Origin of the sequence: Pseudoduganella sp. OTU4001 (assembly GCF_038440195.1) — a bacterium.
Classification (GTDB): domain Bacteria; phylum Pseudomonadota; class Gammaproteobacteria; order Burkholderiales; family Burkholderiaceae_D; genus Rugamonas.
The window spans coordinates 1-112,473 of the sequence record NZ_JASATG010000009.1; the positions used below are offsets into that span (position 1 = coordinate 1).

Below are 112,473 nucleotides of genomic sequence, written 5' to 3' on the forward strand. Positions count from 1 at the left end.
CTGCATAGCAAACGCAAAGATAATTTTCTTCATAAACCCTTCGCTAAAATTTTCACCGTCAGTTCTTGGCCGGAAGCTGCCGCCCCTTCTTGATTAAGTTTCAAGCGCAAGCGGCTTAATTTCCTTCGCGATGGTCTTGCCGGCGGCGATTTCAGCAAGTCGAAGGTCATACGCGCTTTGCAGGTTAAGCCAACCCTGGGCTTCGCTACCGAAATAACGCTCGAGGCGAAGGGCCGTGTCAGCGGATACGCCACGTTGACCCTTGGTTATCTCACTGAGGCGTGAGTAGGGCACACTCAGCGCCAATGCAACGGCTCGTACGCTGACACCCATGGGTTTAATGTAATCTTCCAGCAGGATTTCGCCGGGGTGTATTGGGCGCATTCCATTCTTGAACATGATGCTCTCCTTCAGTGCGGGTCTTCAATCAATACATCATAGGGGCCGCTTGCGCCCCATCGGAAGGTCAAACGCCACTGATCGTTTATTCGTACGTGCCAGGCACCGTTGTATTCCTTTAGGTCATTGCCAGGCGGCGCCTTCATAAAGTTCAAAGAAGGTGCAGCGTCGAGTTGAGCGAGCTTACGTTCAGCTGCGCTCTTATTGTTGGCGAACCGACGACTTTTGCCTGTGGTGAATAGCGCTTCTGTGTCGGGGCACGCAAAGGACTGGATTGGCATGCGTTGATGTTATCCGTTATCCGGATAACGGTCAATTTCTGCCATGCTAGCTTTGATCGAGCAGGCACGTGGTGAAGGCGCGGGCGGCGGCGGTCATGCGGCGCTGGGGTGTGTAGATCAGGGAGAAGGGGCGGCTGCGACCGCGCAATTCTGGCAGGACTTCTACTAGCGCTCCGCGCTCGATACGGTCCTGGGCGATGAAGCGGAAGGTTTGGCAGATGCCCAGGCCAGCCTCGGCCAGCGAGACCACCCCCAAGGCATCATCGGTCACCTGCAAAGCCGTTTCGGGCGGCCAATCCAACTCTTCGTCGTCGCGCATGAATTGCCAGGGGAAGGAGCGGCCGGTGCTGGGCAGCAGGAAGGTCAGGCAGTCGTGGCCCGCGAGCGCGTCGAGGTCGCGCGGCAGGCCGCGCCGCTGGACGTAGGCGGGCGAGCAGACCAGCACCAGTTCGGCATCCTCCAGCTTACGCGCGATCATGCTGCTGTCCTTCAGGAAGCCCTGCCGGATGGCGAAGTCGAAATTGTCCGCCACCAGGTCGACATTGCGGTTGCTGATGTTCAGCTCCACCCGCACCGCCGGATAGCGTTCGGCGAAGCGCTGCAACAGCGCGGGCAGGCGGTAGTGGCCGTAGGTCGTCGGCGCGCTGATGCGGATGCGGCCTGTGACTTCGCCGCCTTCCGCCTGCACGGCGCGTTCTGCATCGTCGATCAGCGACAGGGCGGCGCGCGTCTGCTCCAGGTAAAGGCGGCCGGCGTCGGTCAGCCCCAGGCTGCGGGTAGTGCGGCGCAGCAGCTGGGTGCCAAGGCGCGCTTCCAGCCGGGCCAGCGCGCGGCTGATCACGGAGGGCGTGGTGGACATGGCCACCGCGGCCGCCGTCAGCGAGCCGCGCTCGACAACAGTGACGAAGGTCTCGACATCGCTCAGGTGGTCGTATTTGCGGCTCATTATTGCCTTTAAGGGAAAAATAGTTTGGTTGAGCGATAGTTTATCGCCGTTGGAGATTCGAATAAAGTTGCTCCATCAACTTTTCGAGGAGCAAGACCATGATCAAGAAACTCACCGCAATCGCCCTGGCTGCCGCCGCGATGGGCAGCGCACATGCCGGCAACGTGCTGGTCGTCCTGTCCGATGAAGCCACGCTGGACCTGAAAGCCGGCAAAACCTTCCAGACCGGCTTCTACTTGAACGAGCTGATGCAGCCGGTGAAGATGCTGATGGACGCCGGCCACACCATCACCTTCGCCACCCCGAACGGCAAGGCGCCGACCCTGGACAAGGGCTCCGTCAACCCGATGTTCTTCGGCGGCGACCAGACCGCACTCGACACCCACCTGAAACTGCTTGAGCAACTGCGCCTGACCGACAAAGCCAGTTCGCCGGTGGTCAGCCTGGCGCGCGTTGAACAGCAGGGCTACGGCCGCTACGACGCCGTCTACGTGCCTGGCGGCCACGCGCCGATGCAGGACTTGCTGACCAGCCCTGCACTGGGCAAAGTCCTCGCCGCCTTCCACAAAGACGGCAAGCCGACCGCCCTGGTCTGCCACGGCCCGATCGCGCTGCTGTCCGCCATGCCGGACGCCAAAGGCTTCACCATGAAGCTGGCGCAAGGCGCCACCCCAAGCCAGCCAAAGTGGATCTACTCCGGCTACAAGGTCACCGTCTTCACCAACGATGAAGAGGAGGCATCCAAAGGCCAGCTGGGTGGCGGCGAGATGAAGTTCTACCCGGAGACTGCACTGGTCAAGGCCGGCCTGAAATTCTCCAAGGCCGCCAACTGGGAAGGCAATATGGTCACCGACCGCGAGCTGATCACCGGCCAGAACCCGGCATCGGCACCACTGGTGGGCAAGGAATTGCTGCTTCGCCTTCAAAAGTAATATGATGGGCGCATGAGCTATGCGCCCAATCCTGAAGCACTGCGCTCCGCCTTTGCCGCGGAGCGTTTTACGTCTGAAGACACCACCATTGAATTTGCGCTGGCCGAGGCGGGCCTGCTGTCCGTCAGCGGCGGCAAGATCGCAGCCGGCGACCCGCAGTCGGAAGAGCCGCTGCCGCCGTTCACGCAATGCGTGCCGCAAGGCGAGTATCCCGTCACCCTGGCCATGGCCGGTGAACGCCTGGCCTATGCGCGCGTATTGATCGACCCCGCCGCCGTTGTCGCCAACTGGTACCCCGCGCTGACCGCCGAACAGGATGCGCGCACCTTGCAGCCGGGCGAGACCTTCGGCTTTGAAGTGGCATCGGGCAGCGCCTGCTTCCGCACACAAGACGGCACGGTCGCCTTTTCGGACGGCGTGCGCAATGGACGCTACCCCTCCTATTTCGGCTACGACAGCGCGGGCCGCGTGGCCGCGCTGGTGACGGACTTTGGCGTCATCCCCGGCATCCACTATCAAGCGCCGCCGCGCCGCAGCTGGTGGCAACGCTTACTCTCTTTCTGGAAGTGACAATCTGCCAGATTTCAGGGCCATGCCGCCGGGTAAGATGGCGGTATGGATCAGCTTTCGAACAATGAACGTTTGCTTTGGCGCGGCCGCCCGCGCCAGGGCCTGATGCTGCGCGGCGCCGATATCCTGATGGTGCCATTCAGCCTGATGTGGGGCGGCTTTGCGTTTTACTGGGAATACTCGGTCGTCCACTCCGACGCGCCGCTGCTGTTCCGCCTGTGGGGCATTCCGTTTGTGCTGGTGGGCCTGCACATGATTGTCGGCCGCTTCTTCCTCGACGCCTGGCAGCGCTCCCGGACCGAATACGAAGTCACCAGCGACCGCGTCACCATTCACTCCGGCATTTTCAACCGCCAGTTGAAAACCATGGACCTGCGCAGCCTGGGCGAATACTCGCTGACGGAAAGCCGCAGCGGTGAAGGCACGATTTCCTTCGGCGTCTCGGCGGCCGGCAATGTGTTCAGCGGCCTGGCCTCCTGGCCCGGCATGGCAGACGTGCCGCGCTTCGATTCCATCCCCGAGGCGCGCAAGGTCTACGACATCATCCGCAACGCGCACTACGCGGCTGGCCACACGCGGCCGTTCGGGCAACGTCAGGGCTGAGCAGGGACGAGCAGCCGACGAGCATGGCGCAAGCCAGCCCAGCAGGAAATAGCCTCATGTTCGCCGCCATAAACCCCCATGATCGGCGCAGATCGCAGCACGGCATTTGCGCCGCCCCAAATCTGGCAACTTTGCAGCGCGTTGCCTAACATGAAGCATGATCAGCAAACGACAAATCGAGCGCCTGCCGGAGTTCTACCTTGATCCCGAACCCGTGGCCCAGGTCGCGCCGCGCCAGCGGATGCCCGGCCAGCCCGGCTACCCGCAAGCACGGGAGATCGAACGCCTGCGGCACAAGCACGTCACCCGCATCCGCCAGCTCGGCCGCCGCTAATCACAGTTCCAGCACGCGCGCTTCGGCATCATGCCGCCGCACGAATTGTTCGATGCCATCCACCGTCACGGTCGCGAAACTGCCTTTCAGGCGCAGCATGGCGGGATGGTCGTCGAACGCCACATTCGCGCGGAACATGCGCGCGCCCAGGCGCGACATGGCGCCCACCTGCACCGCATCCGGCGCATAGCCCGCATTGGCCAGCCACTGCTGCGCTTCGGCGCGCGACTCCACCCGTCCCGGCGCCGCGCTGGCAGCGGCCAGCGCCTCCAGCACCCACTGGTTGGAGTTCTGGTAGCGGGTCGACCAGGTATAGGACAGCATGCTGTAGCGCGGCTCATGAAGACGCAGCGGCGTGCGCGAAGCCAGCAACTGCGCTAGCCGCTGCTGCACCGCCGGCGCCGGCACGATCAGCTGCGCCTTGTGCTGGTACAGATCGGTCAGGAAGAAATTACCCAGGCCATCGTTGTACAGCGCCGAATGCGCTGTGCCGCAATCGTTCAGCAGATGCACCACCACCCAGCGTCCGGCCGGATGATCGCGCCACGCCAGGCCCACATGCGAATAGCGCAGGCCATACTGCGACAGGTCCTGGCCGGCGCGCGCGATGAGCGCCACCTGCGCACCGCTGGCATCGAGCGCCTGCTGGCTGCGCTGCGCCAGCTCCAGCGATCGTTCGACGTCGCGCACCGACATCGGCTTGTGATCGCACTGCTGGCCGGCGTGGGCCAGCGCGGTCGCGCCCACCAGGCAGGCCAGCGCCAGGGCTGTGAGGAGGCGGCGCATGGCTTAATTCACCCGGCTGTGATGCAGCAGGGCCTTGCCCGCCTCATTCGGCAGGAAGGCGATCACCTTGCCCGAAACGACCAGCGCATGGCCGGCCGACATGGCCACTGCGCTGACCGCCGTACCGGCCGCCAGCGACACGCCCTCCAGCGCCTTGCCGCTCAAGCGCACGGTGGCCTTGCTGCCATCGGCCGCGTTTTCCAGCACGACAGAGACGCCATCGCCGATGGTTTCCACCGACGCCACCACCAGCGAACCGCCCACCAGCACCGTCACCATCGACCCCGCCACCACGGAAGCGGTGAAGTCGCTCAAACCATTGGCCGAGGCTTGCGAACCGTCTGCCGCCTGGCTGGTAGCGCAGGCAAAGGCCAGCAGGGTTGCGATCAGGGTGCGTTTCATGTTCGGTACTCCGTCAGTTGTAGGAGCCGCAATCTTGCTGCGCGTCCCGCCTCGGCGCAATCGTGGCGCGCACTGTAGCGGCAACGGGTGCCGGTGGTATCATATTTCGATACTTTATTGCCGGAGAAGCATGTATGTCCAACGTCACCCGCCTGGTCGACGCCATCAAACGCCAACTCAAGGCACGCGGCATCACCTACGCCGAGCTGGGACAGAAGATCGGCCTGTCCGAGCCCAGTATCAAACGCATGTTCGCCGCCCGCAATTTCACGCTGGAGCGGCTGGAGCAGGTGCTGGCCGTACTGGAGATGGACTTCGCCGAACTGGCGCAATCGGCCGCCGACACGCCGCAGCTGATCTCCCAGCTCACCTGGGCGCAAGAGAAGGAAATCATCAGCGACACCAAGCTGCTGGTGGTGGCGGTACTGACCCTGAACCAGGTACCGCTGGAGGAGATCGTGGCCAGCTACAAGATCAGCGCCGCCGAAGCCACCGCCTGCCTGCTAAGGCTCGACAAGATCGGCTTCCTGATGCTCAAGCCGAACAACCGCGTCAAGCTGCTGGTATCGCGCACCTTCAGCTGGCTGCCGAACGGCCCGATCCAGACTTTCTTCCGCGACGAAGCGTATGGCGACTATTTCAACAGCCGTTTCGACGGCCATCATGAGGTGCAGCGCTTGGTGAGTGTGATGCTGTCGCAGCAATCGACGCGCGCCTTGCTGGACCGGTTGAAGCAGGTGGCAGACGAATTCTCGCTGCAGCACCAGGATGATGCGCGGCTGCCGTTTGAACAGCGCCGCGCCGTGACCATCATGCTGGCAGCGCGCCCGTGGATGCCGAAGGCATTCAAGGCGCTGCTGCGCGGATAAGGCTTAGAAGTTGCGCAGGGTGCGCAGGATAGGCTGCAGCACGTCCGCACCCAGCTTGGCGGAACGGGCGCCGCTCCAGCCGTTGATTTCGTCCGGATCGTTGGCGTTATCCTTGAACGGCAGTTCCAGGGTCAGCGACAGGCAGCCGAACAGGTGGGTGATGTGCGGCGAACCCATGGTCAGCACTTCCGGCGTGTATGGCGAATCCGGATAGCCGAATTCCGACTGGAAGTCCGGCGACGCCAGCTTGAAGTCGGCGATGAATTTGTCCTGCGCCGCCTTCTGCTCCTTGGTGAAGTTAGGCAGGGCATCGCTGCCGGCCACGAACACGTATGGCAGGCCCTCGTCGCCGTGCACGTCCAGGAACAGGTCGCAGCCGATTTCCTTCATCTTCTCCTTGACGACGAAGACTTCCGGCGAACGCTCCATGGTTGGCTCGTTCCACTCGCGGTTCAGGTTCGCACCGGCCGCGTTGGTACGCAGGTTGCCGCGCACCGAGCCGTCCGGGTTCATGTTCGGCACCACGTAGAAGCAGGCATCCTGCAGGCACTGGCGCGCGTAAGGATTGGCCGCATCCAGCAGGGCCTCGACCATGCCTTCCACGAACCATTCAGCCATGGTCTCGCCAGGGTGCTGGCGCGCGATGACCCACACCTTCTTCTCCGCCTGCTGGTCGCCGATGACCAGCATATTCATATCGCGGCCTTCCACGGTGCTGCCCAGGTCCACCAGTTCAGCGTATGGATGCTGCTGCGCCGAATCGAGCAGCGACAGGTGGCGCTCCCACGAATACGGCTCGAAGTAAGCGTAATAGACCGAATCGTGTTCCGGCGCATGCTCGATGGTCATCACCTCGCCATCGAAGGAAGTCGGCACGCGGAACCAGGTATCGCGGTCATAGGAAGCGACAGCGTTATAGCCCTTCCAGCCCTCAGCATAAGCAGCCTTGCCAGCGTTCAGGAAACGGATGGTCAGCGGCACCGCATTAGCGCCCTGCACACGGAAGTAGAACCACTGGATGATGTCCGCATGGGAGTCCTTGCGGATATTCAGGTCGATATCGCCAGCGGAAGTAACGCTGACCACATCGATGGCGCCAGCATCAAACTGGCTGCTGATCTTGATAGACATTGTGTGTCCTGTCGGAAAAATTGGAGCGCCGTCGCGCGAAGCCCGACATGATACACCAGGCAACTATTGTCCGGTTTGGGGTCAGGAACAAATGTGGACATTTCTTCCTCGCCGGACATTTTTGTCCACTTTTGTTCCTGACCCCAAAACGGACAATTATTGCTGGCCGGTAAAGCGGTGGTAGAAGCTGGGCTCGGGCTGGGGGGCGCTGGGGTCTTCGCGCTGGAGGGCGGCGAGGATGTGCTGCTCGGCGGGGGCGCTTAGCAGGCGATACAGCTGGCTGGCCAGTTCGTAAGCGCGGGCGCCGGGCCATGGCTCGGGCAGCAGTTCGACCGGCAGCTGCGGGTCGTGCAGCTGCACGCGGCGGTAGGCGTGGATCAGCAAGGTGCGCAGCACGAAGGCTTGTTCGGGGGCGATCTCGCCAGCCTCGGCCAGCAGGGCGGGCAGGGCGTTGAACTGCGAGACGAATTTTTCGTAGCCGGTGATCACCTCGCTCAGGTCCCAGCCCTCGGCCACCATGTCGCCTAGCGGGCGCGCACGCAGGCCGGGCACTTCGGTGGCTTGCACCACGTAGACTTTGGACAGCAGGCCGAGGCGGCTCAGCAGTGCCTCAAGGGCTTCCATATCGCCGGCGGGGTGGCCGGCAATGCCGGGCGCGATCACGCTGTAACCTTCCCACAGCAATTCCTTGCGCAGCTGGCTGCGTGCCGGTGCGTCGAGGCCGTCAGCGGCCAGCACCAAGGTCCATTGGCCGTTCCAGTGCACGTTCAGCGGGGCGTAAATGCGGCGGAAGGCGCGGCTGAAGCGGCGCATGGCGTCGGGCGTGATGGCGTATGAGCTGCGGCGGCCGTCGCGCTGGGCGCCCAGCCAGCCTTCCTGCGCCAGGCGGAACACGGAGGTGCGCAGCAGGCGGTCATTCACGCCGAAGGGGGCCAGCAGCTCGATCAGGCTGCCGGTCCAGACCATGCCGCCGTGCGGCACGATGGCGTCGCCAAAAATGGTCATCACCAGCGATTTCGAACGCGGCGGGTCGCTGGCCAGGAATTCTTCTATCCAGCCATTGATTTTCTGGTTTTTTTGCATAGACCTCATTTTATACACTGTCAATGATCCAGATACAGAATCTTTAAATGACACACAAAATTCGTTTGCAAAAGCGATTGTGTATCGTATTATGAGTCTATCCCGAACAAGGAGGCCCTCCTTATGTACGCACAAATGGTGGAAACTGGCCTGAAAAAGGTCCAGACCGCAGAAGATATGGACGCGCAGGAGCGCGAGTTCCAGGCGCGCATCGACGCCGGTATCAAGATCGAGCCGAAGGATTGGATGCCGGAGGCTTACCGCAAAACCCTGATCCGCCAGATCTCCCAGCACGCCCACTCTGAAATCGTCGGCCAGTTGCCTGAGGGTAACTGGGTGACCCGCGCGCCGACCCTGAAGCGCAAGTCGATCCTGCTGGCCAAGATCCAGGACGAAGCCGGCCACGGCCTGTACCTGTACAGCGCGGCCGAAACCCTGGGCGTGTCGCGCGATGAGCTGCTGGCGGCCCTGCATAGCGGCAAGGCCAAGTACTCGTCGATCTTCAATTACCCGACCCTGAGCTGGGCCGACATGGGCGCCATCGGCTGGCTGGTGGATGGCTCGGCCATCATCAACCAGATCCCGCTGTGCCGCTGCTCGTACGGCCCGTACTCGCGCGCCATGATCCGTGTCTGCAAGGAGGAGTCCTTCCACGCGCGCCAGGGCTACGACATCATGATGTCGCTGGCCAAGGGCTCGCCGGAGCAGAAGGCGATGGCGCAGGATGCGCTGAACCGCTGGTGGTGGCCTTCGCTGATGATGTTCGGCCCGTCCGACGCTGCTTCCGTGAACAGCGCGCAATCGAGCGCCTGGCGTATCAAGCTGTTCTCGAACGATGAACTGCGCCAGCGCATGGTCGACCAGACCGTACCTCAAGCTGAATTCCTGGGCCTGACCATCCCCGACCCTGACCTGAAGTGGAACGAGGAGCGCGGCTCCTACGACTTCGGTGAAATCGATTGGGAAGAATTCCACCAGGTCCTGAAGGGCAATGGCCCTTGCAACCGCGAGCGCCTGCGCACCCGCGTCAAAGCCTACGAAGACGGTGAGTGGTTCCGCGATGCGCTGGTAGCCTACGCCGACAAACACAATAAGGAGCAGGCTGCGGCCTGAGAGGAGACAAGATGAGCAAAGAATGGCCACTGTGGGAAGTGTTCATCCGCAGCCAGCACGGTCTGGCGCACAAGCATGTGGGCAGCCTGCATGCTCCGGATGCGGAGATGGCAATCAACAACGCGCGCGACGTGTACACCCGGCGCAATGAAGGCGTGAGCATCTGGGTGGTGCGCGCTTCCGATATCGTCGCCAGCGCACCGGCCGACAAGGGGCCGCTGTTCGAGCCTTCCAACAATAAGGTGTATCGTCACCCGACCTTCTTCCCGATGCCGGAAGAAGTGAAGAACCTGTAAGGCGCGGCTGCGATGGATAACAAGGTCAATTACCTGCTGCGCCTGGGCGATAACGCCATGGTGCTGAGCCAGCGCCTGTGCGAGTTGTGCGGCAAGGGTCCGGCGCTGGAAGAGGATATGGCGCTGTCCAATGTGTCGCTGGACCTCTTGGGCCAGACCCGCATGTGGTACACCTATGCGGCGGAACTGGAGGGCAAGGGCCGCGATGAGGACAAGCTGGCTTACCTGCGCGATGCGCATGATTTCAAAAACGTGCTGCTGGTCGAGCAGCCGAATGGGAACTATGCGCACACGCTGGTGCGCCAGTTCTTCTTCGATACCTGGCATTACTTCCTGATCGGTGCCCTCACGCGCTCCTCCGATCCGCGCATTGCGGAAATCGCCGAAAAGTCGCTCAAGGAAGTGACCTATCACCTGCGCCGCAGCGGCGACCTGATCGTGCGCCTGGGCGACGGTACGGAAGTCAGCAAGCGCTACACGCAGACCGCTGTCGACGAGCTGTGGATGTACACCGGCGAGGTGTTCAACTACGACGCGGTCGACGAGGCCATGGTGGCGGCGGGCGTGGCGCCTGCCAGCGCTGCCTTGCGCGAGCAGTGGCTGTCGCATGTGTCGGATATCCTCGGCGAAGCGACGCTGGCCATGCCGCCGGCGGATGCGTGGATGCAGAAGGGCGGCAAGCAAGGCCGCCATTCGGAGCATCTGGGCTATCTGCTGGCCGAAATGCAGTTCCTGCAGCGCGCCTACCCAGGCTCGGAGTGGTGATGGACGCAGCGCGCGTTTGGTCCCTGCTGGAGCAGGTGTCCGATCCGGAGATTCCGGTGATCTCGGTGGTGGACCTGGGCATCGTGCGCGACGTGCAGGTTACCGGCCCGTCTTCGTGCGCGGTGACGATCACGCCAACCTATTCCGGCTGCCCGGCGATGCAGGTCATTGCCGACGCGGTACAGGGCGCCTTGCGCGATGCCGGCATCAAGCAGGTCGACATCATCACGCGCCTGTCGCCCGCCTGGACGACTGACTGGATGAGCGACTCCGGCAAGGCCAAACTGAAAGGCTACGGCATCGCTCCGCCAGCCCAGCGCGTGGTCGACATCAGCGGCCTGCGTTCGCCGCGTGCTGCGCCGATGGATGCGCTGCGCGCTGGCGTGGCGCGCGGCGCCGTGCCGGCACCGAAAGTCATCTGCCCCCACTGCGGCTCCAGCCATACCGAAATCACCAGCCAGTTCGGCTCCACGCCCTGCAAGGCGCTGTACAAGTGCCTCGATTGCCGCGAGCCTTTCGACTACTTCAAGTGCCACTGACACCATGAGCAAATTCTACCCACTGTCCGTCGCCAAAGTGCAGCAGGAAACCCGCGACTGCATCGCGGTCACCTTCGCCGTGCCGGCCGAACTGCAGGACAGCTTCAAATACCAGCAAGGCCAGCACCTGACCCTGCGCGCCACCATCAACGACGAAGACCTGCGCCGTTCGTATTCGATCTGCTCCGCCGTGCAGGATGGCGCGCTGCGCGTGGCGATCAAGCGCACGCCGGGCGGCCAGTTCTCGACCTGGGCCAACGATACGCTGAAGCCTGGCGCCACCATCGAGGTGATGCCGCCAATGGGCCACTTCAACGTGCCGCTGGATGCGGCCAACAGCAAGAACTACCTGGCCTTCGCGTCGGGCAGTGGCATCACGCCTATCCTGTCGATCATCAAGACCACGCTGCTGACGGAGCCGAACAGCCGCTTCACGCTGTTCTACGGTAACCGCGCGTCGTCGTCGGTGATATTCAAGACGGAGCTGATGGAGCTGAAGGACACCTACCTGGAGCGCTTGAACATCGTCTACGTGATGTCGCGCGAGCAGCAGGATATTGAGCTGTTCAACGGCCGCATTACCAAGGAAAAGACCGAACAGTTCCTGCAGCATTGGGTGGATATCAAGGATTATGACAACGCCTTTATCTGCGGTCCGGAAGACATGATGCTGGGCGTTTCGGCTGCGCTGCAGGAAGCCGGCATGCCGAAGGCGGCGATCAAGATCGAGCTGTTCGCAGCGAGCATTCCGAAGCACCAGCACAAGCCGCGCGCGGTGGCGGACACCGCGCCGCACCTGACCGAAGTCACCGTCATCATGGACGGCAACGCGGCGTCCTTCACCATGGAGAAGGATAAGGAGTCGATCCTGGATGCCGGCCTGCGCGCTGGCCTGGACATGCGCTACTCCTGCAAAGGCGGCGTATGCTCTACCTGCCGCTGCAAGATGGTGGAAGGCAAAGTGGATATGGACGTCAACTATGCGCTGGAAGACTACGAAATCGCCCGCGGCTTCGTATTGAGCTGCCAGGCATTCCCGGTGACCGATAAAGTGGTTGTGGATTTCGATCAGGCTGAATAAAACCAACCCAGGTTTACCGGGTTTAAGAAGGAGACAAGAATTGAGCTACGAAAACATCAAATTCGACATCGCGGAAGGCGTCGCCACCCTGACCCTGAACCGCCCCGATAAACTGAACAGCTTCACCCAGGCCATGCACCTGGAAGTGCGCGAAGTGCTGGCGCAGCTGCGCGCCGACAAATCCGTCCGCGTACTGGTGCTGACCGGCGCCGGCCGCGGCTTCTGCGCCGGCCAGGACCTGGGCGACCGTGCCGTCGCCCCCGGCGGCGCCGCAGTGGACCTCGGCGAATCCGTCGAAAAATTCTACGCCCCGCTGGTGCTGGCGCTGCGCGAACTGCCGATGCCGGTGATCTGCGCCGTGAACGGTGTGGCGGCCGGCGCCGGCGCCAACCTGGCCCTGGCCTGCGACATCGTCCTCGCCGCCAAATCGGCCAGCTTCATCGAAGCCTTCTGCAAACTGGGCCTGATCCCCGACACCGGCGGTACCTGGCACCTGCCACGCCTGATCGGCCACGCGCGCGCCACCGGCCTCGCCATGCTGGGCGAAAAGCTGTCCGCCGAACGCGCCGAGCAATGGGGCCTGATCTGGAAAGCCGTGCCGGACGAAGAACTGATGAACGAAGCGATGGCCATGGCCAAGCACTTCGCCACCGCTCCGACCAAGGGCCTGGCCTTCACCAAGCGCGCGCTGCAAGCCAGCTACGGCAACACCCTGGCCGACCAGCTCAAGCTGGAAGGCGAAATGATGCGCGAACTTGGCTACAGCCACGACTACCGCGAAGGCGTCGACGCCTTCATCAACAAGCGCGCTCCAAACTTCAAAGGGGAATAAGCATGGCGGCTCTGGCGAAAGGCAGTGTCGTTGCCGTGATCGGCAGCGGGGCAATGGGTTCCGGCATCGCGCAGGTGGCGGCGGCTTCCGGCTACACGGTCAAGCTGTTCGACACCCGCGCCGAAGCGGTGGAGAAGGCGATTGCCGATATCGGCAAGGTGTACGGCAAGCTGGTTGAAAAAGGCAAGATGACCGGCGCGGACGCCGACGCCGCGCGCGCCCGCCTGCACGGCGTGGCTGGTCTGGGCGATGTAGCCGACGCCAGACTGGTGGTCGAAGCCATCGTCGAAAACCTGGACGTCAAGCGCAGCTTGTTCGCCGACCTGGAAGGCATCGTCGCGGACGACGCCATCCTCGCCACCAACACCTCTTCGATCTCCGTCACCGCCATCGCCGCCAAGCTGCGCAAGCCGCAGCGCCTGGTCGGCATGCACTTCTTCAATCCAGTGCCGCTGATGGCGCTGGTGGAAGTGATCAGCGGCCTGGCCACCGACGCCGCCGTGGCGGAAACCGTCTACGACACCTCCATCGCCTGGGGCAAGAACCCGGTGCACGCCAAATCCACGCCGGGCTTCATCGTCAACCGCGTGGCGCGTCCGTACTACGCCGAAGGCTGGCGCCTGCTGAACGAGCAGGCCGCCGATGCCGCCACCATTGACGCGGTGATGCGCGAAGCGGGCGGTTTCCGCATGGGCCCATTCGAGCTGATGGACTTGATTGGTCACGACGTGAACTACTCCGTTACCGAATCCGTGTTCCGTGCCTACTACAACGACCCGCGCTTCACGCCATCCGTGCTGCAGCAGGAAATGGTCAATGCCGGCTTCCTGGGCCGCAAGTCGGGCCGCGGCTTCTATGACTACAGCGATGGCGCCGCCGCACCGCAAGCACGCGCCGAAGCACCGCAGCCTCTGCCTGAATACATCGGCTTCAGTTTCGAGCCGGGCGAACACACCGCCATCGCCACCATGATCATTGAGCGCCTGAAGGCGCGGGGCGTGGCCGTCACCAAGCGCAATTCCGCCGAAGGCCACCGCTCGCATGAAGCTCCGGCTTTCCACTGCAACGGCGCCGCGATCTACCTGACTGACGGCCGCACCGCTACCCAGCGCGCGCGCGACGACAAGCACCCCGATATGGTGCTGTATGACCTGGTGTTCGACTACAGCGCATCGCCGCGCATCGCCATTGCGTGCTCGGACCAGTGCAGCGAGCGCGCGGCGTCGGCCGCCATTGCCATGTTCCAGGCCGCCGGTTTCTCCGTGACCCGCATGGACGATGTGCCGGGCCTGGCTGTGATGCGCACCGTCGCCATGCTAGCCAACGAAGCGGCGGATGCCGTCAACCAGGGCGTGTGCAGCGCGCAGGCGGCGGACGTGGCAATGCAGAAGGGCGTCAACTACCCGCGCGGTCCGTTGGCCTGGGCCGATATGGTGGGCGTGCAGCAGATCGTCACCGTGCTGGAGAACCTGGCCGCAAGCTACGGCGAAGACCGCTACCGCGTGTCGCCGCTGCTGCGCCGCCGCCAGCAAAGCGGGAAGAAGATCCATGCATAACCCCAAGATGAATCCACAGGCCCTGGCGGAAGCGGCTGGCGCGGCGATGTTCTCGCGCGATCCCGCCAGCCAGGGGCTGGGAATGAAGTTGGTAGAAATCCGTCCCGGCTATGCGCGCATGAGCATGCCTGTCCGGAGCGATATGCTGAACGGGCACCAGACCTGCCACGGCGGCTTTATCTTTGCGTTGGCCGACAGCGCCTTCGCCTTTGCGTGCAACAGCCATAACCACACGACGGTAGGCGCGGGCTGCACGATCGACTACCTGGCCCCCGGGCGCTTGGACGACTTGCTGACGGCGGAGGCGATCGAGCGCACCCTGTCCGGCAAGACCGGCATCTACGATGTCAACGTCACCAACCAGGAGGGCAAGATGATCGCCACTTTCCGCGGCAAATCGCACCGCGTGTCCGGAGAGGTGGTTCCGACGCACAGCTGAAGGAGTGTTTTCCAATGGTTCAACGCATCCCCGCACCATCCGATTTGGAGCCGATCGAGCGCGCCAGCCGCGACGAGCTGCAAGCCCTGCAACTGGAGCGCCTGAAATGGTCGCTGCAGCACGCCTACGACAACGTCGCGCATTACCGCGAGGCGTTTGACGCGAAAGGCGTGCACCCGAGCGATCTGAAGTCGCTGGCCGACCTGGAGAAATTCCCGTTCACTGACAAGAAAACCCTGCGCGACAACTATCCGTTCGGCCTGTTCGCCGTGCCGCGCGAGAAGGTAGTGCGGGTGCATGCTTCCAGCGGCACTACCGGCAAGCCAACCGTGGTCGGCTACACCCAGCGCGACGTCGATATGTGGGCCGATGTGGTGGCGCGCTCCATCCGCGCCGCCGGCGGCCGCACGGGCGATATGGTGCACATCTCCTACGGCTATGGCCTGTTTACCGGCGGCCTCGGTGCGCACTATGGCGCCGAGCGCCTGGGCTGCACCGTGATCCCGATGTCGGGCGGCCAGACCGAGAAGCAGGTGCAGCTGATCCAGGATTTCAAGCCCTCGATCATCATGGTCACGCCGTCCTACATGCTGAACATCGTCGAGGAATTCCAGCGCCAGGGCCTGGACTGCGCCAAGTCGTCGCTGCAGGTCGGCATCTTTGGCGCCGAGCCGTGGACCAACGCCATGCGCGCCGAGATCGAGCAGCGCGCCGGCATCGACGCGGTGGATATCTACGGCCTGTCGGAAGTGATCGGCCCGGGCGTGGCCAGCGAATGCATCGAATCGAAAGACGGCCCGGTGATCTGGGAAGACCATTTCTACCCGGAGATCATCGATCCGGAAACCGGCGAGGTGCTGCCTGACGGCGAGGAAGGCGAGCTGGTATTCACCTCCCTGAGCAAGGAGGCCATGCCCGTGATCCGCTACCGCACGCGCGACCTCACGCGCCTGCTGCCGCCGACCTCGCGCTCCATGCGCCGCATCGGCAAGATCACCGGCCGCTCGGACGACATGCTGATCATTCGCGGCGTGAACGTGTTCCCGACCCAGATCGAGGAACTGATTTGCAAGATGGCGCCGCTGGCGCCGTAATACCAGCTGGTGCTGAGCCGCGACGGCCACCTGGACGCGCTGGAAGTGCTGGTCGAGCTGCGCGATGGCGTAGCCGCGGCCGGCGCCGACGCGGCCGCGCTGGCGCGCGAGCTGGAGCAACGCATCAAGACCAATGTCGGCGTGAGTACCCGCGTCACGCTGCTGCCCGCTGGCGGCATCGAACGCACCATGACCGGCAAAGCCAAACGAGTAATCGATAAACGACCCAAGGAATAACCATGACCGAAGCATTCATCTGCGACGCCGTTCGCACCCCATTCGGCCGCTACGGCGGCGCCCTGGCCGGCGTGCGTGCCGACGACCTGGCGGCGATCCCGATCGCGGCCCTGATGGCGCGCAATCCGTCCGTCGACTGGAAGCAGGTGGACGACGTCTACTACGGCTGCGCCAACGGCGCCGGTGAAGACAACCGCAACGTGGGCCGCATGGCGGGCCTGCTGGCCGGCCTGCCGGTGGAGGTGCCGGGCAACACCATCAACCGCCTGTGCGGCTCCTCGCTGGATGCGGTGGGCATGGCGGCACGCGCCATCAAGTCCGGCGAAGTGCAGCTGGTGATCGCCGGCGGCGTCGAAAGCATGACCCGCGCACCGTTCGTGATGGGCAAAGCCGACAGCGCCTTCTCGCGCAGCGCCAAGATCGAGGACACCACCATCGGCTGGCGCTTCGTCAACCCGCTGATGAAGGCGCAGTACGGCATCGATTCCATGCCGGAGACGGCCGAAAACGTGGCCGAAGAGTGGTCCGTGGCGCGCGCCGACCAGGATGCATTCGCCATCCGCAGCCAGCAGCGCTGGGCCGCCGCCCATGCGGCCGGCTTCTTCAAGGGCGAGATCGTGCCCGTCACCATCCCGCAGAAAAAGGGCGAGCCGAAAGTCATCGACACCGACGAGCACCCGCGTCCGGACACCACCATTGAAGCGCTGGCCAAGCTGAAAGGCGTGGTCAAGCCGGATGGCACCGTCACCGCCGGCAATGCCTCCGGCGTCAACGACGGCGCCTGCGCGCTGCTGCTGGCATCCGCCGCTGCGGTGGACAAGTTCGGCCTGAAGGCACGCGGCAAGGTGCTGGGTATGGCGACCGCCGGCCTGGCGCCGCGCATCATGGGCTTCGGCCCTTCGCCGGCCAGCAAGAAGGTGTTGGCGCAACTGGGCCTGACCATCGAGCAGATGGACGTGATCGAACTGAATGAAGCCTTTGCCGCGCAGGGCCTGGCGGTCACCCGCGACCTCGGCCTGGCGGACGACGACGCGCGCGTGAATCCAAACGGCGGCGCCATCGCCATCGGCCACCCGCTGGGTGCATCCGGCGCGCGCCTGGTGACCACCGCGCTGAACCAGCTGGAACGCACCGGCGGCCGCTACGCGCTGTGCACCATGTGCATCGGCGTGGGCCAGGGCATCGCCCTCGTTATCGAGCGAGTCTGATATGCCTTGCTACGAAATCAACGGTGTGCGCCCGGTGGTCCATCCGACCGCCTATGTGCACCCGACCGCGGTGCTGATCGGCGACGTGATCGTCGGCCCGCGCTGCTACGTCGCTCCGCTGGCATCGCTGCGCGGCGACTTCGGCCGCCTGATCCTGGAGGAGGGCGCCAACGTACAGGACACCTGCGTGATGCACGGCTTCCCGGGCGGCGATACGGTGGTGGAGCAGGATGGCCACATCGGCCACGGCGCCGTGCTGCACGGTTGCCGCATCGGCCGCAACGCGCTGGTCGGCATGAACGCGGTGGTGATGGATAACGCCACCGTCGGCGCGGAGAGCATCATCGGCGCTACCGCCTTCGTCAAGGCCGGCATGCAGATCCCGCCGCGCAGCATGGTGGTCGGTGCGCCGGCGCGGATCCTGCGCGAAGTGACGGACACCGAATTGAAATGGAAAGGCTCGGGCACCCACCAATACCACGAGCTGGCGGTGCGCTCGGCGCAAACCATGCGCGAGTGCCAGCCGGATACCGAGGCCGCGCCCGACCGCCCGCGCATGGAGTGGGAAAGCTCGCTGCCGATGCACCTGCACAAGCAAGCATTCGAAAACAAATAACGGAGACACATCAAATGGTACACACCCTGCAAAGCTTCATCGGCGGCCGCTGGCAAGGCAAGGAAGCCGCGACCGCGCTGCACAGCGCCCTGGATAACCGCGTCATCTACCACACCCACGCCGAACAGATCGACTTCGCCGAAGCAGTGCATTACGGCCGCAAGACCGGCATCCCGGCGCTGATGAAGCTGGACTTCCAGACCCGCGCCCAGCGCCTCAAGGCCCTGGCCATGTACCTGATGGAGCGCAAGGAAGAGCTGTACGCGATCTCGCACCTGACCGGCGCCACCCGCCCGGATAGCTGGGTCGACGTGGAAGGCGGCATCGGCACCCTGTTCGCCTACGCCAGCATGGGCAGCCGCGAGCTGCCCTCGTCCAACGTGCTGCACGAAGGCCCGGCCATGGCGCTGGGCAAGCGCGGCGGCTTCTCCGGCACCCACATCCTGGTGCCGCGCGGCGGCATCGCGGTGCACATCAACGCCTTCAACTTCCCGATCTGGGGCTTGCTGGAAAAGTTCGCGCCATCCTTCCTGGCTGCCATGCCTTGCATCGGCAAGCCGGCCAGCGCGACCTCCTACCTGACCGAAGCCCTGATCCGCATGATCAACGACTCCGGCCTGCTGCCGGAAGGCTCGCTGCAGCTGGTGATCGGCAGCACCGGCGACCTGCTGGACCGCCTGGGCGGCGCCGACGTGGTGACCTTCACCGGTTCCGCCGACACCGCAGCGAAGCTGCGTTCCAACCGCAACCTGATCAACAACTCCGTACCGTTCACCGCCGAAGCGGATTCGCTGAACTGCGCCATCCTGGCGCCGGACGTCACTCCTGACGATCCTGAGTTCGACCTGTTCGTGAAAGAAGTGCAGCGTGAAATGACCACCAAGGCCGGCCAGAAATGTACCGCCGTGCGCCGCATCATCGTGCCGCGCCAGCATGCCGACGCGGTGGCCGGGAAGCTGCGCGAGCGCCTGGCCAAGGTCGTGGTAGGCGATCCTGCGGTGGAAGGCGTGCGTATGGGCGCGCTGGCGTCCAAGGACCAGCAGCGCGACGTCGCCGAGCGCGTGGCGCTGCTGGCGCAGGGCAATGAGATCGTGTTCGGCGGCGACGGCGCGCTGAAGCTGGTGGGCCAGGGGGTGGAGAACGGCTCCTTCTTCGCGCCGACCCTGCTGATGTGCCGCAATGCGATGGACAACGACGCCGTGCACAACGTGGAAGCGTTCGGCCCGGTCAGCACCATGATGACCTACGACTCCATCGACGAGGCGCTGGAACTGGCCGCGCGCGGCAAGGGTTCGCTGGTGTCTTCGCTGATCACCAAGGACCCGGCGATTGCAGCGTACGCGGTGCCGATCGCCGCCGCCTCGCACGGCCGCGTGCACGTGCTGGACCGCGAAGCGTCGGTCGACTCCACCGGCCACGGCTCGCCGCTGCCGCAGCTGAAGCACGGCGGCCCTGGCCGCGCCGGTGGCGGCGAAGAACTGGGCGGCATCCGCGCGGTGCGCCACTTCCTGCAGCGTGCCGCGGTGCAAGGCTCGCCGACCATGCTGTCCGCCATCACCGGCGAGTACGTGCGTGGCGGTGCCGTGCGCGAGAGCGATGTGCATCCGTTCCGCAAGTGCTTCGAAGACCTGCAGATGGGCGATTCCCTGCTGACCCATCGCCGCACCGTGAGCGAAGCCGATATCGTCAACTTCGGCGGCATTTCGGGCGACTACTTCTACATGCACTTCGACGAAATCGCGGCCAAGGACACCCAGTTCGGCAAGCGCATCGCGCACGGCTACTTCGTGCTGTCCGCTGCGGCGGGCCTGTTCGTGTCGCCGGCGCCGGGTCCTGTGCTGGCCAACTACGGCCTGGACAACCTGCGCTTCATCACTCCGGTGGCGATCGGCGACACCATCCGCGCGCGCCTGACTTGCAAGCGCAAGGTGGACCGCAACCGCACCGACGACCAGGGCCGCGGCCAGGGTGTGGTGGCATGGGACGTGCAGGTCACCAACCAGAACGACGAACTGGTGGCCAGCTACGACATCCTTACTTTGGTGTCCAAGCGAGCATAAGGGCGACCGCCGCAAAGCCCAGCGCGATCAGCAACACGGCAGTCCACTTCAGTTTGTAGTGGACTGCGTGGCAGCGCTGGCACACCCGCATCTTGGCGCCGCCGCCACTGGCGAGCGGCAGCTCCTCGTAGGTATTCCATTTGATTTCAGCCGCGCACAGCGCGCACGCACCGCGTTCGTTGCGGCGCGCGCCGCGCCATTGGCGCAGGCGGTCCGTCACCAGTGCCGCCACCAGCAGGGCGGCGAATAGCAGGAACAGTATCTTCATCGTGCGGCGACTCTACCACAAGCCCCGCGCTACCGCCCCTGCCCGCGTCAGCCCAGGTAGGGCTGGAACGGCACGCCGTGGGCGATGGCCTCCGCCACCTGGGCCACGTTCTCCGCGCTCTCCGAGAAGCCGAGCAGCACCTGGTCGGCGCCATAGCCCGAGTCCAGCGCCTTGACCCAGAAGGCGAAGCCGGTGGCATCGGGCTCGCGGTGCAGCACGTTCTGGTAGATGGTGGTGATCAGCTGCTGGTTGCTTGGCTTGGCGCCGTACAGCTTCACCGATTCGTCGGACGCCAGGAAGTACTGCGCCACGGTGGCCATCGACATGCCTTTGTCCAGCTGCGCGAGCCAGAAGCCCAGGCCGCCCTCGTCCGGCTGGCGGCCAAAGGCGGCCTGGTACAGGCGGTAGGCCTGCGCCGCGATGGTGTCGAGCGCCAGCGCGCCGTCCTGGAACAGCAGCCGCTCCATATTCGACAAGGTGTCGCTGCCGCCATCGCCATACTGCTTGGACAGCACCCAGCTGCCGCCGCCCTGGGTCGGCACGTAGCCGGCGCGCAGCGCGTCGAACACCAGGCTGTCGCGCCCCGCGCCGCCGTCGATCTTGTCGTTGCCGGCGCTGCCGAGGATACGATCGTCGCCGCCCAGGCCATTGATGGTGTCGTTGCCGGACAGGCCGGACAGCACGTCCGGCGCGTTGCCGCCCAGGTGCGTGTTACCGGCGGCCAGCATCGAGAAGTAGGCGTAGTAGGTGTTGCTGCCTTTGTCGTCGCTCAGGGTGTAGCTGAATACATCGGTGCCGGCATAGCCCGCATTGGGCTTATAGGTGAACTGGCCGTCAGCCGTGACGGTGGCGGTGCCGTAGGCCGGCCCTTGCAGCAGGGTGTATTTGGCGCCGCTGGCGGTGCTGCTGGCGGCGGGCAGGCTGCCGGCCAGCGTGGTGTCCTGGTCCAGGCTGGAGGCCAGGTCGGCGCCCTGGGCGCTGGCGGCCAGCGCGATTTCGCCGTCGGCAAAGCGCAGCACTTCGACGCCGAGCAGGGTATCGAAGCCACTGCTGCCGTCGCGTGCGCTGACGAAGATCTTGCCGAAGCCGGTGGACAGCACGTAATCGGTGCGCGCACCGCTGAACTGCGCGATATCGCGCCCCTTGCCGCCGTCAATCCAGTCATTGCCCTTGCCGCCAACCAGAAGGTTGTCCAGCTTGTTCCCGGTCAGCACATCGTCGAAATCGCTGCCGATGGCATTCTCAATCCAGGTGTCGAGGCCGAGCGAAAGATTGTCGACTGCCGCCACGCCGGCCGCAGTGACGCCGGCGCTACTCAGGTGGCCCGGGGTGAGGTCGAGCTCCACGCCGGCCCTGGAAGCGGAAGCGTCGATGGTGTCGTTGCCGCCATCGTCCACCAGCGCCGACTGGGCGCTGAAGCGCGCCGTATCCAGCTTGTAGGTGTCGTCCAGCGCCTTCCAGCTGCGCGCACCATACAGGTAGCGCAGCGCGTGGATATCGTAGGCACTCCAGGTGGCGGGGAACAGGCCGTCGGGTGAAGCGGTCAGCGACATCACGCTGATCGACACATTGTCGTCGGTGGCGCGCATCTGCTTTTCGAAAAAGTCGCCCGGTTCGCTGTTGCGGGTGTGGCGCAGGCCCAGGGCGTGCCCGGTTTCGTGCAGCAGGATGGCCAGGCCTTCCTGGCCCGGCTTCAGCTTGGCCATGGTTTCCAGGTCGATCCAGACGGCGCCGGCATTGGGGCCGCTGCCCGGCGCCTGGCCGGTGCCCTTGGTGCTGTTCTGCTGGCTGGCGCCGAAACGCAGCTGGCCGCTGCTGCCGGCCACCTCGGTGAAACTCAGGCCGGTGGTGGCCGCCGCTGCATCCAGCATGGCGCGCACCATGGCGCGCTCCTCTGCGCTGAACGTACGGAAGCCGCTAACGCCCGGCGCGCTGTCGACAAAGCTGTAGGTCAGGGCGGTGGCCGTGCCGAGCGCGCTGCCGGCATTCCAGCGCGCGGCGCCTTCGCCGGCGATCGCCTGTTCGGCGATATCGGTGGGGCGGATGAAGCTGGCCAGCGGAAATACAACTTCACCGCTTGGCTTCCACATGCCGACCGATTCGACATTTTCGAGGTGCACGGAGAAATTCTTGTCGCGCGCATTGGTAATGTCGGCCGTCAGGCCATCGATCGAAACGCGGATGTCGAATTCTTCGATCTCGGTATTGGAGTCCCAATTCGGGATGTAGACGCGGTCGTCGCCGCCCTTGCCGTCGATGACGTTGCGCCCGCCGCCGCCGGCGTGCAGGTAATTGTCGACGGATGAACCGATGATCGTGCCGCCGCGCCAGGCCAGTGCCGCATCGTTCACATTGACCAGGGTGTCGCGCCCGCCCTTCCCGTCGTCGGCGAAACCGGCCTCCAGGTTGATGCTGGCGATGGAGTCGAGGTCCCAATAGCCGACCACCACGTGGTCCCAGTCATTACCCGGCAAGCGCTCGATGCGGTCGTTGCCTGGCCCGCCCAGCACGGTGCCGTAGTACACGCTGATGCTGTCGTCGCCCTCCAGGCCGAAGTAGTCGCGCCACTCCTGGTCGGTCTTGGCCTGCTTGTAGGTGTCGTCGCCTGCCGTGAGTCTGAGTTCCATGTAGGCTCCTAAGCGTGCAGGAAGTTCAGCGTCTTGGTGCTGAAGTTCGCGAGATTCGGGAAGACCGCCGTCAACTGGTCGGCCGGCAGGCCGAGCCAGCGCATCAGGGTCGCCCCCACCTGGTCGGTCGCCATCGACGGTACGAAGCGGCCTTCGCCGCCCGGGTCGGCATCATCCACACCGCCCAGCCGCAGGGTTGGCAGCGTGCCGTACACCTGGCCGCCCGCGACGGGCGTGCCCAGCACGAACCAGTTATTGCCCCAGGCGTGGTCGGAGCCGTTGCCGGAGGCCATGCGCAGCGTGCGGCCGAAGTCGGACATGATCAGCAGCACCACGCCGCCATCGACGCCGGACGCCTTGTTAGCCGCATCCAGCGCGGCGACATTGCGCGCCACTTGCGCCAGCTGGTAGTCCTGCGAGTACTGGGCCGAACCGCGCTGCGCCGAATGGGTGTCGAAGCCGCCCCACTGCAGCATGAACAGCTGGCGCTTGTAGCCCATCTTTTTGAACACCGGCAGCACCGTGCCAAGGCGCCGCAAGCCGCGTCCCAGTTCGTCGTTGTCGAAACCGGTGTTCGGCTCCGGCGCATTCATGGTGGCCTGGGTGACCAGCGCCGATTCCTGCAGGCTGCGCCCGAAGGTGCGCGCATATTCCGCCGAGTACTGGCTGCCGTACTGCCACTGCGCCATGCGCATCAGGGCCTGGGTGCCGTCGTTGCCTTGCTGCGCCAGGTCGAAAGGACCCCAATGGCGCGAACCCCAGGCGCCGATGAAGGACACCGGCGAATTGCGCCCCAGCACCAGGGTGCGGTTGGTGTTCATGGTCACCGCGTTCATCGGGTTGCGCAGCGAGGAAGGCATCAGTTCCATGGCGCGCCCGCCCCAGCCGCTGCCGTCCGCGTCGCCCAGCCAGCCCTGCTGCCACATCACCTGGTCGCTGTGCGACAGCAGGAAGGACGGCACCACCACCGAGCGCTCCTTCACCTGCTGCGCGGTGGCGGGCATCACCAGCGGGCCGGCATTCAGCAGCCAGGCCATGCGTCCCTCGGCATATGCCGGCAGCAAAGGCGCCAGCGCCGGATTCAGGCCGAAGGTATGGCCGGCCGAACTGCCGGGCAGGTTTTTCAGCTCCGTCTTGGCCAGCGCCAGTCCGGGACGGCTGGCGTAGTAGTCGTCGTAGGCGCCGTCGGTCGGCACCAGCGAATTGTGGCCGTCGTTGCCGCCGCCCAGGAACAGGCAGATGACGGCGCGGTAGTCGCTGGCGGCGGCCAGGCCGGCGCCGCCGCTCAAGGCCAGGATAGGCGCAGCGCCGGCCACGCGCAGGAAGTGGCGACGGTTCATCATCGTATAGCTCCGTATTCAGGTGAGGCCAGGGAAAAGTGCAGCACGTTCAGCGCCTTTTGCGCCGTGTTCGCGCCGGGCATGGACGGCGCCAGGTCGTTCAGCGACTGGCGCATGGTGGCCGGCATCGCATTGCGGAAGTAGCGCGCGCTGATCAGGTCCACCAGGGCGCGCGGCGAGCTGCTGTAGGCGCGGGTGATGTCGTCGATCTTGCAGCCGGCCTTGGTCCAGGCGGCCGCTTCCCCGGTGTTGTAGCCGCCCACGCGCGCGGACAATTCCTCCGGCGTCAACAGGCGCTGTTCGGGCGCCAGCAGGTTGCTGCCCGGCGCGCGGTCGGTCGGCAAATAGAAAGAAAAGACGCTGGAGGCGAAGAAGGGCTGCTGGATGGACGGCATTGCCACGCCGTTCTCCAGCCCATCGTCGCGCGTGCCGCCCCAGCGCAGCGGCAATTTGCAGCCTACGCCGCGCAGCAAGCCGGTGTACCACAGCAAAGGTTCGCGCAGTTTGCCGAAGCTGGCCGGGGATGCCCCTTGCTGGTCGCCCTGGCGCGCTTCCGGATCGAGCAGGATGGCGCGCACCAGGGCCTTCATATCGCCCGCCACGCCTTGCCCGTTGTCGCGGAATACAGCCGACATGCGCGCCACATAAGCCGGGCTGGGATTGCTGGTGACCAGGTGCTGGATCATGCGCAGGCTGACGAAGGGCGCGATGTTCGGATGCTCCATCAGGATCTTGACCAGCGCGTCCAGGTCGCTGCTGGCGCTGCCTCCGGCGGGGATGGTCTTGCCGAGGAACTTCTTGGCGTTGCGGTCGTGCGCCACGCTCCATTTATCTTCGACCATCTCGCCGGCAAAGCGGCCGTAGTCGTATTGCGGCGTCTCCTGGGCAAACGACCAGCCGGTCAGGGCCAGCGTCACATTCTCCACGTCGTCCTGGGTGTAGGTTTCAAGCGGCCGGCCCTTGGCGTCGCGCTGCACGGTGCCATCCGGATTGAGCTTGGTGACGCCGAGCGTAAACAGCTGCAGCAGTTCGCGCGCATAGTTTTCGTTCGGCGCGCACCACGGGCATTCTTCCGAGGTGGGGCGGTTTTGCACATTGTCCAGGTATGCCCCCATCGGCGGATGGATGCTCAATGCGCGTATCAGTTCGGCGTAGTTGCCGAAGGCGTGGCGCTGTAGAAGGTTCATGTACTGCAGCGTGGCGTAGTTCTCCACCTTGGCGCCCGACACCACCAGGAATTGCGACATGGCCCAGGTGACGCGCAGGCGCAGTTGGTCCTCGCCGCTCAGCATGGTGCCAATCAGCTTCTGGTTGGTGTAGATGGAGGCATCGTTACCCTGCTTGGGGATCTGGCTGTTGTAGACGCGCACCGGCTCCGGATCGACCTGGGTTGGCGGCAGTGCGAGCTGGCTGTCGATCCAGGCCGCCAGCCCCTGCTTGCCGATGGCCGCTACCAGGGTTGGCGTGGCGCCGAAGCTGGCCTGGTCGGCCAGGCGCGCGGCGGCGTAAGGCGTCGCTTGCGCGCTGCTGCTGCCGATCTGGCCTGGCGCCTGGGCCGCGGCGCTGGCCCCAGCCGCAGGCGGCGCCGTCCCGTCGCTGCCGCTGCAGGCTAGCAGCGCCGCCGCTGCGGTGAGGCCAGCCAGGTTACGAAACAAGCGTTGCATGTCCACCTCCACACTGTTGAAGGGGCAGTGTAGCGAACGCTGTAGCCTCTCGGCAATCACCCAAATAGATGATTTTTTGTATAGTAATTAAGTAAATATCATTGCAATTTCGTCGCGATGTGTAAGCCTGAGTTCTTTGCCCAGGGAGGCCCAGATGCCAAGGACATGGATGGTGGTTGCGATCGGAGTGCTGGTATTCGGCGACGCGGCTGCGGCCGACGCCCGCCTGGCGCGCGGCAAATACCTGGTGGAGGGCGTGCTGGCCTGCGCCAACTGCCATGCGGTGCGCGACGAAAAAGGCGTGCCGGTTGCGGCGCGCGGCATGGCGGGCGGCTTCGAATTCAACCAAGGCGTGTTCCGCTCTTACGCTTCCAATATCACGCCGGACCGCGACACCGGCATCGGCGCCTGGAGCGACGCCCAGCTGGGCAAGGCCATCCGCGAGGGCCTGCGGCCGGACGGCAGCATCATCGGCCCGCCGATGCCGGTCCACTTCTACCGCGCCCTGTCGGACGACGACCTGGCCGCCACCATCAAATACCTGCGCGCCCAGCCGGCCGTGGCCAACAAGGTGCCCAAGTCGGTATTCAATATCCCGCTGCCGCCCAATTACGGGCCGCCGCTGAAAAAGGTGAAGGCGCCGCCGGCCAGCGACAAGGTGGCCTACGGCGGCTACCTGGTGGCGATCGGGCACTGCATGGAATGCCACACGCCGCGCGACGAGAAGGGCATGCTGGTCGAGGCGCGCCTGGGCGCGGGCGGACAGAATATCAAGGGGCCGTGGGGCGACAGCATCTCGCGCAACCTGACCCCGCACGCCGAGGGCCTGCGCGACTGGAGCGACGCGCAGATTGCGGCCGCCATCCGCAGCGGCAAGGATCGCAACGGGCAGCCCTACAAGCCGCCCATGGCCTTTGCCTGGTACCACAGCATCAACGATGCGGATATGGCGGCCATGGTGGCCTATCTGCGCAGCCTGCCGCCGCAGCCGTCGGCGGCGGCCAGGCCTTAGGCCTGCAGGCCGAACGGGTCGTCGATGGAGTGCGACGGCTGGGTGAACCAGCGCGGGCCGTCTTCGGCCATGTAGAAGTGGTCCTCGTGGCGCACGCCGAATTCGCCCGGCACCACGATCATCGGTTCGTTGGAGAAGGTCATGCCCACTTCCAGCGGGGTCTTGTCGCCGCCTACCAGGTAGGGCCATTCGTGGATGTCGAGGCCGATGCCGTGGCCGGTGCGGTGCGGCAGGCCTGGCAGCTTGTATTCCGGGCCGAAGCCGGCCGCCTGCAGCGAACGGCGCGCGGCCATGTCCACTTCCTCGCACGGCACGCCCAGCTGGGCCGCTTCGAAGGCGGCCAGCTGCGCCGCCTTTTCGGCATTCCACACCGCGCGCTGGCGCTCGGACGGCTCGCCGTACACATAGGTGCGGGTGATGTCGGAAATATAGTTGTGCAGCTTGCAGCCGGTGTCGATCAGTACCGTGTCGCCCTGTTTCAGCGTCTGCACATAGCTCACGCCGTGCGGGAAGGAGCTGGCCACGCCGAACAGCACGATCACGAAATAGGAGCCGGCCGGCGCGCCCACCTTGCGGTGCGCCTTGTCGATGAATTCGGCCACCTCGGTGGTGCTGATGCCTTCGTGCAGGATGCTGGCGGTGGCGATGTGCACGGCCAGGGTCATGTCCTTGGCGCGCTGCATCAGGGCGATTTCGGCCTTGGACTTGCGGGTGCGGCAGTGCGCGGTGACCGGGCGCGCGTTTTCCAGCGCATAGCCTTCGGCCAGCGGGCGGATGCCGTCGAAGATGAAGAAGGCGGAACTCTCGTCGATGCCGATGCGCGGCGGCTGTGCGGCGTTCGGCATAATGCCCATCTTCTTCAGGACCGCGATGAACAGCGCCGACGGGCTCTCGTGCTCATGCCAGCAGTTGACCGCGCCTTCCACCAGCATGAAGTCCTTCAGGGTGTCTTCCTCGAAGGCCGGGGCGATGTATTCGACCGCGCCGCTGGCCGGCAGGATGGCGCCGACCATGCGCTCGCTCGGGTACCACCTGGTGCCGGTGAAGTAGAGCAGGCTGGAGCCGGCGTTGATGTAGATGGCGGCGATGCCGTGCTGGCGCATATAGGTTTGCGCCCTGGCGATGCGCGCCAGATGTTCTTCCTTGCTGATCGGGGTGGCGCCTGCTGTCATGTCCGACAGCGATGCCAGTGCCTGTTCCATTGTCTTGCCGCCAATACCAACGCCCATACCGCCTCCTTATAAAACAAGGCGGCCATCATAGCACCGCCGGGCGCCGGTATTGCGGCTTGTGCAGCTATCGTATTGGCTGATGACGATAGCCGCACAGGTGGTGCTTACTGCACTTGCAGGCTGACCTTATCGACCACGAAGGAGGTCTGCAGCGACGAATCTTCCGTCATGTTGAAGTGCAGGCGCACGGTCTGGCCTTTGTACGGCAGCAGGTTGAAGCTGCGGATCTGGTAGCCGGTTGCCTTGTTGACGTTGGAGTAGGTCGCCAGGGTGCCCAGCGTGGTGCCGGCGCTGTTCTTCACGGTGACCACCAGCTTGTCGTACACGGTGCTGCCGGTTTCCGCGGTGTCGATATGCAGCGCGAACGAGAAGTTCGCCGACGTCGCGGTGGATGGGATGGTCACGCTCTGGTACAGCGTTTCGGTGGCGGTGCTGCCGTTGCCGCCCAGCCAGGCGAAGCGCGTGCCCTCGTAGGCGGTCTGGCCGCTGTAGTTGCCGATCACGCCGGTGCTGCCGGCCCATGGCGCGGTGCCGGACTCGAAGCCGCCGTTCACCACCAGCTCGTTCTGCGGCGTGCTGCCCACGGTCAGGGTGGCGTTGTTCGAGGTGGCGGTCTTCACCGGCGAGGAGGAGTCGCTGACCACGGCGTTGAACACGGCGCCGTTGTCCGCCGCCTGCGCGGTGAGCGAGTAGGTGGTCGAGGTGGCGCCGGCGATCACGGCGCCGTTGCGGTACCACTTGTAGGTGTAGGGCGCGGTGCCGCCGGTCGCCGCCACGCTGAACGAGGCGGTGGCGCCGGCTGCCACGGTGACGTTGTTCGGCTGGGTGGTGATCGACACACCGCCGGCGCCGGCTTCGTCGACGTCGGTGCCGACGTTGATCGCCGCATAGGCGCGCTTGACCGCAGTCGCTTCCGCGCTGCCTACGCCGTACAGCTCTTCCGCCGCCTCCAGCACCTTGGTGCGTGCGGTCGCGTAGTTGGTGGAGGAAGTGAACTTGGTGGTGGCGGCCTTGAACCAGATGCGGAAGGCCTTGTCGGTGCCGATACCGGTCATCGCCAATGGCTGCTTGGTCAGGTAGGAGCTGTACATCTCGCTCGACGAGGAGGAGTTGGAGCCCTTGGCCAGGAAGTAGAACATGCGGTTGTTGGGGCCGGACGAGTAGTGCACGTTCAGGCTGCCCAGGGTACTGCTCCAGGCGTCCTTCGACTTGCCGTCCTTGGAAGGCTTCCACATCCAGCGCAGCGGGTTGCCGCTGCGGCTGATTTCCTTGCCCATCATCCAGTCGTTGCCGCTCAGCGGGATCGAGGTGCCGGTGCCGCCGGCGCGCGCGTAGGCTTCCACCGCTTCGCCGATGATGTCCGAGTTCGATTCGTTCAGGCCGCCCGACTCGCCCGAGTAGGTCAGGTTGGAGGTGGCGTCGATCACGCCGTGGCCCATTTCGTGGCCGATCACGTCGATCGAGCCCAGGTTGTAGAAGCTGGTGCCGCCGTCGCCGATGTACATGCACTTGCAGCCCGGGTCGAAGAAGGCGTTGTCGTAGTTGTTGTCGACGTGGACCGCGATGTAGGTGGCGGTGTTGTTGCCGTCCAGCGAAGACCAGTTCAACACGTTTTTCATGGTGTCGTAGGTGTTCATCAGGCCCCACAGCGCGTTCACGGCGGCGGTCTGGCCGTTGGCGTTGGTGGTGCTGCCGCCGCTGATGTACTGGGCGCCGTCGCCCCAGGTGTTGGAGCTGTTGGTGTAGATGTTGCCCGGGGTCGGGTTGGATTCCGGTGCGTGGTTGGCGTTGGTGATCGCCATGCCGCCGAAGGTGCCGCCGGTGCCGCGCGTGGCGTCCAGCATCTTGTAGGTGGAGCCGGACAGCGAGGTCTGGATCGGCACCTGGCCGTTGTACTGGCTGTTGCCGGTGCCGGTCACGGTTTGCAGGGCGTCCCATTGCTTGATGATGGCGCCGGTGGTGGCGTTGACCACGGTGTCGTGGAACAGCGGCTTCTTGTCCTTGGACATGCGGGTCTTGACCAGGTAGGCCAGCTCGTAATGGTCGACCACTTCTTCCAGGTCCAGCGCGTTCAGCTTGCTTTCCGCCTTGTTGGCGGCTTCCTTGGTGCGCTGGGTTTTCATCACGGGCCAGATCAGCAGCTCTGCTTCCGGCTTCCAGCGCTGCACGGCGCCGCTTGCGCCGGCGCGCGACAGGGCGAGGCGGATCGCTTCGGCCGCGTCGAAGGCTGGGGTGGTGTCCGGGGCGCCTTTGCCGGCGGCCTTGGCGGCGCGCGAGGCATCCAGGCCGTTGCGGCGTTCGGAGGCCGATTCGCTGACGATCTCGCCGTTGTCGTCGGTCACCACCACCGATTCGGAGCCGAATACGCGCAAGCCCTGGAAGGTGTGGTCGGCGCGTGCGATGCGCTGGCCGTTGGCGCCAGGGTGCTGGTCGCGCAGCTTGTAGCCATGCTCGTGATCGAGGCCGGCGGCGGCGCGGCGGGCGTCCAGGCGGGCGGCCAGGTTGGCCTTGGCCGCGACGCTCATTGGCTGCGCAGGTGCGGCCATCAGGGCTTCCGGCAGGGCGCCGCCAAAGGCTGGGGCGAAGGGCAGGGCGGCAATGGCTGCAGCCAGCAGGCTTTTGCGAAGTTTCATCGGCTCTCCTTGAGCTTTGAGGTGGATAGGAGAGCGGGACGTTATGCCTCTTTTTTGGGCAAGTCAAAAAACTTATGAAAAAAGTCAGATTGACAGAAAATGTCCAAATTAGGACATTTGATTACATTTTGCCGCGCGCGGATGTATCGCGGCTTTGGCAAAGATGGCGCACGATTGGCTGGCGATGTAGGGAAGTTGCAACGAAATAGAAGGCTTTTTCTAGTTTCGTGTTGGACGCAACACAAATATGTATCAAATTGTCACATCCAAGTTGCACTAGTTGAATTTTGCGCTTTACACTAGCCCGTCATTCGTTTTTGACGTGTCATTAAGTGAGGGCGCATCACTCATGTTGTCTATTTCTACCAAAGTCGAAAGGATCGTCACGGAATCGCCGTTCCTGAGCGAGGGGCTGCGCCGTGGCTTGATCAATTTGTCGGAACTGGCGCGCCAGCTGCAACCGCAGCTCCAGAACGACCTGTGGAAACCTGTCGGCCAGGCGGCCGTGGTCATGGCCTTGCGCCGCGTGGCAGAACGCCTGCCGGACAAGGAGACGCAGGAACTGGTGCTGGCCCAGCAATCGGGCCAGCTGACAGCAAGGACCGATCTTGTCGAATTCACTTTCCGCCGCTCGGAGCGCATCGACGAATGCCACCGGCTGCTGCTGGAGCGTGCCGGGACCGGCCATGGCCTGTACCTGACCGTCACGCGCGGCAGCGAGGAGGTGGTGGTGATCTGCAGCCGGCCGTTCATCGGCATGGTGGAACAGGTGTTCGCCAACGAGCGCCTGCTGGCGCGGCTGGAGAACCTGAACGCCGTCACGCTGCAGCTGACCGCCGATTCCTGGCGCACGCCCGGCATCTACCACGCCATCCTGAAAAAGCTGGCATGGGACAAGGTCAACCTGATCAACCTGATCTCGACCCACACCGAGCTCACCCTCCTGCTCGAGAAGGAACACACCGGCGCCGCCTTCAGCGTCCTCTCGAACATGATTGCGCACAAGCATTGAGGTACACTTCCCTGTAGGGCATTCCTACAGGGAGGGTCGCATGGGTGTGAAACGCGAATCGCAGCGGGTGGTGCCGGCGCTGCGGGTGGCCAGCTACGCCGCCAGCAAGCCGTTCTATGAGTCGCTCGGCTTCCGCGAGCAGTGGACGCATCAGTTTGAACCTGGCCTGCCGACCTTCGCCGCGATGGCGTTCGAAGGGATGGAAATCTTTCTCACCGAGCATACGGGCGATTGCCAGCCTGGCGGGCTGGTACACTTCTACGTAGCGGACGTGGACGCGCTGTACGACGATTTCCTGGAGTACGGCGTGGAAGTCGAGCGGGCGCCCAGCAACGGCCTGGGACCCGACTTGCGCGACATGTCCGTACTCGATCCGGATAACAACCGGCTCAAATTCCTGACCCAGACCCATTGGGAGTAAGCGCAAATGAATAAAGCGCTGGTATCAGCAATCCTGGCATTGGCCGCCGCATCGCCGGCCATGGCGCAGGGCTTGTACAAATGTAAGGTGGACGGCAAGGTGACTTACCAGTCCATGGCCTGCGCCAAAGGCGGCGAAGTGCTCGAGGTGCCGCCGCCGCCATCCCCCGCGCAAACCAAGGCGGCGCAAGCGCGTGCGCAGGAAGACCGTGAACGGATGGAACGGCTGTCGGCGCGCAACCGCGCCGAGCGCGAGCAGCGTGCAAAGGAAGAGGAAGCGGAAGCCAAGGTGGCTGCCGCCAACAAGCCGCCGCCACCAGCCGCCTGCGACGGCCTGCGCAAGCGCCGCGAGGAACTCTACGGCCAGCGCAACGACAACCGCCGCGCCTCCAACCTGGACGCCATGGCGGAAACCCAGAAAGCGATCGATAAGCTGGAAGTGGACTACACCAAGGCCGCCTGCGGCCCGCTGGACTAAGGACGCCGCTAGCGCAGTTCCTTGCGCACCACCAGCTTGAGGCCGGACCACACGTCGCTGACGGCGCACACCTTCACATCCACCAGCCCCATTGGCAGGGCCAGCTCGCGGATGGTGTCTTCGGTGATGTCGGTCGGCACTTTCGAAGCCTTCTTCGGCCACGACACCCATAGCGCCGCATCGGGCCGCATGCCCTTGCGGGCAGCGGCCAATTCCTGCGCCAGCGCTGCGCGGCGGTCGGCAAACACGTGCAGCACATCGACCGTGGCGGACAGCCGCGCCGCGAACTGCACGCCTTCCGGCAAGGGCGCCAGCAGCGCCGGATAATCGGCCGGCGCGTGGCGCGCCAGCACCTTGCTGCCGGCGGCAATCCCCAGCTTCTTCGCGAGGGGAGTGCCGGAGTAGCCGGCGGCCGGCGCGGCTGTCACTTCTTCTTCTCTTCTTCCGGTTGCGAGAAGTTCAACTCCGGCTGCTCGTCGTCCTGCTTCGGCGCCGGCTGCGAGTCCGGCGTGACGGGCTGCTCGATGTGCAGGTCGCCCGACTCCACCTTGCCGCCGACGCCCTTATCGAGGAAGGCTGTCACGGTCTGCGGCAAAGCCGCCACCAGCAGCACCATCAGCATCTGCAGGCCCACCCAAGGCAGGGCGCCCCAGTAGATATCGGAAGACTTCACTTCCTTCGGCGCCACGCCGCGCAGGTAGAACAGCGCGAAACCGAACGGCGGGTGCATGAAGGAGGTCTGCATATTCACGCACAGCATCACGCCGAACCACACCAGCGCCGCCGATGCCGCCGCCTCCGGGCTGCCCATCATCGGCTCCAGCTCTGGCGCCAGGATCTTCTGCGCCACCGGCGCCAGCATCGGCACTACGATGAACGCGATTTCGAAGAAATCGAGGAAGAAGGCCAGGAAGAACACGAACAGGTTCACCACCAGCAGGAAGCCGATCCAGCCGCCCGGGATGCCGTTGAACAGGTGCTCGACCCACGCGCCGCCGTCCACGCCCTGGAACACCACCGAGAAGCAGGTGGAGCCGATCAGGATGAACACCACCATCGCGGTCAAGCGCATGGTGGACTGGTAGCTCAGCACGATCAGCTCGCGTAGCGGCTTGATGTGGCTGGCGCGGAACACGATCCAGGCGACGCAGACATACAGCACCGCCAGCGCCGCCTGCACCACCGGCTTGGCGCCTGCCACAAAAGCGCCCAGCAGCGCGGCAGCCGCCAGGGCCACCATGCCGACGCGGAAGACGATCTTGTCGCGCGCATTGAATTCGGGATGGCGGATCGCCGCCAGGATCACCGCGCCCAGCGCACCCATGGCGCCCGACTCGGTCGGCGTGGCCACGCCCAGCATCATGGTGCCCAGCACCATGAAGATCAGCACGGCGGCCGGGATAATGCCCTGCAGGCACTGCTTCCACAGTGCCCAGCCGCGCGGGCCCAGTTCAGCCTCCGGCGCGGCAGGCAGCCACTCCGGCTTGAGGCGTGACAGTACGAAGGTGTACAGGGCGAACAGGCCAATCTGCACCAGCGACGGTCCCCAGGCGCCCAGGTACATGCTGCCCACGTCGGCGGCGGCGGTCTGGGTTTTCAGCTGGTCGGCCAGCACCACCAGCACTAGCGACGGCGGCACCAGCTGGGTGATCGTGCCGGAAGCGGCCAGCACGCCGGTGGCATAGCGCATGTGGTAACCGTAGCGCATCATCACCGGCAGCGAGATCATGGCCATGGCGATCACCTGCGCCGCCACGGTGCCGGTAATCGCGCCCAGGATGAAGCCGACAATGATCACCGAATAGCCCAGGCCCCCGCGCACGCCGCCGAACAGGCGGCCCATGGAGTCCAGCATATCCTCCGCCAGCCGGCATTTTTCCAGCACCGCGCCCATGAAGGTGAAGAAGGGGATCGCCAGCAGCAGGTCGTTGGCCAGCACGCTGCCGAAAATCCGCTGCGGTACCGCCTGCAAGAAGGGGACGCCGAAGAAGCCTTCCGAAATCGCGATAAAACCGAAGAACAGTCCGACCGCCAGCAGCGAGAACGCCACCGGGAAGCCGACCAGCATGAACACCACCAGGCCGCCGAACATCAGCGGCGGCATCATCTCCAATGGAATCATTGCACCGGCCTTTCGTACTTGCTGTCGAGGTGGGCCTGGCCAGTGAGGTGAGCGATGCGTTTGATCAGTTCAGAGACGCCTTGCAGCGTGAGCAGGCCAAAGCCGATCGGGACGACGAACTTGATTGGCCAGCGCGCCAGGCCGCCGGCATTGCTCGACTGCTCCATGATGGCCCAGGAAGGCATGAACAGCGATTCCCACGACAGCCATGCGAACAGGACGCAGGCGGGGAACAGGAAGAAGATGATGCCGAAGATGTCGATCCACAGCTGCTTGCGTTCCGACACGTGGCCGTAGACCAGGTCGACGCGCACGTGTTCATTGCGCTGGAAGGTGTAGCTGGCGCCCAGCATGACGGCGGCCCCAAACAGGTACCACTGCATTTCGAGCAGGGCGTTGGAACTCCAGTCGAAGCCATAACGGATCATGGCGTTGCTGGCGCTGATGAAACATGACGCCAGGATCATCAGGTTCGCCAGCTGGCCGCTTCGGTAGCCGATGCGGTCCAGCCAGCCTGACAGGCGGAGGAATCCTTGCATTACTTTTCTCCATTATTGGAATAGTTATTGCAAGGATATTAGCGCAAAACCGGTACACCTGGGTCAGACCCAAGGGTCTGACCCGGGTTTACCGGTTTAGGCCAGCTGCGCGCGCACGCGCGCAATCGCCGCCCGTACCTGGTTCGGCGCAGTCCCGCCCACGTGGTCGCGTGCAGCCACCGAACCTTCCAAGGTCAGCACCGCAAACACATCCTCGCCCACCAGCGGCGAGAAGGCGCGCAGCTGTTCCAGCGACATTTCCGCCAGGTCGATCTTCAGGTCATCGCAGGCACGCACCGCATGCGCCACCGCCTCGTGCGCATCGCGGAACGGCAGGCCTTTCTTGACCAGGTAATCGGCCAGGTCGGTCGCGGTAGCGTAGCCCTGCAGGGCCGCCGCACGCATCGCCTCCGGCTTGACGGTGATGCCGCCCGCCATATCGGCGAAGATGCGCAGCGTATCGACCACCGTATCCACGGTATCGAACAGCGGCTCCTTGTCTTCCTGGTTGTCCTTGTTGTAGGCCAGCGGCTGGCCCTTCATCAGGGTCAGCAGGCCCATCAGGTGGCCATACACGCGGCCGGTCTTGCCGCGCGCCAGTTCCGGCACGTCCGGGTTCTTCTTCTGCGGCATGATCGAGGAGCCGGTGCAGAAGCGGTCGGCGATATCGATAAAGCCGACGCGTGGGCTCATCCAGATGATCAGCTCTTCCGACATGCGCGACACGTGCATCATCACCAGCGAGGCGGCGGCGGTGAATTCGATCGCAAAGTCGCGGTCCGACACCGCATCCAGCGAGTTGTGGCACACATCGTCGAAGCCCAGGGTCTTGGCCACGCGCAGGCGGTCGATCGGGAAGGTGGTGCCGGCCAGCGCGGCGGCGCCCAGCGGCAGGCGGTTCACGCGCTTGCGGCAATCCTGCATGCGCTCGACGTCGCGGCCGAACATTTCAACGTAAGCCAGCATGTGGTGGCCGAAAGTGATCGGCTGCGCCACCTGCATATGGGTGAAGCCCGGCAGGATCACATCGGCATTCTTCTCGGCCAGGTCGACCAGGGCGCCGCGCAGCTGCTGCAGCAGGCCGACCACGTCGTCAATCGCGGAACGCACGTACAGGCGGATATCGGTAGCCACCTGGTCGTTGCGGGAACGGCCGGTGTGCAGGCGCTTGCCGGCGTCGCCCACCAGTTCGGTCAGGCGTTTTTCGATATTCAGGTGCACGTCTTCCAGGTCCAGCTGCCATTCGAACTGGCCGCCGTCGATTTCGGCGCTGACCTGGGCCAGGCCTTTCTGGATCGCGGCCAGGTCGGCCGCCGGGATGATACCCTGCGCCGCCAGCATGTCGGCGTGCGCCAGGGAACCCTGGATGTCGGCCTTGGCCATGCGCTTGTCAAAAAACACGGAGGCGGTGTAACGTTTCACGAGGTCGGAAACGGGTTCGGAGAAGCGAGCGGACCAGGCTTCCGCCTTCTTGGAGAATTGATCTGTCATAGTAGGTTTTCCGGTGAGAGTCGGACGATTATAAATTAGTAGGAGAATCAATGAAGAAGTTAGCAAGTTTGCTACTGTTGGCGATGGCCGCCGGCAGTGCTTTCGCACAGGGTGCGCGCCCGGCTGATGTGGCCTCGGTGGACAGCATCGTCGCCGCCCTGTACGACACCATCTCCGGCCCGGCAGGCAAGGCGCGCGACTGGGACCGCCTGCGTTCCCTGTTCCGCCAGGATGGCCGCATGGTGGTGCACAGCATGAACAAGGACGGTGCGCTCAACACCCGCGTGCTGAGCATCGAGGACTACATTACCCGCACCACGCCGGTCTTTGCCAAGGAAGGTTTCTTTGAGTCCGAACTGGCGCGCAAGAGCGAGGAGTTCGGCCAGATCGCCCACGTCTTCACCACCTACGAAGCGCGCCATGCGCCTGGCGAGAAGCCTTTCGTGCGCGGCATCAATTCGATCCAGCTGGTGAACGACGGCCAGCGCTGGTGGATCTCGCAACTGCTGTGGCAACCGGAAAGCGACAAGAATCCGCTGCCGGAACGCTACCTGAAGGCGCGCTGATGGGCGCCTTTGAAGTCAGCTGCGACCCGGCCCGCCTCGACGTGGGCCTGGTGCACCGCTTCCTGTCGGAAGAATCGACCTGGGCGCGCGGCATCCCGCGCGAACTTGTCGAACGCGCAATGGCCAATTCAATTTGCTTCGGCGGCTACCTTGACGGAAATCAGGTCGCCTTTGCCCGCGTCATCACAGACCGGGCAACCTTCGCTAATATGGTAGATGTGTTTGTGCTGCCTTCCCAGCGCGGGAAAGGCTACAGCAAGCAGCTGGTGGAGTCAGTGCTCGCTCACCCGGAGTTGCAGGGTTTGCGGCGCTTTACCCTGGCAACGGGGGACGCGCACGGCCTGTACGCACGATTCGGTTTTACTCCACCGTCGCGTCCGGCTACACTGATGGAAAGGTATTACCCAGATGTCTACCAGCGATGCCAGTGAGCAAGTAGAACAGGAGGCCATCGTGAAGTTGTACTCCCCCGCCGGCCTGGCCCGTTTGGGCCTGGCCCTGCTAGCCGCCTGCGGCCTACCGGTGCAAGCCAAGGAAGCGCCGCCCAAGAAACCCATCCCCGCCACCAGCGGGCGTACCAGCACGACACCTCCGCCCGAGACGCCGGCCAAGGCGCCGCCAAACGGAATGCCGCCGGCCGCGCCACTGGTGCCGACGCCGGCGCCCGATCCGGCCGGGCCGGTACGCATCGTGGCCGGCGCCAGCGCCACGCTGAGCGGCGGTTCGGCCGCCATCGCGCCATCGCCGGTGGCAGCGCACCAGGGTTCGCTGGTGATCATCGGCGGCGGCCTGCGTGGCGACAATGCGGACGTCTGGCAGCGCGTGGTGAAACTGGCGGGAGGCAAGGGCGCACGCATTGCCGTCTTCCCTTCGGCGGCCGGCAATCCCGAGCGGTCGGCCCAGACCATCATCGGCTACCTGCGCAAATGGGGCGCTGACGCCTTCCTGGTGCCGGTGGCAGTGCGCCTGGCGGGCAGCGATTACAAGAAAAATGCCGACGACGCGGCGCTGGCGAAAAAGATCCGCGAATCGGACGGCATCTACTTCGCCGGCGGCGACCAGGGGCGCATCACCAAAGCGCTGCTGCGCGAAGACGGCACCCAGACCGCCGTGCTGGAAGCGGTATGGGACGTGTACCGTCGCGGCGGCGTGATTGCCGGTTCCTCGGCCGGTGCAGCCATCATGAGCAGCACCATGTTCGCCAATCCGAAAGCCATCCTGTCGATGCTGCAGACCGGCATCGCCGACGGCCGCGAACTGGGCCCGGGCCTGGGCTTCATCGGCGACGATGTATTCGTCGACCAGCACCTGCTGGTGCGCGGCCGCTTCGCGCGCATGATCCCCGCTATGCTGGCCAAGGGCTACCAGATCGGTCTCGGCATCGACGAAGACAGCGCCATGGTGGTCAACGCCCAGCGCGAGGTGGAAATCATCGGCTACAAAGGCGCGCTGCTGATCGACCTGTCGCGCGCCGAGTGGGATAAGGAATCGCCGCATTTCGGCGTGCGTAACGCGGTGATCAGCTACCTCGATCGCGGCGACAAATTCAATATCGCCAGCCACATGTTCACACCGTCCAGCGACAAGGCGGGCGGTCGCATCGACCCCACCCGCACTCTGGGGCGCGGCGCGGTGTTTACCAACGATGTGCTGGGCAATAGCGCGGTGATCGACCTGATGGAGCGCCTGATCGACAGCAACCAGGAAGAAGCCATCGGCATCGCCAGCGGCAACCCGCGCGCCAGCGGCACCGAGGTCGGCTTTGAATTCCGCCTGACCAAGACGCCGGAAAGCGTAGGCTATGTTTCCAGCGCGGCAGAGGCGTATTCGGTGCTGAATATCCGCCTCGACATCCGGCCTATCGAGATCACGCGGCCGCTGTATAAGTACAAGTAAAATACCGGGCAAATAACAGCCCGGAGATTCCATGCCTCACCTGAAAGAACTGCTGGCCAGCGCCGCCCTCTGCGTCGCTGCCAGTCAAGCCCTGGCCGCCCAGCCGGCCACCGTGCGCCTTGACTATATGCACACCGGTAACGCGCTAAACGAAAGCTACGCGATCGAACAAGTTGTGATTGAGCCGCTGCCGTGGCCGGGCGATATGGCCAAGACCATCGACACCACCAACCGCGGCGTGAACAAGGTCGAAGTGGCCGACGCCAAGACGGGCAAGGTGCTTTACACCCGCACCTTCTCGACCATCTTCGGCGAGTGGCGCAGCACGGAGGAAGCGGGCAAGCTGACGCGCGGTTTCCACGAATCGGTGCGTTTCCCCAAGCCGGACCGCCCGGTCAAGGTGCGCATCCTGAAGCGCGACGAGCGCAATGAATTCTCCGTCGCCTGGAGCGTGGAAGTCGATACCGATGCGATGGATGTGGTGCGCAAGCAGGAGCCGGCGCCGGCCAAGCCGATCCCTATCCGCGTCAACGGTCCGAGCGAGAAGAAGGTCGACCTGCTGATCCTGGGCGATGGCTATACCAAGGCCGATATGGCCAAGTTCGAGGAGCGTGCGCGCAAGCTGTCCGACTACCTGTTCACGGTGTCGCCGTTCAAGGAGCGCGCCAAGGACTTCAACGTGTGGGCGATGGCGGTGCCGACCCAGGAGAGCGGCGCGTCGCGGCCGTCGACCGGTACGCACCGCGCGTCCAAGCTGGGCACGCGCTACGACATCTTCGGCAGCGAGCGCTATGTGCTGACGCTCGATAACCGCGCCCTGCGTGAAATCGCACAGCATGCGCCGTATGAATTCATCGAGATCCTGGTGAATAACGACACCTACGGTGGCGGCGGTATCTACGGCCAGTTCAGCACTGCTGCGGCGGATAACGATTGGGCCAATTACCTGTTTGTGCACGAATTCGGCCACCACTTCGCTGGCCTGGCGGATGAGTATTACACCTCGCCGGTGGCTTACGCCACGGGTGGCGCGCGCATGGAGCCGTGGGAGCCGAACGTGACGGCCTTGCTTGATCCTTCGAATGTGAAGTGGAAGAAGCATGTGACCCCGGGTACTGCGCTGCCGACTGCTTGGCCGAAGGCGGAGTATGAGGCGCACTCGCGCGAGTATCAGAAGGTGCGCGCGCAGCTGCGTAAGGACAATCGTCCGGAATCGGAGATGAGCAAGCTGTTTAAGGAAGATTTGGCCTGGACCAATGCCTTGTTCTCCAAGGCGCCGAATCGCAAGGCAGTGGGGGCGTTCGAGGGGGCGAACTATGAGGCCACCGGCTACTACCGCTCGCAGCAGCAATGCCTGATGTTTGACCGCAGCGAGGCGTTCTGTGTGGTGTGTAATGAGGCGGTGCAGGAGACGATCGACCTGTACGCTCCGCGCTAAACCGGTAAACCAGGGTCCGACCCTTGGGTCGTACCCTGGTTTACCGGTTTTAAGGTTTAGGTGTTAGGCGCCAACCCCGTAGGCTTAATCCGCACCGGCATCGGCTTACCTTTGCGCGCCCGCTTGCCAAAGTGCGGCGCCAGCGCCGTAGGACCCATGCGATCCTCCTTCGCCTTCTGCGCATTGCCAATCCCCAGCACGGTCACACCCTTATCCGTGATCGCGCAGGCAGCCACCAGCTTCTCCTTATCGGCCAGATCCATCAGGATCACGCCACGGCCGCCGTTGGACAGCACCTTCATTTCGTCCATGCCGAACACCAGCAGGTTCGCCTTCTCCGAGATGACTGCCACCGCGCTGGCGTTATCCGCCACCACGGTAGGCGGCAGCGGCTTCGCCCCTTCATCCAGGGTGATAAACGACTTACCACCCTTCAGGCGCGACACCATATCGCCAGCCTTCGCGATAAAGCCATAACCCGCATCCGACGCCAGCAGCAGCTGTTTATCGCCATTGCCCGCGAAGTAGTGCAGCAGACGCGCACCACCCGACAGGTCCACCAGCGTGGTAATCGGCACACCATCGCCGCGCGCGTTAGGCAGCGCAGCTACCGGCACCGAGTACACCTTGCCGTTGTCGCCGAAGCCCAGCAAGGTATCCACGGTGCGGCACTCGAACGCGCCATACAGCGAATCGCCCGCCTTGAAGGTGAACTGCGCCGGATCGTGGCCGATGCCGCTACGCGCACGCACCCAGCCCTTCTCGGAAATGATCACGGTCACCGGTTCATCGGCCACCTTCTGTTCAACGACAGCTTTCTGCGCTTCCTCGATCAGGGTGCGGCGCGCGTCGCCGTAAGTCTTGGCGTCGCCGTCGATTTCCTTGATCACCAGGCGGCGCAAGGTGGCTGGGTTGTCCAGCACGTCCTGCAGGCCTTCGCGCTCCTTGCGCAGCTCCGACAGCTCCTGTTCGATCTTGATCGCTTCCAGGCGCGCCAACTGGCGCAGACGGATTTCCAGGATATCTTCCGCCTGGCGATCCGACAGCTTGAAGCGCTCGATCAGCGCCGCCTTCGGCTCGTCCGAATTGCGGATGATCGCGATCACCTCGTCGATGTTCAGCAGGACGATCTGGCGGCCTTCCAAAATATGGATGCGCTCATCGACTTTGTTCAGGCGGAATTGGGTACGGCGGGTCACCGTGGCGAAGCGGAACTCGATCCACTCGGCCAGGATGTCGCTGATACCCTTCTGGCGTGGGCGGCCATCGCCGCCAATCATCACCAGGTTCATGGAAGCCGACGTCTCCAGCGAGGTATGCGCCAGCAGCATGTGCATGAACTCAGTCTGGTTCTGGTTCTTCGACTTAGGCTCGAACACCAGGCGCACCGCAGCCTCGCGGCCCGATTCGTCGCGCACCTTGTCCAGCTGGCCAAGCAGCAGGCCTTTCAGCGCCACCTGTTCCGGCGACAGCGCCTTCTTGCCCAGCTTGACCTTTGGATTGGTCAGTTCCTCGATTTCTTCCAGCACCTTCTGCGACGAAGTGCCGGGCGGCAGTTCATACACCACCGCCTGCCACTGGCCGCGCGCCAGTTCCTCGATCTTCCAGCGTGCGCGCACCTTCATCGAGCCGCGGCCCGATGCGTACATATCGTCGATCTGCGCGCGCGGGGTGATCAGCTGGCCGCCGCCCGGGAAGTCCGGGCCAGGGATCAGCTCCATCAACTCCGCATGCGAGATCTTCGGATTGCGGATCATCGCCACGGCGGCTTTCGCCACCTCGGTCAGGTTGTGCGAAGGGATCTCGGTCGCCAGGCCCACCGCGATACCGGAGGCGCCGTTCAGCAGCACCATCGGCAGGCGCGCCGGCAGCAGTGCTGGTTCCTCGTACGAACCGTCGTAGTTCGGGATGAAGTCCACCGTGCCCTGGTCGATTTCGTCCAGCAGCAGGCGCGAGATCGGGGTCAGGCGGGCTTCGGTGTATCGCATTGCCGCAGCGCCGTCGCCGTCGCGCGAACCGAAGTTACCCTGGCCGTCGATCAGCGGGTAGCGCAGCGAGAAGTCCTGCGCCATACGCACCAGCGCGTCGTACACCGACTGGTCGCCGTGCGGGTGCAGCTTACCCAGCACGTCACCGACCACGGTGGCGGACTTGCGCGGCTTGGCGGTTGGGCCCAGGCCCAGTTCATTCATCGAGTACAGGATGCGGCGCTGCACCGGTTTCTGGCCGTCGCACACGTCCGGCAGGGCGCGGCCCTTGACCACGGAAATTGCATAGTCCAGGTAGGCGCGTTCGGCGAAGGTGGACAGGGTCAGGGTTTCGCCGCCGTCATCGCCGCCGCCGTTGTTGCCGCCTTCCGGCTGCTCCGGAATCGGCTCGTCAAAGAGATTTGCTTGAGTCATGTTCGGTACTTAAATTAGATGTCAGCTTCCACTTCATTGCCGTGTTCTTCAATCCACGCGCGGCGGGCGGCGGCTTCGCCTTTGCCCATCAGCATATTGAAGCGCGAGGACGAGTAGCTGTGGTCGAAATCGCCCAGCGACACCGGCAGCAGGCGGCGGGTGTCCGGATTCATGGTGGTTTCCCACAGCTGCTCGGCGTTCATCTCGCCCAGGCCCTTGAAGCGGGAAATGGTCCACGAACCTTCTTTCAGGCCGTCCTTGCGCAGCTTGTCCTCGATCGCCACCAGCTCGCCGTCGTCCAGCGCATACAGTTTCTGGATCGGTTTCTTGCCGCGCGCCGGAGCATCCACGCGATACAGCGGTGGACGCGCCACGCAGATGTGGCCCTTGTCGATCAGTGCAGGGAAGTGGCGGAAGAACAGGGTAAGCAGCAGCACCTGGATGTGCGAGCCGTCGACGTCCGCATCGGAAAGGATGCAGATTTTGCCGTAACGCAGGCCGCTCAGGTCCGGCGAGTCGCCGTAGTTGTGCGGATCGACGCCGATCGCCACTGCGATGTCGTGGATCTCGTTATTCGCGTACAGGCGGTCGCGGTCGGTCTCCCACGAGTTCAGTACCTTGCCGCGCAGCGGCAGGATGGCCTGGAACTCCTTGTCGCGGCCCATCTTGGCCGAACCGCCCGCCGAATCACCCTCGACCAGGAAGATCTCGGTGCGTGCAGAATCGTCGGACTCGCAATCGGTCAGCTTGCCCGGCAACACCGCTACGCCGGAAGACTTCTTCTTCTCGACCTTCTGCGCCGAACGCAGGCGCGATTGCGCCTGCTTGATGACCAGCTCCGCCAGTTTCTTGCCAAAGTCGATGTGCTGGTTCAGCCACAGCTCCAGCGCAGGCTTGGAGAAGGTGGACACCAGGCGCACCGCGTCGCGCGAGTTCAGGCGCTCCTTGATCTGGCCCTGGAACTGCGGGTCCAGCACTTTGGCCGACAGCACGAAGGATGCGCGCGCAAACACGTCTTCCGGCAGCAGCTTCACGCCCTTCGGCAGCAGCGAGTGCAGCTCGACGAAGTTCTTCATCGCGCCGAACAGGCCTTCGCGCAGGCCCGATTCGTGAGTGCCGCCGTTCGGGGTAGGGATCAGGTTGACGTAGGACTCGCGCACCACGGCGCCTTCCTCGGTCCACGCCACCACCCACGACGCACCTTCGCCCTCGGCAAAGCCTTCCGCATCAGGCGTAGCGAACTGCTCGCCCTCGAACAGCGGGATCAGGGTCTCGCCGTTGGCGGTGGTCTGGGCCAGCTGCTCGTTCAGGTAGCCGCGCAGGCCGTCCTTGTACATCCAGGTCTGCTCGTCGCCGTTCTTGGCGTTCTTCAGCGTGACCGACACGCCCGGCAGCAGCACCGCCTTGGAGCGCAGCAGGCGTTGCAGCTCGACCTGCGAAATCAGCGGCGAATCGAAATACTTTGCATCCGGCCAGGCGGTCACGCGGGTACCGGACTTCTTGCCATCTTTTGGCGCAGGCTGGGAGTTCAGCGGCTCGACCAGGTCGCCGTGTTCGAAGGCCAGGTGGTGGAAACCGTTGCCGGCGTCGTCTTTACGCCACACCGAGATTTCCAGGCGCTTGGACAGCGCATTGGTAACGGACACGCCGACGCCGTGCAGGCCGCCCGAGAAGGCGTAGGCGCCGCCCGAACCCTTGTCGAACTTACCGCCCGCGTGCAGGCGGGTGAAGACGATTTCCACCGTCGGCACGTTTTCTTCAGGGTGCAGGCCGACCGGGATACCGCGGCCGTCGTCTTCGACGGTGATGGAACCGTCGGCATTCTGCGTCACGATAATGTTCTTGCAATGGCCGCCCAGCGCTTCGTCGGAGGCATTGTCGATCACTTCCTGGATGATGTGCAGCGGGTTCTCGGTACGGGTATACATGCCCGGACGCTGCTTGACTGGTTCCAGTCCTTTCAGGACGCGGATAGATGATTCGCTGTAGTCGGAAACTGGTTTTTTAGTGGCCATACGTGTTATTGGTAATGCAAAGTGCTGTGATTATATACAGTATTTGCCGTCTTGACGGATATCTAGCCTGCGCATTCTATCCGCAACGGCCGGTGGCGCAAGGGAATCCGGGAGCTAAAATGCGCATATGACCACAGATCGGCACCCGTTCGCAGTCAGGCTGGTCGGCTTCCCGGAGGACGCCGCCCGCGCGCTTGCGCAAGGCCTGGCGCGGGCGCCGGCAGAGGGACCGAGCTATCTTTGCCTGTCCGAAGACAGCCTGCGCGATCCCGATATTTACCTCGCCAACGGCACCGAACTGAAAGCGCTGGCCGCCATTGCATCGTTGGCGGCAGGCGACATCCGGCCCGCCCTGGTACTCGGCGCCACCGGCGTGGCGCTGCCCTATGCAAACTTGCCGCTGCCGGTGCAATGGACGGCGTTGTATGCCGAACTGGCGCGCCTGATGGCGCGCCGCGCCGAAGTGCTGGCCGGCCTGTCGGCCTCCGACCAGCCCCTGGTGCCCGAACGCCGCCGCCGCGAACGGCTCGACCTGGACCTGACCGATCCCGCCGTCTATGAAAAGATGCGCAAGCCGCGCCGAGAGGGCGCCGTGCTATGCGTCGACGCCAATGCCAATTTCAGCGAGCAGTTAGGCCAATCGCTGAAGCAGTTTGGAACCGCCGTATTGTGGGCAGTGGACGGAGTCGCCGCCTTGGCGCTGTGCCGTCAGCAACCGGTGGCCGTGGTCTTGCTGGACTTCGCCGCCCCCATCATTGACCACTACCTGCTGTGCGCCCATTTGCGCAGCGAGCCGGGCCAGCCCGAAGTCATCTTCCTCGCCCAATCCGCCCACGACTACGACAGCACCCGCGCCCGCGCCGCCGGCGCCGCCGGCATGCTGGACAAACCCCTGGCCCAGCACCAGCTGCAGTCCGTCCTCCGCAAATTCATGCGCCTCTGAAATTTTTGTCCACCTTGGGTTGGACAATTATTTACTGAGGGTACGCATGGCGCGTTCGAGGCCTTCGATCGTGATCGGGAACATGCGGTTGTTCATGATCTGCTTGATCACGGAGATCGACTGGCGGTACTGCCACACGCCTTCGGGCTCGGGGTTGAGCCAGATGAACTTGGGGAAGTGGTTCGTGAAGCGGCTCAGCCACTCGGCGCCGGCTTCCTCGTTGTTGTATTCGACCGAGCCGCCGGGCTGCAAGACCTCATAGGGGCTCATGGTGGCGTCGCCGACAAAAATCAGCTTGGTGTCCGGCGGGTATTTGCGCAGCACGTCCCAGGTGGCGAAGCGTTCGGCGTTGCGGCGGCGGTTGCTGCGCCATAGGTAGTCGTACACGCAGTTGTGGAAGTAATAGAACTCCATGTTTTTGAACTCGGTCTTGGCCGCCGAGAACAGTTCTTCCGCACGTTCGATGTGGTCGTCCATGGTGCCGCCCACGTCCATCAGCATCAGCACCTTGACGTTGTTCTTGCGCTCCGGCTGCATCTTGATGTCGAGGTAGCCGGCGTTGTTGGCGGTGGCGCGGATGGTCTGGTCCAGCGCCAGTTCTTCCGCCACGCCTTCGCGCGCGAACTTGCGCAGGCGGCGCAGCGCCACCTTGATATTGCGCGTGCCCAGCTCGCGGTCGCCGTCGTAGTCCTTGTAGGTGCGCTGCTCCCACACTTTCACTGCCGTGCGGTTGCCGCCCTTGCCGCCGATGCGGATACCTTCCGGATTGGTGCCGCCGTTACCGAACGGCGAGGTGCCGCCGCTGCCGATCCATTTGTTGCCGCCTTCGTGGCGCTCTTTCTGCTCTTTCAGCAGTTCGTTCAGCCGGTCCATCAGCTTGTCGTAGCCGAATTTTTCCAGCGCGGCGATCTGCTCCGGCGTCAGCTCGCGCTTCATGCGCTGCAGCAGCCAGTCGAGCGGGATCTCTTTCGTGGTGTCGAACACCGCATTGATGCCCTTGAAGTACTGGCCGAAGGCGCGGTCGAACTTGTCGTAGTTGGCCTCGTCCTTCACCAGGCACAGGCGGCTCATGTAATAGAAGTCGTCCAGCGATGGTTGCAGCACCTGCTTTTCCATTGCTTCCAGCAGGGTGAGGAATTCCTTGATCGTGACCGGGATCTTGGCGTCTTTCAGCGTGAAGAAAAAGTCGATCAGCATCTTATGCCCCTCGTGCCAGCAGGTAGCGCAGCTGCGACTTCACTTCCGGCCATTCGCCGCGCACGATGCTGTACATGACGGTATCGCGCACGGTGCCGTCGCGCCGCGCCGCATGGTGGCGCAGCACGCCATCCTTCTTGGCGCCCAGGCGCTCGATGGCGGCCTGCGAGGCGTGGTTGAAATTATCGGTACGGAAGCCCACCACGGCGCAGCCCAGCGTATCGAAGGCGTGCGCCAGCAACAGCAGTTTGCAGGTGGTGTTGACGTGGGTGCGCTGCACGCTGCGGCGGTACCAGGTGTAGCCGATCTCCACCCGGTCAAGCGCAGGCACGATGTCGTGGTAGCTGGTGGTGCCCAGCACCCGGCCACTGAACGCTTCCACCACGGCGAACGCCAGGCGGGAAGGGCGCATGTCCAGCGCGGTGGCGATATACGCCTCCACCTCCTGCGGCTCCGGCACGGAGGTGATACGCAGCTTCCACAGCTCGCCGTCGCGCGCCGCATCGCGCAGGGCGTCGGCGTGCTGCGGGCCGAGCGGCTCCAGGCGCAGGCCGTTCAGTTCCAGCGTGACCGGGGTAGGGGCATCCATCAGCGGTTGGTCCTCGACATGAATACCAGGCGCTCGAACAGGTGGATATCCTGCTCGTTTTTCAACAGGGCGCCGTGCAGCGGCGGCACGATGGCCTTCTGGTCCTTGCTGCGCAGTGCTTCCTGCGGGATGTCCTCGGCCATCAGCAATTTGAGCCAGTCCAGGAACTCGCTGGTCGAAGGCTTCTTCTTCAGGCCCGGCACGTCGCGCACTTCGTAGAAGGACTGCAGCGCGGTGGCCAGCAGTTCCTGCTTCAGGTGCGGGTAGTGGACCTTGACGATGGCTTCCATCGTGTCCTTGTCCGGGAATTTGATGTAGTGGAAGAAGCAGCGGCGCAGGAAGGCGTCCGGCAGCTCTTTCTCGTTATTGGAGGTGATGATCACCAGCGGGCGGTGCTTGGCGGTGACCATTTCGCGCGTCTCGTAGACGTAGAACTCCATGCGGTCCAATTCGCGCAGCAGGTCGTTCGGGAATTCGATGTCGGCCTTGTCGATCTCGTCGATCAGCAGCACCACCGGCTCCGGCGCGGTGAAGGCCTGCCACAGCACGCCCTTGACGATGTAATTGTGGATGTCGCGCACGCGCTCATCGCCCAGCTGCGAATCGCGCAGGCGCGACACGGCGTCGTACTCGTACAGGCCTTGCTGGGCCTTGGTTGTCGATTTGATATGCCACTGCATCAGCGGCATGTCGAGGGCGGCCGCCACTTCCTCCGCCAGCATGGTCTTGCCGGTGCCCGGCTCGCCTTTGATCAGCAATGGGCGCTGCAGGGTGAGGGCGGCGTTGACCGCCAATTTCAGGTCGTTGGTGGCAACGTAGTTGTCCGAACCTTCAAAACGCTGTGGTGCTTGCATCGGCTTTCCTGGTAAAAGAGTCATCTAATCAGTATAAGCTAGATCTACCTTATGGACGTTCGGCCAACTTGTAAGGTAAAATCGCAGGTTGAGGGCGCAAAAGCCACGTTTTTGCGCAAGGCAGTATCCGATTACAACTGATTAAAGCCCACATTATGAAAAAAATCTTCGCACTCCTCGCGCTGGCCGCCGTAGCGCAGGCTGCCGCAGCCGCGGACATCGTCGGCGACGCCAAGAACGCTAAAGGCAAGATCGAGATGTGCATCGGTTGCCACGCAATCCCAGGCTACAAAGCGACCTTCCCAGAAGTGTTCCAAGTGCCGAAGATCGGCGGCCAATCCGCCAAGTACATCGAAAACGCGCTGAAGGGTTACCAGAAGGGCGAGCGTAAGCATCCGTCCATGAAGGGTATCGCTGTGAGCCTGTCCGACCAGGACATCGCTGACATCGCCGCTTACTACTCCCAGCAGAAATAAGGCCCGGAACCATGAAAAAACTGATTATCGCTCTGTTCTGCTCCGCAGTTTCGTTCAGCGCTGTTGCCGGCGGCAACATCGAAAACGGCAAGGCCCTGGCTGAGAAATACAGCTGCGCCGCCTGCCACGGCAAGGACTACAACTCCCCGATCGACCCGAGCTATCCTAAGCTGGCTGGCCAGCACAAGGACTACCTGCAGCACGCGCTGACCGCTTACAAGCGTGGCGATGCTCCTAACGGCCGCTCCAACGCGATCATGACCGGCCAGGTCAAGCCGCTGTCCAACAAGGACATCGCCGACATCGCCGCTTACCTGCATTCCCTGCCAGGTACCCTGGTACTGAAGCGCTGATCCAGCGCCTCTCATGAGAAAGCCCGCCGCGTGCGGGCTTTTTTGCGTCTTAAGCCAGATTTAACCTTGGCTTGCCCGGCGGTGCTACGCTAGCGCGACACTTATAGGGGAGACAATGGTTTATCAACTGAATATCAACGGCGTCGCCCGCAAGGCGGACGTCGAGGGCGACACGCCCCTCCTGTGGGTCCTGCGCGATACGCTGGGCCTGACCGGTACCAAATACGGTTGCGGCGCGGGTGCCTGCGGCGCCTGCACCGTGCATATCGACGGCCAGGTGGTGCGCAGCTGCGTGATGCCAGTCAGCGCGGTCGGCAAGGGCAAGGTGCGCACCATCGAGGCCCTGTCGCCGGACCGCTCGCACGCCTTGCAGAAGGCCTGGCTGGAGGAGCAGGTGCCGCAATGCGGCTATTGCCAGTCCGGCATGCTGATGGCGGCTGCGGCGCTGCTCAAGTCCCACCCCAAGCCGACCGACGCCCAGATCGCCGAGGCGATGACGAACCTGTGCCGCTGTGGCACCTATCCCCGCGTGCGGCGCGCCATCAAGCGCGCGGCCGGCATGAAGCTGGAGGATGCAGCATGAACGGCCGCCGCGACTTCCTGAAAACCCTGGCGGCCGGCGGCGTGCTGGTCGCCATCGGCCCGGCGCCGCACACCATGGCGGCCGACGCGCCCGCAGCGCCGCCGCCCCCGCCGGGCTGGGTGCGCATCGCCCCCGATGGCGCCGTAACGGTGCTGTCCAACACCAGCGAGATCGGGCAGGGCACCGGCACCGCCATCGCCCAGATGCTGGCCGACGAGATGGACCTGGACTGGAAATCCATCCGCATTGAAATGGCCCCCGTCGAAAAGCAGTTCATCAACGCCGGTTGGGGCGAATACGCCACCTATGGCAGCGGCGGCGTGGCGCGTCAGTTCCCCCAGCTGCGCAAGGCCGGCGCCCAGGCGCGCGCAATGTTGATCGGCGCGGCGGCGGCTGAATGGCAGGTGCCCGCCGCCGAATGCGATACCCAGCAAGGCGCCGTGCTGCACCAGCCCACTGGCCGCAAGCTCCCCTATGCAAAGCTGGTAGCGCAGGCGGCTGCCCAGCCGGTGCCGGCCGATCCGCCGCTGATGCCGAAAGAGCGCTGGCGCCATATGGGCAAAGACGTCGCACGCCTCGACTTGCCGGCCAAGACCGACGGCAGCGCGGTGTACGGCATCGACGTCAAAGTGCCCGGCATGCTATATGCCGCCATCGTCCAATGCCCGCACTTCGGCGGCAAACTGGCTACGGTGGACCCGCAGCCTGCGCTGTCGCGGCGTGGCGTGAAGAAAGTGGTGCGCCTGCCTGATGCGGTGGCCGTCGTGGCCGACAGCTACTGGCGCGCGCAGCAGGCCGTGAATGCGCTCAAGCCGGAATGGGACCTGGCCGCCGCCAGCAAGCATTCAAGCGCCCCTTACCGCGACATGCTGCATGCCGCCGTGCAGAACGAAGGCGACCTGGTGGTGCCGCGCAACGCCAAGGCCGAGGAGCTGCTGGCCGCGCACCAGGCGGGGCAGGCCAAGTCCGCCACCACGCTGGACCGCACCTACACCGTGCCCTTGCTGGCGCATGCCACCATGGAACCCATGAACGGCACCGCCAGCGTCAAGGACGGCAAGGCCGAACTGTGGCTGCCGACCCAGGCCCAGGACACGGCCCGCACCTTCGTTTCGAAAGCGCTCGGCATCGCGCCCGAAGCCGTGACCATCCACACCACCCTGAGCGGGGGCGGCTTCGGTCGCCGCATCGAGGCGGATTTCGCGGTGCAGGCCGCGCTGATCGCCAAAGAGGCGGGCGTGCCGGTCAAGCTGCTATGGAGCCGCGAGGAGGACATGCGCCACGGCTACCACCGCCCGGCGGCCGTGCTGCGCCTGCGCGCCAGCCTGGATGCCTCGGGCGCGGTTGCGGCCATGCGCATGGACAGCGCCTGCGACACCCTGTTCAACTACTCGCGCTTTGGCGCGGACAAGCAATACGCCAAGCCCTTCGACCGCAGCGCGGTTGGCGTGCCGCTCACGCAGTATTACGGTTTCCCCGGCTTCATCCAGCGCACCACCACCGTCGATGCCGGCGTGCCGCTTGGCTATTGGCGCGCGGTGGCGGCCACGCAGAACGTGTTCGCCACCGAATCCTTCGTCGACGAACTGGCGCAGCTGGCCAAAACCGACCCCTTCGACTACCGCCGCAAGCTGCTGAAGCCCGGCTCGCGCGAACTGCGCGTGCTGGCGGCGCTGGAGGAACGCTCCGGCTGGCGCAGCAAGCCGGCGCCGGGACGGCACCGCGGCATGGCCTTCACGCGCGCCAACGGCAGCCATATCGGCCAGGTGGTCGAACTGTCGGTGGACGGCGAATCGCGCGTCAAGCTGCACCGAGTGACCACGGTGGTCGACTGCGGGACGGCGGTCAATCCGCGCAATGTGCGCGGCCAGATGGAGGGCGGGAATATCTTCGCGCTGACGGCCGCTTTTTACGGCGAGATCACGGTGAAGGACGGCGCGGTCGAGCAATCGAACTTCACCGACTACCGCCTGCTGTCGCTGGCCGAAACACCAGCCATGGAGATTGTCGTCATCGACAGCAGCGAGCCGCCCGGCGGTGTCGGCGAAGAAGCGGTCGGCCCATTGGCGCCAGCCCTGGCCAACGCCCTGTTTGCGGCCACTGGCAAGCGATTCACCGACCTGCCGCTAGTGAAGGCAGGCCTGCGACTGGCGTAAATTTGCACCTCCGCGATTATTGGATAGTTTCCGTGCGGAACTATTGGTCTATCATAGACTGCATCGGGAAATCGTGGAGGTGCCCACAAAATGGTGTATTTGATAACCGCGCTGCTGGCCGGCGTGGCGGTGTTGATGTTATGCCTGCTGGCGCGCCTTGGGCGCCGCTCGCAAGCCTTGCTGGCGGCCACGCTGCCCTGGCTGATTAACGTCGGCCCCGCACTGGCGAGCCAGTCCGACCACCTGCCGCGTGCCATCATTTTCGCAGCGATTGCCAGCCCGCTGGTCTTCGCCTTGATCTGGTTCTTGCCCATCGTCCGCGTGGACGAAGGAGAAAAGGTTTAAATGCGGCGCTTGACCGCTTCCACGTAGGCGGCGCCGTCCGGCGGCACGCCGCGGCGCTGGGAATTCCAGATCATCTCGCCCAGGCACTCCATGATTTCATGGTGCGCAGCATGCTCGGTACCGAGCTTGCGCGCCAAGCCGATGAACGCCTCGCGGATGCCGCGCGGCTGGTCGATCGACAGCTGCTCCGTAATCGACAGGTGCATCGACAGATGGAGGAAAGGATTGGCCTCGCTGCCCTCCACCGAGTAATCGCGCGCGATGGCCGCTTCCACATCTTTCAATGCCTCGTGATATTCGGGATGCGCCATGATCCAGTCACGGGCGATCAGCTCGATCGGGTCCATGATTTCGTTGGCTTGGGACTTGCGGTAGACGTCGCAGAAGAAGCGGCGCACGTCGTGGGAGGACGGTGTAAACATAGCCCGCCATTATATAAGACAAAAGGGGCAGCCCTCACAGGCTGCCCCTTTTGTTATTCCTTCGTCACCAAGGCTGGCGTATCGCAGGCCACATTCTCCTGCGGCGGTGTCACCGCAGGATTCTGCGGCTTGTCGCTGCTGCGCTGTCCACGCTGGCCATGCGGCTGGCGCAGGTAGCGCGAAGAGTGGCGACGCTCGCCATGCGGCGGCCATGTCAGGAAGCGCGATAGCTCCTGCAAGGCGCGCTGGTAGACTTCGCGCTTGAATTCAATCACCACGTCCAGCGGAACCCAGTAATCGTGCCAACGCCAGGCATCGAACTCAGGATGGTCGGTCAAACGCAGGTTCACGTCGTTGTCGCGCGCGCACATGCGCAGCAAGAACCAGATCTGCTTCTGGCCACGGTAATGGCCGCGGATTTCCCGCTTGATGAAGTGATCAGGCACCTCGTAACGCAACCAGTCGCGCGTGCGGCCGATAATCTTGACGTGCTCCGGACGCAGTCCGATTTCCTCTTCGAGCTCGCGGTACATTGCTTGCTCTGGCGTTTCACCATACTTGATCCCGCCCTGCGGGAACTGCCACGAGTGCTCGCGCACCCGTTTACCCCACCACACCTCGTTATGCGAGTTGAGCAGGATAATGCCGACGTTGGGGCGAAACCCTTCACGATCGAGCATATTGCACCTCAAACTTTCCGTGGCCGAGGCGTCCTCTTATATTTTTGACTACAAATCCAACTGCAATAGCGCTCTTTGTATAAAGTTTGGACGCATCGGGCCAGCTAATCCTTTAAAATTAGGTCGATTATAACTCTCTCTTTTTAAAAAGAATTCACCGATATGCGTGCATCTCGTTTTTTTATTTCAACCCTCAAGGAAGCTCCATCTGACGCCGAGATCGTCAGCCACCAGTTGATGATGCGCGCGGGCATGATCAAACGCCTCGGTTCCGGCATTTACACCTACATGCCGATGGGCCTGAAAGTGATCCGCAAGGTCGAAGCGATCGTGCGCGAAGAAATGAACAAGGCTGGCGCCATTGAGCTGCTGATGCCTCTGGTACAGCCTGCGGAGCTGTGGCAGGAAACCGGCCGCTGGGACAAGATGGGCCCGGAGCTGCTGCGCGTGAAAGACCGCCATGGCCGCGACTTCGCGATCCAGCCAACTTCCGAGGAAGTGATCACCGATGTGGTGCGTAGCGAGATTAAATCCTATCGCCAAATTCCGTTGAATTTTTACCACATCCAGACCAAGTTCCGCGATGAACGCCGTCCACGTTTCGGCCTGATGCGCGGCCGCGAGTTCACCATGAAGGACGCCTACTCCTTCGACCGCGACGTGGAAGGCATGCAAAAGTCGTACAAGATCATGTTCGACGCCTACACCCAGATCTTCACCCGCTTCGGCCTGAAGTTCCGCGCGGTGGCGGCTGACAACGGCGCCATCGGCGGCACCGGCTCGCACGAATTCCACGTGATCGCCTCCACCGGCGAAGACGCGCTGGTGTACTGCCCAACCTCCGACTACGCGGCTAATATGGAAGCGGCGGAAGCCATCGCCACCGGCACCCGTGCCGCCGCCGGCGCTGCGCTGACCAAGACTTCCACTCCGAAAGCTTCGAAGTGCGAAGACGTGGCCAAGCTGCTGGGCATCGACCTGAAGCAGACCGTCAAGACCATCGCCCTGACCGTCGACAAGGAAGATGGCAGCAAGCAGCACTTCATGCTGCTGCTGCGCGGTGACCACGAACTGAACGAAATCAAGGCCGGTAAAGTGCCAGGCCTGGCGCAGAACCGCTTCTCGACCGAAGCGGAAATCCTGGAAGTCTACGGCTGCAAGCCAGGCTACCTGGGCCCGATCGGCACCAAAGCGCCGGTCACCGTGGTGGCCGACCGCACCGTGGCGCTGATGTCCGACTTCGTCACCGGCGCCAATGAAGTGGACTTCCACTACACCGGCGCCAATTGGGGCCGCGACATGGCCGAACCAGCCATCGTGGCCGACCTGCGCAACGTAGTCGAAGGCGACGCCTCGCCGGACGGCAAAGGCGTGCTGGCGATCGAGCGCGGCATCGAAGTGGGCCACGTGTTCCAGCTGGGCACCGCCTACTCCGAATCCATGCAAGCCACCTTCCTGGACGAGAACCAGAAGCCAGCCCCGCTGCAAATGGGCTGCTACGGCATCGGCATCACCCGTATCCTGGGCGCCGCCATCGAGCAGAACTACGACGACAAGGGCATCATCTGGCCAACCGCGCTGGCGCCGTTCCAGCTGGTGCTGTGCCCAATGGGTATGGACCGCTCGGAACTGGTGAAAGCCGAAACCGAGAAGCTGTACAACGCGGCACTGGAAGCCGGCATCGACGTCATCCTGGATGACCGCGGCCAGCGCCCTGGCGCCATGTTCGCCGACTGGGAACTGATCGGCGTGCCGCACCGCGTGGTGATCGGCGAGCGTGGCCTGAAGGAAGGCAACCTGGAATACCAAGGCCGCCGCGACACCGAAGCCTCCGCCGTACCGGTTGCCGAAGCCCTGGCCTTCATCAAGGGCAAGCTGGCGCAGTGATCGCCATGGCTGGACCAGCGCACAAAACAGGACGTGACCGCCGCCGCTGGTGGGCCCGTCCGCTGCGCTGGTGGCATACCGTCGCATTCGCCAGCGGGGTGCTGTGCGCCCCGTTCGGCTTTGCCGGCAACCAGAAAGAGGAAGCGCTGGCCGACGGTGTCCGGGTGGCGTTATCCAACGCCATCATGGACGCGCGTCCGCCCAAGCCGGTGGCCGCCGACAAGCAGCAATTCGACGCCTGGCACGCCACCATGACCGAGCGCCTGAAGCGCAAGCTGCCGGACGAATTCACCCGCCGCGAATTCCTCGAAACCGCCTGGTACGAAGCGCGCCGCGCCGGCCTTGATCCCGGCCTGGTGCTGGGCCTGATCCAGGTCGAATCCGCCTACCGCAAATACGCCGTCTCGATTGTCGGCGCGCGCGGCTATATGCAGGTGATGCCGTTCTGGACCAACGTGATCGGCGACCGCGACCGCTCCAAGCTGTTCAACATGCAGACCAACCTGCGTTACGGCTGCTCCATCCTGCGCATGTACATCGACATGGAGCAGGGCAACCTCTACCTCGCGCTGGGCCGCTATAACGGCAGCCGCGGCCGCCCCGAATACCCCAACGCCGTCCTCGCCGCCTGGAACAAGTGGAAGCTCTAAGGTAGCAGCAGCGCGCTGGCAGTGACCAGCGCGAACAGCAGCACGCCGACCGGCAGCAGGCCGTAATGCAGGAAAGGCGCCACCAGTTGCGTGGCGCCGGCAACGGCGGCAAACGACAGGAACATCAGCAGACCCGATCCCTTGCCGGCGCTGTCGCCCGCCGCGTGTAGCGCGCCGCCCATGGTGGCCGCGCCGCGCAGGCCAAGCCCGCCGCAGAAGAGGGCGGCCACCACTGTCAGCGTGGCCAGACCGCTGGTGCCGGTCAGCCCGGCCAGCGCTATCCCCACCAGGCCGGCGCCTGCCAGATACTGCAGCAGCATCCCGCCCCGCATCAGCCACTGCTCGCCCAGGCGCTTCACCACCCGCACCGCGATGGCGGCGCCCAGCATGAAGGCCAGCACGCCGAATATCTGCAGCGCCGCAAACGCCTCGATGCCCAGCCCCAGCGCATGCGTCACCAGCACCGGCGCACTGGCGACGTACATCAGCAGCGCGCCGAACATGGCCGCATAACTCAAGGCATAGCGCATATAAACGCGATTGCGTAGCAGCGCCAGGTAGCCCGCCTCGCCCCGCGCCCCCAACGCCGCCGGCGGACCGCCCGCACCCGCGCCCGCCGCGCCGCTCACCGCTGCCGCTGGCGCTAAGGCGCTGCCGCAGATGCGCGCGACAAGCGGCAGCAGCAAAACCGCCAGCGCGGCGATCAGCCAGAACGTGCTGCGCCAGCCGGCCTGCAGCACAATGGCGGTGCCGGCGACCGGCCCGAGGGCAGGGATGGACGACTCGAACATCGCCACCACGGCCAGCGCCTTGACCGAATCCGCCGCATCGAACCGCCGCCGTATCAGCGCCGGCACCGCCACCGGCTTGACCGCCGGGCCGCAGTAGCCGCCGTGGGTGCTGGCGCCGCCCAGCAGCACCGTACCGGCCACGATGGCAGGCCGGTCGCCGAACCGATCCGCCGCCCAGCCCCATGCCAGCTGCGACAGCGCCAGCGCCGCCATGAACAGTGCCATGGTCGCCTGCGCCGACGTAATCGACGCGCCCAGCTCCGCGCGCATGGCCGGAATCGCCGGCAAGTACAAGTCAGAGGCGAGCAACCCCAACGCCGTCAGGCTCGCAAGCGGAATGGCAAGTCGATGAGCAGGATTCATAAACGGCGCCGGAATAAAAAAAGGTTCTTCACGGATTTCCGGGAAACGCGGCTTTGATCTTCATAAAGAAGAACGCTGAGTCGCGGTACCCGTAGGCCATCCTCTTCATGACTTTGATCCGGTTGTTGATTCCTTCGAGCTGGCCGGTATGCATCGGCCAGTGCATTCGCGCCAGGATGCCGCGCCAATACGAACTCAGACGTCTGGCGAAAAGCTGCAACGGTGCAATGCTGCTGGTTTGAGCCATCGCAAGCCAGTTGCGCCATGCGGCACGCCAGCGCCAAGGACAAGTTGGCTGCCAGAGTTCCTTAAGGCTAGCCTTCATGACGTAGACGGTCATCAGATCGTGATTTGCTGCCAGCAGTTTGTCGAGCACCGGTACTTGGTCGGCCGGTACATTCTGGGGGGTGCGTAGCACCAGCCAACGGCCACGTTTTACAAACTGGCGCGCCGGCTTGTCGTTTCGATGTCGGTTGGCTTCGTCGACGCGCACGCGGTCGATCACCTCGCGCCCGTACTTGGCAATGACATGAAACAGGTCATACACGACCTTGGCCTTACGACAGTGTTTCTTGACCTCCAAGTCGAAGGCCGTATTCATGTCCATGGCGACGGCTTGAATACGGGCGCAACGCTCAGCGCCTAGCCATTCAAAGAAAGGACGAACAGCTTGGCGGCTGCGTCCTTCGCCAACCCAAAGCACTTGCCGGGTATCCCCGTCCAGCACCACCGTTGCATAGCGATGGCCTTTAAAGAGCGCGAATTCGTCCATCACCAGCTTGGTTGGCTGAGCCTGCGGCAAGGCCTCCAATTGGCTGGTCAGGCGCTGCCGCTCGATCCTGCGCACGGTTTCCCAGTGCAGGCCAGTCAGCTTGCACACGTGTGCCACGGGCAGCCTCTCGCACCAAAGGCCAGTAAAATCGGCCAGCCGCTTGGTCACCCTCGCGTGACGATCAAGCCAGGACACCCGCTCGGCGCAAGTGCCGCAACTGGCGCATTTAACGCGGCGCAGCCTCACCAGGAGCCATACTGCCTCGCCAAACATCGGCATTTCGCGCACTGTGCGCCAATATGTGCCATGCACTTGACCACAGAGAGCGTCGCACTTCGAACAATTAGCTGGGGCATTCGTCTGGGGCATCAGGGAAATCCAGACTCCGTCTGCACGACGGTCGAAATTCCATACCCTAAATCCTTCCCAGAACGGGAGGTCGAGATTATTATCTTGCATGAAAGCGGTGGGTAAAGTTAAGTTTTGTTGGTCGCACAACAAGTCTAACTTTTCTTCACCGCTTTCCTACTTTCGGGGCTGCATCACAGCAATCCGTGATGAACCAAAAAAAAGCCCCAGGCTAAACCATGGGGCTTTCTCGAATGGCTGCAACAGCCAGAAGCAGCTTATTTCAGGTGGTCGGAAATCAGCTTGGTCATTTCAAACATGGACACCTGGGCTTTGCCGCCGAAGACAGCCTTCAGCTTGTCGTCCGCATTGATCATGCGGCGGTTGGCGGCATCCTGCAGGTTCAGTTTCTTGATGTAGTCCCAAACTTTCTTGGTCACTTCGGTACGTGGCAGCGGGGCGGAACCAACCACGGCGGACAGTGCGCTCGATGGGGTCATGGCCTTCATGAAGGCTGCGTTAGGTTTGCGTGCGGCTGGTGCTGCTTTCTTTGCTGCTGGCTTGGCTGCTGCCTTGGCCGGTGCAGCTTTTTTAGCTGCTGGCTTGGCGGCCGCTTTCTTTGCTGCTGGTGCTGCTTTTTTGGCTGTTGCCATATTCGAGCCTCCTTAACAAACACATAGAAAATTGCGGAATACAATCGCACGGCTAATATTGGTGGGGATTTGCAGCTTATGCAAGTGTTTTGTGGTGTTTTTTAGAGGAAACAAGGCTTAAAAAGCAAAAAAGCCTCCAGAGGGAGGCTTTTGACGGGGTTTCCTTAGCGCGGCAACACCAGTTTCAGTACCGCTTCGCCGGCGATCAAGGCGAAACTGCGCGGCCCGGTCGGCGTGATTAGCGGCCCGGTCGGACTGGTTCGCGGCCGTCCGGACAGGCCGCTCGCCACCACAGTTTCCTTGCCGTCGGACGCAATCTGGACCACGGTCGAATCGCGGACGATATAGCGGTTGCCGTCCGGTGCGGCGCCTATGCCGGCCGGCAGTGCGCTGATGGTGGTAGTGGCGCCATCCGGTGCCACTTTGCGAACTATGGTGGGATTGCCGCCGTCATTCACGTATAGGTAACCGTCAGCATCGAGTCCGACCAGTTGTGCTCCAGCAAACCGCGCCACTGGGCCGGCGCCATCGGCAACCGGGCCCCGGCAGTCCCGGCTGGGCGGGCAGCCGGCCAGCACACTGAAGGTGCCGTCCAAGCCAAGCTTATAAATGGCGCTGCCGGTGGAGGCGCCGTGATTGCCGAAGCGCTGTATATCGCTGATATAGAGATTGCCTGCGCGGTCGGCCACGATACCGCTCGGCGTTCCCGTATCGTTATTGAGTGCCGTGCGTGTAACCTGACCTTCCGGGGTGATCTTGCGTATTGCCATGCCGCGTTGCGCCGCCCAGAATGGCGGCGGATATTCGTTCTTGCCGGGGTGGTCGATGACATACACGTTGCCAGCCACGTCGGCCGTGATAGCGTCCGGTACTGCGAAGCGCGCGCCGGCTGCAGGACCATCCTCCGACACACCAATGTAGTCCTGCATGCCCGCGAAGTTGAGCGTGTGCTCGCCGCTAACGTGGCGTAGCTCGTTGGTGAAAGCCAGTAACAGCCGCCGGTCGCTCCCGGCTAAGGCAAACTTGGGCCAGAGAGGATCTGCGTCAGGAGGACTTTCGTATACAAGGTTGAGGCTATTGTCGGGCGCGAGCCTGTGAATGCGCAGCTGTGGGCCTGTTTGCAGGATGTAAGCGTTGCCATCGGCGGCGCTGATGATGCTGGTGACTGCAGTGCTGGGTAGTGTGGGCAGATCGAACGGTGCAGTGCTGCCATCGGCGCCAACGCGCATCCAGTTACCACTCCAATACGCGAGCAGCCCGCCCCGCCCGTCGCTGACGATATGCGAAACGAATTGCAGCGGTACTGCGACCGCAGCGCCAAGCGTCCCATCTGCTGCCAGCACCCGCAGCGAGGTGCCGCTGACCAGGTAAATGGCGCCATGGGAGGCTGCGGCGATCTTGTCGTAACCATGATGCACGCTGTCTGGGAGGAGGGCGCTGCTGCCATCTGGTTTGATTCGTACCAGTCGGCCGCCGCTTGGCAATGAATGCAACAGATACACGACTCCGTCGGTGGTCACGGCCAATTTGCCAAATGTGATGCCGTTGGGTGCCTCGCTGGCGCGGTAAATCGTACTTACTTCCCCCGCCGCGCTGACCTTTCTGACTGCCGCCGCATCGGACGCGACATCGTAAACGTAATAGCCGCCGCTCTGGTCCGGGACCACATCGACGATCGCGCCGAACGAGGCTGTGAGGCCCTTGCCGTCGATCATGCCGCGCTGCGGGATGGCGCCGGCGATCAGGCTCAGGCCCGGTGCGCCGGGATCGGGATACACCGTCAAGGCGTACTGTTTGCTGGCGCCGCCCGCGCTGGCCGTGACGGTGACCTGGGTGTTGGCGCTGATGCCTGCGGCAGGCGGTTCATACGTCACGGTATTGGCACTGCTGCCTGGTACCAGCTTGCCCGGCGCGCCGCTATTCAGCTGCCACGTCGGCGTCGCGCCGCTGGAGACGTTCGCTGTCAGCACCACAGGCGCGCCACCGGCCAGGATCTGGCTGGCGGGTGCGCTCAAGGTGATCGTCGGCGGTGGCGGAGCGGGAGGTGTCGGCGGCGGTGGACTACTGCCGCCACCTCCGCCGCCGCACGCGGCGAGAAGCAGCGACAGGGAAAGCAGGCTGGCACGTAGTCCGTACATGGGCGTGTCCTTTAATGGGGTAGCACAAATTTGATGATCGCTTCACCGGCGACCAGGGCGAAGCTGCCAGGCCCGGTTGGTGCGATCGCGGCCAGCAGGTAGAAGCTGCCGGCGCCGGTCAGCACCGTACTGGTGCTGCCTGGGGTGCCGGCGACGACTTTCTCCTTGCCGTCCGGCGTGACCTGGACGACAGTGCCGCTGCGGATCACATAGGTATTCCCATCCGGCGCCGCGCCGACGCCAGCAGGCAGGGCTGAGACAGTAGTGATCGTGCCGTCCGGCGCTACTTTGCGTATGACCGTTTTCGCATCGGAGTCGCCGAAGTAGAAGTTGTCCTCCGCATCCAGCCCGAGCAGACGGATGGGGACAGCGATGGAGCTCGTCCCTGCACTTGCCAGCACGGTTACTTTCCCATCCGGCGTGGCCTTGTAGACCGCGCTGCCGGACACTGCTCCATGGCTGCCAAATCCTTGCAGGTCGCTGAAGTAAATATTGCCGTTGCGTCCCACGGCCATGCCGGTCACGGTGCCGCTGTCGGCGAAGCTGAACAGGGTTGTGACCTGGCCGCCCGGTGAGATCTTGCGCATGGTGAAGCCGCGCGGGCCGGGTTCGCCGGGCAGGGGCTCCCTGGCGCCGGGACGGTCGGCAACATACAGGTTGCCCGCCAGGTCGGCGGCGATGGCGCCGGGCCTGGAGAAGCGCGCTTCGGCCGTCGCGCCATCGAGGGTGAAGCCGGAGAAGTCCTGGGCGCCGGCAAAATTGCGCGTCAGGGTGGCGCCTTCGGCCATGCGCAGTTCTGAACGCTGCGCCAGCAGGAGCCGGCCGTCGCTGCCGGGCGCGATATAGGTCGGCAACAGCGGACCCGCGCCGTTCTCCTGGAACACCAGGCTGACCTCATTGGATGGCATGACGGCATACACGCGCGCCGGAGTCCGCGACGCCAGCAGATAGAAGCGGCCATCGCGCCCACCGGCAATCTGGCCGTCGCGGACGTCGGCCAGGCCTGCCAGTGTCACAGTGCTCGCCACGCCAGCTTCCGAAATGCGCCGGAACGATGCCCCGTCACGCAGCAGCAGATTGCCGAGGCCGTCGCTGCCAATCGACTCGATATAGCCGAAGCGGGCTGCCGCACCGCTGCCGTCCTGCGGCGTGGCATTGCTGTCGAAGGCAGCTGCCGGATCGCCGGCAAATACGGCGAGCGTGCCGTTGGCCGCCAGTCTGGATAAGCCATGCGGGGCGACCAGGTAGATCGCGCCATTGGCGGCGCGTGCGATGCCGGAGACCTTGTCCAGCGCAGCGCCCGACAGCACGACGTTTGCCGTGCCGTTCGGGCTGATACGCAGCAGGCGCTTACCGTTGGCGCTTTTTTCCAGCACGTACAGCATGCCGTCGCTGGCCAAGGCCAGGCGGGCGCCGCGGTCATACCACGGGTCGCTGTTGTAGCTGTAGCTGCCGCTGGTGCTGTAGAGGGTACTGACTTCGCTATTGGCGCTGACTTTGCGGATCGCCAGCTTTTCCGCGTTCACATCGAAGACGTAATAGCCGCCCGCATCGTCGGCGGTGATGGAGTGGATGGTGTGGAAGGCCGCTGCCGTGCCTTTGCCGTCGATGAAACCGCGCTGGCCGATGGCGCCGGTGATCAGGCTCAGGCCCGGGGTGCCCGGCGGGGGATACAGGTTGAAGGTGTACTGTGCGCTGCCGCCGCCAGCGCTGGCGGTCACGACGATCTGGGTGGTGGCGCTCACGCCGGAGGCAGGCGGTTCATACAGAATGCTATTGGCATCGCTGCCCGGCAGCAGCTTGCCGGGTGCGCCGGCGGCCAAGGTCCAGGTGGGCGTGGCGCCGTTGGACACCATGGCCGACAGCTGCACACGCGGGCCGCCTTGCAGGACCGGCGCGGTCGGTGCACTGATGTGGATGGTGGGAGCTGTTTGCGGCGGCGGGTTGTTGCCGCTGTTGTTGTTGCCGCTGTTGCTGGAGCCGCCGCCACCGCCGCAGGCGGTGAGTAGGGCGATCAGGGAGTACGCGAGGAGTTTTTTCATGCGGTGCATCTTACTGCGCACAATTCGCAGTAAGACTCACCAATTGTCACAAGCTTCGCGTTTAGCGCATGCCCGGCATCATGCCCTTCATCGAGCGCATCATCTTCATCAAGCCGCCACCGGACAGCTTTTTCATCATGGTCTGCATCTGTTCGAACTGGTTCAGCATGCGGTTCACTTCCTGCACCTGCACGCCGGCGCCGGCCGCGATACGGCGCTTGCGGGCCGCTTTGATCAGCTCCGGCTTGGCGCGTTCCTGCGGCGTCATCGAGTCGATGATGCCGCACATGCGGCGCACCTGCTTCTCAGCCTGGTCCATATTGGCGCCGGCAGCGGCTTGCTGGAACTGGGCCGGCAGCTTGTCCATCAGGCCGGCCATGCCGCCCATCTTCTTCATCTGGGTCAGCTGGGACTTGAAGTCGTTCATGTCGAACTTGCCGCCCGACTTGACCTTGGCCGCCAGTTCGGCCGCCGCCTTTTCGTCCACGCCCTTGCGCGCTTCCTCGACCAGGGCCAGGATGTCGCCCATGCCCAGGATACGGTTGGCCATACGCTGCGGGTCGAACGCTTCCAGGCCGTCCAGCTTTTCGGAGACACCGGCGAACTTGATCGGCTTGCCGGTAATGTGGCGTACCGACAGCGCCGCACCACCGCGCGAGTCACCATCCAATTTGGTCAGCACCACGCCGGTCAGCGGCAGCGCGTCGTTGAAGGCCTTGGCGGTGTTGATCGCATCCTGGCCCAGCATGGCGTCGACCACGAACAGGGTCTCGACCGGCTTGACCGCGCCGTGCACGGCGGCGATCTCTTTCATCATCTCTTCGTCGATACCGAGGCGGCCGGCGGTGTCGATGATCAGCACATCGTGATAGTGCTTCTTGGCCCAGTCCAGCGCGGACAGGGCGATATCGACCGGCTTGTCCTGCGCGGTGGACGGGAAGAAGTCGGCGCCAACCTGCTGGGTCACCGATTGCAGCTGGGCGATTGCAGCCGGACGATAGACGTCGGCCGACACCGTCAGCACTTTCTTTTTCTTCTGCTCTTTCAGGTACTTGGCCAGCTTGCCGACGGTGGTGGTCTTACCCACACCCTGCAGGCCCGCCATCAGGATGATCGCCGGCGGCTGCTGCGCGAACGACAGCTGCGACGCTTCCGGTCCCAGGTCGGCGCCCATCAGGGCGCCCAGCTCGCGCTGCACCACGCCCACCAGGGCCTGGCCAGGGGTCAGCGAGGACAGTACTTCTTCGCCGAGCGCCTTTTCCTTGACCTTGGCGATGAATTCGCGCACGGCCGGCAGGGCGACGTCGGCCTCCAGCAGCGCCATGCGCACTTCGCGCAGCATTTCGGCGGTGTTGGATTCGGTCAGGCGAGCCTCGCCGCGCATCGTCTTGACGACTTTGGCAAGGCGCGTAGTCAGGTTGTCTAGCATTGGTGGCCTACTAATTAGATAGAAGCGGAAAATCCCGCCATTTTACCTTACGCGCCGGGACGGGCGGCAGGGCGGCAGGGAAGCTGGCTTTCTCTCACACATTGTCACCGCCGTGCACACTTTAATAGTTTCTTATTGACAAGATTACTGGGCAACCCGCATCTTGCTGGGAAACTAACTATAGGGAAGCCACCATGCAAAATCTTGCGTTCCAAGACCAGCCAATCGCCGATGGCGAGCAGCAGGTCACCTTTAGCGCCACCGGCGGCGAATATTTCCGCATCTGGATCGTCAACCTGCTGTTGACCATCGTCACACTGGGGATTTATTCGGCCTGGGCCAAGGTACGCCGCAACCAGTATTTCTATTCCAGCACCCGGCTGGCCGGCAGCAGCTTTGAGTACCACGGTAACCCGGTGGCCATCCTGAAAGGACGCATCATTGCCGTCATCCTGTTTGCGGCTTATTCCTATGCGCCGCAAGTGTCGCTGGGGTGGGGCGCGGTAGCGGTTTTAGCGGCGTTGGCGATCGGTCCGCTGATGATGTGGAAAAGCCTGCAATTCAGGATGTACAACACCAGCTACCGCGGCATCCGCTTCGGCTTCAACGGCAGCGTGGGTGAGGCGTATGCGCACTTCCTGCTGCTGCCGATGCTGTTCGGTACCGGTATCCTGGCGCCGCTGGGCCACCACCGCATCAAGCGCTTCCAGGTCACCGAAAGCCGCTACGGCAGCCGCCAGTTCCGCTTTGACGCGCCGGTCAGCCGCTTCTATGCCATCTGGATCGGCGTGGCAGTGGTCGGCGTGCTGGGCTTTGCCGGCCTGTCGGCACTGACCTTTGCCGGCGCCACGGCAATGTCGCCGGAGGCGGTGACCTTCCTGCCACTGCTGCTGATGCTGTTCATCCTGGCCCTTGGCCCGCTGGCGTTCTGCCTGATCCAGAACCTGGTCTGGAACCACATCTCCATCGGTGACCATGAATTCCGTTGCGACATGCCATTCGGCCGCCTGCTGTGGATCCACTTTTCCAACCTGGCCCTGATCATCGTGACCTTGGGGCTGGCCACGCCGTTCGCGCAGGTACGCTGGATGAAATTCCGCCTGGAGTCGCTGACCATGGTCGTCAACGGTGCGCTGGACGACTTCGTCGCCGCCGAGGTGGAACACCAGGGCGCGGCCGGCGAAGGCGTGGCCGACGTGTTCGATTTCGACATCGCACTCTGATGCTGGCCGGGCGTTATTTCGACGGGAAGACCTCGCGCCTGCACCGCGTAACGCTGACGGTCAGCGGCGATACCGCCACGCTGTCCGGCGATGTGGAGCGCAGCTGCGCGCTGCGCGAGCTGCGCGTTTCGGAGCGCAGCGCGTACGCGGTGCGCAAGGTGACCTTCCCCGACGAAGCTTGTTTCGAACCGGACGACCGGGCCGCCTTCGATGCGCTGCTCGATGCGACGGGCCACCGCGACAGCGTGGTGGTGCGCATGCAGCGCAGCTGGCGCATGGTGCTGGCGGCGTTCGCCGGCACCGTGGCGGTGATGGTGCCGGGCTACCTGTATGGCTTGCCGCTGGCGGCCGACTATATCGCCCAGGCCATGCCGGCATCGGTCGAGCGCAAGATGGGGCAAGGCCTGCTGGAGCTGATGGACAAGCGCGTGCTTCAGCCCTCGGAGGTGGATGCGGCGCGGCGCCAGCGGATTGCCGCTTCCTTCGCCGCCCTGCAGGCGCCGCACGCGGATGCGCCGTCCTACCAGCTGCAATTCAGGAAAGGCAATATCGGCCCCAACGCCTTCGCCATGCCGTCCGGCGACATCGTCCTGACCGACGAACTGGTGAACGAGCTGTCCGACGGCGCCGTACTGGCGGTGCTGGCGCACGAGCTGGGGCACCTGCATCGGCGCCACATGTCGCGCCGCATCATCCAGGGCTCGGTGGTCGCAGCCACCGGTGGCCTCATGTTCGGCGATGTGAACGGCATGGTGTCCACCGCATCGGCCATGCTGCTGGACCTGAACTACTCGCGCGACGCGGAGAACGAAGCAGACGATTATGCCGCCGACATGCTGCTGCATAACGGCTTGCCGCTGCGCCAGCTGGAGCAGGTGTTCGAACTGCTGTCCCGCGAGCGGAAAGGCCCGTCCAACGCCTACCTGTCGACCCATCCCCTGAGTGAGGAAAGGCTGGCGCGGCTGCGCCAGCGCGGCCGCTAAGTACTTGCCTTCTCTCACACATTGTCACTCTCGTGCACACTTTTGTGCTTCTTATAAAGTTTCTTATTGACAAGATGTGCGGCGAGCGTGCATCTTGTTGTTAAGTTAATTTTCTTGGACTTGTCTTGTGCAAACGCTCGCCGCACCCGAATTGATCGAAGCTTCCGCCCCGGACCGGGTGCGGGCGCCGCGGCAATGGCGGCGGGTGGCGCTGGTTGCGGCGCTGGCCGCCGCGCTGCTGGGCGGCTGGCAACTGGCACGGCCGCTGGTGGCCGGGCAGCTGGCTGACAGCATGGCGCCGGCCCTGGCCGAGCGCCTCGGCCGGGACGTGCTGCATGAGCTGGACATCCACACCCTGGCGCCGAGCAGCCTGCCGCAGCCGCAGCAGGAGCGTATCGCCGCCGCCTTCGCCGGCCTGCAGGCGCCGCATGAAGGGGCCCCGCCGCACCGCCTGTTGTTCCGCTCCGGCCATGCCGGCGCGATCGCCTTCACCCTGCCTTCGGGCGACATCATCCTGACCGATGCCCTGGTGCAGGCGCTGCCCGACGACGGCGCGGTGCTGGCCGTGCTGGCGCATGAACTGGGCCACCTGCACCGGCGCCATATGCTGCAGCGTATGGTGCAAGAAGCCGTGCTGCCGGCAGCCGCCGGCATGGTCAGTGGCGATATGGGATGGCTGGTGTCGAGCCAGGCAGGGCGCTTGCCGCAGCTGGTGTGGGCGCAAAAAGACGAAATCGAGGCCGACCGCTACGCCGCCGATCTGCTCGAACACAACGGGCTGTCATTGCGCAGCCTGGAAGAGGCGCCGGCCGCGCTGCATGCCCAAGGCGGCACGCAGCACAGCTACCTCGCCATGCACCCCCTCAGCGGGGAGCGCCTGGCGCGCCTGCGGGAGCGCGCCGGGCATTAAGGCCTAGTGCGGCAGTACCAGCTTCAGTACCTGTCCGCTGTCCAGCACGCCCAGCGTGTAAGGACCAATTTGTGTGACAGCACTTGGCGCCTTCAGTTTGTCCGCCACCACGGTTTCCTTGCCATCCGGCGCAATGCGCACGATGGTGCTGCCGCGTGGCTGATAAATATAGCCATCGGACGCGGCACCCAGGCCGGCGGGTAGGGCGCTGATGGTGCTGACCACGCCGGCGGGCGTGATTTTGCGCAGGCTAGCCTGGTTGCCGTAGTAGGTCTTGTCGCTGACGTAGATATTTTCCTCCGCATCCATGCCGATAATCGCCGGGCCGACAAAGCGCGCGGCAGTGCCGGTGCCGTCGGCTGGCGGTGCGTAATTGTTCACGCCGTCCGGGCGTACCCCGGCAAACACGCTGATCACGCCGGCCGGTGTCACCTTGACGATAGCGCCGCCCAGTACCTCGATGCGGCCCTGCGGCGAGCGGGCTTCGGACAGGTACAGGTTGCCGGCGCGGTCGGCCACCATGCCGCTGCGGATATCGAATGATTTGTCGCCCATTAGCGTGGAGACCGTGCCGTCAGGCGCGATCTTGCGGATCACCATGCCGCCTGGCCCAAAGCCCAATGCCGATGGAGTCATCACGCCCGGCGTGTCGGTGACATAGATATTCCCAACCGGGTCGGCCGCGATATGGGCTGGCTGGTCGAAGCGCGCCATGCCTGGGGCGCCATCCAGCGGCATATGGGTCTCGCTGGATGCGCCGGCCAGCGGCAGCGGTTTGCCGCCTGAGAGCTGGCGCAACTCGCTAGCTAGCACCAGCGCCACGCGGCCATCGCTGCTGGCGCCGATGAAGCGGACGCCGGCCTGTCCCTGCAGCAGGGTGCTGAGCGTATTGTCGGCGCCCAGCTTGAAGATGCCGTCGTTGTTGTAGATGATGGCGCTGCCGTCGGCGCTGCCTGCCAGGCTGTGGATGCTGTTGCCATTCAGGCCCGGCGTAGCGATCGTCGTCACCTTGGCGCCGGCGGTCACGCGGCGCAGCACACCATTATCATTCACCACCAGGTTGCCGGCGCGGTCGCTGGCCGTGTCCCAGATCAGGTTGAATTGTGCGGCCGTGCCCGTGCCGTCGACGCGCGGCGTGTTATAGGTGCTGCCGTCGGTCAGGGTGCCGGCAAAGGGACTGATAACGCCTTCCGGGGTGATGCGCCGGATGGCCGACCCGCTGATCAGGTAGACCGCGCCGTCGGTGGCGGGCTGGATTTCGGCAACCTCGCTGAATTTGAGATTCTCCAGCACCGTCATGCCCTGACCGGCCAGGTTGACGCGGCGCAGGCGCCGGTTGCTGCCCAAGCGCTCTTCCAGCAGCCAGACAGCGCCATCGCTGGCGACCGCCACCTTGGGCAGGTAGGAGTTGATATTCTCCGGCAGCGTTTCGCCCACGTACAGCGTGCTCACCACGCCCGTCGTACTAACCTTGCGCAGGGCGATCTGCGCATCCGAGCGGTCCAGCACCACATAGCCGCCATTGCCGTCGGCGGCGATGGCTTGCAGGGAAGAGAAGGACGCGGCGGCGCCGCTGCCATCCACCATGCCGGGCGCCTGCCACAGCGCGCCTGCCACCGCACGCAGCCCGGGCGCGCCCGGGTCTGGATAGACGGTAAAAGTAAAGTTTTTGCTGATGTTGTCGGCTGTGAGGGTGACCGCCACCTGGGTGATGGTCGCCAGGCTGGCAGGCGGCAGGTAATTCACCTGCTTGCCGGTGCTGGCGGAAAGGGCGCCAGGCATGCCAGGCGCCAGTTGCCAGTTGATGCTGGCGCTGCCAGGCGAGTTGGCCGTCAACGCGAGCGGAGCACCGCCGGCCATGGCCAGGAACGCCGGCGCATTCAGCGTGATGGTGGAAACCGGCGTCACCGTCAAGACGATGGACTTGCTGACGCCGTCGGCCGTGGCGGTGATGGTGACCTGGGTGTTGGCCTGCAGGGTCGCCGGCGGGATATAGGTGACCGCGCCGCCGGTCGTGGCGGACAGTGCGCCCGGCGCACCAGCCGATAACTGCCAGCTCACGGCTGCGCCGTTGGTAGCGGTGGCGGTCAGGGCCACTGGCGCCGCGCCGGCCTGGACCTGGGTGCTGGCGGCGCTCAGCATGAGGTCGACAGTCTGGACCGGTGGAATGGTGGTGGACGGGGGCGTGGCAGGCGGGTTGGTGGTGGACGGGGCGGAGCCGCCGCCGCCGCCGCAAGCGCTAAGGGCCAGCAGCAGCGAGGTTGCCAAAATAGTACGTTTCATGCGGGGTTCTCTTATTTATTTGTAAAAGATGTGGAAATTGTACGACTGCATGGCACCGGAAAGGCTCACGCTTTGTCACCCACCCCGGCGCCGGGGCGGTAGGCGGCGGGAATTCGGTTAAACTTACTGAATGCAAATTTACTTCCTGATCGCAGCAACGCTGCTTTACCTGGTTTGTGCAGTTCTCCCCTCCCGCAAGGCCGCGCCGATAGCCGCACTGACGGCCGGCGCCTGGCTGCTGCACGGCGTCGCGCTGTGGATCGACGTGATGGTCCCAGGCTCGCTGCGCATCGGTTTCGCCACCATGCTGTCCTCCGCGCTGTGGATTTCGGTCGGCGCCTACTGGCTGGAGAACCAGAATTTCCCGCTCGATGGCCTGCGCCGCATCGTAATGCCGGTGGCCGCGCTGGCCGTGGCGCTGCAAGCCGGCTTCCCCGGCGCGCTGATCCCGACTGCCGGCCGCTCGCCGATGCTGGGCTGGCATATCGCCGTCGCCACCCTGGCCTACAGCACGCTGACCATCGCCGCCTTCCACGCCGTGCTGATGGCGCTGCAGGAGTCGCGCCTGCACACCCGCAGCGACCGCGCCGGCATCTTCGCCACCGCGCTCGACCAGCTGCCGGCGCTGCTGACCATGGAAAAGCTGCTGTTCCGCCTGATCGGCTTCGGCTTCGTGCTGCTGAGCCTGACCGTCCTGTCGGGCATTGTGTTTACCGAAGAATTGTTTGGGCGCGCGCTGAAGTGGGACCACAAATCCGTCTTCACCCTGCTGTCCTGGGTCCTGTTTGCCGCCTTGCTGGCGGGCCGCCACTTCCGCGGCTGGCGCGGCAAGACGGCCCTCAGCTTCACGCTGGCGGGCTTTGCGACCCTGCTGCTGGCCTATGTCGGCAGCCGTTTTGTAATGGAAGTGGTTTTACACCGAGGTTTGGCATGACACGTCTTTTGTTCTGGATTGCGCTGGTGATCCTGGTCGTCGCTGCGATCCGCAGCAAGCTGCGCAAGATGAGCGGCCCGCCGCCAGGCGCCCAAGGCCAGCAGCCCGCGCAACGCCAGCAGCCGCAGCGCCCCGCCGAGCAGCCGACGGAAAAGATGCTGCAATGCGCGCACTGCGGCGTGCACTTCCCGGCCTCCGAGAACGTGCCCGCCAACGGCCGCGATTACTGCAGCGCGGCGCACGCCCCGCACTAAGGCCGCCGCAGCGTGTTCGCCCGCCTCCATTCCCTGTCGGCCGCCTCGCGCGATACCTTCTGGCGTTCGCTGCAGGCGCTGGGCGCCACCCGCATCGTCATTGCCATCGTCCTGCTGCTGTACTTCAGCTCCGGGCATGTGGAAGCGCGCGAATCGACGGCGCAGATTTGCGGCAGCTACCTGCTGGTCGCGGCCGGCTTGCAGGCCCTGGCCAGCCGCTGGCGCAGCCACTTCATGCTGCAGATGATGTCGCAGGTGGCCTGCGACCTGACCTTCATCTCCCTGTTATATATGGCGACCGGCGGCATGCGCTCCGGCTTCGGCATCCTGTACCTGTTCCCGCTGGCCGGCTGCGCCATCCTGGCGCCGCTGCTGCTGGCGCTGTTCAGCGCTTCGCTGGCCACCCTGTTCATGCTGGCCCACAGCACCTGGCTGGCCTACACCTCGGCCACCGACGATTCGCAGATGATGCAGACCGGCCTGTACGGCATCGCCTGGTTTGCCGCCGTGCTGGTGGTGAACCGCATGGCGGCGCGCCTGATCGGGCAGGAGGAACTGGCCGCCCAGCGCGGCATCGAGATCGGCGTGCAGCAGGCCGTCAACCGCCTGGTCATGTCGCATTCGGCTGACGGCATCCTGGTGGTCGGCCCGGACGGCGCTATATATATGAGCAACCCGGCGGCGCAGCAGATGCTGGGCGGCCCGGCGCTGGCGCTGGACGGCGCCGTGCTGCAGCCGGTCGCCGTGGCCTACGAGGCCTGGCGCGCCGACCCGGCCCAGGCGACCGCCTTCATCACCATCAAACCGTATGCCGACCCGGCGCTGCAGGAAATGACCGCGGCCTGGAGCGCGCGGCGCGACGTGGCCCTGCACCTGAAACTGCGCTTTGCCCCCGCCGACACCGCCGGCCTGGACGTCGAGCGCAACGTGATCTTCCTGGAAGACGTGACCAGCATCGAAGAAAAGGCGCAGCAGCTGAAACTGGCCTCCATGGGCCGCCTGACCGCCAGCATCGCGCACGAGGTGCGCAACCCGCTGTCGGCCATCGGCCACGCCAATTCCTTGCTGGAAGAGGACCTGCAGACGCCGGTGCACAAGCGCCTGCTGAAAATCATCAGCGACAACGTGGCGCGCGTGAACCGCATGGTGGAAGACATCCTGCAGCTGTCGCGCAAGGCGCAAAGCCACCACGAGCCGATGGAGCTGGAAGGCTTCCTCAACGAACTGAAGGCCGAATTCGACGAAACCCATAAGCTCGACAGCCGCATCGTCTGCCTGGGCGGCATGCAGCAGGTCACCGTGCGTTTCGACCCGCTGCACCTGCGCGAAGTGTTGATCAACCTGCTCAATAACGCGGTGCGCTACGCCAGCGGCACCCCGGCCAGCATCAAGGTGTTCATCGTGCTGCTGCCGGGCCGCCCGCTCGAGCTGCACGTGCAGGACGACGGCCCCGGCATTTCGCCGCAGGTGCGGGCCCACCTGTTCGAGCCGTTCTACACCACCTCGAGCAAGGGCACGGGCCTGGGCCTGTATCTGGCGCGCGAATTGTGCTTGAATAACGATGCCATGCTCGATTACGAACACCGTTTCGACGCCGGCATGACAGACGGCGGCGCCCGCAAGTCGAGCGGCCGCTTTGTGATTACCTTTGCGAGAACCGCATGACTGCTCCACGTGTCCTGGTCGTCGACGACGAAGCCGACCTGCGCGAACTGCTCGAAATTACCCTGCTGAAGATGGGGCTGGACGTGGACAGCACCGAAACGCTTCGGCACGCGCGCCAGCTGTTCGCCGAAAAAGACTACCAGCTGGTGCTGACCGATATGCGCCTGCCCGATGGCCTCGGGCTGGAACTGGTGCGCGACGTCAGTGCCAGCGGCAAGAACACCCCGATCGCGGTGGTGACCGCCTTCGGTAGCGCCGAAAACGCCGTGGTGGCGCTGAAGGCGGGCGCCTTCGATTACGTCAGCAAGCCGGTGCAGCTGGACCAGCTGCGCGTGCTGGTGCAGTCGGCGCTCAAGCTGAACGAGCAGGCCCCGGCCGCCGTACCGGCCGCCGGCAGCCAGCAACCCAGCCGCCTGCGCGGCAGCTCGGCCGCCATCCAGTCGCTGCGCGCCCAGATCGCGCGCCTGGCCCGCTCCATGGCGCCGATCGCCATCAACGGCGAATCCGGTAGCGGCAAGGAACTGGCGGCGCGTGAAATCCACGCCCAGAGCTCGCGCGCCGACAAGCCCTTCATCGCCGTCAACTGCGGCGCGATTCCCGAAGCGCTGATGGAGGCCGAGTTCTTCGGCTACCGCAAGGGCGCCTTCACCGGCGCCGCCGACGAACGCGATGGCTTCTTCCAGGCCGCCAACGGCGGCACCCTGATGCTGGACGAGGTGGCCGACCTGCCGCTGGCCATGCAGGTCAAGCTGCTGCGCGCCATCCAGGAACGCCGCGTGCGCAAGATCGGCGCCACCGCCGAAGAACCGGTGGACGTGCGCCTGATCAGCGCCACCCACAAGAACCTGGAAAAACTGGTGGAAGAAGGCCAGTTCCGCCAGGACTTGTTCTACCGCCTGAATGTGATCGAACTGCGCCTGGCCCCGCTGCGCGAGCGCCTGGATGACCTGGATGAACTGATCGACGCCATCCTGGCGCGCCTCGGCACTTTCGAGCACAAGGCCGTGCTGGGCCCCGGCGTGCTGGAAGTCCTGAAAGGCTACAGCTTCCCCGGCAACGTGCGCGAGCTGGAAAACATCCTGGAACGCGCGCTGGCGTTTTCCAACGATGGCGTGATTTCTGCGGAAGACCTGGCACTGAAAGGCGGCTCGCTGCCGCCGCCCGTCCCGGCGCCTGCGCCAGCCCCCGCCGCAGCCCCAGCGCCGGTGCCAGCCCCGGCGCCCGGCGGGGCAGGGGAGGCCGCCGTCGCCGACGCGGCCGCCTCCGGCGAACCGACCATGCCGCCGCTGCCGGTGCTGGACATCTTGCCCAGCAACCTGCCGGCCTATCTGGAAGCGGTCGAGCGCGAAATCATCAGCCGCGCGCTGGCGCAGACCAATTTCAACCGCACCCAGGCTGCCCAGCTGCTGGGCATCAGTTTCCGCCAGCTGCGCTACCAGATGCAAAAGCTCAACATACAGGACCCGGACTGATCGTCTATAATCCCGCTCCGCCGCGAAAAAGCCCTTCATTGTTGTAGCGTTTTTGCCAATGCACAACCTCATGCTGCGTCGCAACATTGCATAATAAAAAAGCAGTGTTAGTACTCGCTCACCGCCGATCGCTTGTGTTGATCGGGGAATCCAAAAGTCAATAAGAATCGTGGCAAAAACGAAAAAATTTCATCTTGTGCGGATCGAATCGCGTCACTACAATTAGTGGACAGAATTCGATGGTTCACTAGATATAGTGGTCATAAACAAATACTGAATACGCGGAGCATAAATGCAATCTACTCAAGACATTTCCATCACCCAGGCGCCACAAGTGCCTGTTTCCGCTGGTGAAACCGCCGGCGGCGTCGCTGTTCCTGCCAGCCAGATGGCCGACTACCGCATCATCCGCCGCAACGGCGCCGTGGTCGCGTTCGAGCCGTCCAAGATCGCCGTGGCGATGACCAAGGCATTCCTGGCGGTGAACGGTGGTCAGGGTGCGGCCTCCGCCCGCATCCGTGAACTGGTGGAAGAACTGACCAACAACGTGGTGGCCGCCCTGATGCGCCGCCAGCCAGCCGGCGGCACCTTCCATATCGAAGACGTGCAAGACCAGGTTGAACTGGCCCTGATGCGCTCCGGCGAACACGACGTGGCACGTTCCTACGTGCTGTACCGCGCCAAGCACATGGAACAGCGCCGCCTGAAGAAAGAAGCGGCCGGCGCCACCGACGCGGCGGAACCACAGATCAACGTCACCGAGAACGGCGTGTCCCGTCCGCTGGTGATGCAGGAAGTGCGCGACCTGATCGGCGCCGCCTGCAAGGGCCTGGAAAAGCACGTCGATGCCGACGCCATCCTGGCCGAAACCGTGAAGAACCTGTACGACGGCGTGCCGGTCGAAGAACTGCACAAGTCCGCCATCCTGGCTGCCCGCGCGCTGATGGAAAAGGACCCTGCGTACTCCCAGGTCACCGCCCGCATCCTGCTGCACACCATCCGTAAGGAAGTGTTCGGCAAGGAAGTGCCGCAAGCCGGCGCCGCCGCTGCCTACATCGAGTACTTCCCACAGTACATCGCCAAAGGTATCGCAGCAGAACTGCTGAACGAAGAACTGGGCAAGTTCGACCTGGCCAAGCTGGCCAAGGCCCTGGTGGCCGACCGCGACCTGCAGTTCGGCTACATCGGCCTGCAAACCCTGTACGACCGCTACTTCCTGCACGTGCGCGATGTGCGCATTGAAATGCCGCAGGCCTTCTACATGCGTGTCGCCATGGGCCTGGCCCTGAACGAAACCGACCGCGAAGCGCGCGCCATCGAGTTCTACAACCTGCTGTCGACCTTCGACTTCATGTCGTCGACCCCGACCCTGTTCAACTCCGGCACCCAGCGTTCGCAGCTGTCCTCCTGCTACCTGACCACCGTGTCCGACGACCTGGAAGGCATCTACGACGCCATCAAGGAAAACGCACTGCTGGCCAAGTTCGCCGGCGGCCTGGGCAACGACTGGACCCCGGTGCGCGCCCTGGGCGCCCACATCAAGGGCACCAACGGCAAGTCGCAAGGCGTTGTACCGTTCCTGAAAGTGGTGAACGACACCGCCGTGGCAGTGAACCAGGGCGGCAAGCGTAAAGGCGCGGTCTGCGCCTACCTGGAAACCTGGCACATGGACATCGAGGAATTCCTCGACCTGCGCAAGAACACCGGCGACGACCGCCGCCGCACCCACGACATGAACACCGCGAACTGGATTCCGGACCTGTTCATGAAGCGCGTGATGGAAAAATCGCACTGGACCCTGTTCTCGCCATCCGAGACCCCGGACCTGCACGACCTGACCGGCAAGGCCTTCGAAGAAGCCTACGTCGGCTACGAAGCCAAAGCCGCCGCCGGCGAAATCCGCGTGTTCAAGAAGATCGAAGCGCTGGACCTGTGGCGCAAGATGCTGTCGATGCTGTTCGAAACCGGCCACCCATGGATCACCTTCAAGGATCCGTGCAACATCCGTTCGCCGCAGCAGCACGTGGGCGTGGTGCACTCCTCGAACCTGTGCACCGAGATCACCCTGAACACCAACGAAGACGAAATCGCCGTCTGCAACCTGGGTTCCGTGAACATGCCTGCCCACATGAAAGAGGGCAAGATCGACCACGTCAAGCTGCAGAAGACCATCCGCACCGCCATGCGCATGCTGGATAACGTCATCGACATCAACTACTACGCGGTTGAGAAAGCACGCAACGCCAATATGCGCCACCGTCCGGTCGGCCTGGGCGTGATGGGCTTCCAGGACTGCCTGCACATGATGCGCGTGCCTTACGCTTCGATGGAAGCGGTGCAGTTCGCCGACACCTCGATGGAAGCAGTCTGCTACTACGCCTACCTGGCGTCGACCGAACTGGCGGAAGAGCGCGGCCGCTACGAATCGTACGAAGGCTCCCTGTGGTCGCGTGGCATCCTGCCGCAAGACTCGGTGCGCCTGCTGGCCGAACAGCGCGGCGGCTACCTGGAGCAGGACCTGTCCTCCTCCATGGACTGGACCCCGGTGCGTGAACGCATCGCCAAGTTCGGCATGCGTAACTCGAACTGCGTCGCGATCGCCCCGACCGCCACCATTTCGAACATCATCGGCGTGTCGGCTTGCATCGAACCGACCTTCCAGAACCTGTACGTGAAGTCCAACCTGTCCGGCGAGTTCACCGAGATCAACGCCTACCTGGTACGCGACCTGAAGGCACGCGACCTGTGGGACGAAGTGATGATCGCCGACCTGAAATACTTCGACGGCTCCCTGAGCAAGATCGACCGCGCACCGCAAGACCTGCGCGACATCTACGCCACCGCCTTCGAAGTCTCGCCAACCTGGCTGGTGGAAGCAGCATCCCGCCGCCAGAAGTGGATCGACCAGGCCCAGTCCCTGAACATCTACATGGCAGGCGCTTCCGGCAAGAAGCTGGACGAAACCTACAAGCTGGCATGGCTGCGTGGCCTGAAGACCACCTACTACCTGCGCACCATCGCTGCTTCGCACATGGAGAAATCCACCACCCGCACCGGCGCCCTGAATGCCGTGTCGTCGAGCGTGCCGGACGCCCCAGCCGCAGTAACTGCTGAGGTAACCGAAGGCGCCGCCTGCTACCTGCGTCCTGGCGACCCAGGTTTCGAGGAATGCGAAGCCTGCCAGTAATCCAATAAAGGAGTAGGCTTGGTGTCAGACCCTACGGGTCTGACACCGGTTTACCGGTTTTAAAAAATAACGAGGAACAACAAAATGCTATCCTGGGACGAAGAAGCCGCGAGCACCCCGCGCGCCACCCCACCACTCGGCGCCACGGCCGAAGCCACCGCCGAGCAAGTCGCCCTGCGCGTCAACGCCGACGACAAGCGCGTCATCAACGGCCAGACCGACGTCAACCAGCTGGTCCCATTCAAATACAAATGGGCCTGGGACAAATACCTGGCCGGCTGCGCCAACCACTGGATGCCGCAGGAAGTGAACATGCAGCGCGACATCGAGCTGTGGAAGAACCCGAACGGCCTGTCCGAAGACGAGCGCCGCCTGGTCAAGCGTAACCTGGGCTTCTTCGTCACCGCCGACTCCCTGGCCGCCAACAACATCGTACTGGGCACCTACCGCCACATCACCGCCCCAGAGTGCCGCCAATACCTGCTGCGCCAGGCGTTCGAAGAAGCGATCCACACCCACGCCTACCAGTACATCGTGGAATCGCTCGGCCTGGACGAGCAGGAAATCTTCAACGCCTACAACGAGGTAGCGTCGATCCGCGACAAGGACCAGTTCCTGATCCCGTTCATCAACGTCCTGACCGACCCGGCTTTCAAGACCGGCACCATCGAATCCGACCAGCAGCTGCTGAAGTCCCTGATCGTGTTCGCCTGCCTGATGGAAGGCCTGTTCTTCTACGTCGGCTTCACCCAGATCCTGGCGCTGGGCCGCCAGAACAAGATGATGGGCGCCGCCGAGCAGTACCAGTACATCCTGCGCGACGAATCGATGCATTGCAATTTCGGCATCGACCTGATCAACACCATCAAGCTGGAAAACCCACACCTGTGGACCCCGGCATTCAAGGAAGAGATCAAAGGCCTGTTCCTGCAAGCCGTCGAACTGGAATACCGCTACGCAGAAGACACCATGCCACGCGGCGTGCTGGGCCTGAATGCCGCCATGTTTAAAGGCTACCTGCGCTTTATCGCCAACCGCCGCGCCACCCAAATTGGCCTGGAGGCACTGTTCGACCAGGACGAAAATCCATTCCCATGGATGTCGGAAATGATCGACCTGAAGAAAGAGCGTAATTTCTTCGAAACCCGCGTGACTGAATATCAGACCGGCGGCGCGCTGAGCTGGGATTAAGCGTCTCGACCCATCCCCAAGAGCCCGGCGAAGCCGGGCTTTTTTTTGTCCGACGTTTCGGTTTCATTTAACGAGATCCTGAGTTATTAATAAATATGCACTACAGTGCCGGAACATCCTTAGTAGCGCGAAAGTTTACCTCTGACTTTTTCCAGCATTACGTTGACACAGCTTGGCAGCTCAAACCCCCTTGTCATAAATGGTGTTGGCACAATCACTCAAGATGAGCTCGGCTCGCTACAACTAAAATTGTTCCAACAGAGTCCGCTGGAACTGAGGCGAGTCTTCGCATATCAGGGCGAAAAATCCGGTGGTAAGTTCTCATTCGCAGGAGCTTGCAGACTCGAAGCGACTAGTTACGAAGGAGGTGGGACTTGGACTTGCGGATATCTGCGGACAAGTGAAAATATTAGGCTTGACGGCGATACCTGTACAGGCGTCTTCTCGGGGGAAGTGGCAAGGCTGGATAGCTCGCATGGGACTCCATCAGGATTTCAAAAGAGTTCTTTTGAAGGCATTATCCCGTTTGAAGTAGATCTGCCTTTCAATCTTGGTGCTGATGGTAAAAGGAACAGTTATCCAGAACGGATGATTAAGTTCACTTTTAATAAGAAGACGAATATCGAGATTCAGCGCTTTGACGGTCACACTGCTATAAGAATTACGAATAAATTCGAGTTGATTTCTGACCGTTTCGTGGAAGTTCTGCTGCAGGGTATTTCAATTGCAACGGGCAGGAATTTGAAATTTATATGGCGCCAGAAGATTGGGGAGCACTTTCACCATAATGTTGTTTCCGATTTTGATTTTGAGGGGTCTAGAATTGTTCTTCCGCCCTCTCTAAATCTACGTTCCCTTCTCCATTTCATTAGCTTCCTTGATGGCTATATCAAGTTCAGCCTTCGCAATGAGCATAATTATTTTAGCTTTTGGGAGAAACTCCATGCAAGCTGGGCTACCGGGGTGGTTGTTGCGGCGTTACCGTTGGCGGTTTACATAGAAGGAACTGTAATGAACGGACTTCGAGCGTTAGTTGAGCAATATGGTATTGATCGAAATCTAGTGGTCAGCTGGCAGTTCGTAAGAAACCGATCGGCTCACGGGCATGACTTTAATCGAGAACGAATTTCAAAAACACAAAAAGCTGTGACTGCGATTTTCTCCTGCCTGCGGTTATTTTACGAACTGTTGTTTCTTAAGATGGAATTTTCTGGATATGTCATTGACTATTCTAAAATTGGATTTCCATCAGATTTTCGATATGCAAGTCGATTCAAGTTAAAGACCAGCGCAGTAATAAAATTATCTAAATGAAAATTGATGCCAGCGTTTGGCGATGGTGACAAAGAATGGCTCGGTTGGGCCATTTTTTCGTTGAGCGGATGACAATTGCATACTCACCAAACTGAACGGGAACGATTGTCCGTTGATGGCGGTGCCGAGTGACTAGATAGGCTTTGGCTAGGAAGCGAGCAGTGCAATGGGGCCTTGGGTTGGCGTTAAATGATCAAGTCAGATTTTTGCGCGAATACGCTAGAAAATGGCATGATTATTGGCAAACATGCCTGCTACACTTTGCCTCCACAGCTGGATGTCTATTTGCTTTCATTTCCCTGAGGCCAAAATCCGTTTATGTTTCTGCTTTTATCAGAGATCACTGCAAAATATTCTGCGCCTTGGGCAGGATCGTGCTTCGTCCTGTTGGTCGGCAGCCATGCAGCGCATTCTGCAATATTTTGGGGAACGCGAATTACGCCCTTGTTAAGGATTATTTGCCCCTAATTCTCACGGTTTTAGCCCCGATCTTAAGACATAAGCCAATCGCACATTGGACTAATAGCTGTGGCCTTATTGCCTAGTGTAACGTCAAATAGATTTATGTCTTGGCCGCTACGACAGAACAATTTATTTGGTCATTTAAAGTTCGCTTGCTTAGCGTACAGTTAGAAACTTTGGGAAAATTAAGTGCCTATTTGTTGAACGCAAAAGGTTCGGTATCAAACCGATGTAGACGGCTTCGCAGGCCGTTGGGTAAACACTGGCTACCCCAGCTCCGAGTTGTACAAAAATGTGTACAATGATTTCATGCACCAACCGAGAGGCACCGCATGAACATCCTTACTTTTAGCGAGGCGCGCGCTGGGCTGAAAGCTGTGATGGATGATGTTTGCACCAGCCACAGCCCGACGGTAATTACCCGTCAAAATGGTGATTCCGTTGTGATGTTATCGCTGGCGGATTTTAATAGCATCGAGGAAACTTTATACCTCCTCGGCACTCCGAAAAACGCCCAGCACTTGCTGACATCGCTTGAACAGTTGAAGGCCGGAAAAGCCCGTCTACGGGAGCTTGACCGGAATGACGGATCAGAAAGCGAAGAACAAAGAACAGGCTAGACAATCGCTTGTCGCATTCACCGACGCGGCGTGGGAGAGCTACCTGTACTGGCAAGAGAAAGATCCGAAACTGGTTGAAAAGATCAACGAGCTGATTGATGCTTGTCTGGACTCACCCAATACAGGCATTGGTAAGCCGGAGCCATTGAAAGGCAATTTGACTGGGCTCTGGTCGCGGCGTATCAATCGCGAGCATCGCCTTGTTTATATGTTCGAGGCCGGTACACTTTATATCGTGTCTTGTCGCTTTCACTACTGATGTCATTGATACGAAAAACTCTGGGCATTGGCACGATTGCAATGACGGCATTCGGCCTTACCGCGAAGGGTGGTTGGGCGTCGGAGCCGACCCAGGTGCGGGTAGCCGCGCAAACTGACTCGGAACCCAAATTCATCGCGCAAGTTGGTGGGGTGGTGGGCAACTGCATCGACATTTTCCGCGCGATTGAAAAAATTGATCCAGATATCAAATTCGTTGGTGAGCAGCGCTGGATGCCGCTTAAGCGCATCGAGGCGATGGTCGGCGCCAGACAGCTTGATGCGATCTGCGGATTGATTCGGAACGAAGATCGGCTCGCCGCCTACAAAATCCCTGAAACCCCGCTGTTCACCGTCACCTACCACTTCCTGGTGCGGGCGGACGACCCCATCAACGTCAAGACTCTGGATGAAGTGCGACGGCTGAAAGATGATGGTGTCATTCTGGTCAACGGCGGCAGCGGCCCAGTTGCCACACTTAAGAACGCGGGCCACCTGAAAATAGACAGCGCTGCCAGCTCCTCCAGCACTAATATCGAGAAACTGCTGGCGGGCAGGGGCCGCTTTTTCTATTATCGGCAACCGGGCCTCAATTCGGAAATCAGAAAATCCGGACACGCCAGTAAGGTTCGCATCCTGCCAGCGACGTTCGACTCGCAAGTGTTCTATATGATGCTCGGCGCCCACGTCGGCAAAGACGCCGAATCCAAAATCTCACAAGCCCTTATCAAGCTAAGCGAATCCGGCGAACTAAAACAGATCGCCGACAAATGGGCGACCTACTGAGAGACCTGGCCCATAAGATGGTTTGGCTAAAGTCGTGAAGATGTCACCCAACGCGTTGCCGCTTCCGACCTGATTTCAGGGAACGGAAGCCGCCTGGCGGCTGGGGCGCCAGTTGGCGTATTTGCGGTCGATGGCGGCGGAGGTGCCGTCTTTGACGATCTCGGCCATGGCTGCGCTCAGCGCGGCGATTTGCGCGTCGGGTACGGCCTTGTTGCAGGCCAGGTAAGCGCGTGAGGTGTGGAAGGTGAGCAGGGGCACGATCTTGCCGGCCAGGCCTTCGTTTTCCAGCACGCCGGTGGCCAGGGCGATGCTGGCCACCCACAGGTCGATACGCTTGCCGACCAGCTTGCGCGGGTTGGAGAGATTGTCGCCGGCGGTATCCACCGTGAAGCCGCGCGCCTGCAGGTACTGGGCGCGCACATCGCCCGCATAGCCGCCGATGCGCAGGCCTTTGGCATCCTCTAATTTAGTCAGGCGGAAAGTCGCGTCGGCCAGGCCGTAAAAGGTCCAGTCGACTTCGCGCAAGGGCCCGACCCATTTAAATAGCGCTTCGCGTTCTGGCGTACGCGAGGTGGAAAACACGCAGGCATCCGGCGTGCGCAAGGTCACTTCATAAGCGCGCCGCCACGCGGTCACCTCGATGGTGTAATTGATGCCGGCACGCGACATGATCTCTTTGACCTTGTCCGGCGAAATGCCGTACACGCGTTCGCCGTCGCGCATGATGTCGGGCGGCGTATGCTCGGTGAACAGCTGCAACGATCCAGCCGGCGCTGCCAGGGGCAGTGCCAGTAGCGGCAGCGCTAGGAGCAGCTTGGGAGGCATGGTTTGCTCATCTTCTGCGCATTGCCGGGCGATGTCAATCGAGCCGCCTACGTAGAAGACCTTACTTGTGTCATATAAAAATTGCTGGTAAAACATCAGCAGCTAGTACCAATTAAACATCAAACCCACGGGAGACACCTCTATGAAACGCTTCATGCTGCCGGCACTGGCTGGCGTTGTATTCTTCGGCGCATCGAGCGCCTATGCCGAGACCTATCCAAGCAAGCCGATCACCATGATCGTCCCATTCGCCGCCGGCGGTCCGACCGACACCGTGGCGCGCCTGCTGGCGCAGTCGATGGGCACCAAGCTGAAGCAGCAGATCATCGTGGAGAACGTCGGCGGTGCCGGCGGTACCATCGGCGCCGCGCGCGCGGCCAAGGCCACGCCGGACGGCTACACTATCTTCCTGCACCACATCGGCCACTCCACCGCACCGGCCCTGTACCGCAAGCTCAGCTATAACGCGATCGACAGCTTCGAGCCGATCGGCCTGGTGACCGACGTGCCGATGACCCTGGTGGCCCGCAAGGACTTCCCGGCCAAGGACTTCAAGGAGCTGCTGGCCTATGTGAAAACCAACAACACCAAGGTGACCTATGCCAACGCCGGCCTGGGTTCGGCTTCCCACCTGTGCGGCATGCTGTTCATGTCCGCCATCGCCACCGACCTGACCACCGTGCCGTACAAGGGCACCGGCCCGGCCATGAACGACCTGCTGGGCGGCCAGGTGGACTTCATGTGCGACCAGACCACCAACACCACCAGCCAGATCAAGGGCGGCAAGATCAAGGTGTACGGCGTGACCACCAAGAAGCGCGTGCCATCGCTGCCGGACGTGCCAACCCTGAACGAAGCCGGCCTGCCAGGCTTTGAAGTGGCCGTGTGGCACGGCATGTACGCACCGAAGGGCACCCCGAAGCCAGTGATCGATTCCCTGGTCGGCGCCCTGCAGGTGGCGCTGAAAGATCCGGCCGTGAAGCAGCGCTTTGCCGACCTGGGCACCGAACCGGTGGAAGAGAAACGCGCCACGCCTGAAGCGCTGCGCGCCCACCTGAAGGCCGATATCGACCGCTGGGCGCCGATCATCAGCAAGGCCGGCGTTTACGCCGACTAAGGAGAGCTGCATGTCTGCAATTCGTCACCCGAAAGATTTCTGGATCGGGGCGATCTTCATCGCCATCGGCCTGGGCGCCGTGTTCCTGCGCGGCGACCTGGAAATGATGGGGAGCCGGGGCCGCATGGGTCCAGCCTACTTCCCGGTAGCGCTGGGCATCATGCTGACCGTGATCGGCGCCATCGGCGTAGGGCGTTCCTTCTTCCGCCACGGCGCGCCGATGGAGAAGCTGCACCTCAAGCCACTGGCCCTGGTGTCGGTGGCCGTGATCCTGTTCGGCATCCTGATGCGCGGCGCCGGCCTGGTGCCGGCTTCCGCCGTGCTGGTGCTGATCAGCGCCTATGCCCATCCAAAATTCCAGTGGAAGGAAGCGGGCTTGCTGGCCCTTGGCCTGGCAGTCTTCGCCTACCTGCTGTTTATAAAGGTGCTGGGCTTGCCGATTCCTGCCCTCGGCCCCTGGCTCGGATTCTAGGAGACCACGATGGAAATCCTGAGCAACCTGAGCCTCGGCTTCGAAGCCGCTTTTACCCTGACCAACCTGATGTACTGCCTGCTCGGTGTCTTCATTGGCACCGCGGTGGGCGTGCTGCCGGGTCTGGGTCCGATCGCCACCATCGCCATGCTGCTGCCGGCCACCTTCGGCTTGCCGCCGATCGCGGCGCTGATCATGCTGGCCGGAATCTATTACGGCGCCCAGTACGGCGGTTCCACCACCGCCATCCTGGTCAACCTGCCGGGCGAGTCATCCTCAGTGGTGACAGCCATCGACGGCTACCAGATGGCGCGCAAGGGCCAGGCCGGCAAGGCGCTCGCCACGGCTGCGCTAGGCTCCTTCTTCGCCGGTTCGGTCGCGACCATCGTGGTGGCCTGCTTCGCACCACCGCTGGCCGACCTGGCGCTGAAGTTCGGCCCGGCCGACTACTTCTCGCTGATGACGCTGGGCCTGGTCGCGGCGGTGGTGCTGGCCAGCGGCTCGCTGCTGAACGCGATCGGCATGGTGATCCTGGGCCTGCTGCTGGGCCTGATCGGCACCGACGTCAATTCCGGCCAGCAGCGCTACACCTTCGACCTGCCGGAACTGGCCGACGGCATCAGCTTCGTGATCGTGGCGATGGGCATGTTCGGCATTGGCGAGATCGTGCGCAACCTGGAACATGATGAAGAGCGCCATCTGCTGATGGATAAGGTGAAGGGACTGATGCTGACCAAGGAGGACTTCAAGCGCATCCTGGCGCCGGTGCTGCGCGGTACCTTCCTCGGTTCGGCGCTCGGCATCCTGCCGGGTGGCGGCGCCATGCTGGCTTCCTTCGCCTCCTACTCGATCGAGAAGAAGGTGTCGCCCAATTCGAAAGAGTTTGGCAAGGGCGCCATCGAAGGCGTGGCGGCGCCGGAAGCGGCCAACAACGCCGGCGCCCAGACCTCCTTCATCCCGATGCTGACCCTTGGCATCCCGTCCAACCCGGTGATGGCCTTGATGATCGGCGCCATGATCATCCAGGGCATCACCCCGGGACCGGCGGTGATGACCGAGAAGCCCGACCTGTTCTGGGGCCTGATCGTCTCCATGTGGTTCGGCAACCTGTTCCTGGTGGTGCTGAACCTGCCGATGATCGGCCTGTGGGTGAAGATGATTACCGTGCCTTACCATCGCCTGTTCCCGGCCATCCTGCTGTTCTGCTCGATTGGCGTGTTCAGCTTGAATAATGCGCAGTTCGATGTCTGGCTGATGGCCTTGTTCGGCGTGTTCGGCTACATCTGCGCCAAGCTCGATGCGGAACCGGCGCCGATGCTGCTCGGCTTCATCATCGGACCGATGCTGGAAGAATACCTGCGCCGCGCCCTGCTGCTGTCGCATGGCGATGTCATGGTCTTCCTCAACCGCCCGATCAGCGCCACCCTGCTTGCCATGGCGGCCATTGCCCTGGCCGTGGTGTTGTCGCCGGCCTTGCGGAAGAAGAGGGAAGAAGCCTTCCACGAAGAGTAAAAAAAGTAGGAAAACAGCGCCCCACTGGGGCGCTGTTGCTATGGGGCAACGTAAAAATGCGTAGAATTTAACTGCTTAAAGATTGGGCAGGGCATTGTGACAAAGGGTGAGAATCGGTAGGGAGGGCTTGGCTATACTGAAAATTCTCAGTGGCAATTACACCCCTCACCCAGGAGCTCCCATGAATAGCCCAGTCCTTCAGGAAAGCCAGTTGCAGGAAGTTGAACTCCAGGCCATCAACGCCGCCTTGAACCGTGTGCAGGCCGTCATCGAGTTTCAATTGGACGGCACCATCCTGCATGCGAACGACAACTTCCTCAATGCGATCGGCTACACGCTGGACGAAATCCAGGGGCGCCACCACTCGATGTTCTGCGAGACGGAGTTCGCCGCCAGCGAGGCTTACAAACAATTCTGGGAGCGCTTGCGCGGTGGCCATTTCGAGCATGGCGAATACAAGCGCGTCGGCAAAGGCGGGCGGGAGATCTGGATCAATGCTTCCTATAACCCGGTGTTCGATGCCGATGGCCGTCCTTATAAAGTAATCAAGTTCGCCACCGACATCACCGCCGCCAAGCTGCGCAACGCCGAGTACGAGGGCAAGGTCAGCGCCATGGACAAGGCGCAGGCCGTGATCGAATTCGATATGAGCGGCCATGTGCTGACTGCCAACGGCAACTTCCTCGATGCGATGGGTTATTCGCTGGAAGACATCAAGGGCGAGCATCACCGCATGTTCTGCGAAACCGATTATGCCGCCAGCATGGACTACAAACGGTTCTGGCAAAAGCTCAATCGCGGCGAATTCGACAGCGGCCGCTATAAGCGCGTCGGCAATGGCGGCAAACAGATCTGGATCCAGGCCACCTACAACCCGATCATGGACATGAACGGCAAGCCTTTCAAGATCGTCAAGTTCGCCACCGACATCACCGAGCAGGTGCTGATGGAGCAGGGCATCAAGGACAAAGCCGCCAACGATGCGGCCAAGATCGACCGCCTGCTCGATGCGGTGGCGCGCGCCGCCAAGGGCGACCTGACGGCCGAAGTGCCGGTGGCCGGCGACGAGCCGCTCGACCATCTGGGTGCCGGCATCGGCAAGATGATGGCCGACCTGCGCGGCGTGATCGGCCAGGTGGTGATGTCGGCCACGGCCTTTGCCGACGATGCCGAAGCGATCTCCAGCCGCGCTGGCGTGGTGGCGGGCGGCTCGCAGGAGCTGGGCGCCACGGTCGAGGAAATGAACGCCTCGGTCGACGGCCTGACCCGTTCCATCGACGCCATCGCCACCAGCACCGAGCACGCCAACGACCTGGCCAAATCGACCCAGGACGAGGCGCAAGAGGGCGCCAAAGCCGTCGCGCGTTCGATCGAAGCCATGGACCTGATCAACCGCTCCTCGGAAGACATTGGCGAAATCGTCAAGGTGATCTCCGACATCGCCAACCAGACCAATATGCTGGCCTTCAACGCCGCCATCGAAGCGGCGCGCGCCGGCGAGCATGGCCTGGGCTTCTCGGTGGTGGCCGACGAGGTGCGCAAGCTGGCCGAGCGCTCCTCGCAGGCGACCAAGGAAATTTCCAAATTGATCAGTGAATCGGTCAAGCGGGTCAACACCGGCACCGCCATTTCCAACCAGGCCAGCGAAGCGTTCGACCGCATCGTCAAGGGCGTAGGCAAGACCAGCGAAGCCATCGCCGAGATCTCGCACGAGGCCAAGGAGCAACTGCTGGCGGCGCGCGAGGTGAGCGTGGCCATCAACCACATCGCCGAAGCGGCCGAGCAGTCGGCCGGCAGCTGCGACAGCATCGCTTCCTCGACCGCCAGCCTGAACACCCGCGCGGGAGAACTGAACAAGCTGGTCGCCGGTTTCGTGGTGTAAGCCATGGATGCCCTGCGGGTAGTTGCGGCTGCCGACGGCGCAGCCGCGCCCTCGGCGCCGGCCGTGGAGATGTTCGGCTCCTTCATCCTGGGCGGCGATGAATTCGCGCTGCCCGCCCTGACCATCCGCGAGGTGGTCAACTTCCCTGAACGCATTACCAGCGTGCCGCTGGCGCCGCCCTACCTGGCCGGCATGTTCACCCTGCGCGGCAGCGTGATCCCGGTGGTCAGCCTGGCGCGCCTGTTCGACCCCGCCGCACCCGGGGCCGAGCCGACCCAGAAGATCGCCATCATCGACTACCAGGATGTGCAGGTCGGCCTGCTGGTGCACGCCACCGGCGAAATCCTGCGCGTGCGGCCCGAGCAACGCAGCCGGTTGCGTTATGCGGAGGGTTCGACACAAGGGGTAGTAGCCGGCACCATCCTGCTGGACGAAGGACGGCGCCTGGTCCAGGTGCTCGATATCGAACGCCTGGTACATATCGAGAATGTGCCGCAAGTGCAATCGATGCGCGCAGCCGGCGCCGAAACCCGGCGCCAGCTGCGCGTGGTCGGCGAGCGCCGCCACGCCATCAGCTTCCGCGCCGCGGGCGCCCGCTTCGCCATGGAGATGAAGGCGATCCAGGAGATCGTGCGGGTGCCGGATCTGACCCAGACCGTCCTCACCAGCCCGCTGTGCCTGGGGCGCATGCACTTCCGCGGCCAGCAGGTGCCGGTGGTGGACTTCGCCGCGCTGTCCGGCGGCCAGGGCGGCGAGGCGGGCAGCGAGCAGCGCGTGCTGGTGGCGCATATCGGCGATGCGACGGTCGGCTTCCTGGTCGATGCCGTCGAAAGCATCCTGCATTTCACCAAGGAAGAAGTGCTGCCGATACCATTGCTGAGCAAAGCGCGCAGCGCCATGTTCGCCGGCTGCGTGGCGCGCAGCGGCGAGGAGGACGTCATCCTGCTCGATCACGAAGGCATCTTCTCGCGCAGCGAGATCGGCGAGATGGATGTGGGCCACCGCAACCTGTACCCGGCCGAAGCAGCCAAGGCCGGCGCGGCGGCGCACCAGCGTGCCGGCCGCAAGGTCTACCTGAGCTTCCGCGTCGGCGAGCTGTTCGCGCTGGAGCTGAAACAGGTGCGCGAGATCATCGACCATGGCGGCGACATCAGCCACCCGCCCGGCATGCCGGATTACCTGTGCGGCGTGCTGAACCTGCGCCAACAGCTCATCAGCCTGGTCGACCTGCGCCGCCTGTACGGCATGCCGGCCGGCGAGGGCGGCGGCAAGGTGCTGGTGATCGAAAGAGGGGAGGAGCGCTATGGCCTGGTGGTCGACGCCGTGTGCGACATCGTCACGATTGATGATGGCAAGCGCTATGCGACGCCTTCGCTGATGAAGAAGACGGACGAGCAGTGCCTGTCTGGCGAATCGAGCGAGGTGCTCGAGATGCCGCAAGCCGATGGCAGCACCCACAGCACCTGCCTGTTTGATCTGGAACGCGTGATCGCACGAATCACGCATGTCGTTTAATCGCGACGACAAAATTTTTTTGAACGCCGCTTTCAAGCGCCCCGCTCACGCGAGCAATCGCGGTCCGGGGCGCTTCGCTTTTCATACAGCCTTTACCTAAAGGCGCTATGCGAAGCGATTGCGTCTCGTGTGGGCTCGCGGATGCGCGTGGACGCACCGCGGGCCGCACTTCTATGTGCGCGAACTCGCAGATCGACGCAAAAAAAATCGAAGAAAATCATTCGTGCTTGTTGCGCATCAACAAGCTTTCGTGTACTTTGCGAACTTGAAGTAGCGTGAATTTGCAAGCACTGTTTTTTCAAGTGTGTTGTTACCGCAAAAATCGAAAAATAATGGGAACTCAAAACGCATAAGTATGCTTAAAGACCACACGACGACAGCGAAGCCGCTCACCTGATCCTTCGATCAGGGCCGGGCGGTTTTTTCTTTGAACGCTGGTCGTATCACGTGGCCCGACGAGGGGTCGAGGAGCTGAGTACACGCCCCACCCGCGCAATCGTCGCGATAAAGAATTTGAGTCCGACGCCGCCAAGCACCGGCGCCGGAGTCGATGGCTGAAGCGCTGCACTTGTGAGGAGGTGCAGCAGTTCAGCTGGGTACCGGATTCATTAGCGCAAACCGCAATCCTGTTTGTGCCGATGAATAATTCGCCTGGTCCAGCGCAGGGCCGGACGGGTTTTAACCTTGTGCGTGAATTTTCCCATCCCAGATGAAGGAGAACTAAAAATGGCAACCGCCGCTAAGAAGAAACCTGCAGCCGCTAAGGCAGCTGCTCCAGCAAAGAAAGCTGCCGCTAAGCCGGCCGCTAAAGCCGCAGCTAAGCCAGCTGCTAAACCAGCTGCCAAGAAAGCCGCTGCCAAGCCAGCCGCTAAACCAGCAGCCAAGAAAGCCGCCGCTAAGCCAGCTGCAAAACCAGCAGCTAAGAAAGCAGCCGCTAAGCCAGTAGCGAAGAAAGCCGCTGCTAAGCCAGCAGCAAAACCAGCAGCGAAGAAAGCCGCAGCGAAGCCAGTAGCGAAGAAAGCCGCAGCTAAGCCAGCAGCAAAACCAGCAGCGAAGAAAGCCGCAGCTAAACCAGCAGCCAAGAAAGCCGTCGCTAAAAAAGCCGCAGCTAAGCCAGTCGCGAAGAAAGCCGCAGCTAAACCAGCAGCGAAGAAGACCGTCGCTAAAGCAGCTGCCAAGCCAGCCGCCAAGAAAGCCGCTGCTAAGCCAGCAGCCAAGAAAGCCGCTGCTAAGCCAGCTGCCAAGAAGGCCGCTGCCAAGCCAGCAGCCAAGAAAGCTGCTGCCAAGCCAGCTGCCAAGAAAGCCGCTGCCAAGCCAGCTGCCAAGAAAGCCGCTGCTAAGCCAGCTGCCAAGAAAGCCGCTGCTAAGCCAGCTGCCAAGAAAGCCGCTGCCAAGCCAGCTGCTAAAAAAGCCGCTCCTAAAGCCGCCGCAAAACCAGCTGCCAAGCCTGCAGCTAAAAAGGCCGCCCCAAAAAAAGCGTCGGCTAAGCCAGCAGCCAAGCCAGCTGTTGCGCCAGTAGCCGTAGCACCGGCTGCAGCTCCTGCTGCTAAACCAGCTGCCCCTAAGAAGGCCGCTGCTCCTAAGAAGCCTGCTGCTCCTAAGAAGGAAGCTGCGAAGCCAGCCGCTGCACCAGCACCAGCTGCTGCTGCCCCAGCTCCAGCCGCCGCTCCGGCAGCAAAAACCGTGATCGCCCCGGCAGCCGCCTGGCCGTTCCCGACCAGCACCCGTCCTTCCTAAGCCCTTAAGCGCTTAGAGCCGGATGGCGAAGACACCGCTGTGTGAGACAATCGCACAGCGGTTTTTTTATTTGGAGTGAACACGTGTTTAGTATTCTCAAGCTGATCGTCGATGTCGCCGCCGGCCTGCTCGGTGGTGTGCTGTTGCTGCGATTCTGGATGCAGGCTATCCGCGTCCGACCGCCGTCGTCGGTGGCACAGTTTACTTTTCAACTATCGGACTGGCTGGTGCGCCCGCTGCGCCGCATCGTCCCCGGCATGGGGGGCTATGACTGGGCCAGCCTGATCGGCGCGTTCGTGATCGTGATCCTGGCGACCTCGGTGCTGTTCCTGGTCGGCGCGACGACTGAGATCGTGCTGCTGGCGGCCTTGCACCGCTTCCTGGAATGGATCCTGTTTGGCTTTATGGCGCTGCTGATCATCGAAGCGATCTTCAGCTGGGTCAACCCGCACGCCCCGCTGGCGCCGTTTGTACGCGCCCTGAACGAGCCGCTGCTGAACCCAATCCGCAAGGTTGTGCCGCTGGTCGGCAACCTGGATTTGTCGCTGCTGGTGGCCCTGATCCTGCTGCAAATCTGCCAGATCCTGCTTGGCATGCTGTTTGGCCGATGAGCCGGGAGTGGTGTTCCGCCATACCCGGCGGCGTGCGTCTGGCGGTCCAGATCCAGCCCAATGCCAAAAAGACCGAAGTGGTCGGCGTGCTGGATGATGCCCTGAAGATTAAACTGGCCGCGCAACCCATCGAAGGGAAGGCGAATGAGGCGCTGGTGAAGTGGCTGGCCGGCGCCCTGGGTGTCTCGCGCAGCGCCGTGACGCTGACGCATGGCCAGACCAATAAGAAGAAACTGCTGGAGGTAGCGGGCGTGACGCCCGAAGACGCCGCCCGCCTGTTGCCACCCGCTTAGAAGCGGTAACCGAAAGCGGCTTCGAACTTGTCCGCGATTTCAGCCGGGGTGAAGACATGGTTCTGCGCCCCCTTGGTCACGATCTTGATCGCGCCCAGCAAGCTCGCCAGACGGCCAGTCGACTCCCAGCCCAGCTCATTGACCAGGCCAAACAGCAGACCAGCGCGATAGGCATCGCCGCAACCGGTCGGGTCCAGATCCAGGGCCGGATCAACCACCACCGCCGGAATATCAATCCGCTTACCACCGGTATAAATCTCCGAACCCTTTTCGCCACGGGTCACGATCAGCGCCTCCAGCTTGGCGGCGATATCCGGAATGGTCAGGCCGGTACGATCCATCAGCAACTCGATCTCATAGTCATTGCAGGTCACATAAGTAGCCTTCTCAATGAAACCAATCAGCTGCTCAGGAGTGAACATCGGCATTTGCTGGCCCGGATCGAACACGAACGGGATACCCAGGCGCGCCAGGTCTTCGGCATGCTTCAGCATACCCAGATGGCCATCCGGCGAAATGATCGCGATCCGCGCCGGACCCGCCTTCTCGATCGGGTTCTCATGCGCGAACGACATGGCACCAGGGTGGAAGGCGTTGATCTGGTTATGGTCCGCATCGGCAGTCACGAAGCACTGCGCGTTATAGGCATCCTTCTTGATCAGGATGTTTTCGGTGGACAGGCCCAGCTTCTGGAAGCGCTCCAGGTAAGCCGCGCAATCCTGCCCCAGCACGCCCACGATGCGCGGATCGCCGCCCAGCATCTTCAGCGAGTAGGCGATATTGCCGGAGCAGCCGCCGAACTCAGTGCGCATGGTCGGCACCAGGAACGACACGTTCACCTTGTGCAGCTGGTCCGCCAGCAGGGTGTCGCCGAAGCGGCCTTCATATTGCATGATGATGTCGATGGCCAGCGAGCCACAGACCAGGGCAGTTTTAGTCATAGTATTTTTATGGGTAGAAAATGGCGATGTGATAGCCGGAGGCTTTGAGCTCTTTCAGCTCGAAGTACAGTTTAATGCTTTGTTCACTGCGCGGGCCGAAACCTTTTTCGGCCTCGCTGGCCGAGGGCAGGTACTCGCGCGGGGTGAATACGCGGCGCAGCACCGGCTTGTCGGCGTTGTCGTTCAGGGTCAGTTCAATGTGCGGCCAGGCTTGCACGGTCTTCGACTGGTTGCGCAGCACCGTGGTGAAGCTGAAGGTGTTCTCGGCCATGCTGGCCAGCTCGCCTTGCTCGATGCTCAGCGCGTCGAGCTGGGTCGGCAGGGCGACTTTGCAGCCGAGTGGGGCGCACACCGCGTTCAGCGCAGGCTTCAGCTGCGGATAGCTGGCGGCCAGGGCGTCGCGGAAGGTGGTGGCGGCTTGCAGCACCAGGCCGGCCAGCAGCAGCGGGATGCCGACGGCCATCGCGATGTTGATCGCCTTGCCGTATTTCTGGCTGCGGTCGTGGCGCTTGACGAAGCTCAGGTCCGAATGGTCGAGGTCTTCGCTGGCCGCCTCGTCGACGCCGGCCAGGGCGCGCATACGTGCTTCGGCTGCCGCGCGGGCGGTGGTGGCCTCATCTTCCTCGCCGGCCGCCTCGCTGCGGGCTTGGGCGCGCTTCAGTGCGCGTTCACGGCGGGTGGCGGCTGGTGCTTCGTCGGCCTCGTCGTCAGGCAGGGATTCGCCGTCGTCAGGCACATCGGTGTTGACGGCGGCTACCGCGTGCAGGGCGGTTTCGTCGCGTTCTTGTTCTTGCCCAGGCTCGGGCTGCTCGTCGGAAGGCAGGTCTTCAAGTTGGGGCGCGTCGAAGGTCGGCTCGATGCGGCCGGCAGCATCCGCTTCGGGCTTGGCGGGGGCTGCGCGCAGGAAGGCTGGTATGAAGTCGGATGCCACGTCCGCAGCGTCATTGCTTTGCTCCACCGATTCGCCGGGTTGCGCAGCATGATCGCCGGAGAGGCCCGATGCGGCATCGTCAGCCAGTGCGGAGACATCGTCTGGCATCGCATCCGCATCGCCCGGCACTGCGGCCGGGGCGCTGGCCAGCCCGGAGGCATCATCATCCAGCGCAGCCGCGTCGTCGGCAGACGTGGAGGCATCGCCAGGCATCGCCGCTGCGTCGTCGGCAAGCGCAAACGCGTCGCCGGGGGCGGCGGCCGGGGCGCCATTAAGCTCGGACGCATCGCCTAGGACGGCGGACGCAGAGTCGGCAGGCGCTGATGCATCGGCGGATAGGACTGCCGCGTCGTCGGCGGGCGCTGGCGCATCGCCAGGCAAGGCGTCGGCCGGCTGCTCATCCTCCCAAGGGAGAGGTTTGGTGTCCAGCTCTGGCGCGGGGGAGGCATGCTCGGTCGCAGCAGCAAAGGCGCGGGCGACAGCGGCCTTGGCGACATCCTCTGGCGTTGCAGACGCAGTACGCCAAACAGCCGGCGCAGCATGCTCCGGCTCAAGCGCCGAGGCAGGTTCCGAGGCAGCCGCCTTGGCCGCCGGCGTCACCTCTTCCGCGAAATCGAGCTCGAAATCAACCGGCCCACCATGCACGTACTCGCCGGCAGCAGGCGTCACCGGCGCATGGGCCGGTTCGACAGGAACCTCAGGAATGACAGGAGTCGGCTTAGCCGCAGGCTCAACCAGCGCGGCATTGCCGTCAAAGACCTCGTGGCAGGAGCCACAACGGACAATCCCCCCACGCAGTTTCAGCTGGTCAGCCGCGACCCTGAAGATCGTATTGCAATGGGGGCATTTAGTGGCGAGCGCCATTCGTGCGAAGGATTACCTTGCGCCCAGCGTGCCCGACAGGCACACCCAGCCTTCGTGCTCAGCCCAAACGGTGAGCTTGATGAACGGCGCATAGGCCGCCGCAACTTCGTCCGCCTGGCGCGCCAGCACGCCGGACAGCACCAGCGAACCGCCATCGGCCACACGGCCCGACAACATCGGCGCCATCAGCTTCAGCGGCGAGGACAGGATATTGGCCACAACGATATCGAAACGCTGCGAAGCAAACGCAGATTCCGCGAAATCATCCGGCACAAAGTACTGGATATCCTCTACGCGGTTGCGCACCGCATTGTCATTGGCCGACACGATCGCCTGTGGATCGATATCCACACCCGCCACCGTGATGGCACCCAGCTTGCGCGCGACCATGGCCAGGATGCCCGAACCGCAGCCATAGTCCAGCACCGACTTGCCCGGCGCCGGATGCGACTCCAGCCACTCCATGCACAGCTTGGTGGTCGGATGCGAACCGGTACCGAAGGCCAGGCCAGGATCCAGTTCCAGGATCAGCGCCGCAGGATCCGGCGCCTCGTGCCAGCTCGGCACGACCCAAATGTTCTTGCCGATATGGATCGGCTCAAATTGCGACTGGGTCAGACGCACCCAGTCAGCGTCCTCCACCTTGCGGGTGGTGAACTTTGGCAGGTGAGCCAGCCCGACCGCGCCGGCAGCCGCCGCCACGATCAGGGCCTGGTCTTCCTCGTCATCGGTCAGCGCGACCACGCGGCTATGATCCCAGGCCGCTTCGGTCGGCTCCATGCCCGGCTCGCCGAACAAGGGTTTTTCGGCGTCGGTGCCTTCATCGGCATCCTCCACCGACACCGACAGCGCGCCCGCATCCATCAGCGCTTCGGACAGGGCCTCAGCGTGTTCACGGGCTACTTCGATGACGATTTCAGTCCAGCTCATTTATTACTTACCTGCCTTCGGCATTTCTGCCAGTCGTTGTTCCAAATAATGGATGTTGGTACCGCCCTCGATGAAGCGCGCATCAACCATCAGCTCGCGGTGCAGCGGGATGTTGGTCGAAATGCCCTCGACCACCATTTCCGACAGTGCAATCTGCATGCGGCGGATCGCCTGCTCGCGGGTTGCACCATAGGTAATGACCTTGCCGATCATCGAATCGTAGTTCGGTGGTACAAAGTAACCCGCGTAGGAGTGCGAGTCAACACGCACGCCAGGACCGCCCGGGGTATGCCAGGCGGTGATGCGGCCTGGCGACGGGGTGAACTTGAACGGGTCTTCAGCATTGATACGGCACTCGATCGCGTGGCCGGACAGCATCACGTCGCGCTGGCGGAAGCGCAGCTTCTCGCCCGCAGCGATGCGGATCTGTTCCTGCACGATGTCGATACCGGTGATCATTTCGGTCACAGGGTGCTCAACCTGCACGCGGGTGTTCATTTCAATGAAATAGAACTCGCCGTTTTCGTACAGGAACTCGAAAGTACCCGCGCCACGGTAGCCGATCTTGCGGCAAGCTTCGGCGCAACGGTCGCCGATCTTCTCGATCAGCTTGCGTGGGATGCCTGGCGCTGGCGCTTCCTCGATCACCTTCTGGTGGCGGCGCTGCATGGAGCAGTCGCGTTCGCCCAGCCATACGGCGTTTTTGTGTTCGTCGGCCAGGATCTGGATTTCCACGTGGCGTGGGTTCTCCAGGTACTTCTCCATATAGACTTCCGGATTGCCGAAGGCAGCACCGGCTTCCGACTTGGTCATGGTGACCGCGTTCAGCAGCGCAGCTTCGGTGTGCACCACGCGCATACCACGGCCACCGCCGCCGCCAGCCGCCTTGATGATGACCGGATAGCCGACTTTACGCGCAATTTGCACGATGGCTTTCGGATCATCCGGCAGGGCGCCGTCGGAACCAGGCACGCAAGGTACGCCGGCTTTGATCATCGCGTGCTTGGCCGACACTTTGTCGCCCATCATGCGGATCGATTCGGCGCGCGGGCCGATAAAGACGAAACCGGATTTTTCCACGCGCTCGGCGAAGTCCGCGTTCTCGGACAGGAAGCCGTAGCCCGGGTGGATCGCTTCCGCGTCGGTCACTTCGGCCGCGGAAATGATGGCCGGCATATTCAGGTAGGACTGGGCCGAAGGCGCTGGGCCGATGCAGACGGATTCGTCGGCCAGCTTCACGTATTTGGCTTCACGGTCGGCTTCGGAGTGCACGACCACAGTCTTGATGCCCAGTTCACGGCACGCGCGCTGGATGCGCAGCGCGATTTCACCGCGATTGGCAATAAGGATTTTTTCAAACATGGCAGATTCTATGTTTGTGAAAGGAAGAGAGGATGTGCTGGCCGCCGGGATTTCCGCAGCGGCCATGGCCCGGCTTTAGCCGATCACAAACAGTGGCTGGCCGAATTCGACCGGTTGGCCGTTCTCGACCAGGATCTGGGTAATCACGCCGCCCTTGTCGGCGTCGATTTCGTTCAGCAGCTTCATCGCTTCGATGATGCAGAGGGTGTCGCCTTCTTTCACGGTGGCGCCCACTTCAACGAAAGCTGGGTTGCCCGGAGCGGAAGCGCGGTAGAAGGTGCCCACCATCGGGGACTTCACAACGTGGCCGGTTGGCTCGGCGGCGGCTGGCGCTGCTGCGGCGGCTGGAGCGGCGACCGGTGCGGCGACTGGAGCGGCGGCTGGCGCGTAGTGGGTTGGCACTTGCGGCGGCATCATCATGACGTGGTTTTGTGCCACGCCACCGGATTTGACGATGCGTACTTTGCTCTCGCCCTCGGTCACTTCCAGTTCAGCGATGTCCGACTCTGCTACCAGGTCGATCAGCGTCTTCAGCTTGCGTAGATCCATGTTGTTGGCTCCCTGTGTCTATCTTGTTATGTTGATGGTTTCAGCGATGCTGCCTTGTGGGCGGCGTCGCCTTAGGTGCGCGCGGTCGCGTAGTCGATGGCGAGACGGTATCCCTCGATACCAAGCCCGCAGATCGTCCCCTGTGCGATTGCGCTGAGATAGGAATGGTGGCGGAACTCTTCCCGCCGATAAATATTCGAAATGTGTACTTCAATAAAAGGGATCGCTACGCCTGCCAATGCATCGCGCAACGCGACGCTGGTGTGGGTGTAGCCACCCGGGTTGATGACGATGAAATCCACGCCCTCGGTTCGGGCCGCGTGGATGCGGTCAATCAACGCTCCTTCGTGGTTACTTTGGTAACAGGCAAGCTGCGCACCGGCTGCTTTGGCTTGTGCCTGCGCCGCCTGTTCGATGTCTGCCAGCGTGCTGGCGCCATACGTTTCAGGCTCGCGCGTCCCCAACAAATTCAGGTTGGGGCCATTAAGAAGCAGCAGGTTCTTTGCCATGATTCCCTGACCATTTTCCGCGAAAGTTCCGCATTTTGCCGCCAACTCCGAGCATTGGCAAGAGAAAATAACTTCGCGGGAGGTAATAGAACGGTCGTGCTGGACTAGTTTATGGTGGCTAAGTCCGCCTTCAGGTCATCAAATTTCAGGCGTGCCAGGTAGGTTTTCTTCACTGTACCGTCAGCGCCGATCAGGACGGTAAAGGGCAGGCCGCCCTGGGTGTTGCCAAATTGACGCGCCAGTTCCGTACCGCTCATGCCGGCCACGTAGATGGGGTAGGCGACTTTCACTTTTTGTGTGAATTCTGCAATATTCGACGGCGAATCGATGCCGATGCCGATGATCTGGATTTTCTTGCCCAGCTCGGATTTTTGCAATTCAGACAATTCCGGCATCTCTTCCACGCACGGGTTGCACCACGGCGCCCAGAAGTTCACCAGCAGTGCTTTGCCTTGCCATTTCGACAGTGCTTCCTTCTCGCCTTTCTCATTTGGCAAGGTCTCCTTCAGCATGGCGGCGACCGGGCCGCTCACGCCGGCGGGTGCGGTGGTGGTGATCGGAGCGGGAGTTTGTTTGGTGTGGATGCCGTACCAGGCGCCGGCGCCGGCAAACAAAATGGCGGCGACGGCGTAAATCAGGTTCTTTTTCATTGTTGCGATGGGTGGCTACTGTTAGTAAGGATGCTACGCAGTTCGGCAATATCGGCACGCAGCAGCTTGTCGCCGCTCTTCTTTTTCGCGCCGCGCATATCGTCCTGCTCATAGAGTTCGACGTGTACGCCTTCGTTCTTCCACATGAAGCTGACGGTTTCGACATCTTCATAGCGCGGGCCACGGAAGTGGGGCGATTGCGAGATCTCGATCTGCAGGTTCTTGTTCAATAAATAAATCTGTACTTCCTTGGCGCTGTCCACGAAGACCTGCAGGTGGATGTCGTCGTGCCAGCCCGCGGTACCCTGCAGGACGGAGCCGGTCAGGAACGGCTGGTATTGTTCCAGCATTTCCATCACCTGCAAAGCCACCATGCGCAGGCGGAATATACGCGCGGGGTGGGTGTCGGCATTGTATAAAGCGTGGTATAGGCGGACTTCTTCCTCGATCTGCTCGTTATCGGGCAGGATGTCGGTCAGATCGCGCGCCTGCGCCTCGCCCAAGATCTGGCGCGCCGCCTTGCGTTTGGCGCTGCCGTAGTCGGCCCCGTCTTGCGCGATCATGCGGGCGGCGGCAGCGGCGATGGAGGTTTTCACTTCGGTGTTCATGTTTGCATCATACCTAAAACCGGTAAAGCGGGGTCTGACGGGACGGCCATCCGGCAAGGGTCAGACCCAGGTTTACCGGTTTTAATCAGGTAAAATCCCGTTCTTGATTCTTTTCTATCCAAACCATGCACATCCACATCCTCGGCATCTGCGGCACCTTCATGGGCGGACTTGCCGTCCTGGCAAAAGAAGCCGGCCATCGCGTAACGGGTTGCGACGCCAACGTCTACCCCCCGATGAGCACCCAGCTGGAAGCCCAGGGTATTGAGCTGATCCAGGGCTTCGGCCCCGAGCAGGTAGAACTGAACCCCGATTTATACGTGATCGGCAACGTGGTCTCGCGCGGCAATCCCCTGATCGAAGAGATCATGAACCGCAACCTGCCGATGATCTCCGGCCCGCAGTGGATCGGCGACCACATCCTCAAAGACAAATGGGTGCTGGCCGTCGCCGGCACGCACGGCAAGACCACCACCTCCGCCATGGTGGCCTGGATCCTGGAACACGCCGGCTACGCCCCCGGCTTCCTGATCGGCGGCATCCCGCAGAACTTCGGCATCTCCGCCCGCCTCACCGGCCCCGGCGCCGACTCCGAATTCTTCGTGATCGAAGCCGACGAATACGACACCGCCTTCTTCGACAAGCGAAGCAAGTTCGTGCACTACCACGCCAAGACGGCCATCCTGAACAACCTGGAATACGACCACGCCGACATCTTCCCCGACATCGGCGCCATCGAAACCCAGTTCCACCACCTGGTGCGCACCGTGCCCGGCATCGGCCGCGTGATCGCCAATGCCGATGAAGCCAGCCTGCAGCGCGTGCTGAAACGCGGCTGCTGGAGCGAGAAGGAAACCTTCGGCAGTGCGGAAGGCGCCGACTGGGCCATGACCGAGCACGCCGACGGCAGCTTCGACGTCATCTTCAAAGGCGAGAAAGCCGCCACCGTGAACTGGCAGCTGACCGGCAAACATAACCGCTCCAACGCCCTGGCCGCAATTGCCGCCGCCCGCCACGTCGGCGTGCCGAGCGAGATCGCCGCCAAGGCGCTGGAAAGCTTCCAGAGCGTCAAGCGCCGCATGGAAGTGCGCGGCACCGTCAACGGCGTCACCGTCTATGACGACTTCGCCCACCATCCGACCGCGATTGAAACCACCGTCGGCGGCCTGCGCCAGAAGCTGCGCGGCACCGGCGCCGCGGGACGCATCCTGGCCGTGCTGGAGCCGCGCTCCAACACCATGAAGCTGGGCACCATGAAAGACGCGCTGCCCGGCAGCCTGAAAGAGGCCGACCTGGTGTTCGGCTTCGGCAGCGAAAAAGCCCTGGGCTGGAAGCTGGGCGATGCGCTGAAGACTATGGGCGACATCGCCTCCGCCTACGACGACCTGGACGTGATGGTGCAGGCCATCGTCGCAGCGGCCAAGCCGGGCGACCATATTATTGTGATGAGCAACGGCGGCTTCGGCGGCGTCCACCAGAAATTGCTGGAGGCCCTGAAGTAATGATTTTGTACCTGCATGGCTTCCGTTCCTCGCCGTCTTCGATGAAGGCGCGGGTGACGGGGCAGCGCATGGCCGAACTTGGCCGCGCGGCGGAGTTCATCTGCCCGCAGCTGCCGGCCAGCCCCAAGCTGGCGATGGAACTGGCCTTCGGCCTGGTGGCCGGCATCGCGCCGCACGAGCTGACCATCGTCGGCTCCTCCCTGGGCGGCTACTACGCCACCTGGATGGCCGAAAAGCTTGGCTGCCGCGCCGTCCTGCTGAACCCCGCCGTGGTGCCGATGCTCGACCTGGATAAGCACGTCGGCGTCACCACCGCCTACCACTCGGACGAACCGTTCGAATTCAAGCGTGAATATATAGAGGAACTGCGCGCGCTGGCCGTGCCCCGGGTGACGCAGCCCGAGCGCTACTTCCTGATCGCCTGCACCGGCGACGAAGTGCTGGACTACCGCGACATGGTGGCCCACTACGCCGGCGCCAAACAGAAGGTAGTGCAGGGCAGCGACCACGCCATCAGCGAATACGCCGACTACCTCGGCGAAGTCCTCGCGTTCTGCAGCGTCACCGGCGAGGCGCGATGAAAGGTCAATCGCTGCGCCAGGCCAACTGGCACGGTCACGTGCTCGCGACGAACGCCCCGCATCCTTACCGCCACTGGCTGACCGGCGGCGGCTCGCTGACCAATAAACTGAAGGCGCATAGCCAGGCGTTCCGTGTGCAGCTGCTGCACCAGGACACCGCCATCTGCCTGGCCGACGAAGCCAATGCCATCGGCTACCACCGTCCCGGCCGGGTCTGGGAGCGCGAGGTTTTGCTGCGGTGTGATAATACGCCTGTCGTCTTCGCCCACACCGTGGTGCCGATGTCGGCCGACGCCTCCGACTGGCCGCTGTTCAGCGCCCTGGGCGAACGCTCGCTCGGCAGTACGCTGTTCGGCGACCCGCAAGTGCGGCGCGGCGAACTGCAATATGCGCGTTTGCGCGCGACTCATCCGCTGGCCCTGCGTGCCCGCGCCGCCCTGGCGGCGCAAGGCGCCGAAGTCCCGGCGGATGCTTTACTGTATGCACGGCGCTGCCTGTACCAGCGCCACGAAGGAACTTTGCTTGTGACCGAGGTCTTCCTGCCCCCGGTGCTCAAGCTCCACAGGAACAACGTTAAATGAATGTATTTTTTGAAGAATCCGGCGATTTCAAAGTAGGCAGCGTGCTGTCGCAAGCAGGCGAGGCTTACCAGGTTGAAATGGCCAGCGGCAAGCGCAACAAGGTCAAAGCCAAGGACGTGATGCTGCAGTTCGACAAGCCGTCCCCGGCTGAGCTGCTGGAACAGGCCAAGGCCATCGCCGCCGACGTTGACCTCGACTTCCTGTGGGAAGTGGCGGGCGAAGAGGAATTCGGTTTCGCCGAGCTGGGCGCCGAGTACTTCGGCCATGCCCCGACGCCGGCGGAAGCGGCCGGCCTGATCCTGAGCCTGCATTCCGCGCCGATCTACTTCCATAAAAAGGGCCGTGGCCGCTATAAGAAAGCACCGGAGCAGACCCTGAAGGCGGCGCTGGCCGGTATCGAGAAGAAGAAGCAGCAAGCCATCATCCAGGGCCAGTATGCCGAGGAGCTGAAGGCGGGCACCCTGCCGGCCTCGATGCAGAACATCGTCAACCAGCTGCTGTTCAAGCCGGACAAGAACACCATCGAATACAAGGCGCTGGAGCAGGCCGCCAACGAGGCCCACACCACGCCCGCGCGCCTGATGCTGTCCACCGGCGGCATCAAGTCGCCGAAAGACCTGCACATGTCGAAGTTCCTGTTCGAGAACTTCCCGAAAGGCCACGGCTTCCCTGAGCTTCCGGTGCCTGCCGCGCCGGCCGGCCTGCCGCTGGCAGCGGTGGAGGCGTTCTCGATCGACGACGTCACCACCACTGAAATCGACGACGCTTTCTCCGTGGTGCACCAGCCGGATGGCAAGGTGCGCGTCGGTATCCACATCGCGGCCCCGGGCCTGGGTATCAAGCCGGACGACGCCATCGACAAGATCGCGCGCGGCCGCATGTCCACCGTGTATATGCCGGGCGACAAGATCACCATGCTGCCGGACAGCATCGTCGACGCCTTCACCCTGGCCGAAGGCAAGACCTGCCCGGCGCTGTCGCTGTACGCTTTGCTGGACCCGGCCGACTGGAGTGTGATCTCCACCGAGACCAAGGCCGAGCTGGTACCGATCGCCAACAACCTGCGCCACAACACCCTGGACGAGCTGGTCAACGAAGAAACCCTGGCCAGCGGCGAGGGCGATTACCCGCGCAAGGCCGAACTGACCTTGCTGTGGGGCTGGGCCCAGCACCTGGAAGCCGGCCGCATGGTCAAACGCGAGGCGTTCGGCCTGAAGCCGGAGCAAAACAACCGTGTCGACTTCAACTTCTATGTGGAAGACGACGTGGTCACGATTTCCCGCCGCAAGCGCGGCGCGCCGCTGGACAAGATCGTCGCCGAGCTGATGATCTTCGCCAACAGCACCTGGGGCAAGCTGATGCACGACCATGGCGTGCCGGGTATTTACCGTACCCAGGGCCAGGGCGTGGGCGGCTGGGCCGCCAAGATGCAGGTGCGCATGATGACGCAGGCGGCGCCGCACCAGGGCCTGGGCGTGGACCAGTACGCGTGGTCGACCTCGCCGCTGCGCCGTTACACCGATCTGGTGAACCAGTGGCAGATCCTGGCCTGCGCCTCGCATGGCGTGACTGCGCCGATGGTGGCCCCGTTCAAGCACAAGGACGCCAACCTGTTCGCGATCGTGTCCGCGTTCGATGCGGCGTATGCGGCGTATGCGGACTTCCAGTCGAATATGGAGCGCTACTGGTGCTTGCGCTGGCTGGGGCAGGAGGATGCCAAGGCCGTTGAAGCGGTGGTGCTCAAGGATGAAGTGCTGCGCTTGGCCGAGATTCCGCTGATCGTGCGCCTGCCGGGCATGCCGGCTGTTGCGCGCGGTGCACATGTGAAGCTCGATATTTTGCGCTGGGATGAGGTGGATTTGACCATCGAAACCAGGCTGCAGGAGGGTTCGATTACCCTGCCGGCCGAGCCTGAGCCGGAGCTCGATGAGGAGGAGGCGCCAGCCGATCCGGCCCAGCCTACCGAGGTGGATGCGGAGGAGGCTGCGCTGGCCAGCGAAACGGTCGTTACCGAGCCGGGGCCGCAGTAACCCCGGTTTACCGGTTTGACGTAGAATGCAGATTCCCAAAAGCATCATCCAGAAATCCAGCGCGTGAAGTATTTCAAAGAAAACCAGTTCCTTGTCATCGCCACCGCCGTATCGGTCGCGGTGCACGCCGCGGCGCTGATGGTGCATTTCGTCGCCCCCAAAGCCTTCAAGGTAGAGCCAACCGACCCCGGCCTGGAAGTCATCCTGGTCAACGCCAAGCACTCTTCCAAGCCGCTGAAGGCCGACGCCCTGGCCCAGGCCAACCTGGATGGCGGCGGTAACGCCGACGCCGGCCGCGCCAAATCCCCGCTGCCCGACATGCGCCGCATGGACACCGGCGAGAGCATCAAAGCTTCCCAGCGCTACATGCAGGAGCTCGAAGAGCGCCAGAAAAACCTCCTGACCCAGCTGAAAAAGAGCCCGCTGTCCGCCCCGCCTGTGACGGAAAAGAAACAAACCGACCCACAGCGTACCGGTGCCGACCTGATCGAAAGCAGCAAGGCCATCGCCCGCATGGAAGCGGAAATCACGCAAACCATCGAGGACCAGAACAAGCGCCCGAAAAAGACCATGATCACGCCGAGCACGCGTGAAGTGGGCTACGCGATGTACTACAAGACCTTCCAGCGCCGCGTGGAAGAAATCGGCACCCTGAATTTCCCGCAGAAGAACGGCAAGAAGATGTACGGCGAACTGGTGCTGTACATCCCGATCTTCATGGACGGCACCATCTATATGAAAGAGGGCGGCATCCGCGTCGAACGCAGCTCCGGCAACCAGGCACTGGACGAAGCGGCGATGAATATCGTGCGCCGCTCGGCCCCGTTCGGCAAATTCCCGCCGAATATGCTGTCCCATGAACGCGACGACCTGTGGGTCATCATCACCACGTTCAAGTTCACGCGCGAGGAAAAGATGGAAGCCAACCTGACCGGCGGCGCGCAGTAAATGGATAAATATTGCGTCTTCGGCAACCCGATTGCCCACAGCAAATCGCCCGAAATCCACGCCGCCTATGCGGCACAAACGGGCCAGCAACTGACCTACGAGAAGTGGCTGGCGCCGCTGGACGGATTTGCCGCCGCTGTGCAAGCCTTTATCGCCGCCGGCGGCAAAGGCGCCAACGTCACCGTCCCCTTCAAGCTGGAAGCGCATAAGCTGGCCAGCGCCCTGACCGTGCGCGCCCAGGCGGCCGGCGCCGTCAACACCCTGGTGTTCGGCGACGATGGCAGCATCACCGGCGACAATACCGACGGCGCCGGCCTCGTGACCGACATCGTGCAGAACGCCGGCGTGCCGATCACCGGCAAGCGCGTCCTGCTGCTGGGCGCCGGCGGCGCCGCACGCGGCGTCGTGCTGCCGATCCTGGAACACCGTCCCGCCGCACTGGTGATCGCCAACCGCACCGTCGCCACCGCCGAAGCGCTGGTTGAACAATTCGGCGCCCTGGCCGGTCCCGGCGTGCTGTCCGCCTGCGGCTACGCCGAAGTGCAGGGCGCTTACGACATCATCATCAACGCCACTTCGGCCAGCCTGAGCGCCGACCTGCCGCCGGTGCCGGCCAGCGTGTTCGCACCCGGCGCGCTGGCGCTGGACATGATGTACGGCGCCCAGCCGACAGTCTTCATGCAGTTCGCCGCCAGCCACGGCGCCGTGGCGCGCGACGGCCTGGGCATGCTGGTCGAGCAAGCCGCTGAAGCGTTCGAAGTCTGGCGCGGCGTGCGCCCGCAGACGGCGGGCGTGCTGCAGCAGCTGCGTGCCAAGCTATGATCAAGAAGCTGAAGTGGTTCATCATCGTTCCGGTCGCGATCTTCCTCGCGGTGCAGCTGTATTTCTTTGTGCAGATCTGGTGGTGGGTGGACCATAACCCGACCATGACCGCCTTCATGCGCGAGCAGCAGGATGCCATGCAGGAGAAGGACCCGAAGGCGCGCGTCAAGCAGATGTGGGTGGACTATAACGCCATCTCGCCCAACCTGAAGCGGGCCATCATCGCTTCGGAAGACGCCAATTTCGCCGACCATGAGGGCGTGGATTGGGATGCGATCCAGAAGGCGTATGAACACAACCAGAAAAAGAAGAAGGGCAAGAAGGTGCACGGCGGCTCGACCCTGACGCAGCAGCTGGCCAAGAACCTGTTCCTGTCCGGCTCGCGCAGCTACCTGCGCAAGGGGCAGGAGCTGATCATCACCTATATGCTGGAAATGCTGATGGATAAGCGCCGCATTTTCGAGATCTATCTGAATGTGGCGGAATTCGGGCGCGGCATTTATGGTGCGGAGGCGGCGGCGCGGCATTATTATCGGATTCCGGCCTCCAGGCTGGGGGCGGAGCAGGCGGCCAGGCTGGCCGTCATGCTGCCACGGCCAAAATACTTTGATGCCCATCGCGAGTCGGCCTATCTGGCGCGCCGCACCGGCATCATCATGCAACGGATGAATTCAGCGGAGCTGCCATGAAGCGACAGAACGGAATCAGTTTGATTGCGGTGGTGCTGATCATGGGCATGCTGGGGGCGGCAGCGGTGTTTGCGCTGATCTCGATGCGGCAGGAGCGCAACCTGTTTGCCGAGGGGCTGGATAAGGCCAAGGCCAGGGCGGCCGATGTGGCGGCGCCGGTGGCCACGCCGGCGGCACCGCTGCGCAAGTGTGTCATTAATGGCAAGACGGTGATTTCCAATACCGAGTGCGCGGAGCAGGGCAAGGTTATCCAGGTGCACGAGACGCGGGGAATCGAAGCGCCGAAGGCGCCGCCAAAGCCGGCTCCAGAGGCGCCGCAAGGGGCCACCGACCGCGCCATCGAGCGCGCAACCCGCTAAACGCGGTGACACGCGGCGGGAACACACTGGGGTCTGACCCCGCCTTACCGGGTTTAAAAAAATGCATCCCAAGGGCTGGCAGCGGCCCCCCCTTTGCGGGTACACTTGCGAAGTTTTTTAGAACCCGCGCTCTACCCACCCTGTCCGGCTGAGATTGCCTATGATCAATGTTTTCGTTTTACAAAATGGCCGGCTCAACCAGGTGCCTATTGAGACGCGCGAAGACCTTGAGCAAGCGGCACCGGTCTGGGTCGACCTGACCGATCCAACCGAAGACGAACGCGCCTGGGTCAAATCGATCTACGGCGTCATCCTGCCCGGCGAAGACGAAGTCAAGGACATCGAAGCCTCCGCCCGTTACTACGAAGCGGAAAACGGCGACCTCCACCTGCGTACCGATTTCCTGCTGGAAGAAGACGAAGGCCCATCGCGCGTGGTCACGGTGGCGTTCATCCTGGCCAAGAAAATGCTGTTCTCGGTGCACACCGACGACCTGCCGGTGTTCCGCCTGGTGCGCATGCGCGCGCGTTCGCGTCCCGGCTCGATCGCCGATTATATGGACGTGCTGCTGGACCTGTACGCCACCGACGCCGAGTACTCGGCGGACGCCCTGGAAGGCATCTACCAGAAACTGGAAGAAGTCTCGGGCCGCGTGCTGCAGGAAGAATTCACCGACCGCGACGCGGCCGACGCCCTGAGCGCGATCGCCCACGAGGAAGACTTGAACGGCCGTATCCGCCGCAACATGATGGACACCCGCCGCGCGGTATCGTTCCTGATGCGCGGCCGCCTGCTGAATTCCGACCAGTTTGAAGAGGCGCGCCAGATCCTGCGCGATATCGAATCGCTGGACGGCCACACCTCCTTCCTGTTCGACAAGATCAACTTCCTGATGGATGCCACCGTCGGCTTCATCAACATTAACCAGAATAAGATCATCAAGATCTTCTCGGTGGCCTCGGTCGCCTTCCTACCGCCGACCCTGATCGCCTCGGTGTACGGCATGAACTTCGACTTCATGCCGGAGCTGAAGTGGAGCCTGGGCTACCCATGGGCCTGGGGCCTGATGGTGGTCAGCGCCGCCGCTCCGCTGATGTACTTCCGCCGCCGCGGCTGGCTACGTTAAATGAAACACGCCCAGGCTGCCGACTATCGTCCTGATATCGATGGCCTGCGGGCGCTGGCCGTCCTTGCCGTCATTATTTTCCACCTGCGGGCGGAATGGCTGCCCGGCGGCTTTGCCGGCGTCGACATCTTCTTCGTCATTTCCGGCTACCTGATTACGCGCCACATCCTGCAGGAACTGCGCGCCGGCGCCTTCTCGCTGGCGGAGTTCTACCGCCGCCGCATCAAGCGCATCGCACCGGCCATGCTGGTGGTGGTGGGCGCCACGCTGGCCCTGTCCACCGTGCTGATGCTGCCGGAGGACGTGCGCACCACGGCCAAATCGGCGGTCTGGTCGCTGGCCTCGCTGGCTAATTTCTTTTTCTGCTTTGAAAAGGACAGCGGCTATTTCGCCGGTGGCAACGAGAACTATCCGCTGCTCCACCTGTGGTCGCTTGGGGTCGAAGAGCAGTTCTACCTGCTGTGGCCGCTGCTGCTGATGGCCTGGCGGCCGCGCAGCAAGCAAGCCTACCTGCTGGTGGCCGGCGTGCTGGCCGCCGCCTCCTTCCTCGGCGCCGAATGGCTGGCCGGGGAGCAGAAGGACCTGGCCTATTTCATGTTGCCGACGCGCGGCGGCGAGCTGCTGGTTGGCGCCATGCTGGCCTGGCCGGGAAGCGGCGCGGACAGCGCCTGGCGCCCGCGCTTGGCCGCTGCCGCCGCCTTGCTGGGCGCCGGCCTGATCGCCTGGTCGCTGCTGCATTTGTCCAAGACCGCCCACTTCCCGGGCTTGCTGGCGCTGCCGCCCACCATCGGCGCGGCCTTGCTGATCCAGGCCGGCCGCAGCCGCTATGCCGGCATCGGCCTGTTCGAGCACCGCCTGCCGGTGGCGATCGGCAAAGTATCGTATTCCGCTTACCTGTGGCATTGGCCCCTGATCGCACTGTGGCAATACGGCTATGGCGAACCGGGGCTGCTGGCGTCGGCGCTGCTGGTGGCGCTCACCTTTGCGCTGGCGGCGCTCAGCTACCGCTGGGTGGAGGTGCCGGCCCGCCGCTCCGGCGCGCGCTTCCTGCCGCTGGCATGGCGCCAGTTCGTACTGCCCGGCGGCGCGCTTGGCCTGGTGGCCTTGGCGCTGGTGTACGGCACGCGGATCTGGCCCGGCATGCTGGAAACCACCTACCGCAAGGAGCTGGCGCGCCTCTACGAATTCTACGAGCCCGCCCTCCTGCAGCCTTATGTCTGCCACCGCCAGCGTTTGAGCGAGACCGATATCGCCAACGCCCAATGCGTGCTGGGCGACGGCGCACAGCCGGTCAGGGGCCTGCTGTGGGGCGACTCCAATGCCGCCCACTACATTGGCGTGCTGGGTGAATTCGCCAAGCACGGCGATCTGAGCTTCCGCAATATGGTGGTCGGCTCCTGCCCGCCGCTGCTGCGCGACCCGGAAGGTTTTGTCGAAGCGCGCCGCCTGAAAGATTGCCGCAGCTCGCTGCAGCTGGTGTGGCGCGAGCTGGCGCATTATGACGTGGTGATCCTGGGCGGCTCCTGGCCGAATTACCAGGCCCGCTCGCCGCAATTCCTGGACGCGCTGAAAGCCACCGTGACGGAGCTGACGGGGCAGGGCAAGCGCGTGATCCTGCTCGGCAAGGTGCCGGAAGTGCCGGGCGTACGCCGTGGTTGCCCGATGAAGGCGCTGACCTATCCGGCACTGGATTGCCGCCCATCGGGCGCCGCGATCAAGCCGGAAATTGCCGCCGTCAACGACTACCTGCGCGAACTGGCGCGGCAGGACAGCAAGGTGTCCTATTTCGATGCCAACGACTACCTGTGCGCCAACGGCTTCTGCCAGGCCAGCGAACCCGACGGCAGCCTGCGCTACGTCGACACCAGCCACCTGACCATGCTCTACTCCTGGCGCCTGGGACGCCGCATCTACGACGCCGAAGGCGTGCCCGCCATCTTCCGCCACAACTAGCGGTACCCCAGCGATTGAGCTTGACTGTACCGCGCGCCACGCTTTGTGTAGCACAGCTTGACAGCAAGGTTACACCGTAACATTCTTGCGTTTCACAATTTACTTTTGGAGGGCGCAATGACTGAGGTCGGATTGTCCCCCTCATCGCAAGCGATGCTGGCGTTGCGCGACCAGGTGATTGAAGCCTGGTGCCGGCTGGCGCGGGGGACCCTGGGCAAGGCCGGCGACCTGCCCGAGCCTATCCTTCTGAATACCCTGCCGACCTTTTACGAACGTTTGGCGCGCCTGCTGACGGAGCAGTATTACCATGCCGGCGGCGTCGACGTGGCGGTCATCGCCCAGGAGCATGGCGGCGAACGCGCGCGCCTGAGCGGCTACGACACCACCACCCTGATCCGCGAGTACCAGCTGTTCCGGCAGGTGCTGTTCAAGATGCTGCACCAGGGCGGCGTGGTGCTGACCCACGAGCAGCGCGAAGCGATTGCCACCTCGATCGACAGCGCCATCCGCGAAAGCGTGACCGCCTTCGCCCTGATCCAGTCGGCGCTGCGCGAACAGTTCATTGCCGCCCTCACGCACGACCTGCGCACGCCCTTATCGACGGTGAGCGTGGCGGCACAGGTGCTCGAGAGTAAGGCGCCCAATGAGGAAGTGCGCAAGCTGGCCGAGCGCATCGTCGCCAATGCGCAGCGCATCGAAGCCATGACGCGCGACCTGCTCGATTGCATGGTGTTCGAAGTCGGCGAGCGCCTGCCCCTGCACATCGAGGAATTCGACCTGGCCTTGCTGGCCTATGAAGTGGCGCAGCAGACCATGGACCATAGCAATGCCAGGGTGCAGATTGAATTTGAGTCGGTGGTGGGGCACTGGTGCCGCGCTTCGCTGCAGCGCGCGCTGGAGAACCTGATGGGCAATGCCATCAAATACAGCGCGCCCGGCACGCCGATCCTGCTCAAGGTCAGCAGCAACGAATTGCGGGTGCAGCTGACCGTGCATAACGAAGGCGACCCGATTCCGCCGGAAGAGCTGGAGTCGATCTTCCAGGTCTACCGCCGCGCGCGGCACGGCAAATGCACCAAGGATGGCTGGGGCGTCGGCTTGCCGTATGCGCGCCGCGTGGCGGAAAGCCACGGCGGCAGCATCATCGTCACCAGTACGGAGGCGGAGGGCACCACCTTCATGATCGACGTCCCGATGGACGCGCGGCCTTTCAGCAACGCGCCGGTTGCTCCTTAGAGGGTAGCGAAGACCTTCTTGGCAGCTGCGATGGTGGCATCGATCACGGCTTCGTCGTGCTGGGCGCTGACGAAGCCGGCTTCGAAAGCGGCCGGGGCGAAGTAGACGCCTTCGTCCAGCATCTTGTGGAAGAACACGTTGAACTTCTCGCGGTCGCCGGCCATCATCTCGGCGTAGTTGTTGGGCGGGGTGGCGCTGAAGTACAGGCCGAACATGCCGCCTTCGGCATCGGCGCAGAAGGTCACGCCGGCTTCCTTGGCGGCGGCGGTCAGGCCGTCGGCCAGGCGGCGCGCGCTGCGTGCCAGGCCGTCGTAGAAGCCTGGCTGCTGGATCAGCTTGAGGGTGGTCATGCCGGCGGCCACGGCGACCGGGTTGCCGGACAGGGTGCCGGCCTGGTACACCGCGCCGACTGGCGACATCTTCGACATCAGTTCTTTCGAGCCGCCGAATGCCGCCACCGGCAGGCCGCCGCCGATCACCTTGCCCAGCGCGGTCAGGTCAGGCTTGATGCCGTACAGTTCCTGGGCGCCGCCCAGGCCGACGCGGAAGCCGCACATCACTTCGTCGAAGATCAGGATGGCGCCGTGCCTGGTGCACAGCTCGCGCAGGGCGCCCAGGAATTCCGGGGTGCCCTTGATCAGGTTCATATTGCCGGCCACCGGTTCCACGATGACGCAGGCGATTTCGGAACCGTACTGCTCGAAGGCGGCGCGGATCGCTGCCACATTGTTGTAGTCCAGCACCATGGTGTGCTTGACGAAGTCTTCCGGCACGCCGGCCGAGGTCGGGTTGCCGAAG

105 protein-coding genes and 1 pseudogene (1 of these 106 only partly in view) are annotated in these 112,473 nt (G+C 63.2%); 65 read left to right on the forward strand and 41 right to left on the reverse strand.

What is annotated here, in order from left to right; all coding sequences use genetic code 11:
• Positions 1-93: 93 nt before the first annotated feature.
• Genes AAHE99_RS10280 through AAHE99_RS10290 form a run of 3 tightly spaced genes read right to left on the reverse strand, consistent with a single transcriptional unit; the run spans position 94 to position 1,626 of the window.
• Complete coding sequence (locus tag AAHE99_RS10280; protein WP_342116991.1) at positions 94-399, reverse strand: HigA family addiction module antitoxin; 306 nt, start codon at positions 397-399, stop codon at positions 94-96.
• 11 nt (positions 400-410) lie between these two features.
• Complete coding sequence (locus tag AAHE99_RS10285; protein WP_342116992.1) at positions 411-680, reverse strand: type II toxin-antitoxin system RelE/ParE family toxin; 270 nt, start codon at positions 678-680, stop codon at positions 411-413.
• Positions 681-726: 46 nt separating this feature from the next.
• Complete coding sequence (locus tag AAHE99_RS10290; protein ID WP_342116995.1) at positions 727-1,626, reverse strand: LysR family transcriptional regulator; 900 nt, start codon at positions 1,624-1,626, stop codon at positions 727-729.
• A gap of 98 nt (positions 1,627-1,724) precedes the next feature.
• Here AAHE99_RS10290 and AAHE99_RS10295 point away from each other — a divergent pair, with 98 nt between their 5' ends.
• The 4 genes from AAHE99_RS10295 (at position 1,725) to AAHE99_RS10310 (ending at position 4,065) form a co-directional block, all read left to right on the forward strand.
• Positions 1,725-2,558: a type 1 glutamine amidotransferase domain-containing protein gene (locus AAHE99_RS10295; protein WP_342116996.1), complete on the forward strand. Its 834-nt coding sequence runs from the start codon at positions 1,725-1,727 to the stop codon at positions 2,556-2,558.
• Positions 2,559-2,570: 12 nt separating this feature from the next.
• Entirely contained in the window at positions 2,571-3,128 is a 558-nt protein-coding gene (locus AAHE99_RS10300) for a DUF4241 domain-containing protein (RefSeq protein WP_342116997.1), read from the forward strand.
• Positions 3,129-3,173: 45 nt separating this feature from the next.
• On the forward strand, positions 3,174-3,731 hold the full coding sequence (locus AAHE99_RS10305; protein ID WP_342116998.1) for a PH domain-containing protein: 558 nt from the start codon (positions 3,174-3,176) through the stop codon (positions 3,729-3,731).
• Positions 3,732-3,888: 157 nt separating this feature from the next.
• Positions 3,889-4,065 carry a hypothetical protein gene (locus tag AAHE99_RS10310; RefSeq protein ID WP_342117000.1) on the forward strand — a complete coding sequence of 59 codons (177 nt, stop codon included), beginning with the start codon at positions 3,889-3,891 and terminating at the stop codon, positions 4,063-4,065.
• Here the strand turns inward: AAHE99_RS10310 and AAHE99_RS10315 are convergent, their stop codons facing one another.
• Both AAHE99_RS10315 and AAHE99_RS10320 read right to left on the reverse strand, forming a co-directional pair.
• The gene (locus AAHE99_RS10315; protein ID WP_342117002.1) at positions 4,066-4,851 is read right to left on the reverse strand and encodes a DUF2145 domain-containing protein; all 786 of its coding nucleotides are present in this window, start codon (positions 4,849-4,851) and stop codon (positions 4,066-4,068) included.
• Between the two features lie 3 nt (positions 4,852-4,854).
• Positions 4,855-5,253 (reverse strand): hypothetical protein, encoded by a 399-nt coding sequence (locus AAHE99_RS10320; protein ID WP_342117004.1) that lies wholly within the window; start codon positions 5,251-5,253, stop codon positions 4,855-4,857.
• Between the two features lie 134 nt (positions 5,254-5,387).
• Here AAHE99_RS10320 and AAHE99_RS10325 point away from each other — a divergent pair, with 134 nt between their 5' ends.
• A complete protein-coding gene (locus tag AAHE99_RS10325) occupies positions 5,388-6,122 on the forward strand; it encodes a helix-turn-helix domain-containing protein (protein ID WP_342117006.1) in 735 nt (244 codons plus the stop codon).
• A 3-nt stretch (positions 6,123-6,125) separates the two neighbouring features.
• On the opposite strand, the gene AAHE99_RS10330 is transcribed toward AAHE99_RS10325, so the two are convergent.
• Positions 6,126-7,253 carry a M14 family metallopeptidase gene (locus AAHE99_RS10330; protein WP_342117008.1) on the reverse strand — a complete coding sequence of 376 codons (1,128 nt, stop codon included), beginning with the start codon at positions 7,251-7,253 and terminating at the stop codon, positions 6,126-6,128.
• A 156-nt stretch (positions 7,254-7,409) separates the two neighbouring features.
• Complete coding sequence (paaX, locus tag AAHE99_RS10335) at positions 7,410-8,336, reverse strand: phenylacetic acid degradation operon negative regulatory protein PaaX (RefSeq protein WP_342117010.1); 927 nt, start codon at positions 8,334-8,336, stop codon at positions 7,410-7,412.
• Between the two features lie 123 nt (positions 8,337-8,459).
• Here paaX and paaA point away from each other — a divergent pair, with 123 nt between their 5' ends.
• From paaA to paaZ, 12 genes and pseudogenes are all read left to right on the forward strand, one after another.
• Positions 8,460-9,449 carry a 1,2-phenylacetyl-CoA epoxidase subunit PaaA gene (gene paaA / locus AAHE99_RS10340; protein ID WP_342117011.1) on the forward strand — a complete coding sequence of 330 codons (990 nt, stop codon included), beginning with the start codon at positions 8,460-8,462 and terminating at the stop codon, positions 9,447-9,449.
• An 11-nt stretch (positions 9,450-9,460) separates the two neighbouring features.
• The gene (gene paaB, locus AAHE99_RS10345) at positions 9,461-9,745 is read left to right on the forward strand and encodes a 1,2-phenylacetyl-CoA epoxidase subunit PaaB (protein ID WP_342117012.1); all 285 of its coding nucleotides are present in this window, start codon (positions 9,461-9,463) and stop codon (positions 9,743-9,745) included.
• 12 nt (positions 9,746-9,757) lie between these two features.
• A complete protein-coding gene (gene paaC / locus AAHE99_RS10350) occupies positions 9,758-10,510 on the forward strand; it encodes a 1,2-phenylacetyl-CoA epoxidase subunit PaaC (protein ID WP_342117013.1) in 753 nt (250 codons plus the stop codon).
• Entirely contained in the window at positions 10,510-11,049 is a 540-nt protein-coding gene (paaD, locus tag AAHE99_RS10355) for a 1,2-phenylacetyl-CoA epoxidase subunit PaaD (RefSeq protein ID WP_342117014.1), read from the forward strand. The genes paaC and paaD overlap by 1 nt, the downstream gene beginning before the upstream one ends.
• 4 nt (positions 11,050-11,053) lie before the next feature.
• Positions 11,054-12,130: a 1,2-phenylacetyl-CoA epoxidase subunit PaaE gene (gene paaE, locus AAHE99_RS10360; protein WP_342117016.1), complete on the forward strand. Its 1,077-nt coding sequence runs from the start codon at positions 11,054-11,056 to the stop codon at positions 12,128-12,130.
• 40 nt (positions 12,131-12,170) lie between these two features.
• Complete coding sequence (paaG, locus tag AAHE99_RS10365) at positions 12,171-12,962, forward strand: 2-(1,2-epoxy-1,2-dihydrophenyl)acetyl-CoA isomerase PaaG (protein WP_342117018.1); 792 nt, start codon at positions 12,171-12,173, stop codon at positions 12,960-12,962.
• A gap of 2 nt (positions 12,963-12,964) precedes the next feature.
• A complete protein-coding gene (paaH, locus tag AAHE99_RS10370; RefSeq protein WP_342117020.1) occupies positions 12,965-14,518 on the forward strand; it encodes a 3-hydroxyacyl-CoA dehydrogenase PaaH in 1,554 nt (517 codons plus the stop codon).
• The gene (paaI, locus tag AAHE99_RS10375) at positions 14,511-14,957 is read left to right on the forward strand and encodes a hydroxyphenylacetyl-CoA thioesterase PaaI (RefSeq protein WP_342117022.1); all 447 of its coding nucleotides are present in this window, start codon (positions 14,511-14,513) and stop codon (positions 14,955-14,957) included. The genes paaH and paaI overlap by 8 nt, the downstream gene beginning before the upstream one ends.
• Before the next feature lie 14 nt (positions 14,958-14,971).
• Positions 14,972-16,288, forward strand: a pseudogene (paaK, locus tag AAHE99_RS10380) (phenylacetate--CoA ligase PaaK).
• 2 nt (positions 16,289-16,290) lie between these two features.
• Entirely contained in the window at positions 16,291-17,496 is a 1,206-nt protein-coding gene (pcaF, locus tag AAHE99_RS10385; protein ID WP_342117024.1) for a 3-oxoadipyl-CoA thiolase, read from the forward strand.
• Between the two features lies 1 nt (position 17,497).
• Complete coding sequence (gene paaY, locus AAHE99_RS10390; protein WP_342117026.1) at positions 17,498-18,112, forward strand: phenylacetic acid degradation protein PaaY; 615 nt, start codon at positions 17,498-17,500, stop codon at positions 18,110-18,112.
• 14 nt (positions 18,113-18,126) lie between these two features.
• Complete coding sequence (paaZ, locus tag AAHE99_RS10395) at positions 18,127-20,172, forward strand: phenylacetic acid degradation bifunctional protein PaaZ (RefSeq protein WP_342117029.1); 2,046 nt, start codon at positions 18,127-18,129, stop codon at positions 20,170-20,172.
• Here the strand turns inward: paaZ and AAHE99_RS10400 are convergent.
• Genes AAHE99_RS10400 through AAHE99_RS10415 form a run of 4 tightly spaced genes read right to left on the reverse strand, consistent with a single transcriptional unit; the run spans position 20,147 to position 26,071 of the window.
• On the reverse strand, positions 20,147-20,440 hold the full coding sequence (locus AAHE99_RS10400; RefSeq protein ID WP_342117031.1) for a hypothetical protein: 294 nt from the start codon (positions 20,438-20,440) through the stop codon (positions 20,147-20,149). The genes paaZ and AAHE99_RS10400 overlap by 26 nt on opposite strands.
• A gap of 47 nt (positions 20,441-20,487) precedes the next feature.
• Complete coding sequence (locus tag AAHE99_RS10405) at positions 20,488-23,067, reverse strand: DUF4214 domain-containing protein (protein ID WP_342117033.1); 2,580 nt, start codon at positions 23,065-23,067, stop codon at positions 20,488-20,490.
• Positions 23,068-23,075: 8 nt separating this feature from the next.
• The gene (locus AAHE99_RS10410; protein WP_342117034.1) at positions 23,076-24,410 is read right to left on the reverse strand and encodes a DUF1501 domain-containing protein; all 1,335 of its coding nucleotides are present in this window, start codon (positions 24,408-24,410) and stop codon (positions 23,076-23,078) included.
• Positions 24,407-26,071: a DUF1800 domain-containing protein gene (locus AAHE99_RS10415; protein WP_342117036.1), complete on the reverse strand. Its 1,665-nt coding sequence runs from the start codon at positions 26,069-26,071 to the stop codon at positions 24,407-24,409. Before AAHE99_RS10415 ends, AAHE99_RS10410 begins: the two co-directional genes overlap by 4 nt.
• Positions 26,072-26,225: 154 nt before the next feature.
• On the opposite strand from AAHE99_RS10415, the gene AAHE99_RS10420 reads away from it, so the two are divergent.
• Positions 26,226-27,083: a c-type cytochrome gene (locus AAHE99_RS10420; protein ID WP_342117038.1), complete on the forward strand. Its 858-nt coding sequence runs from the start codon at positions 26,226-26,228 to the stop codon at positions 27,081-27,083.
• On the opposite strand, the gene AAHE99_RS10425 is transcribed toward AAHE99_RS10420, so the two are convergent.
• Both AAHE99_RS10425 and AAHE99_RS10430 read right to left on the reverse strand, forming a co-directional pair.
• Positions 27,080-28,312 (reverse strand): M24 family metallopeptidase, encoded by a 1,233-nt coding sequence (locus AAHE99_RS10425; RefSeq protein WP_342117040.1) that lies wholly within the window; start codon positions 28,310-28,312, stop codon positions 27,080-27,082. The two genes, AAHE99_RS10420 and AAHE99_RS10425, sit on opposite strands and share 4 nt — an antisense overlap.
• A 107-nt stretch (positions 28,313-28,419) precedes the next feature.
• Positions 28,420-30,948, reverse strand: coding sequence for a M4 family metallopeptidase (locus AAHE99_RS10430; protein WP_342117041.1), 2,529 nt, complete (start codon positions 30,946-30,948; stop codon positions 28,420-28,422).
• Between the two features lie 349 nt (positions 30,949-31,297).
• Here AAHE99_RS10430 and AAHE99_RS10435 point away from each other — a divergent pair, with 349 nt between their 5' ends.
• From AAHE99_RS10435 to AAHE99_RS10445, 3 genes are read left to right on the forward strand one after another with little or no spacing between them, the layout of a single operon-like run.
• Entirely contained in the window at positions 31,298-31,960 is a 663-nt protein-coding gene (locus AAHE99_RS10435; protein WP_342117042.1) for a hypothetical protein, read from the forward strand.
• Positions 31,961-32,000: 40 nt separating this feature from the next.
• Positions 32,001-32,381 carry a VOC family protein gene (locus AAHE99_RS10440; protein WP_342117043.1) on the forward strand — a complete coding sequence of 127 codons (381 nt, stop codon included), beginning with the start codon at positions 32,001-32,003 and terminating at the stop codon, positions 32,379-32,381.
• A gap of 6 nt (positions 32,382-32,387) precedes the next feature.
• Positions 32,388-32,858, forward strand: a complete 471-nt coding sequence (locus AAHE99_RS10445) for a DUF4124 domain-containing protein (protein ID WP_342117044.1) — start codon at positions 32,388-32,390, stop codon at positions 32,856-32,858.
• Positions 32,859-32,866: 8 nt separating this feature from the next.
• On the opposite strand, the gene AAHE99_RS10450 is transcribed toward AAHE99_RS10445, so the two are convergent.
• The 4 genes from AAHE99_RS10450 to argH all read right to left on the reverse strand — a co-directional run bounded on the left by AAHE99_RS10450 (position 32,867) and on the right by argH (position 37,010).
• Complete coding sequence (locus AAHE99_RS10450) at positions 32,867-33,286, reverse strand: DUF3052 family protein (protein WP_342117045.1); 420 nt, start codon at positions 33,284-33,286, stop codon at positions 32,867-32,869.
• On the reverse strand, positions 33,283-34,980 hold the full coding sequence (locus AAHE99_RS10455) for a TRAP transporter large permease (RefSeq protein WP_342117046.1): 1,698 nt from the start codon (positions 34,978-34,980) through the stop codon (positions 33,283-33,285). The genes AAHE99_RS10450 and AAHE99_RS10455 overlap by 4 nt, the downstream gene beginning before the upstream one ends.
• Positions 34,977-35,519: a TRAP transporter small permease subunit gene (locus AAHE99_RS10460; protein ID WP_342117048.1), complete on the reverse strand. Its 543-nt coding sequence runs from the start codon at positions 35,517-35,519 to the stop codon at positions 34,977-34,979. The genes AAHE99_RS10455 and AAHE99_RS10460 overlap by 4 nt, the downstream gene beginning before the upstream one ends.
• Positions 35,520-35,615: 96 nt before the next feature.
• Positions 35,616-37,010: an argininosuccinate lyase gene (gene argH / locus AAHE99_RS10465; protein WP_342117050.1), complete on the reverse strand. Its 1,395-nt coding sequence runs from the start codon at positions 37,008-37,010 to the stop codon at positions 35,616-35,618.
• A 50-nt stretch (positions 37,011-37,060) separates the two neighbouring features.
• Here argH and AAHE99_RS10470 point away from each other — a divergent pair, with 50 nt between their 5' ends.
• Genes AAHE99_RS10470 through AAHE99_RS10485 form a run of 4 tightly spaced genes read left to right on the forward strand, consistent with a single transcriptional unit; the run spans position 37,061 to position 40,910 of the window.
• Entirely contained in the window at positions 37,061-37,576 is a 516-nt protein-coding gene (locus tag AAHE99_RS10470) for a hypothetical protein (RefSeq protein WP_342117052.1), read from the forward strand.
• Positions 37,576-38,007, forward strand: coding sequence for a GNAT family N-acetyltransferase (locus tag AAHE99_RS10475; RefSeq protein WP_342117054.1), 432 nt, complete (start codon positions 37,576-37,578; stop codon positions 38,005-38,007). Before AAHE99_RS10470 ends, AAHE99_RS10475 begins: the two co-directional genes overlap by 1 nt.
• 22 nt (positions 38,008-38,029) lie before the next feature.
• On the forward strand, positions 38,030-39,472 hold the full coding sequence (locus AAHE99_RS10480) for a cyanophycinase (RefSeq protein WP_342117055.1): 1,443 nt from the start codon (positions 38,030-38,032) through the stop codon (positions 39,470-39,472).
• Positions 39,473-39,503: 31 nt separating this feature from the next.
• On the forward strand, positions 39,504-40,910 hold the full coding sequence (locus tag AAHE99_RS10485; protein ID WP_342117056.1) for an IgA Peptidase M64: 1,407 nt from the start codon (positions 39,504-39,506) through the stop codon (positions 40,908-40,910).
• Between the two features lie 56 nt (positions 40,911-40,966).
• Here AAHE99_RS10485 and parC read toward each other — a convergent pair whose 3' ends face one another.
• Together parC and AAHE99_RS10495 are read right to left on the reverse strand one after the other, a co-directional pair.
• On the reverse strand, positions 40,967-43,312 hold the full coding sequence (parC, locus tag AAHE99_RS10490) for a DNA topoisomerase IV subunit A (protein ID WP_342117058.1): 2,346 nt from the start codon (positions 43,310-43,312) through the stop codon (positions 40,967-40,969).
• A 14-nt stretch (positions 43,313-43,326) separates the two neighbouring features.
• The gene (locus tag AAHE99_RS10495; RefSeq protein WP_342117059.1) at positions 43,327-45,327 is read right to left on the reverse strand and encodes a DNA topoisomerase IV subunit B; all 2,001 of its coding nucleotides are present in this window, start codon (positions 45,325-45,327) and stop codon (positions 43,327-43,329) included.
• 127 nt (positions 45,328-45,454) lie between these two features.
• On the opposite strand from AAHE99_RS10495, the gene AAHE99_RS10500 reads away from it, so the two are divergent.
• The gene (locus AAHE99_RS10500) at positions 45,455-46,270 is read left to right on the forward strand and encodes a response regulator (protein WP_342117060.1); all 816 of its coding nucleotides are present in this window, start codon (positions 45,455-45,457) and stop codon (positions 46,268-46,270) included.
• A 27-nt stretch (positions 46,271-46,297) separates the two neighbouring features.
• On the opposite strand, the gene AAHE99_RS10505 is transcribed toward AAHE99_RS10500, so the two are convergent.
• The 3 genes from AAHE99_RS10505 to AAHE99_RS10515 are packed head-to-tail and all read right to left on the reverse strand — an operon-like array spanning position 46,298 to position 48,910.
• A complete protein-coding gene (locus AAHE99_RS10505) occupies positions 46,298-47,467 on the reverse strand; it encodes a vWA domain-containing protein (protein ID WP_342117061.1) in 1,170 nt (389 codons plus the stop codon).
• A 1-nt stretch (position 47,468) separates the two neighbouring features.
• Positions 47,469-48,056 (reverse strand): GNAT family N-acetyltransferase, encoded by a 588-nt coding sequence (locus tag AAHE99_RS10510; RefSeq protein WP_342117063.1) that lies wholly within the window; start codon positions 48,054-48,056, stop codon positions 47,469-47,471.
• Positions 48,056-48,910, reverse strand: a complete 855-nt coding sequence (locus AAHE99_RS10515; RefSeq protein WP_342117064.1) for an AAA family ATPase — start codon at positions 48,908-48,910, stop codon at positions 48,056-48,058. The genes AAHE99_RS10510 and AAHE99_RS10515 overlap by 1 nt, the downstream gene beginning before the upstream one ends.
• Before the next feature lie 155 nt (positions 48,911-49,065).
• On the opposite strand from AAHE99_RS10515, the gene AAHE99_RS10520 reads away from it, so the two are divergent.
• The 5 genes from AAHE99_RS10520 (at position 49,066) to AAHE99_RS10540 (ending at position 52,823) form a co-directional block, all read left to right on the forward strand.
• Complete coding sequence (locus AAHE99_RS10520) at positions 49,066-49,386, forward strand: c-type cytochrome (protein WP_161023933.1); 321 nt, start codon at positions 49,066-49,068, stop codon at positions 49,384-49,386.
• Between the two features lie 11 nt (positions 49,387-49,397).
• Entirely contained in the window at positions 49,398-49,739 is a 342-nt protein-coding gene (locus AAHE99_RS10525) for a c-type cytochrome (protein WP_342117067.1), read from the forward strand.
• A gap of 115 nt (positions 49,740-49,854) precedes the next feature.
• Positions 49,855-50,322 (forward strand): (2Fe-2S)-binding protein, encoded by a 468-nt coding sequence (locus AAHE99_RS10530; protein WP_342117069.1) that lies wholly within the window; start codon positions 49,855-49,857, stop codon positions 50,320-50,322.
• Positions 50,319-52,478, forward strand: a complete 2,160-nt coding sequence (locus tag AAHE99_RS10535; protein WP_342117071.1) for a xanthine dehydrogenase family protein molybdopterin-binding subunit — start codon at positions 50,319-50,321, stop codon at positions 52,476-52,478. The genes AAHE99_RS10530 and AAHE99_RS10535 overlap by 4 nt, the downstream gene beginning before the upstream one ends.
• 90 nt (positions 52,479-52,568) lie before the next feature.
• Positions 52,569-52,823 carry a hypothetical protein gene (locus AAHE99_RS10540; RefSeq protein WP_342117072.1) on the forward strand — a complete coding sequence of 85 codons (255 nt, stop codon included), beginning with the start codon at positions 52,569-52,571 and terminating at the stop codon, positions 52,821-52,823.
• Here AAHE99_RS10540 and AAHE99_RS10545 read toward each other — a convergent pair.
• Together AAHE99_RS10545 and AAHE99_RS10550 are read right to left on the reverse strand one after the other, a co-directional pair.
• Complete coding sequence (locus AAHE99_RS10545; protein ID WP_342117073.1) at positions 52,820-53,245, reverse strand: DUF1841 family protein; 426 nt, start codon at positions 53,243-53,245, stop codon at positions 52,820-52,822. The two genes, AAHE99_RS10540 and AAHE99_RS10545, sit on opposite strands and share 4 nt — an antisense overlap.
• 53 nt (positions 53,246-53,298) lie before the next feature.
• Complete coding sequence (locus tag AAHE99_RS10550) at positions 53,299-53,925, reverse strand: RNA pyrophosphohydrolase (RefSeq protein WP_342117074.1); 627 nt, start codon at positions 53,923-53,925, stop codon at positions 53,299-53,301.
• Positions 53,926-54,087: 162 nt separating this feature from the next.
• Between AAHE99_RS10550 and AAHE99_RS10555 the strand changes: the two genes are divergently transcribed.
• Positions 54,088-55,812: a proline--tRNA ligase gene (locus AAHE99_RS10555; protein WP_342117076.1), complete on the forward strand. Its 1,725-nt coding sequence runs from the start codon at positions 54,088-54,090 to the stop codon at positions 55,810-55,812.
• A 5-nt stretch (positions 55,813-55,817) separates the two neighbouring features.
• The gene (locus AAHE99_RS10560) at positions 55,818-56,462 is read left to right on the forward strand and encodes a lytic transglycosylase domain-containing protein (RefSeq protein ID WP_342117078.1); all 645 of its coding nucleotides are present in this window, start codon (positions 55,818-55,820) and stop codon (positions 56,460-56,462) included.
• Here the strand turns inward: AAHE99_RS10560 and AAHE99_RS10565 are convergent.
• The 6 genes from AAHE99_RS10565 to ffh form a co-directional block, all read right to left on the reverse strand.
• On the reverse strand, positions 56,459-57,616 hold the full coding sequence (locus AAHE99_RS10565) for an MFS transporter (protein WP_342117079.1): 1,158 nt from the start codon (positions 57,614-57,616) through the stop codon (positions 56,459-56,461). The genes AAHE99_RS10560 and AAHE99_RS10565 overlap by 4 nt on opposite strands.
• A gap of 28 nt (positions 57,617-57,644) precedes the next feature.
• Positions 57,645-58,847 carry an ISL3 family transposase gene (locus AAHE99_RS10570; protein WP_342117080.1) on the reverse strand — a complete coding sequence of 401 codons (1,203 nt, stop codon included), beginning with the start codon at positions 58,845-58,847 and terminating at the stop codon, positions 57,645-57,647.
• A 167-nt stretch (positions 58,848-59,014) separates the two neighbouring features.
• The gene (locus tag AAHE99_RS10575; protein WP_342117081.1) at positions 59,015-59,389 is read right to left on the reverse strand and encodes an SWIB/MDM2 domain-containing protein; all 375 of its coding nucleotides are present in this window, start codon (positions 59,387-59,389) and stop codon (positions 59,015-59,017) included.
• 164 nt (positions 59,390-59,553) lie between these two features.
• A complete protein-coding gene (locus AAHE99_RS10580) occupies positions 59,554-61,527 on the reverse strand; it encodes a hypothetical protein (RefSeq protein ID WP_342117085.1) in 1,974 nt (657 codons plus the stop codon).
• Between the two features lie 11 nt (positions 61,528-61,538).
• Positions 61,539-63,569 carry a hypothetical protein gene (locus AAHE99_RS10585; protein ID WP_342117086.1) on the reverse strand — a complete coding sequence of 677 codons (2,031 nt, stop codon included), beginning with the start codon at positions 63,567-63,569 and terminating at the stop codon, positions 61,539-61,541.
• A 61-nt stretch (positions 63,570-63,630) separates the two neighbouring features.
• The gene (gene ffh / locus AAHE99_RS10590) at positions 63,631-64,998 is read right to left on the reverse strand and encodes a signal recognition particle protein (protein ID WP_342117088.1); all 1,368 of its coding nucleotides are present in this window, start codon (positions 64,996-64,998) and stop codon (positions 63,631-63,633) included.
• 194 nt (positions 64,999-65,192) lie between these two features.
• Between ffh and AAHE99_RS10595 the strand changes: the two genes are divergently transcribed.
• The 3 genes from AAHE99_RS10595 (at position 65,193) to AAHE99_RS10605 (ending at position 68,114) form a co-directional block, all read left to right on the forward strand.
• On the forward strand, positions 65,193-66,221 hold the full coding sequence (locus AAHE99_RS10595; protein ID WP_342117090.1) for a YjgN family protein: 1,029 nt from the start codon (positions 65,193-65,195) through the stop codon (positions 66,219-66,221).
• A complete protein-coding gene (locus AAHE99_RS10600; protein WP_342117092.1) occupies positions 66,221-67,204 on the forward strand; it encodes a M48 family metallopeptidase in 984 nt (327 codons plus the stop codon). The genes AAHE99_RS10595 and AAHE99_RS10600 overlap by 1 nt, the downstream gene beginning before the upstream one ends.
• A gap of 127 nt (positions 67,205-67,331) precedes the next feature.
• A complete protein-coding gene (locus AAHE99_RS10605) occupies positions 67,332-68,114 on the forward strand; it encodes a M48 family metallopeptidase (RefSeq protein WP_342117093.1) in 783 nt (260 codons plus the stop codon).
• Between the two features lie 3 nt (positions 68,115-68,117).
• On the opposite strand, the gene AAHE99_RS10610 is transcribed toward AAHE99_RS10605, so the two are convergent.
• Positions 68,118-70,397, reverse strand: coding sequence for a hypothetical protein (locus tag AAHE99_RS10610; protein ID WP_342117094.1), 2,280 nt, complete (start codon positions 70,395-70,397; stop codon positions 68,118-68,120).
• 130 nt (positions 70,398-70,527) lie between these two features.
• Here AAHE99_RS10610 and AAHE99_RS10615 point away from each other — a divergent pair, with 130 nt between their 5' ends.
• From AAHE99_RS10615 to AAHE99_RS10660, 10 genes are all read left to right on the forward strand, one after another.
• Positions 70,528-71,331 carry a cytochrome C assembly family protein gene (locus AAHE99_RS10615; RefSeq protein ID WP_342117096.1) on the forward strand — a complete coding sequence of 268 codons (804 nt, stop codon included), beginning with the start codon at positions 70,528-70,530 and terminating at the stop codon, positions 71,329-71,331.
• Entirely contained in the window at positions 71,328-71,585 is a 258-nt protein-coding gene (locus AAHE99_RS10620; RefSeq protein ID WP_342117100.1) for a PP0621 family protein, read from the forward strand. The genes AAHE99_RS10615 and AAHE99_RS10620 overlap by 4 nt, the downstream gene beginning before the upstream one ends.
• 12 nt (positions 71,586-71,597) lie before the next feature.
• Positions 71,598-73,250 (forward strand): sensor histidine kinase, encoded by a 1,653-nt coding sequence (locus tag AAHE99_RS10625; protein ID WP_342117101.1) that lies wholly within the window; start codon positions 71,598-71,600, stop codon positions 73,248-73,250.
• Positions 73,247-74,722 (forward strand): sigma-54-dependent transcriptional regulator, encoded by a 1,476-nt coding sequence (locus AAHE99_RS10630; RefSeq protein WP_342117102.1) that lies wholly within the window; start codon positions 73,247-73,249, stop codon positions 74,720-74,722. The genes AAHE99_RS10625 and AAHE99_RS10630 overlap by 4 nt, the downstream gene beginning before the upstream one ends.
• Before the next feature lie 292 nt (positions 74,723-75,014).
• Positions 75,015-77,909 carry a ribonucleoside-diphosphate reductase subunit alpha gene (locus AAHE99_RS10635; RefSeq protein WP_342117103.1) on the forward strand — a complete coding sequence of 965 codons (2,895 nt, stop codon included), beginning with the start codon at positions 75,015-75,017 and terminating at the stop codon, positions 77,907-77,909.
• An 84-nt stretch (positions 77,910-77,993) separates the two neighbouring features.
• Entirely contained in the window at positions 77,994-79,100 is a 1,107-nt protein-coding gene (locus tag AAHE99_RS10640) for a ribonucleotide-diphosphate reductase subunit beta (protein WP_342117104.1), read from the forward strand.
• A 162-nt stretch (positions 79,101-79,262) separates the two neighbouring features.
• Entirely contained in the window at positions 79,263-80,414 is a 1,152-nt protein-coding gene (locus tag AAHE99_RS10645; protein ID WP_342117105.1) for a hypothetical protein, read from the forward strand.
• Positions 80,415-81,208: 794 nt separating this feature from the next.
• On the forward strand, positions 81,209-81,496 hold the full coding sequence (locus tag AAHE99_RS10650) for a type II toxin-antitoxin system Phd/YefM family antitoxin (RefSeq protein WP_342117106.1): 288 nt from the start codon (positions 81,209-81,211) through the stop codon (positions 81,494-81,496).
• Positions 81,459-81,755 carry a Txe/YoeB family addiction module toxin gene (locus AAHE99_RS10655; protein WP_342117108.1) on the forward strand — a complete coding sequence of 99 codons (297 nt, stop codon included), beginning with the start codon at positions 81,459-81,461 and terminating at the stop codon, positions 81,753-81,755. The genes AAHE99_RS10650 and AAHE99_RS10655 overlap by 38 nt, the downstream gene beginning before the upstream one ends.
• Positions 81,756-81,796: 41 nt before the next feature.
• Positions 81,797-82,540, forward strand: a complete 744-nt coding sequence (locus AAHE99_RS10660) for a substrate-binding periplasmic protein (RefSeq protein WP_342117110.1) — start codon at positions 81,797-81,799, stop codon at positions 82,538-82,540.
• A gap of 75 nt (positions 82,541-82,615) precedes the next feature.
• On the opposite strand, the gene AAHE99_RS10665 is transcribed toward AAHE99_RS10660, so the two are convergent.
• On the reverse strand, positions 82,616-83,365 hold the full coding sequence (locus tag AAHE99_RS10665; RefSeq protein ID WP_342117112.1) for a substrate-binding periplasmic protein: 750 nt from the start codon (positions 83,363-83,365) through the stop codon (positions 82,616-82,618).
• 142 nt (positions 83,366-83,507) lie between these two features.
• On the opposite strand from AAHE99_RS10665, the gene AAHE99_RS10670 reads away from it, so the two are divergent.
• From AAHE99_RS10670 to AAHE99_RS10705, 8 genes are all read left to right on the forward strand, one after another.
• Positions 83,508-84,482 carry a tripartite tricarboxylate transporter substrate binding protein BugD gene (locus tag AAHE99_RS10670; RefSeq protein ID WP_342117113.1) on the forward strand — a complete coding sequence of 325 codons (975 nt, stop codon included), beginning with the start codon at positions 83,508-83,510 and terminating at the stop codon, positions 84,480-84,482.
• 10 nt (positions 84,483-84,492) lie between these two features.
• Positions 84,493-84,954 (forward strand): tripartite tricarboxylate transporter TctB family protein, encoded by a 462-nt coding sequence (locus tag AAHE99_RS10675; protein WP_342117114.1) that lies wholly within the window; start codon positions 84,493-84,495, stop codon positions 84,952-84,954.
• Between the two features lie 9 nt (positions 84,955-84,963).
• Positions 84,964-86,466: a tripartite tricarboxylate transporter permease gene (locus AAHE99_RS10680; RefSeq protein ID WP_342117115.1), complete on the forward strand. Its 1,503-nt coding sequence runs from the start codon at positions 84,964-84,966 to the stop codon at positions 86,464-86,466.
• A gap of 181 nt (positions 86,467-86,647) precedes the next feature.
• Complete coding sequence (locus AAHE99_RS10685) at positions 86,648-88,348, forward strand: methyl-accepting chemotaxis protein (RefSeq protein ID WP_342117117.1); 1,701 nt, start codon at positions 86,648-86,650, stop codon at positions 88,346-88,348.
• Between the two features lie 3 nt (positions 88,349-88,351).
• Positions 88,352-89,863, forward strand: coding sequence for a chemotaxis protein CheW (locus AAHE99_RS10690; RefSeq protein ID WP_342117119.1), 1,512 nt, complete (start codon positions 88,352-88,354; stop codon positions 89,861-89,863).
• Positions 89,864-90,589: 726 nt separating this feature from the next.
• Positions 90,590-91,600 carry a hypothetical protein gene (locus AAHE99_RS10695; RefSeq protein ID WP_342117120.1) on the forward strand — a complete coding sequence of 337 codons (1,011 nt, stop codon included), beginning with the start codon at positions 90,590-90,592 and terminating at the stop codon, positions 91,598-91,600.
• 83 nt (positions 91,601-91,683) lie between these two features.
• Positions 91,684-92,211, forward strand: coding sequence for a YggT family protein (locus AAHE99_RS10700; protein ID WP_342117121.1), 528 nt, complete (start codon positions 91,684-91,686; stop codon positions 92,209-92,211).
• Between the two features lie 32 nt (positions 92,212-92,243).
• Positions 92,244-92,504, forward strand: coding sequence for a DUF167 domain-containing protein (locus AAHE99_RS10705; RefSeq protein WP_342117122.1), 261 nt, complete (start codon positions 92,244-92,246; stop codon positions 92,502-92,504).
• Here the strand turns inward: AAHE99_RS10705 and AAHE99_RS10710 are convergent.
• The 8 genes from AAHE99_RS10710 to AAHE99_RS10745 form a co-directional block, all read right to left on the reverse strand.
• Positions 92,501-93,445 carry a carbohydrate kinase family protein gene (locus AAHE99_RS10710; RefSeq protein ID WP_342117123.1) on the reverse strand — a complete coding sequence of 315 codons (945 nt, stop codon included), beginning with the start codon at positions 93,443-93,445 and terminating at the stop codon, positions 92,501-92,503. The two genes, AAHE99_RS10705 and AAHE99_RS10710, sit on opposite strands and share 4 nt — an antisense overlap.
• A gap of 7 nt (positions 93,446-93,452) precedes the next feature.
• Entirely contained in the window at positions 93,453-95,240 is a 1,788-nt protein-coding gene (locus AAHE99_RS10715) for a DUF3426 domain-containing protein (RefSeq protein WP_342117124.1), read from the reverse strand.
• Between the two features lie 12 nt (positions 95,241-95,252).
• Complete coding sequence (gene prmA / locus AAHE99_RS10720) at positions 95,253-96,170, reverse strand: 50S ribosomal protein L11 methyltransferase (protein WP_342117126.1); 918 nt, start codon at positions 96,168-96,170, stop codon at positions 95,253-95,255.
• Between the two features lie 3 nt (positions 96,171-96,173).
• Complete coding sequence (accC, locus tag AAHE99_RS10725; protein ID WP_342117129.1) at positions 96,174-97,532, reverse strand: acetyl-CoA carboxylase biotin carboxylase subunit; 1,359 nt, start codon at positions 97,530-97,532, stop codon at positions 96,174-96,176.
• Positions 97,533-97,607: 75 nt separating this feature from the next.
• Positions 97,608-98,081: an acetyl-CoA carboxylase biotin carboxyl carrier protein gene (accB, locus tag AAHE99_RS10730; protein ID WP_342117131.1), complete on the reverse strand. Its 474-nt coding sequence runs from the start codon at positions 98,079-98,081 to the stop codon at positions 97,608-97,610.
• Positions 98,082-98,152: 71 nt separating this feature from the next.
• Positions 98,153-98,590: a type II 3-dehydroquinate dehydratase gene (gene aroQ / locus AAHE99_RS10735; protein ID WP_342117133.1), complete on the reverse strand. Its 438-nt coding sequence runs from the start codon at positions 98,588-98,590 to the stop codon at positions 98,153-98,155.
• 104 nt (positions 98,591-98,694) lie between these two features.
• A complete protein-coding gene (locus tag AAHE99_RS10740; RefSeq protein ID WP_342117135.1) occupies positions 98,695-99,240 on the reverse strand; it encodes a TlpA family protein disulfide reductase in 546 nt (181 codons plus the stop codon).
• Positions 99,237-99,848, reverse strand: a complete 612-nt coding sequence (locus AAHE99_RS10745; RefSeq protein WP_342117137.1) for a hypothetical protein — start codon at positions 99,846-99,848, stop codon at positions 99,237-99,239. Before AAHE99_RS10745 ends, AAHE99_RS10740 begins: the two co-directional genes overlap by 4 nt.
• A gap of 125 nt (positions 99,849-99,973) precedes the next feature.
• Between AAHE99_RS10745 and mpl the strand changes: the two genes are divergently transcribed.
• From mpl to AAHE99_RS10800, 11 genes are all read left to right on the forward strand, one after another.
• Positions 99,974-101,350 (forward strand): UDP-N-acetylmuramate:L-alanyl-gamma-D-glutamyl-meso-diaminopimelate ligase, encoded by a 1,377-nt coding sequence (gene mpl, locus AAHE99_RS10750; RefSeq protein ID WP_342117138.1) that lies wholly within the window; start codon positions 99,974-99,976, stop codon positions 101,348-101,350.
• Positions 101,350-101,931 carry a YqiA/YcfP family alpha/beta fold hydrolase gene (locus tag AAHE99_RS10755; protein WP_342117139.1) on the forward strand — a complete coding sequence of 194 codons (582 nt, stop codon included), beginning with the start codon at positions 101,350-101,352 and terminating at the stop codon, positions 101,929-101,931. The genes mpl and AAHE99_RS10755 overlap by 1 nt, the downstream gene beginning before the upstream one ends.
• Positions 101,928-102,512, forward strand: a complete 585-nt coding sequence (locus AAHE99_RS10760; RefSeq protein WP_342117140.1) for a chorismate--pyruvate lyase family protein — start codon at positions 101,928-101,930, stop codon at positions 102,510-102,512. The genes AAHE99_RS10755 and AAHE99_RS10760 overlap by 4 nt, the downstream gene beginning before the upstream one ends.
• Complete coding sequence (locus AAHE99_RS10765) at positions 102,509-104,542, forward strand: ribonuclease catalytic domain-containing protein (RefSeq protein ID WP_342117142.1); 2,034 nt, start codon at positions 102,509-102,511, stop codon at positions 104,540-104,542. Before AAHE99_RS10760 ends, AAHE99_RS10765 begins: the two co-directional genes overlap by 4 nt.
• 63 nt (positions 104,543-104,605) lie before the next feature.
• The gene (locus AAHE99_RS10770; protein WP_342117144.1) at positions 104,606-105,490 is read left to right on the forward strand and encodes a TonB C-terminal domain-containing protein; all 885 of its coding nucleotides are present in this window, start codon (positions 104,606-104,608) and stop codon (positions 105,488-105,490) included.
• Complete coding sequence (gene aroE, locus AAHE99_RS10775; protein WP_342117146.1) at positions 105,491-106,312, forward strand: shikimate dehydrogenase; 822 nt, start codon at positions 105,491-105,493, stop codon at positions 106,310-106,312.
• Positions 106,309-107,001: a monofunctional biosynthetic peptidoglycan transglycosylase gene (gene mtgA / locus AAHE99_RS10780; protein ID WP_342117148.1), complete on the forward strand. Its 693-nt coding sequence runs from the start codon at positions 106,309-106,311 to the stop codon at positions 106,999-107,001. The genes aroE and mtgA overlap by 4 nt, the downstream gene beginning before the upstream one ends.
• Positions 106,998-107,360, forward strand: coding sequence for a DUF4124 domain-containing protein (locus AAHE99_RS10785; RefSeq protein WP_342117149.1), 363 nt, complete (start codon positions 106,998-107,000; stop codon positions 107,358-107,360). Before mtgA ends, AAHE99_RS10785 begins: the two co-directional genes overlap by 4 nt.
• 160 nt (positions 107,361-107,520) lie before the next feature.
• Positions 107,521-108,486 (forward strand): magnesium/cobalt transporter CorA, encoded by a 966-nt coding sequence (gene corA, locus AAHE99_RS10790; RefSeq protein ID WP_342117150.1) that lies wholly within the window; start codon positions 107,521-107,523, stop codon positions 108,484-108,486.
• Positions 108,487-110,439 carry an acyltransferase family protein gene (locus tag AAHE99_RS10795; protein ID WP_342117152.1) on the forward strand — a complete coding sequence of 651 codons (1,953 nt, stop codon included), beginning with the start codon at positions 108,487-108,489 and terminating at the stop codon, positions 110,437-110,439.
• A 117-nt stretch (positions 110,440-110,556) separates the two neighbouring features.
• Positions 110,557-111,675, forward strand: a complete 1,119-nt coding sequence (locus AAHE99_RS10800) for a sensor histidine kinase (RefSeq protein ID WP_342117154.1) — start codon at positions 110,557-110,559, stop codon at positions 111,673-111,675.
• Here the strand turns inward: AAHE99_RS10800 and hemL are convergent.
• Positions 111,672-112,473, reverse strand: the 3' portion of a protein-coding gene (gene hemL / locus AAHE99_RS10805; RefSeq protein WP_342117155.1) for a glutamate-1-semialdehyde 2,1-aminomutase. The gene runs 482 nt beyond the window's last position; only the last 802 of its 1,284 coding nucleotides appear in the window; the start codon falls outside the window, past its right edge; its stop codon occupies positions 111,672-111,674. The genes AAHE99_RS10800 and hemL overlap by 4 nt on opposite strands.

What these genes read in the sequence shown, in the direction of transcription:
- AAHE99_RS10280 (WP_342116991.1), bottom strand. Translation starts at nt 399, where the DNA reads ATGTTCAAGAATGGAATGCGCCCAATACACCCCGGCGAAATCCTGCTG.
- AAHE99_RS10285 (WP_342116992.1), bottom strand. Translation starts at nt 680, where the DNA reads ATGCCAATCCAGTCCTTTGCGTGCCCCGACACAGAAGCGCTATTCACC.
- AAHE99_RS10290 (WP_342116995.1), bottom strand. Translation starts at nt 1,626, where the DNA reads ATGAGCCGCAAATACGACCACCTGAGCGATGTCGAGACCTTCGTCACT.
- AAHE99_RS10295 (WP_342116996.1), top strand. Translation starts at nt 1,725, where the DNA reads ATGATCAAGAAACTCACCGCAATCGCCCTGGCTGCCGCCGCGATGGGC.
- AAHE99_RS10300 (WP_342116997.1), top strand. Translation starts at nt 2,571, where the DNA reads ATGAGCTATGCGCCCAATCCTGAAGCACTGCGCTCCGCCTTTGCCGCG.
- AAHE99_RS10305 (WP_342116998.1), top strand. Translation starts at nt 3,174, where the DNA reads ATGGATCAGCTTTCGAACAATGAACGTTTGCTTTGGCGCGGCCGCCCG.
- AAHE99_RS10310 (WP_342117000.1), top strand. Translation starts at nt 3,889, where the DNA reads ATGATCAGCAAACGACAAATCGAGCGCCTGCCGGAGTTCTACCTTGAT.
- AAHE99_RS10315 (WP_342117002.1), bottom strand. Translation starts at nt 4,851, where the DNA reads ATGCGCCGCCTCCTCACAGCCCTGGCGCTGGCCTGCCTGGTGGGCGCG.
- AAHE99_RS10320 (WP_342117004.1), bottom strand. Translation starts at nt 5,253, where the DNA reads ATGAAACGCACCCTGATCGCAACCCTGCTGGCCTTTGCCTGCGCTACC.
- AAHE99_RS10325 (WP_342117006.1), top strand. Translation starts at nt 5,388, where the DNA reads ATGTCCAACGTCACCCGCCTGGTCGACGCCATCAAACGCCAACTCAAG.
- AAHE99_RS10330 (WP_342117008.1), bottom strand. Translation starts at nt 7,253, where the DNA reads ATGTCTATCAAGATCAGCAGCCAGTTTGATGCTGGCGCCATCGATGTG.
- paaX (WP_342117010.1), bottom strand. Translation starts at nt 8,336, where the DNA reads ATGCAAAAAAACCAGAAAATCAATGGCTGGATAGAAGAATTCCTGGCC.
- paaA (WP_342117011.1), top strand. Translation starts at nt 8,460, where the DNA reads ATGTACGCACAAATGGTGGAAACTGGCCTGAAAAAGGTCCAGACCGCA.
- paaB (WP_342117012.1), top strand. Translation starts at nt 9,461, where the DNA reads ATGAGCAAAGAATGGCCACTGTGGGAAGTGTTCATCCGCAGCCAGCAC.
- paaC (WP_342117013.1), top strand. Translation starts at nt 9,758, where the DNA reads ATGGATAACAAGGTCAATTACCTGCTGCGCCTGGGCGATAACGCCATG.
- paaD (WP_342117014.1), top strand. Translation starts at nt 10,510, where the DNA reads ATGGACGCAGCGCGCGTTTGGTCCCTGCTGGAGCAGGTGTCCGATCCG.
- paaE (WP_342117016.1), top strand. Translation starts at nt 11,054, where the DNA reads ATGAGCAAATTCTACCCACTGTCCGTCGCCAAAGTGCAGCAGGAAACC.
- paaH (WP_342117020.1), top strand. Translation starts at nt 12,965, where the DNA reads ATGGCGGCTCTGGCGAAAGGCAGTGTCGTTGCCGTGATCGGCAGCGGG.
- paaI (WP_342117022.1), top strand. Translation starts at nt 14,511, where the DNA reads ATGCATAACCCCAAGATGAATCCACAGGCCCTGGCGGAAGCGGCTGGC.
- pcaF (WP_342117024.1), top strand. Translation starts at nt 16,291, where the DNA reads ATGACCGAAGCATTCATCTGCGACGCCGTTCGCACCCCATTCGGCCGC.
- paaY (WP_342117026.1), top strand. Translation starts at nt 17,498, where the DNA reads ATGCCTTGCTACGAAATCAACGGTGTGCGCCCGGTGGTCCATCCGACC.
- paaZ (WP_342117029.1), top strand. Translation starts at nt 18,127, where the DNA reads ATGGTACACACCCTGCAAAGCTTCATCGGCGGCCGCTGGCAAGGCAAG.
- AAHE99_RS10400 (WP_342117031.1), bottom strand. Translation starts at nt 20,440, where the DNA reads ATGAAGATACTGTTCCTGCTATTCGCCGCCCTGCTGGTGGCGGCACTG.
- AAHE99_RS10405 (WP_342117033.1), bottom strand. Translation starts at nt 23,067, where the DNA reads ATGGAACTCAGACTCACGGCAGGCGACGACACCTACAAGCAGGCCAAG.
- AAHE99_RS10410 (WP_342117034.1), bottom strand. Translation starts at nt 24,410, where the DNA reads ATGATGAACCGTCGCCACTTCCTGCGCGTGGCCGGCGCTGCGCCTATC.
- AAHE99_RS10415 (WP_342117036.1), bottom strand. Translation starts at nt 26,071, where the DNA reads ATGCAACGCTTGTTTCGTAACCTGGCTGGCCTCACCGCAGCGGCGGCG.
- AAHE99_RS10420 (WP_342117038.1), top strand. Translation starts at nt 26,226, where the DNA reads ATGCCAAGGACATGGATGGTGGTTGCGATCGGAGTGCTGGTATTCGGC.
- AAHE99_RS10425 (WP_342117040.1), bottom strand. Translation starts at nt 28,312, where the DNA reads ATGGGCGTTGGTATTGGCGGCAAGACAATGGAACAGGCACTGGCATCG.
- AAHE99_RS10430 (WP_342117041.1), bottom strand. Translation starts at nt 30,948, where the DNA reads ATGAAACTTCGCAAAAGCCTGCTGGCTGCAGCCATTGCCGCCCTGCCC.
- AAHE99_RS10435 (WP_342117042.1), top strand. Translation starts at nt 31,298, where the DNA reads ATGTTGTCTATTTCTACCAAAGTCGAAAGGATCGTCACGGAATCGCCG.
- AAHE99_RS10440 (WP_342117043.1), top strand. Translation starts at nt 32,001, where the DNA reads ATGGGTGTGAAACGCGAATCGCAGCGGGTGGTGCCGGCGCTGCGGGTG.
- AAHE99_RS10445 (WP_342117044.1), top strand. Translation starts at nt 32,388, where the DNA reads ATGAATAAAGCGCTGGTATCAGCAATCCTGGCATTGGCCGCCGCATCG.
- AAHE99_RS10455 (WP_342117046.1), bottom strand. Translation starts at nt 34,980, where the DNA reads ATGATTCCATTGGAGATGATGCCGCCGCTGATGTTCGGCGGCCTGGTG.
- AAHE99_RS10460 (WP_342117048.1), bottom strand. Translation starts at nt 35,519, where the DNA reads ATGCAAGGATTCCTCCGCCTGTCAGGCTGGCTGGACCGCATCGGCTAC.
- argH (WP_342117050.1), bottom strand. Translation starts at nt 37,010, where the DNA reads ATGACAGATCAATTCTCCAAGAAGGCGGAAGCCTGGTCCGCTCGCTTC.
- AAHE99_RS10470 (WP_342117052.1), top strand. Translation starts at nt 37,061, where the DNA reads ATGAAGAAGTTAGCAAGTTTGCTACTGTTGGCGATGGCCGCCGGCAGT.
- AAHE99_RS10475 (WP_342117054.1), top strand. Translation starts at nt 37,576, where the DNA reads ATGGGCGCCTTTGAAGTCAGCTGCGACCCGGCCCGCCTCGACGTGGGC.
- AAHE99_RS10485 (WP_342117056.1), top strand. Translation starts at nt 39,504, where the DNA reads ATGCCTCACCTGAAAGAACTGCTGGCCAGCGCCGCCCTCTGCGTCGCT.
- parC (WP_342117058.1), bottom strand. Translation starts at nt 43,312, where the DNA reads ATGACTCAAGCAAATCTCTTTGACGAGCCGATTCCGGAGCAGCCGGAA.
- AAHE99_RS10495 (WP_342117059.1), bottom strand. Translation starts at nt 45,327, where the DNA reads ATGGCCACTAAAAAACCAGTTTCCGACTACAGCGAATCATCTATCCGC.
- AAHE99_RS10500 (WP_342117060.1), top strand. Translation starts at nt 45,455, where the DNA reads ATGACCACAGATCGGCACCCGTTCGCAGTCAGGCTGGTCGGCTTCCCG.
- AAHE99_RS10505 (WP_342117061.1), bottom strand. Translation starts at nt 47,467, where the DNA reads ATGCTGATCGACTTTTTCTTCACGCTGAAAGACGCCAAGATCCCGGTC.
- AAHE99_RS10510 (WP_342117063.1), bottom strand. Translation starts at nt 48,056, where the DNA reads ATGGATGCCCCTACCCCGGTCACGCTGGAACTGAACGGCCTGCGCCTG.
- AAHE99_RS10515 (WP_342117064.1), bottom strand. Translation starts at nt 48,910, where the DNA reads ATGCAAGCACCACAGCGTTTTGAAGGTTCGGACAACTACGTTGCCACC.
- AAHE99_RS10520 (WP_161023933.1), top strand. Translation starts at nt 49,066, where the DNA reads ATGAAAAAAATCTTCGCACTCCTCGCGCTGGCCGCCGTAGCGCAGGCT.
- AAHE99_RS10525 (WP_342117067.1), top strand. Translation starts at nt 49,398, where the DNA reads ATGAAAAAACTGATTATCGCTCTGTTCTGCTCCGCAGTTTCGTTCAGC.
- AAHE99_RS10530 (WP_342117069.1), top strand. Translation starts at nt 49,855, where the DNA reads ATGGTTTATCAACTGAATATCAACGGCGTCGCCCGCAAGGCGGACGTC.
- AAHE99_RS10535 (WP_342117071.1), top strand. Translation starts at nt 50,319, where the DNA reads ATGAACGGCCGCCGCGACTTCCTGAAAACCCTGGCGGCCGGCGGCGTG.
- AAHE99_RS10540 (WP_342117072.1), top strand. Translation starts at nt 52,569, where the DNA reads ATGGTGTATTTGATAACCGCGCTGCTGGCCGGCGTGGCGGTGTTGATG.
- AAHE99_RS10545 (WP_342117073.1), bottom strand. Translation starts at nt 53,245, where the DNA reads ATGTTTACACCGTCCTCCCACGACGTGCGCCGCTTCTTCTGCGACGTC.
- AAHE99_RS10550 (WP_342117074.1), bottom strand. Translation starts at nt 53,925, where the DNA reads ATGCTCGATCGTGAAGGGTTTCGCCCCAACGTCGGCATTATCCTGCTC.
- AAHE99_RS10555 (WP_342117076.1), top strand. Translation starts at nt 54,088, where the DNA reads ATGCGTGCATCTCGTTTTTTTATTTCAACCCTCAAGGAAGCTCCATCT.
- AAHE99_RS10560 (WP_342117078.1), top strand. Translation starts at nt 55,818, where the DNA reads ATGGCTGGACCAGCGCACAAAACAGGACGTGACCGCCGCCGCTGGTGG.
- AAHE99_RS10565 (WP_342117079.1), bottom strand. Translation starts at nt 57,616, where the DNA reads ATGAATCCTGCTCATCGACTTGCCATTCCGCTTGCGAGCCTGACGGCG.
- AAHE99_RS10570 (WP_342117080.1), bottom strand. Translation starts at nt 58,847, where the DNA reads ATGCAAGATAATAATCTCGACCTCCCGTTCTGGGAAGGATTTAGGGTA.
- AAHE99_RS10575 (WP_342117081.1), bottom strand. Translation starts at nt 59,389, where the DNA reads ATGGCAACAGCCAAAAAAGCAGCACCAGCAGCAAAGAAAGCGGCCGCC.
- AAHE99_RS10580 (WP_342117085.1), bottom strand. Translation starts at nt 61,527, where the DNA reads ATGTACGGACTACGTGCCAGCCTGCTTTCCCTGTCGCTGCTTCTCGCC.
- AAHE99_RS10585 (WP_342117086.1), bottom strand. Translation starts at nt 63,569, where the DNA reads ATGAAAAAACTCCTCGCGTACTCCCTGATCGCCCTACTCACCGCCTGC.
- ffh (WP_342117088.1), bottom strand. Translation starts at nt 64,998, where the DNA reads ATGCTAGACAACCTGACTACGCGCCTTGCCAAAGTCGTCAAGACGATG.
- AAHE99_RS10595 (WP_342117090.1), top strand. Translation starts at nt 65,193, where the DNA reads ATGCAAAATCTTGCGTTCCAAGACCAGCCAATCGCCGATGGCGAGCAG.
- AAHE99_RS10600 (WP_342117092.1), top strand. Translation starts at nt 66,221, where the DNA reads ATGCTGGCCGGGCGTTATTTCGACGGGAAGACCTCGCGCCTGCACCGC.
- AAHE99_RS10610 (WP_342117094.1), bottom strand. Translation starts at nt 70,397, where the DNA reads ATGAAACGTACTATTTTGGCAACCTCGCTGCTGCTGGCCCTTAGCGCT.
- AAHE99_RS10615 (WP_342117096.1), top strand. Translation starts at nt 70,528, where the DNA reads ATGCAAATTTACTTCCTGATCGCAGCAACGCTGCTTTACCTGGTTTGT.
- AAHE99_RS10620 (WP_342117100.1), top strand. Translation starts at nt 71,328, where the DNA reads ATGACACGTCTTTTGTTCTGGATTGCGCTGGTGATCCTGGTCGTCGCT.
- AAHE99_RS10630 (WP_342117102.1), top strand. Translation starts at nt 73,247, where the DNA reads ATGACTGCTCCACGTGTCCTGGTCGTCGACGACGAAGCCGACCTGCGC.
- AAHE99_RS10635 (WP_342117103.1), top strand. Translation starts at nt 75,015, where the DNA reads ATGCAATCTACTCAAGACATTTCCATCACCCAGGCGCCACAAGTGCCT.
- AAHE99_RS10640 (WP_342117104.1), top strand. Translation starts at nt 77,994, where the DNA reads ATGCTATCCTGGGACGAAGAAGCCGCGAGCACCCCGCGCGCCACCCCA.
- AAHE99_RS10650 (WP_342117106.1), top strand. Translation starts at nt 81,209, where the DNA reads ATGAACATCCTTACTTTTAGCGAGGCGCGCGCTGGGCTGAAAGCTGTG.
- AAHE99_RS10655 (WP_342117108.1), top strand. Translation starts at nt 81,459, where the DNA reads ATGACGGATCAGAAAGCGAAGAACAAAGAACAGGCTAGACAATCGCTT.
- AAHE99_RS10660 (WP_342117110.1), top strand. Translation starts at nt 81,797, where the DNA reads ATGACGGCATTCGGCCTTACCGCGAAGGGTGGTTGGGCGTCGGAGCCG.
- AAHE99_RS10665 (WP_342117112.1), bottom strand. Translation starts at nt 83,365, where the DNA reads ATGCCTCCCAAGCTGCTCCTAGCGCTGCCGCTACTGGCACTGCCCCTG.
- AAHE99_RS10670 (WP_342117113.1), top strand. Translation starts at nt 83,508, where the DNA reads ATGAAACGCTTCATGCTGCCGGCACTGGCTGGCGTTGTATTCTTCGGC.
- AAHE99_RS10675 (WP_342117114.1), top strand. Translation starts at nt 84,493, where the DNA reads ATGTCTGCAATTCGTCACCCGAAAGATTTCTGGATCGGGGCGATCTTC.
- AAHE99_RS10680 (WP_342117115.1), top strand. Translation starts at nt 84,964, where the DNA reads ATGGAAATCCTGAGCAACCTGAGCCTCGGCTTCGAAGCCGCTTTTACC.
- AAHE99_RS10685 (WP_342117117.1), top strand. Translation starts at nt 86,648, where the DNA reads ATGAATAGCCCAGTCCTTCAGGAAAGCCAGTTGCAGGAAGTTGAACTC.
- AAHE99_RS10690 (WP_342117119.1), top strand. Translation starts at nt 88,352, where the DNA reads ATGGATGCCCTGCGGGTAGTTGCGGCTGCCGACGGCGCAGCCGCGCCC.
- AAHE99_RS10695 (WP_342117120.1), top strand. Translation starts at nt 90,590, where the DNA reads ATGGCAACCGCCGCTAAGAAGAAACCTGCAGCCGCTAAGGCAGCTGCT.
- AAHE99_RS10710 (WP_342117123.1), bottom strand. Translation starts at nt 93,445, where the DNA reads ATGACTAAAACTGCCCTGGTCTGTGGCTCGCTGGCCATCGACATCATC.
- AAHE99_RS10715 (WP_342117124.1), bottom strand. Translation starts at nt 95,240, where the DNA reads ATGGCGCTCGCCACTAAATGCCCCCATTGCAATACGATCTTCAGGGTC.
- prmA (WP_342117126.1), bottom strand. Translation starts at nt 96,170, where the DNA reads ATGAGCTGGACTGAAATCGTCATCGAAGTAGCCCGTGAACACGCTGAG.
- accC (WP_342117129.1), bottom strand. Translation starts at nt 97,532, where the DNA reads ATGTTTGAAAAAATCCTTATTGCCAATCGCGGTGAAATCGCGCTGCGC.
- accB (WP_342117131.1), bottom strand. Translation starts at nt 98,081, where the DNA reads ATGGATCTACGCAAGCTGAAGACGCTGATCGACCTGGTAGCAGAGTCG.
- aroQ (WP_342117133.1), bottom strand. Translation starts at nt 98,590, where the DNA reads ATGGCAAAGAACCTGCTGCTTCTTAATGGCCCCAACCTGAATTTGTTG.
- AAHE99_RS10740 (WP_342117135.1), bottom strand. Translation starts at nt 99,240, where the DNA reads ATGAAAAAGAACCTGATTTACGCCGTCGCCGCCATTTTGTTTGCCGGC.
- AAHE99_RS10745 (WP_342117137.1), bottom strand. Translation starts at nt 99,848, where the DNA reads ATGAACACCGAAGTGAAAACCTCCATCGCCGCTGCCGCCGCCCGCATG.
- mpl (WP_342117138.1), top strand. Translation starts at nt 99,974, where the DNA reads ATGCACATCCACATCCTCGGCATCTGCGGCACCTTCATGGGCGGACTT.
- AAHE99_RS10755 (WP_342117139.1), top strand. Translation starts at nt 101,350, where the DNA reads ATGATTTTGTACCTGCATGGCTTCCGTTCCTCGCCGTCTTCGATGAAG.
- AAHE99_RS10760 (WP_342117140.1), top strand. Translation starts at nt 101,928, where the DNA reads ATGAAAGGTCAATCGCTGCGCCAGGCCAACTGGCACGGTCACGTGCTC.
- AAHE99_RS10765 (WP_342117142.1), top strand. Translation starts at nt 102,509, where the DNA reads ATGAATGTATTTTTTGAAGAATCCGGCGATTTCAAAGTAGGCAGCGTG.
- aroE (WP_342117146.1), top strand. Translation starts at nt 105,491, where the DNA reads ATGGATAAATATTGCGTCTTCGGCAACCCGATTGCCCACAGCAAATCG.
- mtgA (WP_342117148.1), top strand. Translation starts at nt 106,309, where the DNA reads ATGATCAAGAAGCTGAAGTGGTTCATCATCGTTCCGGTCGCGATCTTC.
- AAHE99_RS10785 (WP_342117149.1), top strand. Translation starts at nt 106,998, where the DNA reads ATGAAGCGACAGAACGGAATCAGTTTGATTGCGGTGGTGCTGATCATG.
- corA (WP_342117150.1), top strand. Translation starts at nt 107,521, where the DNA reads ATGATCAATGTTTTCGTTTTACAAAATGGCCGGCTCAACCAGGTGCCT.
- AAHE99_RS10795 (WP_342117152.1), top strand. Translation starts at nt 108,487, where the DNA reads ATGAAACACGCCCAGGCTGCCGACTATCGTCCTGATATCGATGGCCTG.
- AAHE99_RS10800 (WP_342117154.1), top strand. Translation starts at nt 110,557, where the DNA reads ATGACTGAGGTCGGATTGTCCCCCTCATCGCAAGCGATGCTGGCGTTG.